Source organism: Parageobacillus sp. NEAU-HV-2 (genome assembly GCF_059115485.1).
In genome coordinates, this window is record NZ_JBXUJJ010000006.1 from 114,920 (window position 1) to 206,045 (window position 91,126).

A 91,126-nucleotide genomic window follows, 5' to 3' on the forward strand; every position below is an offset into this window, starting at 1 on the left:
GATCTGCCAAAAAATGTTAAAGAATTAACGAGGCTGATGAAACAAGGAAAAGTACGCCTGGAGATCGGCATTCCGGATTTGGATTTTCTATTGAGAAAATTAGACCAAATCAGTAACCGCTTATCGTTTAGCATTGTTTTGCTTTCTTTCAGCATTATTATGGTCGGCATCATCATCGGCTCGTCGATGGGCCGACAATCAACATTGCTATGGAAAATCCCGGCGATCGAGATTGGCTTTTGCGTCGCTACCTTAATGTTTTGCTGGCTTTTATATTCGATTTTTCGATCGGGAAGGTTTTGATGATCCCCACTTACCAGCTAACGTCGGTGAAAGTGGGGATTCTTTAGTGATCTGTCCCTCTTAGTTTGCGTTCTGCCCACCTTTTGTCAATCATCTATAAAAAAACAGGAGTTTAACTTTCGTACATTTCCTTTCCCGGGAGCCGTTTTCGAAAGAAAGAGGCCTATTTGGCTTCTTTCTTATCAGGAGACGTGACTATGTCAACTACCCAACGGCTTAAGCCGTGAGCTTGCAGCTAGCTAATTGGCTGCCGGGTTCGGCTGTTGACTACAGCCCTGCGGATATTTTCCGCAGCCACGTTGTCGGCAGGGGCAGCGTACCCACAAGCGCGACAACAAAACTGACCCCTTGACGGTCTGCTTTCTTTGGCAACATGCCCGCAAATCGGACAGTTGCAGGAAGTATTCTTCGGAGGAACCAATACCACCCGAACGCCAACGATCGCTGCTTTATACTCTATAAACTTTCTCAACTGATAAAAAGATCAAGAAGAATGTTGATATATAATAATTTAAAAAATAGTAATAATATACAAATTCACATCATCTCTAATCATTCTTGTTTTCCCACAGCCGTTAAACTACTAAAATAACTTTGCTAATTTGACGGAGTCGAAGATTTTAGAACTAATAATGTTTTTTATTACTACCTTATATAAGTTGACAATTCTGAATATTGTTGTTACCATAATATTTGTAAAAATCACCCTAGATGTACCCCTTCAACAAGAACTACATAATTTTTTATCACCAACACAGCGAAGTTACAAAATTTGAAATTGGAAAGGAGGTAAACATTTAGAGATTGAAAGGTCTATTTATTTAAAACTCTATGCGATGCAATTATATCTCCTATGTAAGTCTGCCGCATACACATATTCAATTTACAAATGTATATACCACGAAATCCCGTGACTTAAGTCTTGGGATGAAATGAAAAACGGTTTGGAACCGAGCCGACAGGGCGATAAGCACTAGTGAGGTGTTTGTGCATAAAGTTTACGGAACAATAGTAAGCGCTTGCACGAAGGTGTAAGAAAAACTCTTAAGTACGTCAGAACCCACCGATTTAAGTCGTGTGAAGGTTCAGAGAAAGGTAAAGTAATAGTTTAAACATTGAAGCGAAATTCTTAGTCAGGCGAGAGATAGGTGATGGCGAATCCAACAAAGAAGGCGCGAAATGCGCGCAACCAAAGAAGACTTGTTCACAATGCTCTCGTCATCTAGACAAAAGGGGGTTTCTAAATGTTTCCCAATGCATTCAAATACGAAGCACCGACATCTGTTGACGAAGCAATCCGCCTAATGGATGAGTACGGTTACGACGGCAAAGTATTGGCAGGCGGTCAAAGTCTATTACCAATGATGAAGTTACGGGTCGCGGCTCCCGCTGTAATTATTGATATTAATAAGCTCGATGAGCTTAAAGGATGGAGTAAAGTCAACGGGAAATTGCGGATCGGCGCGGTGACACGTCAAGCTGAGTTGGAGCATGCGATAGAACTCCGTGAACAATTTCCGCTTCTGTCCCGCACTGCCCACTGGGTTGCAGATCCATTGATTCGCAACCTCGGTACGGTTGTCGGTTCGCTCGTTCACGCAGATCCTGCCTCAGATTGGGGGACTGCGATGCTTGCCTTAAATGCGGTGGTGGAAGCACAAGGACCAGAGGGGAATCGATTGATTCCGATTGACGAGTTTTTGGTAGATACATTTACCACATCGCTGAATGAAAATGAACTTGCCGTTGCGTTGCACTTGCCAATTCCAACTAAACCTGTAGCTGCCCGTTATATGAAGCTCAAACGTAAAGCTGGCGATTTCGCAATTGCGGGGCTGGCTGTGCAGATCGCTGTTGACAATGACGGTCGTGTGTCTGAGGCAGGAATCGGCATATGCAATTGCGGGCCAATCCCTTTGCGAGCTGTTAAGGCAGAGGAGGCTCTCATAGGAGAACGTTTGACAGCGAAGACGATTGAGAACGTATCAAAACTTGTGCCGGAAAATGCAGATCCCGTTAGTGACCTACGGGGTAGCGCAGACTATAAGAAAGATCTTTTACGTGTGTTTGCTGCACGCGCACTTCGCGAAATCGCGGAAGAGTTGCATGGAAAGGTGGGAGTCCAATGAAGATCCGTGTCAAGGTTAATGGGCAACTGTACGAATCAGATGTTGACCCACGTACGTTGTTAGTCTATTACCTGCGTGATGAACTGAAACTAACGGGTACGCATGTCGGTTGTGATACAACGAGCTGTGGTGCTTGTACAGTGCTGTTGGACGGGAAAGCCGTCAAGTCGTGCACCGTATTGGCTGTGCAAGCGGATGGGCGTGAGGTGTTGACGGTCGAAGGATTGGAAAAAGACGGTGAAATGCATCCGTTGCAGAAAGCATTTTGGGAGGAACATGCCCTGCAGTGTGGCTACTGTACACCAGGTATGCTAATGGCTTCCTACGCACTGCTTCAGAACAATCCAGCGCCGACTGAGGAGCAAATTCGCGAGGGACTTTCTGGAAATATTTGTCGCTGTACAGGATATGTGAATATCGTGAAGGCGGTCAAGTCCGCTGCCCAAAAAATGGCTACTCAACAAGAATCATTAGAGGAGGTGGCCACAAGTGGCACTTCAACAGACTGAGTTGCGCCCAATGGGAAAATCGATTGCCCGCAAAGAGGATCCGCGGTTTCTTCGTGGGAAAGGTCGCTACGTGGATGATGTGATTCTTCCAAATATGCTTTATATGAGCATTTTACGCAGCCCGTACGCGCATGCGCGCATTCGTCGAATCGATACATCAGCTGCATTGGCCGCGCCCGGCGTCAAATTGGTGCTCACAGGTGAAGATCTGGCCAAAATGAACCTTGCGTGGATGCCGACTTTGAATGGCGACCAACAGATGGTGTTGGCTGTGGACAAGGTTCTGTTTCAGTACCAAGAAGTCGCCGCCGTCGTTGCGGAGACGCGCGCCCAAGCGGAAGACGCTCTGCAGTTGATCGAAGTCGATTACGAGCCATTGCCGGTTGTGGTGGATCCGTTCAAGGCGCTTGAGCCGGATGCTCCTATTCTCCGTGAAGATCGGGAGAAAAAGTCAAACCATATCTGGCACTGGGAGTCGGGAGATCGAGAAGAAACGGAGAACGTCTTTCGTGATGCACCGGTTGTCGTCAAGCAAGATGTGCGCTTCCAGCGTGTCCACCCTTCGCCGCTTGAGCCGTGTGGATGTGTCGCTGATTACAATACAGCGACAGGTCGGTTGACTTTTTATGTTACTTCCCAAGCACCTCATGTCCATCGAACTGTGATCGCGATGTTAAGCGGCATTCCTGAACACCAGATTCGCGTTATTTCGCCTGATGTTGGCGGAGGTTTCGGGAACAAAGTGGGTGTCTATCCAGGATATGTCTGTGCAGTTGCTGCTTCGGTGAAGTTGGGCGTGCCTGTGAAATGGATTGAAACGAGAACGGAAAATATCGCAAGCACTTCTTTCGCGCGCGATTTCCACATGACGTGCGAGATTGCTGCGCGCGAGGATGGCAAAGTGTTGGGACTGCGGGTGAAAACTATCGCCGACCATGGTGCCTTTGACGCGGCAGCCAATCCGACCAAATTCCCGGCTGGTCTGTTCAACATTGTGACAGGTTCGTATGATTTCAAGGCCGCGTTCGTCGAAGTGGATGCAGTTTATACGAACAAGGCTCCTGGGGGTGTTGCGTACCGCTGTTCATTCCGCGTCACAGAAGCAGCGTACCTGATTGAACGGACAATGGACGTACTGGCGCAAAGGTTGAAGATGGATCCGGCCGAACTGCGTTTCCGTAATTTCATTCGCAAGGAACAGTTTCCATACAAATCTCCGACCGGGTGGGTGTACGACAGCGGAGACTACGAAAAAACGTTGAAACTTGCCTTGGAACGGATTGGATATGACGAATTGCGCAAAGAACAGGCAGAGAAACGAGCACGCGGTGAATTCATGGGGATTGGCATCTCCACTTTTACGGAGATTGTCGGTGGAGGGCCAAAAAATACATTCGACATTCTTGGAATCAAGATGTTCGACAGCGCGGAAATTCGCATCCATCCAACTGGCAAGGTGATTGCGCGGCTCGGTGTGCGGCACCAAGGCCAAGGGCATGAGACGACATTCGCCCAAATCATCGCGGAAGAACTCGGACTGAGTGCGGATGACGTGTTGATTGAGGAAGGGGATACCGATACCGCTCCTTATGGATTAGGCACGTATGCCAGCCGCTCTACGCCGACAGCTGGGGCTGCTGCAGCGCTCTGCGCGCGCAGAATTCGCGAAAAGGCTCGCAAAATCGCCGCTCATCTGCTAGAAGTCGGTGAAGATGACGTTGTATGGGACGGCACCGCCTTTTCCGCAAAAGGTTTGCCTGGGAAATCGGTGACGATGAAAGATGTGGCTTTTGCCGCCTACACGGATGTGCCTGATGGCGTGGAGCCTGGTTTGGAAGCGACCTACTACTATGATCCTCCGAACCTCACTTTCCCTCACGGGGCCTACATCGCGGTGGTCGATATTGACAAGGGAACGGGAGCTGTCAAAGTGCGGCGGTTCTTGGCCGTTGATGATTGCGGCAACGTGATCAATCCGATGATCGTTGAGGGACAGGTACACGGAGGACTAACGGAAGGGTTTGCCATTGCGTTCATGCAAGATATTCCGTACGATTCAAACGGTAACTGTCTGGCGCCAAACTGGATGGACTATTTAGTCCCGACAGCTCTGGACACGCCACATTGGGAAACAGATCGGACGGTGACACCGTCGCCGCATCATCCGATTGGCGCAAAAGGCGTCGGAGAGTCGCCGAATGTCGGTTCTCCAGCCGCGTTTGTCAATGCGGTGGTGGATGCCCTGTCACCACTTGGCGTAGAGCACATTGACATGCCACTTTATCCATGGAAGATATGGGAAATTTTGAGAAAACACGGTATTAATGAATAATTCAGTACCAGCATGCTAAGATTAACATCGATTAAGGAGGGAAAAGCCCGGTGGCGTTAACGCCGCCGGGCCATACAAAATGGATCTTGTTTGGGAAACAGCAAAGGGCATGGATGAACGAGCTGAACCGTATGTCATGGTGACGGTTGTCCGCCGTGTGCGACCAAGTTCAGCGACAGTTGGTGATAAGGCGATTGTGACAGCAGATGGAAAAATGGTAGGTTTTGTAGGTGGGCATTGTACGCGGGAGTTAGTTATCAATCAAGCACAGGAGTGTCTTCGAACTGGAGAAAAAAGGCTTTTGCTTATAACCCCGCAGCCGCCGGCCCACGTGGAGGAAGGAGTTACAGTCCTTTCAATGACTTGTGCATCTGAAGGAACAGTTGAACTTTTTTTAGAACCGAAACATGTTGATCCTTTGTTGATTATTGTGGGGGATTCGCCGATTGCGCATGCTCTTGAAGAAATGGCATCCCGATTCGCCTTTGTGCCACGCCGGATCTCATTGGAGGAAGTGGAAAGCAGCAGTTCGGAAGAACCGTTGGAGATATTACGCAATCAACTTGCTACTTTCAACAATACAACGGCTTATGGTGTCGTGGCTACGATGGGTTTGTATGATAGTGAAGGCCTGTTGGCACTTGCCCATTGTAAGTTACGGTATTTGGGGTTGGTTACCAGTCCAAAGCGTTGGGCGACTGTAAGCAGCGGCTTAGAAGTGGCTGGGGCGCCAAAAGAATTTATTGACTTTATCACGGCTCCTGCGGGGTTAGACATTGGTGCTGTAGGAGCACAAGAGATTGCCCTTAGTATCCTTGCTCAAATCGTGGAACGTCGTCGCCGAGATTTGAATGTGCAGTGGGAAGGACAACCAGAAAAGGGGATTTCGGAGTCCGAAGCACTGACTGCAAACGTCGATCGTGCCACAGTATCTCCAATAGTGGTAGATCCGGTTTGTGGTATGACTGTAAACTTGGAGAAGACCCAATTCCGTTTTGAACTGAATGGGACTACATACGGCTTCTGCTGCTCTGGCTGCCGAGACCGTTTTGCAAAAAATCCGGAAGCATTTCTTAGTCACACATGACAAGATAACACATTTGGATTGATTCGCATGGTGTTGCACTGAAAACTTTTGCTTTTCTCAGCTGATCAACTGCTGATTTAGGACTGATGTACTGAATTTATAACTAGAGGAGGAAAACTAAATGCTAAAATATGGTGGAGAATATACGATTAAGTTACCGCGGGAGGAAGTCTGGAATTTTATTACAGATCCACACAAAGTGGTGCCTTGCATTCCTGACTTGATTGAATCTAACATAGAGGGTGATAATCGTTTTCAAGCTATTGTAAAGGTTGGCTTGGGACCTATTCGTGGTAAGTTCAAACTCGATTGCGAATTGTCACCTATTGAACCGGGAACTGCAATGGCTATGCCGATCAAAGGTGGAGGAATGGGAAGCGGAGTTGAGATGAATGCAAATGTAAAACTTAGCGACACCGATAATGGTACCCTATTGAAATGGGAGTGTGAAGCAACCATCAGTGGACCAATCGCGAGCCTTGGTGGTCGTTTGATTGATAACCAAGCGAAGAAAATCATACAACAGGTATTTGAAAATCTTGAGAAGGCATTCGCTTCCGTGTAGAAGGGAAGATTGATTGAATGAACGAACAAGTGCGCAGGCTCCAAGAGGAATTGCATCGTTCTCACTATGTGGCAGAAGAAGGGCTAGCAACTGTAGTCCACTTGGCACAGCGGCTAGCCCGTCCGCTGCTTTTAGAAGGCCCTGCAGGTGTAGGAAAGACGGCATTGGCGAAAGCGCTCGCTACTGTTCGTTCCGTAAACCTCATTCGCTTGCAGTGCTATGAAGGATTGGATGCGAGTCAGGCGCTGTACGATTGGGACTATCCAAAACAGCTGCTGACTGCACGCACGGCCTTTACCGATGGTGCCGTAAAACAAGAGTCACTTTACAGTGAGTCGTTTCTCATCGAACGGCCGCTTTTACGTGCACTACGAGAGAGACCGGCGCCAGTACTGCTGATTGACGAAATAGACCGTGCCGACGAGGAATTCGAAGCATTACTGTTGGAATTTCTGTCAGAATTCCAAATTACCATTCCCGAGATGGGAACCTTTCGCGCCTCCGAACCGCCTATAGTTATTTTAACGTCTAATCGCACGCGTGATTTGTCGGACGCCTTGCGCCGCCGTTGTTTGTACTTTTGGGTCGATTATCCGACATTTGAACAAGAGGCGGCTATTATCTCCCTGCATGTGCCGCAGATCGCACCAAAACTTGTGAAGCAAATCGTGTTTAGCGTGCGGCGGCTGCGCAAGTTGTCGCTACTCAAGACGCCTGGATTGGCAGAGTCGATTGATTTTGCACAGGCGCTGACGGAATTAGGCGCACAGGAGCTGAACGAAGAAGTGATTCGACATACCCTCGGGTGTTTGCTGAAGACGCAGGAAGACATGGATTTGCTAAAGGAGAGGGGACTCGATCTGCTATGGAACACATGACGGCTGGCGAGATAGGCCGCTTGACAGGCAGCATCGTGAGACAGGTGGCTGATTTTGCGCCTTGGCTACGAAATCGCGGATTTCGAGTAGGAGTTACCGAAACATTGACAGCAACTGCTGCCCTGGCTGAATTGAACCTTGCCTCCATTGATGAGGTTTGCAGCGCCTTTCGCTCCATCTATGCACGGACACCGGCGGAATGGGGCATCTTTCCGACTTTGTTTGAGCAGTATTTTGGCATACGGGAAGCACGTTTGGAGGAGAAGCGCCGGCTGCAACCGGATGATTTGATGGGCGGAACTGGTGCCGGTGAAAAGGCGGAGCGCCCGCCGCTAGAAATCACACAGGGGGTTCTCGCCGGCTATCATCCTAACGATGGAGAACGTTTTGCTTTGCGGGCGGATGGGCAAGTGTTGAAGGATGTTGTTAAGCTGACCCAGTTGGCAGTGCGTACGATGGATGCACCTCGCGGCCGCAAGTGGCAGTCACAAGGTAGAGAGAAAATAGACCTTCGTCAAACCATAAGGAGTGCATTGCGCCATTCCGGAGAACCGTTTGAACTCAAAATGCGCCGCCGCAGTCCCGACAAGCCGCGAATTGTCCTAGTTATGGATGTTTCCGGATCGATGAAACCGTATGCGCCCTTCATTACTTCTCTCGCTTGGTCATTTACGAGGGTGCGTGCACGCGCGCAAATCTTTCTCTTTTCCACACGTCTGTTGCGGGTAACGTCGCTTATTGCACGAAAAGGGGTGTCAGGGATTCCCCATAGCGATTTACCGGGATTGCGGGGTGGAACTCAGATTGGCGGCGCGTTGGCACAATTGCTTCATCGTTACTCAAGTCTTTTGCAACGGCATACGTGTGTCATTATCATATCAGACGGATTTGATGCCGGCCATCCAGAACAAATGCATACTTCCATGCGCGACTTGGCTGCTCGCGTTGGGCGAGTGGTATGGATCAATCCGCTGCTTGGTGAACCTGGCTATGAACCAACTTCGGTGGGGATGTCGATAGCATTACCTTACATTGACGCGTTCGTCGATGTTCATGATGTAGCAACTTGGAAAAAGGCAGTACATAGCGGGGTGCTGCGAGCAGCACCCTAAGCCACCAATTGTACCCCCTAGAATTTATTAAGGAGGTGAAGATATTGGGATTGGGTCAATTCAATATATAGATAAAACTATCTTAATACTTACATTTGCCATTCTTATCGTATATTTATTAATGTTTGTTAAAGTTGGTCAATTAAATAGAACGAAAATAAAAAAAATAATATGCTTTATATTGGGGCTTGTTTTGATTAATCTTTGCTTTGGAAGCGCCTTAAACTTCTATAGTCATCTTTTATTTAGTGTACATATGTTCCAAATGAGTCTGCTTTGCTTTTTTATTCCTGTGCTTATCCTTTCCGGGCTGTCCGAAATAAAGGAGCATCCTCGATTTCGTTTATTTACTAAGCTCCGTAGCAGCAAGAATTTCCATCATGCTATATTAGTCCTTTTTGCATTTATATTCTCCTTTTACCATTTTCCAGTTGTATTTAACACTGTCATGAGCCATAAAGCCTTGCATGATTTTTCAAAAGGCTTCTTAATGGTATTATCTTTTCTTGTATGGTGGCCCGCGACAACATCTTCTTACGGTGAGAAGTCAAATAAACTAAAACGTAATTATATTTATAAAATGCTTATATTGTTGATGCCGGCCTGTTTATTTTTAATTATTGCTAATACAGGATTATATAAAGTTTATAGTGACCCAATTTTTTTTAGAGAAACATTACATGTATGTTTTTCGCCGGATATTGATGTGAAACAATATTTTATAACGTTTAATTTTTTATCAATTATTGGTGACCAGAGATTAGGTGGTACGATTATGATTATTTCACATAAGTTAGCTTCTTACTGGTTGTTGAGAGAATGATAGTTTAAGTATTAAGGCCTTGATTTAGTAAACAAGCAAATTGGTTCTTAACTTGGCACTGAGTGGAAGTATGTTTCATAGTATTACATAAGGACTATCACTCGAGGCAAGGGTATTAATTAAAACACTATGGGCTATGGTAAAATTTTGAGTAAACGCCTCCATATATTGCCCTGTCTCTGAGGCTCTTCTTCCTGTCAGTATAACATCGACTGTGAAGTGAGCTCACCTCCTGCAATATCAGAACCACATCATGAAAAAACAGAACATGCTAATTTTTAATTTTAAGTTGGCCTCTAAAAAAAAGAAGGAGAGGATCAGTTGTGTCACGTATCGATGAAGCGCGTGATGTGTTTACCCACATTGAGCAAGCTTGGGCAAAAGGGGAAAAAACTGCTCTATTGACGATTACCCAGGTACAAGGCTCCGCGTACCGCCTGCCGGGTGCCAAAATGATGATGACCGAAACAGGTAATATGTTTGGTACACTCAGCGGGGGCTGCCTCGAATCGGACCTTTATGGATGGGCGGAAAAAGCAATAGAAGAAGGCGAACCCCGACTCGTAAATTATGACCTCAGTGAAAATGAAATATGGTCTCTTGGGATTGGCTGCAAAGGAACGATGGAAGTCGCCATCTTTCCTATTCATTCTGAAGATCCTTTCTGGCGATCGGTGCGGGAAGCCATCGCCCAAGATCGTGCCATCTCACTGGCTATTGAATTGCCAACGGGTATCCGTGTCGTATTTGACGAGAAAAATCCCATCGCCGGCGATATTGACAAGCTGCCAGAAGCTGTCGCGCGGAAGCTGATAGATCGCGTCGAAAATCGTACGAGAGCGGAGATAGCTATAGTCGATAATCGACGTTTTTACATTGATACGATGCGGCCAAACGAACATTTGATCATCTGCGGCGCAGGTCACGACGCCGTTCCAGTGGCGGAGCTCGCTGCTAAATGCGGATTCCGTGTAACCGTGCTCGATCCACGCAAAGAATTTAACGGAGTCAAACGCTTTCCTATGGCCCAACACCTGGTAGCTGAACCTGACGAGGTTGATCCAGCACAACTGGAGGGGAACTGGTGGCTAATCATGAATCACTTGCAAATGCGAGACGAAGCTGCACTACGTCTAGCACTGCAGGCAAAACCAAAATTTATAGGTATACTTGGTCCCTTGTCGCGTACTCGGGAGATGTTTCAGAATATTGGCGCCGACATGAACAGTGCACCGATTCATGCACCAGTTGGACTGGATGTGGGGGCAGAAACGATTGAAGAAGTTGCTGTTTCCATCGTGTCTGAATTACTCGCAGTGCGATCGGCTCGCCCGGGACAGCCACTGCACGGTAGAGAAAAAATTCACGTTTGACGGCTGGGGCGCCTCTACTTGCAGCGCCCTACCAAATGATCCTTTCTTCCAAGATGTTACATTTTGAACATCGGCAAACATGCTAATGTGGTATTGACAAATATTATGGAAGAATGAACACCTTCGGAACGAAAGGAAGCGTAAAGGGTTCTTGTATGTTGCTTATTGTTCGGCGAAAACATACAGTCGCTTGAAGCCCTCACCTCTGAGCGAAGCGCAGGTGGTGGGTAGTTCACATACTATTTAATTGGTGGGAAAAGTGTATGAACGACATTGGTGCTATTATTTTAGCTGCCGGCATGTCTAAACGAATGGGACAACCAAAACAATTTCTTAACTTGCATGGAAAGCCCCTGTTTCGACATGCAGTTGAAACAGCTGTACACTCGGGACTCCAACCAGTTGTCGTAGTGGGCGGCGAACAGACCGAGTTACTTAAAGAACATATCCGTGATTTGCCGGCTATTGTGGTTCACAATCCAAATTTTGCTGAAGGGTTGTCGTCTTCGTTAAAGGCCGGGGTGAAAGCTATTCAGGATAAAGTTTCAGCAACATTTATTTTTTTGGCCGATCAACCGTTTATTCCCGTTACGGTTGTTAAGCGATTACGGGAATCATATGATGTTGCAAAGTCAAAAAATATCAAAATTATCCGTCCCCGCTATGCATCTGTCCCTGGTCATCCAGTCTTGTTTGATGCGGAAATTTTTCCGGAGTTGCTTTGTATTGAAGGAGACCGAGGTGCACAGCAAGTCATTCAACAACATTTAGCCGAACTGAAATATGTCGATTTTGATAATCCACTATGGGGGGTAGACATCGACACTCTAGAAGAGTGGCAAAGATACAGATGAGGTACGGCCAGCCCTAACTAGTTTTCTAGGTACAAAGGTTAAACCGACAAGTGAGGCAAACTAATACATAAGAAACTGCCGATTTTAGTCGTGCAGAGGCTCAGGATATGTGCAAGGCTGCAGACAAAAGCAAAGTAAACGGCCCCATCTACTTGGTGCGGAAAACAGGGGCAAAAGCGGTGACTATGTAAGGGAAGACAGATGAGAGGAAGGAGAATCGACGATTGGGTTGGAAAGTCGGTGTATTAACAGTAAGCGATAGAGTTTTCCACGGTGAGCGGGATGATAGGGGCGGGTTGCTCTTGTGTGAGCTTGTCCGCCGTATTGACGGAGAAGTAGCGGTATACGAGATTATTCCTGACGAACGACCGGTCATTGAGGCAACACTCATTCGCTTCGTTGATGAGGTATGCTGTGATCTCGTGCTGACGACTGGGGGCACGGGGTTTGCACCTCGGGATGTGACGCCGGAAGCGACGAAAGCCGTGATTGAAAAGGAAGCTCCCGGATTAACGGAAATGATGCGAATGAAAACACTTTCGAAAACGAAGTATGCCTCCCTTTCCCGCTCTGTAGCAGGTATTCGCAAAGAAACACTTATCGTAAACTTTCCGGGAAATCCGAAAGGGGTACAAGAATGTTTTGATGTCGTTCAACCTGTCCTTTCCCACGCACTTGCCCTTATAAAAGGGAAGGACGTTCATTAGGGCATGCCTTTCTTAAGTTTACAGAAAGAGGGAGACGAAAGATGAGATTTCAGCGAGAAATTGTGGACGTTTGGGATGCGCAAAAGCGTCTGGAACCGTGGATTCGTCCGCTTGGTACAGAAAAAGTGAAGCTGACGGAAAGCATTGGCCGATACCTCGGTGAAAATGTGGTAGCGACGCACGACTTTCCTCACTTCCGCCGGTCGATGATGGACGGGTTTGCCGTCCGGTCGACTGATACAAAAGGGGCCTCTGACGAATGTCCAGTTACTCTGCAAGTCATTGAATCGATCCCGTGTGGTGCTGTTCCGACAAAGAAACTGACAGCGAATACGGCTGCGCGCATTATGACCGGCGCGATGATGCCAGAAGGTGCCGACTCTGTCGTCATGATTGAATTGACGGAACAGATGCAAAAAAATGGTCAAACGTATACGGTGGTTAAAAAGGAGACGACCCCTAATGAAAATGTCATTCCCGTTGGACTGGAAATGGCTAAAGGTACGTTAATCCTCGAAAAAGGGCGCAAGATCAATCCCGGGGAAGCCGCCCTCCTCGCTGCCTTCGGTTACGATACAGTCACTGTTTCACGCCGGCCGACAGTTGCTATTTTTGCCACAGGGTCGGAACTGCTTGACGTAAGTGAGCCGCTCGAACCTGGAAAAATTCGTAACAGCAACAGCTACATGGTCGCCGCTCAGGTGTTAAATGCCGGTGGGATTCCTGTTCTCCTCGAGAAGGTGCCGGATGACGTTGGACTCGCTAAATCAATGATTCTCGATGCAATGGAAAAAGTCGATCTCGTCATTACAACCGGCGGGGCTTCCGTCGGGGATTACGACATTTTGGTCGACATTTTTGAACAGTGGGACGGTAAGATGTTGTTTAACAAAGTGGCAATGCGTCCTGGCAGCCCGACGACTGTCGGAGTTTGGAAGGATAAATTTTTGTTTGCTCTTTCGGGGAACCCTGGAGCGTGTTTCGTTGGGTTTGAGCTGTTCGTTCGTCCAGTTATTTGGGGGATGCAAGGAAAACCTGATTTTTATCTCCCTTCGTTTTCAGCATTTCTCGCTGAGGACTACAAAAAAAAGGACTCGTTTTATCGCATTGTACGCGGAAAGAGCGAAGTAAAAGACGGAAAAATTTACGTCCGATCGGCTGGAATCGATCAGTCGAACGTTTTGTCATCTATACGGGATACGGATTGCTTGTTTGTTATTCCCGCAGACCGGAAAGAGATGAATGCAGGCGAGATGGTGAAGGTGTTACGATTAAATGTGCCTGAGTGAACTTTCCGATGAAAATATATAAGAAAGGAAAACAACGTCTCTAAGGGCGTTGTTTTTTTCATATTAATCTAAACATGGTGATCATGATCTTACATGCAATTAAGATCTTTTACGAATTTCGCCGTAATTTTGTAACATATTTGTCAAACTATCAAAGAATTTATGATCGTTTTTTTGTTATAGTATTAGTAAGTTTCTCGTTCAATAAAGCTGTTTTCGCCACTCAGAAGGTGACCATTTTTTGTACATTTTTCACGTTTCCCATGTTAATAATGTTTAATTTCGTGAATTTATGAATTGATATCACCCCAGGTCGTGTTCTGATCAAATTCCTAAAGGAGGAAATACCATGGGTTAAGGTGCATAGTTATGTGAAATTTTGAACATATAGTCATCTATGTGAAAATATGAACATGATATTAACACAGGTCAAATTCTGGGGAATACTTAAAGGAGGAAATGCCATGGATCCAGTAATGTTGGCAAGGATACAATTCGCTTTGACTACAATCTACCACTTCTTCTTTGTGCCGCTTACCATTGGCCTAGCATTTATTATCGCTTTGATGCAAACGTTATACGTAGTGAAGAAAAATGAGATTTATAAAAAAATGGCGAAATTCTGGGGACATTTGTTCCTGATTAACTTTGCCGTAGGGGTTGTAACAGGAATTATTCAAGAATTCCAATTTGGGATGAACTGGTCGGATTATTCTAGATTTGTCGGTGACGTCTTCGGGGCACCCCTCGCCATTGAAGCATTGCTTGCCTTTTTTATGGAATCTACTTTTATCGGCCTTTGGATTTTTGGCTGGGATCGGTTGCCTAAAAAGGTGCACTTGGCAAGCATTTGGCTTGTATCGATTGGAACTATGCTTTCCGGTTTTTGGATTTTAACAGCAAACTCCTTCATGCAAGTGCCTGTTGGTTATGAAATTAGAAATGGCAGGGCAGAAATGGTTGATTTTCTTGCGCTTATAACGAATGGACAATTGTGGGTGGAGTTTCCGCATGTCATCACAGGTGCATTATGTACCGGAGCGTTCTTCGTTGCTGGTGTTAGTGCCTATAACTTATTAAAAAAGAAACATATTCAATTTTACAAGAAATCCATGAATATCGCCTTAATCATTGGTTTCATCGGCAGTTTGGGTACTGCCTTCAGCGGACATGCACAGGCACAATATCTTGTGAAAACACAGCCGATGAAGATGGCAGCTGCAGAGGGCATTTGGGAAGATACGCCCGATCCTGCTCCATGGTCAGCATTTGCCTTGATTGATACAAAGAATCAAAAAAATAAGTTTGAACTAAATATTCCTTATGCATTAAGCTATTTATCTTATTCTAAATTTGAAGGCAGTTTAAAAGGAATGAAAACTCTCCAAGCCGAATATGCGAAAAAATACGATCGAATCGTTGGCGAAGGTACGAATTATATCCCTCCAGTCAAAACGACGTATTGGAGCTTCCGTTTAATGGTTGGCTTTGGCATGGCGATGATATTATTATCGATGATTGGTCTTTATCTGTGGAAAAAGGGACGCCTTCTGCAAAGCAGTAGGTTCTTGAAAACCCTTGTTCCTGCTATTTCATTTCCGTTTTTGGCAAACACTTTCGGATGGGTCATGACCGAAGTGGGCCGTCAGCCATGGACGGTATTTGGATTGATGACGACAGCTGACGCTGTATCACCAAATGTTTCTGCAGGGACCATATTATTTTCCATCATGATGTACACGCTGATATTCACGATTCTTGCAGGGGTGATGGTTTATTTGATGGTTCGTGAAATTAAACGAGGACCGGTAGAGCATCAAGATGCAAATTCAACGGTATCCATAGATCCATTCAATAAGGCAGGTGTTTAAGATGGAATTGAGTGAAATTTGGTTTTTCTTAATCTCCGTACTCTTTATTGGGTTCTTCTTTCTTGAAGGTTTTGATTTTGGCGTGGGAATGTCGACTCGTTTCCTTGCTCATGATCAAAAAGAAAGGACTATCATGGTGAATACAATCGGTCCTTTCTGGGACGCGAATGAAGTATGGCTTATAACTGGAGCGGGCGCCATTTTTGCGGCATTTCCGCACTGGTATGCAACAATGTTCAGCGGCTATTACTTATTGATGCTGGCAGTCTTGCTGAGCCTAATTGGGCGCGGCGTTGCTTTTGAATTTCGCCGCAAAGTTGAGGACACGCGCTGGACGAATACGTGGGACTGGGTGATTTTTTTCGGAAGCTTGCTGCCGCCGTTCCTTCTAGGTGTTCTATTTACAAGCATGCTTAAGGGTGTGCCGATCCATGAAGATATGAATATGGAAGCCGGGCTCTCGGATGTTATTAATATTTATTCGATTTGGGGCGGCTTCACGATTACATTGCTATGCTTATTGCATGGTTTGACGTTCCTGTCTTTAAAAACAGAAGGAGAGATCAGACAACGTTCGGCTGCATTGGCGAAAAAATTGGTGTTGGCCGTATTTGGATCACTTGTCGTCTTTGTGGGACTTTCTTCGTTTGTGACAGATATTTTTGAGGTGCGCCCTATCCTTGAGCTTATTATTGTTGTATTGATTGTGCTTGCTATTGGATTATCATACTATTTCATTTCCAATAAACGCGAAGGAATGGCATTCACCATGACAGGGCTTGGAATCGTGTTAACGGTATCATCGATATTCGTTGGACTGTTCCCAAGGGTGATGGTCAGTTCCTTGAACAAAGCTTTTAATTTAACGGTCTACAACGCATCCAGCGGGGCATATTCCCTAAAAATAATGACAATTGTAGCGGCAACTATTTTACCGTTTGTTTTAGGATATACTATTTATAGCTATTACGTATTCCGCAAACGAGTATCTGACAAGGAGCATTTAACATACTGATGGATAAAGCGTTGTTCTCTTACAAAGGGATGAAGCCAGTTTTAGCTGGGCTGGCGATATTAACGGCTATCCAAGGTGCTATCATTATTATTCAGGCTTATTTTTTGGCAGACGCAATCTCCTCCCTTTTCGGGGGAGATTCGTTTGCCAATGTCTTTAAAAAGTTGATCATTTTCTTTCTTGCGTTAGTTGTCCGCCAACTGCTTACCGTTTGGAAAAAAAATATAGCCTACCATTTTGCAGCGAGAACGAGTAAAGAGTTCCGGGAATCATTGTTGCAAAAGCTGTTTCAACTCGGCCCTCGTTTTGTAAAAGAAGAAGGCTCCGGACAGACAGTCACCTTGGTTATGGAAGGAATAATGAAATTCCGCCGCTATTTGGAGCTGATTCTTCCGAAATTGATGAATTCGGCAATGATCCCTGCCATGATCTGCATCTTTATCTTTTTTATAAATATCCGCTCTGCTGTCATTTTAGCCCTAGCCGTTCCGATACTTATTGCCTTTATGATATTGCTTGGATTGGCGGCAAAAAGAAAGGCAGATCGCCAATATGAATCCTATCAAATGCTGTCCAACCATTTTGTCGATTCTTTGAGAGGATTGGAAACCCTCAAATATTTAGGATTAAGCCGGCAGCACATCAACCAAATTATTTTAGTAAGCGAAAGATATCGCCGGGCTACAATGGGAACTTTGCGTATCGCCTTTTTATCTTCGTTTGCATTGGATTTTTTTACAATGCTTTCTATAGCGACCGTCGCCGTTTTTCTTGGAATAGATTTAATAAACGGGAAGATGGAGTTGCGTCCGGCGTTGACGATTCTGATCCTGGCGCCGGAGTACTTCCTGCCAATTAGGGAGGTCGGGGCTGATTACCATGCGACGCTTGACGGCAAAAATGCGGGCAAAAAAATTCAGGAAATCCTCGATAAGGAATCGCTGCAGCAAAAACAGGATCCTATTCCCCTTTGGCAATCAACAAGCACATTTTCTGTGAAAGGGGTAAGTGTACATTTTGTTGACAGCGATCGTCCAGCTTTGCAAGATATCCAATTTTCTGTTTCAGGCTCAAAAAAAATTGGAATTATTGGAGCCAGCGGTGCAGGAAAATCGACATTAATTGATATATTAAGCGGATTTTTAACACCTTCGTCAGGTGAATTTCAGATAAACGGCAAGAAATTAACAACTTTATCCCAGTTGAATTGGCAAAGCCAAATAACATATATTCCCCAACACCCTTATATATTTCACGATACCGTTTTCAACAATATTCGTTTTTATCATCCGGAGGCAACAGTCAAAGAAGTTGAGAAGGCCGCAGAGAGAGCGGGCCTTGCCGAAATGATTCAATCGCTGCCGCAGGGATTCGAGACAATCATAGGGGAAGGGGGACGGAGCTTAAGCGGCGGGCAAGAACAACGGATCGCCCTCGCGCGGGCATTCTTAAGCAACCGTCCTATCATCATGCTTGATGAGCCAACTGCCCACCTTGATATTGAAACGGAATACGAATTAAAAGAGACGATGCTGCAATTGTTTAACGGCAAGCTCGTATTTTTTGCTACTCATCGCTTGCATTGGATGCTGGATATGGATCAAATCATTGTTCTTGATCAAGGCAAAATAGTGGAAATCGGAACACATGAACAGTTAATAAGGAAGAATTCTACTTATTATCAGCTTGTTAAAACACAGATGGAGGATTTCTAATGGACAAGGAGAATTGGATCTTCCCGTATTTGCGTCAATATCGCGGCTTGTTTGCGTTGGCTATTCTTCTTGGTTCGCTTACCATTCTCTTTGGCGGAGCATTGATGTTTACTTCGGGTTATTTAATTTCTAAAGCGGCGACACAACCTGAATCCATTTTAATGGTTTATGTGCCGATTGTCGGTGTCCGTGCATTCGGAATTGGCCGGGCTGTGCTTAGCTATGTGGAGAGATTGACAGGACACCAATTCATTTTGAAAATACTTTCCGAAATGCGCGTCCGCTTATATAAAATCATTGAGCCGCAAGCATTGTTTCTTCGTTCCCGCTTACGCACGGGTGACATGCTTGGTGTACTCGCCGATGATATTGAACATTTGCAGGATTTTTACTTAAAAATACTGTTTCCTTCGATTGTTTCATTAGCCATTTACACAGTGATTATTATTTGTGCAGGACTTTTCTCGATTCCATTCGCAATTCTCCTCGCTGTATTCATAGGGTTGTTGATTTTTGTCGGTCCAATTATTTCATACATTTATATGAAAACAAAAAATGAACAATGGAAAAGGGGAAGACACCAACTTTATCAACAGTTTACCGATACGATTTTTGGCATAAGCGACTGGATATTTAGTGGGAAATACGCGACTTATATTCAGCGATACGAAACACAAGAACAAAAACTGCTTGAACTGGAAACGAAGAAACATTCCTTTGTGAACTGGCGGGACGTATTAAATCATATTGTACTTGGTGCCATTGTCGTTATAGCCATCTATTGGGCCAATGGGCAAACGCTAAGAGGAGAATTCTCGCCCACGATGATTGCTGCTTGCGGTCTTGCAGCCCTGTCCTTAGTAGAATCCTTTTTACCGATTGCAGGGGCGGTTAGTGAAACATCATCCTATCAAGACTCATTAAAGCGTCTTGAAGCCATTCAAGCAGAGTCCTCTCAAACTCAGATAGAAGCAGATGGACGGAAAGATTCACTGAACTTATCTCAAGTAACGATTGAAATAAACCATTTATCATTTGGATATACTTTGGAAACACCACTGCTGGACGATTTTAGTTTAAAAATAGGGCAGGGGGAGAAGATTGCCATTATCGGGCGCAGCGGATCTGGAAAATCGACGCTGTTGAAATTAATTCAAGGAGCACTTGTACCGATTCGTGGAGAAGTGCGTATAAACGGGATGAACGCACATGAGTTGGCTTCGGCTGTTCCAAAATTAATGGCTGTTCTTAATCAAAAGCCTTATTTATTCAATACATCCGTCATGAACAACATCCGCCTCGGCAACCCGGAAGCAACGGATGAAGAAGTATATGAAGCAGCTAAGATGGTTCAATTGCATGAGATGATTATGCAATTGCCTAAAGGGTATGAGACGAACATGCATGAAACAGGTTCTCGCTTTTCCGGCGGTGAGCGGCAAAGAATAGCACTTGCACGGATATTATTGCAAAAAACTCCGATAGTCATCATGGATGAACCGACAGTTGGGCTCGATCCAATCACAGAAGCAAACTTATTGGCTACCATTTTCGATACACTGAAGGGAAAAACGATCATTTGGGTAACGCACCATTTGATGGGGATGGAGAAAATGGATCGCATCCTTTTCCTTGAAAACGGAAAAATCACCATGGATGGCAGCAATCAACAACTGCTTAAAAGCGAGGAAAGATATCGACGATTATATGCGCTGGATCGTCCGCTTTACAAGAGTGAGCGGTAGGTAATGGGTGGCTATGATTCATCTTCAGCCCCCAACGACAGAAAGTTAGAAAGAAGGGGCTAAAACCTTATTGTTCCTGTCCATGCTGGCAATATCCCGAATGGACAGAAGGTGAAGATGTTGAATCGAGAACAAATATCCAGCCATCCAAAAACAGAAGAAACGTGTATGGAGTACCCTTCAGCAACTCATGGAAGGAAAACGTACTTGCTTATTTTCCTTTCCCAAATAAACAGGGTGTTCTCTCGCCGAGAAAACACCCTGTTCGTGTTGCTTTCTATCACATGAATTGTATTTGTGCAAAAACTTAGGAGATATGGTTTTCATTTTATTTCCACCAACTTCACTAGGAAGTCCCATCTTTTTTATTCTTTTATTATTTCTTTTTTTAACAGTCTGTTATGTAGTTTAGAAAAGATGAGCAATGCAACAATGGAACCGACCAAGCTGCATAACATATCCCATTGTGTATCCCAAATATCGCCTTGGATTCCTAAAAAGTCTTTCGACGCTTCTCCTCCCTTGCCTATTTTAGAAACTAACCATTCAATAATTTCGTACAAAGCAGCGATGGCCAGCGACATGCTTATAACAATCGTAAATAACCAAGGCCCTTTCGTTAATGGAGTTTTTCGTAATAAAATTTCTCTCAGCACAATCGCAAATAAGCCTTTAAGCAAGTGCCCAAATCGGTCGTAATGATTTCGCTTTAAGTCATAAGTGTCTTTGATCCAATCAAAAAGAGGGACTTTGGAATAGATATAATGGCCGCCGACGAACATAATAATGGATAGAATAGCAATAATGACATAAGAGAGAGTAGTGAAACGAAATTTATTGTATGTTGCGATGATGATGATCAAACCTACAACGGCAGGACTAACCTCCAACGCCCATGTCAGGTAACTGGCTGGTTTGATCGCTGACCAAATAAAAACGGCAGTAACGACCAATAGTAAAAATAGATGAATTTTTCTACTTCCACCGTTTCTCACGTTATTCACTCCTTTAGGAAGATGCTTTACTTACAGTATTTCACAAACAACCATTTTCATACCGTGCATATATTTTCCTTGTTACGCGAAGAATGAACGACTTTAGCTTATACAAATTGATTTAGTTAAACAAACAAAAATATAAGCGGGATACAATTTGAACGACAAATAATCGAGAAGCAACAGGAAAGGTGGATATTAATTAAATTTGCCTAATGTAATTATTATAATTTTGGAGCAATTTTCAAATTATTTGGAATGCACTTCGAAACGAACTATCAAATCAGATATTCAACCTATCACTGGTGACAAGTATGATGTTTTAATTAACATCATCTTTAAAGAGCCTATAGGTTCTTTTCAGTTTGTCGATTTTGTCGACAAGCTATAACCCTGCCGTTTGGCAGGGATTTTTGTTCCCACCAGGCATGCTAGCTCTTTTATTTTTTCTTTCTTCCTGTATTGCTTTTGGGAGTCGATCTCGGACGGCTAATTCTAATAAATCGCATAAAGGTTTTAATTCCTCGTCCGTTAGGTACTCCATCCCAGTGAAGATCCTTTTCCTTTAATAACTCTTTTGCGTTTCGAGTTGGTTCCTTTGGATACGGATTGTCAGTTAGTCCGATCAAATAATCAGCGCTAGTTTTTATAACTTCGGCTAATTTTACTAATATCTTTATTGGTGGTTGTCGATAGTTACTTTCGTATCCTAAATAAGTACTTCTGGCAACACCTACTCTATCAGCTACCTCTTGGTACGGACGAGGTTAGGCGAAAAATAAAAAAAGGCGGCTCGTTACGTTACGGGTCGCTTTCGTGTTTTCGAAAATTTTTCGGGTTTTCGGGCGCGCATGCATTTTTCGGAGATAACTCGAAAATATAATATAAAAGGGGGTTTGATTTTATGAATAATGGGCAGAAAGATGTAGATAAATACATAGAGGAACTCAAGAAAAAGGACGGGAACAATTCAAATGACACCGAAGTGATCGAAAATATTAAAGGATTAGTAGAGCTATACGAAAAACGAATACTTGATGAAATTGATTTATGTAAGGGTGTTCGAGAAATAGTGAATAGTATTGTCGTGTTGGAAAATGAAGTGCTATTCGATAGCCATATGTTCAAGTCGATGGGTGACATCGATTAGCAAAGTGAGGTCTAATCAACCTCACTTTTTTCATGCGCGATTTCAAATAATTCGCTTACGTCATCTATTTCTAGTGCGTCGGTAATACGTTCGAGCGCTTTTTTCGCATAGCGTTTCATTAAATCGTTACATAGCTCACTAATTGCTCGCTCCGACACACCGGACATTTCGTGTAGTTGTTTTTGTTCGATGTCTCTTTCTTTCAGTATTTCACTTAATTTAAACCTTATGTTTCACCGGAACGAAAAGAAAAGCTGGATGCTTGGTGCAGGGAGTATGGTGTTAAGCATGAGGTGCTATGCAAGTAAGTGGGTAAAAAAGAAGGCGGAGTAAGACTCCGACCTTCTTATGTACTGTCCTATTATAATTACAGACCAAAACTTTAATGAGAAATGTACAGGGAGAAAGTTACGGGGATTTGCCGAAGCTTATGAAGCTCTCCAACGAATGTTTGAAGAACGTTACAATTAACAAAATAAGAGAGGACAAATCCTCCCATCTATCCAAATTTATTTAAGAGATATCTATCTTAATCATTACACAATTCTTGACGGTATCAAAAATCTTTATACATGTAAATACGTTAAGACATCGGTACTTGAGGAATAATTTTACCTTCGATACGTTCAAAGATGTCATCTAAATCCGTACCAGTGATGGTTAAGCCATGGTTTTTAAGGCCAATAATAGCTCTTGAAGGATCCTCTGAATTTCTGACAAGTTCAGCCACTGTTTTTGCAAGTTCAATCGTTCCACATGGATAATTAATCTCTGTAGCCCTTACGCCATCCATCCAAGCATGAACATGTACAATCGCCCCTACCTTTGGGTGTTCTTTATAAATCATCCAGTGTTCAATCGCATCAACAGATGCCCTTCTTGGTGTTATATTCGGAGGAACGCTTACTTTCATAGCATTTTTATCAGGATCATATCCCTTTATTAAAAGAAAATCTTCGCCAACCGTTTTCATATCTGCTTTGTTAATTCCGCTTGCACTCATCCAAAAGCTTTCACTGTCCCGTCTGGCACTGAGGTTTCCATAGCTTAATCCTCCTATTCCGTAAAGTTTTTTTAGATGACGCATATCACGAGGTGTAAGATATTCCTCCAATGGGAATGGGGCAGGGAGCAAATTCATACGGTCCAGCCTTTTTCCAGATTCGCTTAATGATTTCGTAATCTCATCGCCGTTCCACAATTCTTCTGGAAGATCATCATAAAAATCATTGTCAATCACTAACTGCGAAGCTGCAAGCGGTTCCAATCTTTCATAAATACGTTTAAAAAATGTTTCCTCTTCTCCTTTTCGATACGTCAATTTGTAAAACCCTTGTTCAGGTGTAAGAAAATAAATATCCGTTGTTTCATCATCATTATGTAAGATATACATCAAATGATTGGCCAAAGATCTGATTAAATATGGATAGGCTGATTTGTGAATGTTTTCAGATTTTTCCGATGTTTCCATAACAGAAACGACAAACGTTGCCTGAGCCTGTCTTCGGTAAGGCCGCGGTTTTTCAGGATCAATAAAATGAAACACAAGTTTAATATTTTCTTCAGGAACGTAATAATACGTATAACCTCTTGACAAAAACTCCTCTTTTATTCCTTCTGCAAGCCAATTTAAAAAGGGAGTTTGCTTGTTTCCACTAATGGTGAAAGTTCTCATGCTGTTCTCCTCCAAGCTAGTGTTTTGGTACTAATTTAAGGTTCGAATACCACTTTCATGATTGAACCTTTTCCTTTGTTAATAACCGTTTGTAAGGCATCACGATAATTTTCCAAAGGAAAACGATGTGTTACCAATGGCGATAAATCGACCTTTTCATTGCGCATTAATTCAATTGCAATTTGTAATGTTCGCATTTTCTTTCCTTGATATTCATCAGTACTGTATGCAAAGCTTCCTTTAACATCTAACTCATTAAGCCAAACGGTCGTCCAGTCGACACCGTCCATGATCCCTGCTAATCCCAATAGAACGACTTTTCCTCCATTTTTAGCAAAACGGAGTGCGTCGTTTATGCTTTGCTTATTACCAACGCATTCAAAAATAAGATCGGCCCCGCCTTGTACAACCGGATCACCAAAGAGCGGCTCTAACACGCTTGCATGAAGAGATTTGGCCGTTTCGTAAATATAATTTTTATTTTTTGTAAGATAAATGATTTCATCTGCACCATAGTGGGAAGCAAGCTGTGCTTGAAAGTCATGTTTTGCCAATACCACAATCCGGCAGGGAAATTCAAGTGCTCTAATCGCAGCGACAACACAAATCCCTATTGGACCGGCTCCAATGACCAATACCGTATCATCCTTTTTTGGAGGATTTCGCAAAACAGCATGCAGGGCACAGCTAAAAGGTTCTACCAACACACCGTTTAAATCATTTACATTATCAGGAAGTTTTAATACTTGACTTTTATGTGCAACAAGATAAGATCCCCAGCTTCCGCCGGTGTCACGGCAAGTGCCTATTAACAACCCTGGTGAAATTTCCCCTTCAGCCATAAAATTACAAAGGTTATAATCACCCCGCTGGCAATTAGGACAAGGGTCTGCAATTCCTCTCGTTATACAGGATAATATTGGGTCAATGACTACCCGGTCTCCGACATTTATGTTTTTCACCTTTGAACCAACTTCTTCAATCGTTCCTACCACTTCATGTCCAATCGTAAATGGAAAAGATGCAAACGGAGAAGTGGTGGGACTATCCTTTAAAAGGATGAGGTTTAAGTCACTTCCACAGATTCCTCCGTACTTTACCTTTACTTTTACCCATTCATCGTTTGGAAGTTTGGGAACTTCTACACGGCGTAATCGAACGCAGGATAATCTGGAGTTCCAATAAAAAGACTTTGAAACTTTACCCATTATTTTACTTAAGACATACCGAGGTACACTGTATTCAAATTGAATGGAATTCATTTTTACATCACCCCCCTAATATAGAATATTTTAGCCAACAAGTATAATTTGTCCTTTAGAGTAGCAAATATACATAATAGCTAATTTAAACAACGTTTTTCTTATAAGGTAATGGGTGAAAAAGTATGTTCTATACAAGTATGAAATGGATTTCAAAAATACTCTTATGTTTCATTTTTCGAATCGAAGTAATTGGCATAAAAAATTTTCCTAAAACTGGTTCGATCATTGTAGCAGCAAACCATACAAGCAATTATGATCCTATTATTCTTTCCAGTATCTTTAACCGAAAAATTCATTTTTTAGCGAAAAAGGAACTGTTTCAGCGACGTATTACCAATTGGTTTTTTCAAAAACTTCATGCTATTCCTGTTGACCGACAAAGCGGAATTGTCATTCGTCCTGTCCGCCGTGCCTTAAAGGTGATTGAAAACGGGGAAGTGCTTGGAATTTTTCCTGAAGGTAAAAGATGTAAAAACGGGGAAAGTGTCAAACCGAAAAAAGGGGTAGCTTTTTTAGGGTTAAAAACAGGAGCACCTGTTCTTCCGGTTGCGATTATTTATCTGGATACTAAAAAGTGGATTCGAAAGCCAGTAAAAATTGTTATTGGGCCAATGATGTATTTAAACGAACTTAAAAGTTCAGATTATGCCGTACTTGCAGAGGTTGTTATGAATCGCTCAAGAGAACTTAGAGAAATACATACGTAAGTTGACAATTATCAGAAAATTTAAGGGTAAATACTTTGTAGATATGGAAGCAGCCGGTTGGTTCGCAGACATTTTTCATGAAACACCGGCTTCTTTGAAATCTTGGTCAGGAGAATCTTTCTGCCATTTCATCAATTGTATTTTCAAGTGATTCCCGAGCATATTCGTGTATTTGTTCCGTTAGATAACATAAATGGAACTGTTTGAATATTTTCCTTATCAAAGGGGAAAATTGCTATTAAAAAATAGACGGTAAAATGGTAAAATTAACGAAAATAATCCTATTTATGGAATGATCTTTTTAACCATGCGCAATAAAACCATTTTCAAAACTATTACCATCTCTAATAAAAAAGGAAGATCTATAGTATGTATTATTTTATCGTCAATAAAATTTCGGGAAACGGAAAAGGACTAAAAGTTTGGAAAAAGGTTGAGAAGCTGCTTCAAGAGAAACAGGTAAATTATCAAGTTCGTTTTACCGAACGTCCAAAACATGCAGTAGAAATCGCTAAGGAGCTGTCTGCTGAAAAATGTTATGCTGTTGTTGCCGTAGGCGGAGATGGTACAGTCCATGATGTTGCTAACGGGTTAATCGATTCGAATATACCTTTGGGTGTTATTCCTGCAGGATCGGGAAATGATCTTGCAAGGGCTCTTGATATACCAATGGACTATAAAAGGGCACTAGAACGTATTTTAATGGGAAAGCAAAGAAAAATTGATATTGGAAGAGTTGGTAAAGAATACTGCCTCACTGTAACGGGGATCGGTTTCGATGGCAAAGTTGCTGAGGTAAATAATGCTTCCAAATACAAAAAATGGTTGAATTTCGTTAGATTAGGTGGTCTTTCGTATGGACTTAGTTTCTTGGATGTTTTATTAAAATATCGCCCTGTCAACATTCAATTAAAGGTTGATGGGAAGAACCTAGTGTTTTTTAATGTATGGTTAATTGCCATTGCCAATATCCCGAATTACGGCGGAGGTATTCAAATATGTCCGGATGCTTGTTATAATGATGGACTTTTCGATATTTGTATCGTACACAGCCTGACAAAATGGGATCTGTTACGCATTTTTCCAAAGGCGTATAAAGGCAAACATGTTTTTCATTCTGGTGTAACCATAATAAAAGGAAAACAAGTAGAAGTTATCTCTGAATTGCCGGTTATTGTACAAAGCGATGGCGAGATTCTCACTAAAACTCCGGTGAATGTGACGATTCAGAGGGATGCATTACTTATCGTTTAATTAGGGACGACAATCGTGTTTGTCCATTGGTTATAGCTAGCCCTGTAATGGGGCTAACTGATAAAATAAACGAAGAGAGGTTTAACTTAATACTTGTCACTGGTGTCTGTAACTTAGTAATACCGTGTTATAAACAAATGCACGAATATCCTTCGTTAAAAAATATAAAAAGAAAAAGGACGGTAACGACCTACCTTGGACAATCCAATCGTTGTGGTCGCCCCGATCCCCTTACGGCATATCCACCTTAAACTTCATCCGTGTCTGTTCCGGTTTCAATTTTAGTTTTATTTTTTTCGACTAAATCATTCTCTCCGCCATTTTTCGCGATTTGTCCCTCTTGGTTTGCGTTCTGCCCGCCTTCTTTCGCGATCTGTCCGCCTTGATTTGCGTTCGGCCCTTTTCCATTGATCTGTCCGCCAGTCTCTGCTCTTTGTTTATTACCAGCTTTACCACCTTGGTTTGCAAGATTATTGTTGTTGTAAATGTTGATATAAATTGTAAGACCGTCTTTGTCGTGTTTAACAGAGATTCCTTCTTTTAATTCTTCCTGATCATCATGGTAATCTTCTTTATGGTGTTTCCCCATAAGGATATTTCCTCCTTTCTTCTTTTAGTACCAGTAATATATGTTTCGCTTCCAAACGCGATTATGTACTTGTCCCCTGTCAATCATCTATTTTTAATAAATAGGGAGTTTGCTTGGGAAGCATTGAAAGCTAAAACATACAGCCTCTGAACGAATCATTTAGAAAAAGGACCTGTTTTGATTTGGTTGCTTTTGTGCGAGTGGAACAATAGAGTTTAACCAGCACCATAGATTATTGAATATATTACATCGAGTATGCATGTGTCATTGTTGATGCAAAAATATTACCTGTCAGTCTGTAGATAAACAAAAAATAAAAATGCGAGAGACATAAATTGGGTAAACGAATAGAAAGGTGATGCTTAATAAACGGCAAAAATTCTTGTCTTGAATAAAAATATTCAACAGGAATATGTTCGGCATAAAATAACAATCCCACCACAATCACGCTTAACCACTTTGAGGTAATCACTCCTTGGATTCTTGATTGTAAGTACCCCCGGAATATAATCTCTTCTACCAATGCGATACAAAAAAAGTAATAAAAAACTTGATAACGAAATCCTGTATACTAATTGAGTGAAGTAAGGATACGTCTATCTTAAATATGATAAGTTCCGGAATAACAAATATTAAACCAACTATTAAAGAGAGCATAAGTTTTTCTTTATGAAAACCAATAGATCGGCTAGATTGTTTTCGATATTTTAAAATAAACATTAAAGGGGCCAACTCGATTATACCCACAAATAATCCAAAAAGTATTTTCTTTAATGGCGGCCACATAGCTACATTAGGAAAAAACGGCGACCAAACAATAAAGAACAGAGTAATCATCAAATACAGAAAATAGCCTATACTTAAAGTAAAATCTACTTTCGTGTACTTCTTATGTTCATCTGGTAACAACATGAGCTTATATCGTTCAACATAACCAAGTTTCATTAGACTTTCCTCCCTACACGAATTAACCAATCTTAGAGAAAACCGAAGATCGCTCCTCCTACAAGGTAGAAATATCATTTTGTTTCACGATGATCACTCCGATATATTCCATGCCACTTAACAATTTCATTCCATAATGTTGCATTCAAATTCCTTCCGAAGCCGCGAAAAAGGTAAAACCCCTTGAATATCAAGGGGTTTTGCTCGTTTTGTACGATATTGGCGAATGCAACATAAAAACCATTATATTGCATTTTAAAGAAAGGATTTTAAAATTTCTGTTTTTAAAACTTTATTATAATTTCTCTTTTACCGGAATCCATATTTCACTTTTAAATGTTGGTGAGGTTACATCTTTATCCTCATTCCACAGGATTTCTGGACCTTCTGTTTGTTCATAGTTTGAGGTTGGAAACCATTCGGAATAAATGCGTCCCCATACATCTTGTAGTGTATCAGGAAATGGTCCGATTGCTTCGAATACAGCCCATGTTGAGGCAGGAACTTCCAGTTGTGTTAGTTCATCTGGGCACTCCTTCATTGTTGCCACGCCAATATAGTGATCAAGCTCTCCTTTTTCCTCCATTCTACCTTCAGAAAAGTTCGTGGATGCTTGAATCAGCCCTAAAGGCTCGACATTAGAAAGTTTTTTAAGTTTATTGATCTTTTCATCATCTAAGCTTTTCCACATAGAGGCAATTTCCGGATTAACTCCTTTGAAAATGATAGGAACTCTTTTCTTAATACCAACAATGCGAAATGCCTCTTTTTCTACAATCCGATAGTTCATTTCATTTCCTCCTTTAATGGATAAATGGAAGGTCATTCGTGGATAGGCTTTAAGTGAATGGCCATTATTTCTGGCTTCTGACGGTGTTATACCATGTAAGTTTTGAAAAGCTCTTGCAAAAGAATCTGGTGAGTTGTACCCGTATTTCATCGCAATGTCAATGACCTTTACGTTGCTATTTTTAAGCTCAAATGCTGCAAGAGTAAGGCGTCTGCGGCGGATGTATTCCGATAGCGTAATGCCCGTAAGAAAGGAAAACATCCTTCTAAAATGATATTCTGAGCAAAATGCCCGCCTTGCCACCTCTTTAAAATCTATATCGTTTGTAAGATTTTCTTCAATATACTTTATTGCTTCATTCATATTGTTAAGAAAATCCATTTCGTTTCCCTCCTTTCTTTATCAATAGAATAGCAGAAGTCGAAAAAAGACTTCCGACATTTCATGCACACTTATGTATGGTTTCATCTTAATAATTGTAACAGACAGTGACCGTTCGCCTTACAATATACCTCTAAAATGGATTATTGGCTCTTGTGTTCAAGAAGTTAAAATTAAAGATGTTGATCTCGATATTCGTCTTCAGCTTGGATATACAAACAGGTGACGTTAGTGGAATAGTGACGTTAAAATTTAAAGCTTGAGGACAGATTTTCCTCAAGCTTTTTTTAAAGTTGGCTCTGTTAAATTCCATTGTGGATTCTACCTGTTTCTACTCCAAAAATTTAAACGCGTATAAATATAATCCATAGTAAAGAGGGAGTAGCATAATTAGACTAGCCACTAACTCTGCCTTGTTAAACTCCTCGCTTTTAGGTAAAACCCAAATATTATAGTAAATATCCCAAATAACTATGGCTAAAAGAACATCTTTCCAAAATATAGGAGTAAAAAGTTTAATTTGATAGGCAAAACAGAATAATCCTAGCCAAGATATAGAACTAATTATAAGGTCAATGAAATTAAAAATATTCCTGAAACCAATCTTTACATAGGCAATTACAAGGAGCACAACCATAATCCATAGATAAATTTTCCAAAAAATCATTAGAATAGCCCCTCTTTTTATTACTTACCCAACCTTGGACATAATTATTCTTTATGTTTTGTTGATCTCTACTCTTTTTTATTCGTAGCACTTTTTTCTTTTTTTGCATTTGTAGGGACAGGTATATTGGATGTACCAATCACCAAAGTATTACCCGATGATTCTCCAACTGACTGCAATAATCTAAGTTGTAAAAGCATTGGGTTGTCTTCCAGCATCTTTGCTGCATTGGCAAGGTTGCGTAATGCAGCCGTTTCACCTCTGGCTTTCTCCATAACAGATAATCCTTCTTTTTGTGCTTTTATTACCTGAATGTAAGCTTTCTTCAAATCCGGTGGAAGTATAAGGTCTTTAATATTCACCGATCGAAGGTGTAAACCTAATTCTCCAACTTTAGAATGGCTTAATTCCAGTAAATTTTCTCCGATAGTATTTCGTTTTTCCAAAAGTTCATCCAGTTTCATTGAACCGACAATTTGCCGAATAGTTAGTTGCGGGATGGAATATAAGCTTTCGTGATAATTATTTACTTTGGTCACTGCAATATAAGGATCAATAATTTCATACTCGGAAACCAGACTAATTTTTATCGGGATATTATCTTGTGTAAGCACTTCTTGGGAAGGTATCGTCAATACGGTAGGACGAATATCCACTACTTCTACAGATGTAGTAAGGCCAATGGTCCAATATTGTCCTGGATTTAAAATCTCTTTAAATACTCCTTTATAGTATTTTACTCCCCGTTCATATTCATAAATGGTGGTCTTAACAAAAACTTTTCGAAGGAACGATGCTATCAAAAGCAACATAGCAATAATAATTAATGATAAAAATACATTTTGAATCATACCACAGCTCCTTTTGAAAATGGATATTCTGTCTCAAAGGGCAGTAACCCAATGACGGAGGTCCTAACCTACAGGGTCATTGGCTTACTTTCTTGCCCTTTGAGAACAGATCTTTGTTGTAGGGAGTCGAACCCTAGGACAATAAGTCCTTGACCACCAAGGATGAAGAAGTCCAACGCGCAGAGCCAGCTCAATCATTTTGAGCTAGATGCTTGCTTCTTCGTAAATCATTATATCTTTATTCAAAATAGGAAGTAATCTATTATTTAAATTTTTTCTTCGGAAAAATATGGTATATATAAACCAATCGATTGGCTAAAGGTTAACTTTATAATTTTTCTTTTACTTCTTTAAGTCAAATTGAGCAATTTCCTTTCCATTCGATGTTACAATCAATGAACCATCTAAAGCATTCTCCTTTAGTTTTTCCAATTTATCTTTCGCTGGAACTCGTATTGGAACTTGGGGATTTTCTTCGCTTACACCTAATTCAAATGTTAGAGTGAATTTTCCAATTTTATCAGGTTGGATTTCCCCAACAAAGTTAGCTCCGTAGCCCAAACCAGTTTCATCATATGAAGAAGGATTAAAAATATTAAAGCCAACTGTTTCTTTGGATGTAGCAACTAATTTTTTATTAGGGACAAATTTTACTTGTAAAGCTTTATCATCAGTTCCTCCGATTTTTCGATTTCCGTTATTTTTAATTTTAAACTCATAGTATAACGCTGTTGGAATAAGTTCTTGACCTTTTTTATCACCTTCTGTAATTATAATAGAACCAACAATGCTTTTATCTTTAACAATATCTACTTTTGAATGTACAAGTTCTAAAGATGGTTTAGACGAGCAAGCTGTTAAAAGAGCAAAAAGTGATATTAAACCCAAAAGCTTAATAAATCGTTTCATATTTGTATCCCCCTTTTAATTCAACTTATGCCCGTATTTTATCAAAATATTTCCACCTTTTAAAAAAATCATCTTAAATACAAAATATCTTCAATTTTAAAAACCTTGTCCGTTATCCCCAAGCGCTGTGCTGGGGTCAATTTTTGATGAGAAATCTTTATAAAAAGCTTTATATCAATAAAAATAGACCATTTCACTAACGCGAAATGGTCTGCGATTTTACTGTTTTGTCCCCATCAAGAGAACACGTTACTTTTTTAGGTGGTCTTTTTTATTTCGGTGAATGTATGTGATTTTAGCAGATAAAAACGGGAGCGGAAAAAGGAAAAATTTGAGCAGTACACAGGAAAAGAGGGGATTTGTTAAACTAAAGAGGACAAACTAGTTTAATAAGGAATATAGTCAGCATATTTCAACTAACAGGCGCTTGAGTTTAAGAAAGTAAGACAGTTGCGACAGCCTTTTCTTATTCAAATAAAGGGGCAGAATAATTATATAAGTATTGGTATAAGGGGAGTTGAAGTAATGATAAAAGTAAGTGATGCTGAAAGTTATCTCAAGGATAAAATAGGTGGCAAGATTAATGATGTAGTGGAAGTTTGGGAAATATTTAAGTCTTTTTGCAGAGAACCAGTAGAAGGTGAAGATGAAGTGGTTCTGCTTTTTCAATGTGGAATATATGATTTTACAGGAGAAGAACTATTCTATTTCGATTTCGTTAGGCAATTTACCGTTTATGAAGATGTGGAGTATTCTCGTACAGAACAACTTCATTGTGAATTTGTATTTAAGCCAACCGATGAACTAAAAAAATTGGAAGTATCAGAATGGTATTTTGATACTGATGGCGACATGGAGGATTTTTTTGCACATGTAGAAAATTTAAAGGAATTCCAAATACCTTTAAAATCGACACCATTACAACTAAACATATATCAAGAAGAGATTTAGTTTTTGTTTCACTCCCATGCATGAACGAATTAACTTCCATCAGTTGTGGTGAAATTCGCTTCATCGTTGGCTAAGGGTGCAGGTTAGTTTAATAAAACTTGGTAAGTCGGGAAAAATTTTTTATAAGAAATTTTTTTGAAGAGGGTTATTATGAAGTTTATTTTTTGGTTAATAAAATTAGGAATATATGCTTTTATCTCATTTATAGCAACAACATACTGGAAAGGTTTTGGTTGGTGGTTCTTAGTAATTTGTGCAATCTTATTACTAATAGTGGAAACTCTCATCAACAAAAGAATTAATCATTTCCAAAAACAGCAGCTTTTAAAAAAGTATCCAATTTTAAAGAATTTGAAGAAGGGACAGATTATTTCAGTTGAACTAAAGAGTGGGGAAGAACTAACGAACCTAATTTACATTGATTTTAATGATTACGAGATATTAGTAACTAAGCAACCAGAATTTAATAAAGATCCTGAAAAAATAACTGAGGACATTATTGATACCCGTTGGATAAAACTAAAAAAAATTAAAACATTGAAAATACTTAATATGAATAGATAATGTTACTTCAACTCCCATGGAAGAATAAAATTTCTTCCATCATCTGTGGTGCCACGAAGTGATGCATGGGTGGCTAACGGGTGGCGTTAGTGCTATAAGGACAAAGAAAAATAAAGATACAAAAATGCTAGGGTTTTTATCATCCTAGCGTTTTTTTTGTTTGTTAATTTTAGTGTGTTTATATTGATAATCCAGTGATGAATTAGTTTCCTATTCGCGCTATTACGAACCCATCAACGAACGCCAAAAGGAACGAGTAAAAAAGGGCATCTATCATATTCAAAATGTTAATAATTTTCATAGCCGTTTAAAAACCTGGATGAGACGATTTCAAGGTGTGGCAACTAAATACCTTGATAATTACCTCTATTGGTTCCGTTGGCTCGAAATTTTCATTTTTCTGATGGTGCCGTATTTATGCGGCATGGTTGTTTCCCATGGAAGAACGAATGAACTTTCATCATCTGTGGTGCCGCGAAGCGATGCTTGGGTGGCTACCAGCAGGATAGTTGAGAAGAAGGATTAAAATTGTTTTTCTAAAAGTAGGAATTTATAATAAATTTAAAAAATGGTGTGAAAGGAGAGAACTAAATGCAGTCATTCGCCGATAAGGTTGCTTTAGTTACAGGTGGGGGGTCGGGAATTGGTAGAGCGATTGCTTTACGTTTTGCACAACGAGGAGCAAAAGTCGTTGTGGCTGGACGAACACGAAAGACAATTACAGAGACTCAAGAGATGATTCGTCATATGGGCGGTGAAGCCTTTTCACTTCAAGTGGATGTGAGTTCAGATGAACAAGTTAGACAGATGATCCAAAGCGTAGTGAGTCGCTTCGGGCATTTGGACTTTGCTTGCAACGCAGCAGGAATAGGAGGACCATTAGCACCTATTGCAGATGTTTCAGAGAATGACTTTGACTCCATTATTGCAGTTAACCTCAAAGGTGTATGGCTCTGTATGAAATATCAACTTCAACAAATGGTGACGCAAGGTTGTGGGGTGATTGTGAATATTTCATCAATCAATGGTTTGGTTGGTACTCCCAATGCTGCCGTTTATTCCGCAAGCAAATCTGGGGTAATCAGTCTAACTAAAGCTGCTGCGCTGGAATACGCCAAATCAAATATACGTATCAATGCCATTTGTCCAGGTGCAATTCGAACTCCAATGCTGGAAAAAATGTTCATTGAAACAGGGATTGGAGAAAGTCACTACGAGTCTCGAATTCCGCAAGGGCGAATCGGAGACCCGAACGATATTGCGAACGCTGCAATTTGGTTGTGCTCTGATGAGGCTTCATACATAACCGGGCATATAATGGTTATTGATGGTGGAGTAACAGCCAGGGGATGAGTGCGATAACAGTGAATTCCCCATCATTTATATTTTTAAGGCTCCCCTGAAAATAAGCGGTTTATAAAGATATGAACCTAATTTTTCTGCCTTATCTCTGGTGCCACGAAGCAATGCATGGATAGCTACGAGATAGGATAGTTGAACACTGGTGTTATGTCAAGAAAACGGACACGTTAAACAGAGAGAAAAACTCTTGCTTATGCAGCTGCTTTTCTCTGATTAGCGTAGCATACTTCTTCCAATTCACATGGCGATACATAGCCAAGGGCGGAATGACTTCTTTTGCGTTTGTAGAAGCATTCAATGTACTCGAAAATCGCTTGTTTCGCTTCTTTCCGCGTACAGAAATGATTCGGATAGATGCATTCTTTCTTGATTAGGCTATGGAACGACTCGATACAAGCGTTATCGTAACAGTTCCCACGTCTCGACATGCTCACTTGAAAGTGATGTTCCTATAAGAGCTGCTGATAGTCATTCGAAGCATATTGGCTCCCGCGATCCGAGTGATGGAGGACTCTCCCTGTTGGTTTCTCGTTGTTTAACGCTCGTTGTAAGGCTTTAATGACTAACTCTTTGATCATTCGTGTATCGATATACCAACTTATTGCTTTCTTTGTATTATTTGATCCAACGGTGAAGAGTGTTGTAAGCCACCCCCAACTCTTTTGCCACTTGGGCGATGGACTTATCCCCCTCCAAGCATCATTCAACAGCCTGAATCTTGTATTCCTTATCAAATGTTCTTTTTCTCATGATTGGACACCTCGAACTTATTGTAATTAAGTTTATTATAGTCTCCCTGTTCTCCGTGTCCAATTTTTAGACTAACATCACAATCACCGCAAGTTATTATGTTGAATGACAAACCTCACTCTGAAACAAAGTGAGGTTTGTCATTTAGTCTCTATATTCAATTTTTTAAATCTCTTTAACCTTTAACCCTCTAATAGGTGCATCAATTAGGATTAGCGGTTATTTTTTTAGTTCTCGAAGCGCAGCTAACGCTTGTGTTAACACGTCAGCAACATTATGACTTGAAGCGCCTTTATCATCCTTACCAACTATAATCACGATAAAGATGACAATGAAGATAAAGAAAAAGTTGTTGTCATTATAGATAGTTACAGTTGAATTTCCGACACCTTCTAAATGAACAGTATCTGTGTCTACTTGAGCTTGTCCTTGTCTTTGGTCTTGGTCTTGGTCTTGTTTTTGATCTTGATACTGAAGTTGAATTTGTTTTTGCTTTTGAAGCTGCACCAGAAGATCTTCAATTTTCACCTCTAAATCGCGTATTTTTTCGTATAACTCTTTAGAGCCATAGCTCATCATAATATTCCTCCTTTACAGTTGTTGGTATATAGTATGTACTTTCTATGAATATGAAAGGGGGATTGTCTTAGTATGAGAACACATTTTTTGTTTTTAATAGGCTGTTAATAGGCCGGAGTAGCTAATTTTCTATTAGAATGCGTTAAATAAACCTATGATGATCTAGAGTAAGCCCTATAGATATAGAAAGAGCAAACACAATTTTAAGCACCCTTCGAGATGCTTTCTCATTAGCCCCCTAATGAATTTGGACACTCGATAAGGTGTTTTTTATAATCGAAGTGACCAAATGAAGGGGGCTTTTGATGTACATGAAACGAAGAAAACATTCGAAGGAATTTAAGCTACAAGTGGTGAAAGAAGCATTAGAAGTTGGAAATAAAGCATTGGTAGCTAGAAGATACGAGCTTAGCCCGAATCTTGTGCAAAGATGGGTGAAGGCATATGAAGAAGGAAAACTAGGACAAGAAATGGTTTCCTCTCCCTCTTCAGCTGAAATCAAACGGCTGGAGGAAGAAAACGAGCAGCTCAAGAAGCTATTAGGGGAAAAAGATTTAGAAATCGCGATTTTGCGTGATTTGATAAAAAAGAAGAACCCTCACTTACTGAAAAATTGGAAGTAGCCGAGCAGTGGATCAAGAAAGGATATCCGATTACAAAAGTATTGGAGATTCTAGAAATCAATCGCTCAACCTACTATTATCAACAGAACGGAAAAGTCGAGAAGAAAACAGTAGGTGGGGGACGTCCAACACCCGGCTACTCTCTAACGGCAACTGGCGAAAAAGTGCCAGACGAACAAATCCAAGAATGGCTCTCTGAGCTTGTGATGGGAGAAGGATTTGCCTACGGATATCGCAAGCTGACCATTCAGTTAAGAAGAGACCATCAGCTTGTGATCAGTAAGAAAAAGTATATCGATTGTGTAAAGCGATGGACTTACTGCGTCCGCAGCGAGAGAAACGGATTCCATATCCGAAGAAACTCGCTCGGAATCGCATCATTACAAGCTCAAATCAGTTATGGGAAATGGATGTGAAATATGGATATATCGAAGGAGAAGAACGCTTTTTCTTGGTTTTGTCGCTCATCGATGTGTATGACCGTTCGGTGATTGATTACCATATTGGGTTGAGTTGTTCAGGAAGCGATGCCGTAAAGACGCTTCAAAGAGCGTTATTCAAGCGTCAGCAATTTGAACAGGCAAATAAACCTGTGATTCGGACAGACAACGGCCCGCAATTTATTTCTCATGCCTTTGAAGCTGCCTGTGAGCGATTTGGAATCGAACATGAACGGATTCCACCACGGACGCCGAATATGAATGCGCATATTGAAGCGTTTCATCGTTTACTGGAGGAGGAATGGCTAGGAAGAATGGCGTTGGACAGCTATGAAGAAGCTTATCAAGCCGTGATGGAGTACATGAAATTTTATAACGAGCGAAGGATTCATTCGAGTATTCTCGATCTTCCACCGCATGAATTTTACAAAAAAGCGCAAACGGAATCGTTAATCATCAAAGAAGTTCGCGTATAAGGCAAGAGGATTTTGTCTTCTTGCCAAGAAAAAACGAGAAATTTTGAGAATAACCTAAAATAAGATAGGATGTGTCCAAATTTAGGGGGTCAATCCGCTCCTAATTTCGAAATAGCTTCTTTGTTGGTAGATGAATTGGCTCGCAATCATCAAGGAAGGTTAAGAATTGATGTTCCATCATGACATGAAGAATTTATGTTATTTTTTAGAGCAACACGGTTTTTTATAAAAGTTAAGCCAACCTCCAATTATGATCATGAATTCAAAGCAATTACCTCAACGAAATAGGACATTATATGGAATCGCTGCACAGGTGTTTGGATGATTTTAATTGTAGATATTATTGAGTTATAAAGAAGTTGTTTAATTTGCAAAAATGTTGTTTAAAAACCAACAAAGAAGAGAACATGGATAGAGCGTTTTTAGGTGCCTACTTTGGAGAGGATTTTTTTATGGCTAAGTTTATCTCTTTTGTATACATGGTAATGATTGTAATGGAATTTGTTCGTCAAGCAGAGAATGGGGCACTGTTACTTTTGAAATTGAATGACTAACTAAAGAAAGTTGGTGTTTTTTTCTTTTTACGGTAATATGGAAAAAAGGAAGGTGTGAGAGATGGAGACAAACCAAAAACCAAACCGACTTATTCATGAAAAATCACCGTATTTGCTGCAGCACGCCTATAATCCCGTCGATTGGCATCCGTGGGGGGAGGAGGCGTTTGCGAAAGCAAAAAAGGAAAACAAGCCGATTTTTTTGTCGATTGGCTACTCAACGTGCCATTGGTGCCACGTAATGGCCCATGAAAGCTTTGAAGATGAGGAAGTCGCGGCGATCTTAAACGAAAAATACATAGCGATTAAAGTCGACCGCGAGGAACGGCCGGATATTGATTCCGTGTATATGCGCGTCTGCCAGATGCTGACGGGGCATGGCGGCTGGCCGCTCAGCGTGTTTTTGACGCCAGAAGGGAAGCCGTTTTATGCGGGGACGTATTTTCCGAAGCGGAGCCGCTACGGTCAGCCGGGGTTTATCGACGTATTGACGAAGCTGTATCACAAATATCAGGAAAATCCAAGCGAAATCGAGCAGGCGGCCGAACAAATCACCGAAGCGCTCCGGCAGTCGGTCCGCACGGCGGGCACGGAGCGGTTGTCTCTCGAAGCGGTGGAAAAGGCGTACCGCCAGCTTGCCGGTAGCTTTGATACGGTGTATGGGGGTTTTGGCGGCGCTCCGAAATTTCCGATCCCGCATATGCTTACGTTTTTGCTCCGCTATGCTCAGTGGAAGCGGGATGACCGCGCACTGTTGATGGTCGAAAAAACGTTAAACGGCATGGCCAACGGCGGTATTTACGATCATATCGGCTACGGCTTCGCCCGCTATTCGACCGATGCGATGTGGCTTGTGCCGCACTTTGAGAAAATGCTGTATGATAACGCGTTGTTGGTTATTGCTTATACGGAAACGTACCAACGGACGAAAAACGAACGCTATAAAGAAATTGCCGAACAAATTATCGAGTTTGTCAAACGGGAAATGATGGCGAAAGACGGCGCTTTCTACTCGGCGATCGACGCTGATTCGGAAGGGGTGGAAGGAAAATATTACGTCTGGACGCCCGCGGAAGTGATCGATGTGCTCGGCGCCGAGCTTGGCGAATTGTATTGCAAGGTGTATGATATTACAGAAGAAGGAAACTTCGAAGGAAAAAACGTGCCGAATCTCATTTATACGCAAATCGACCGCATCGCCCAGCGATACGGCATGACGGAAGAAGAGCTGCAAGAAAAACTCGAACAGGCAAGAGAAAAGCTGTTTACCGCGCGTTCGTCGCGCGTCTATCCGCATGTGGATGATAAAATATTAACGGCTTGGAACGCGTTAATGATTGCCGCGCTGGCGAAAGCGGCAAAAGTGTATGAACGCCGCGATTATTTGGACATGGCAGAGCGCGCCCTATCCTTTCTCGAAGCGAATTTGGTGAAAGACGGAAGATTAATGGTGCGCTACCGCGATGGGGAAGCGAAGCATCTTGGCATTATCGACGACTATGCCTACCTTGTCTGGGCGTATATCGAAATGTATGAGGCTACATTCAATTTGTCCTATTTGCAAACAGCGAAAATATATATGAAACAAGCGCTCGATCTGTTTTGGGATAACGAGCATGGCGGCTTTTTTACGACAGGAAAGGACGCGGAAGAGTTGATTGTCCGCGAAAAGGAAATTTACGACGGCGCGCTGCCGTCGGGAAACAGCGTCGCGGCGGTACAGCTCATCCGTCTTGGGCGGCTGACGGGAGACTTGACGCTGTTAGAAAAAGCGGAGAAAATGTATCAAGTGTTTAAGCGTCCAGTCGAAGCGTACGAAAGCGGGCATACGTTTTTCTTGCAAGGATTGTTGTTGCTCGAAACGCCGACGGTCGAGGTCGTGCTGTTCGGCAAACAAGGCGACGAAAAGCGGGAGCAGTTTATTCAAAAGTGGCAGCACTTGTTGGCGCCAAACGTGTTTCTGTTAGCGGCGGAACACCCGGCTGATGTTGCGCACATCGCTCCATTTGCGGCCGAGTATGAACCGCTCGGGGAGGAAACGACCGTGTACGTATGCGAAAATTTCGCCTGCCGGCAGCCGACAACCGATATCGAAGCGGTGATGGAACAATTATTCGAATGACGTTTGTAAATGTTTTCATGGCGTAAAGCAGGATTCTGAATATTTGTGGAGAAATAGTACGGCAAAGACAAAGCGAAGGAGAGAGTGCTTATGCCAATTACCAATCCAAGCAGAGAAGAAATCGGAGAAATTTTGCGGAAGGCAAAACGCATCGCCGTCGTCGGATTATCCGACAACCCGGAACGGACGTCGTACATGGTTGCGAAAGCAATGAAAGACGCGGGTTATGAAATTATTCCGGTCAATCCGATGATTGAACAGTGGGAAGGAATTCCAGCTGTTAAAAAGTTGACCGATATTGAAGGGCATGTTGACATCGTCAACGTCTTCCGCCGTTCCGAACATTTGCCGGAAATCGCCCGCGAATTTGTCCAGATTGACGCCGACGTCTTTTGGGCGCAGCTTGGCGTCGTCAATGAAGAAGCCTATGAATTTTTAAAAGAAAAAGGCTATACGGTTGTGATGGACCGCTGCATTAAAGTCGAACACGCGCTGACGAAACAACAGTAAACGGAATCGACCATCTTTAAGATGGTCATTTCCATTTTTAAAGGGAATTTTGTCGGAATCGGTAAAATAAGCGTAGACGCTGGCGAATTTTATGTTACAATAAAACAGAAACAAATGTTCTTGTTTTGGTTGAAAGGGGTATGCTTGTGGCAAAACAATCGGTATACGAATACAACGATGATGCGATTCAAGTGTTAGAAGGACTTGAGGCGGTGCGCAAGCGGCCGGGGATGTATATCGGCAGCACCGACAGCCGCGGCCTGCATCATCTCGTCTATGAAATTGTCGACAACTCGGTCGACGAAGCGTTGGCAGGGTACGGAAACTATATTCTTGTCAAAATACATAAAGATAATAGCGTTACCGTGCTTGATGAAGGGCGCGGCATGCCGACAGGGATGCATAAGCTCGGCAAGCCGACGCCGGAAGTGATTTTAACGGTGCTTCACGCCGGCGGCAAGTTCGGGCAAGGCGGCTATAAAACGAGCGGCGGCTTGCACGGGGTCGGCGCATCGGTCGTCAACGCCTTATCGGAATGGCTCGTGGTGACGATCCACCGAGATGGTTTTATTTACCAGCAGCGTTTTGAGAATGGCGGAAAGCCGGTGACGACGCTTGAAAAAATCGGAACGACGAACAAAACGGGGACGATCATTCAATTTAAGCCAGATCCTGCGATTTTCAGCACGACGACGTTTAATTATGAGACGTTAAGCGAGCGTCTGCGCGAATCGGCGTTTTTGCTAAAAGGGCTGAAAATCGAGCTCGTCGATGAACGGACCGGGATGCGCGATGTATTCCATTATGAAAATGGGATTGAAGCGTTTGTCGCCTATTTAAACGAAGATAAAGATGTGCTTCATCCAGTCGTCTATTTTGCTGGGGAACAAAACGGGATTGAAGTTGAATTTGCCTTTCAGTTTAACGACGGCTATTCGGAAAACGTGCTGTCGTTTGTCAACAACGTGCGCACGAAAGACGGCGGCACGCATGAAGCGGGCGCCAAGACGGCGATGACGCGCGTCTTTAACGAATATGCGCGCAAGACAGGGCTGTTAAAAGAAAAAGATAAAAACTTGGAAGGATCAGATATTCGCGAAGGATTAGCGGCAATCGTCTCGGTGAGAATCCCGGAACACCTGCTGCAGTTTGAAGGGCAGACAAAAGGAAAACTGGGGACGAGCGAAGCCCGCTCCGCCGTCGATGCGGTCGTATCCGAGCATTTAACGTACTTTTTGCAGGAAAACCCGGACATTAGCGCGATGCTGATTAAAAAGGCGATCCGGGCATACCAGGCGCGCGAAGCGGCCCGCAAAGCGCGTGAGGAAGCGCGAAACGGAAAAAAGCGAAAAGGGAAAGAGACGGTGCTAAGCGGAAAATTAACGCCGGCGCAATCGCGCAATCCGAAGAAAAACGAATTATATTTGGTCGAAGGCGATTCGGCGGGCGGCTCGGCGAAACAAGGGCGTGACCGCCGCTTCCAAGCGGTGTTGCCGCTGCGCGGAAAAGTAATTAACACGGAAAAAGCGAAGCTCGCTGATATTTTAAAAAATGAAGAAATCAGCACGATTATCCACGCGATCGGCGGGGGAGTCGGGCCGGACTTTTCGCTTGAGGACATTAACTATGACAAAATCATCATCATGACGGACGCGGACACGGACGGCGCCCATATTCAAGTGCTGCTGCTGACGTTTTTCTATCGCTATATGCGGCCGCTCATTGAAGCAGGAAAAGTGTATATCGCTCTTCCGCCGCTCTATAAAGTAAGCAAAGGCAGCGGCAAAAAAGAAATCGTTGAGTACGCATGGACCGATGCGCAGCTAAAAGAAATCACGAGGAAATTCGGCAAAGGCTATACAGTGCAGCGCTATAAAGGGCTTGGCGAAATGAACGCCGATCAATTGTGGGAAACGACGATGAACCCACAGACGCGCACCCTCATTCGCGTGCGCATTGAAGATGCAGCCCGGGCGGAGCGCCGCGTCACCACGTTGATGGGCGATAAGGTAGAGCCGCGCCGCAAATGGATTGAAGCGAATGTTGCGTTCGGATTAGAAGATGATCCAAACATTTTAGATCATGAGCACGTATTTGTCGCAGGAGGGGATAACTGATGGCAGAAAGGCTGCTAGACTTACCGCTGGAGGACGTGCTTGGCGACCGCTTCGGCCGCTACAGCAAATACATTATTCAAGAACGGGCGCTCCCTGATGTCCGTGACGGGCTAAAGCCGGTGCAGCGCCGCATTTTATATGCGATGTATATCGATGGAAACACAGCTGATAAGCCGTTTCGCAAAGCGGCGAAAACGGTCGGTAACGTAATCGGAAATTTTCATCCGCACGGCGATTCGTCCGTCTATGAAGCGATGGTGCGGATGAGTCAGGATTGGAAGCTGCGCAACGTCTTGATTGAAATGCATGGCAATAACGGCAGCATTGACGGCGACCCGCCGGCGGCGATGCGCTATACAGAAGCGCGCCTGTCGGCGATCGCTGCTGAATTGCTTCGCGATATTGACAAACAGACGGTCGAATTTGTGCCGAACTTTGACGATACGACGAAAGAACCGGTTGTGCTGCCCGCGATGTTTCCGAATTTATTAGTGAACGGTTCAACCGGCATCTCAGCCGGATATGCGACCGAAATCCCGCCGCATCCTTTAGGGGAAGTCATTGACGCTGTATTGATGCGGATTGATAAGCCTGCTTGCACGGTCGATGAGCTGATGACCGTGCTTCACGGTCCCGATTTTCCAACCGGCGGCATTATTCAAGGAAAAGATGGCATTAAAAAAGCGTATGAAACCGGAAAAGGGAAAATCATCATCCGCGGCAAAGCGGCGATTGAACAAGGAAAAGGCGGGAAAAAGCAAATTATTATTACGGAGCTTCCGTACGAAGTCAATAAAGCGAACCTCGTCAAAAAAATCGATGAGCTTCGCTTTGACAAAAAGCTCGACGGCATTGCCGACGTCCGCGACGAAACGGACCGCACCGGGCTGCGCATCGTGATCGAGTTGAAAAAAGACGCCGATGCGGAAGGCATATTAAACTATTTATATAAAAACACCGATTTGCAAGTGCCGTACAACTTTAATATGGTGGCGATTCATCAGCGTCGGCCGAAGCTGTTAAGCCTTCCAGAACTGCTTGATGCCTACATTGAGCACCGCAAGGAAGTGGTAACGAACCGCTCGCAATATGAGCTGAAAAAAGCGCACGAGCGCCAGCACATCGTCGCAGGACTGATGAAAGCTTTATCCATTTTGGATGAAGTGATCGCAACGATCCGCGCTTCCCGCGATAAGCGCGACGCCAAAGATAATTTAATCGCCAAGTATGAGTTTACCGAAGCGCAGGCGGAAGCGATTGTATCGCTGCAGCTATACCGCTTAACGAACACCGACATTACCGCGCTGAAGCAGGAAGCCGAAGAGCTAGAAAAGACGATTCAGGAACTGACCGCGATTTTAAGCGAGGAAAAAAAGCTGCTTTCCGTCATTAAAAAAGAGTTAAAAGCGATGAAAAAGCAATATGCCGATGAGCGGAGAACGAAAATTGAAGAGGAAATTGAAGAAATTAAAATCAACTTAGAAGTGATGATTCCAGCAGAAGACGTGATTGTCACCGTCACAAAAGAAGGATATGTGAAACGAACGAGCTATCGTTCGTACAGCGCGTCGAACGGCCAAGATTTCGGCATGAAAGAATCCGACCGGCTTCTTGCCCAGTTGGAAATGAATACAACCGACGTATTATTGCTGTTTACCCGCCGCGGCAATTATCTGTATTGTCCGGTTTATGAGCTGCCGGATATCCGCTGGAAGGACGTCGGCCAGCATATTTCTAATCTCATTCCGCTTGAACGCGATGATGACATTATCGCCGCCGTGCCGGTGAAACAGTTTGCTGAAGCGTTAAGCCTTGTGTTTGTCACGAAACAAGGCATGGTTAAACGAACCGAGCTTGCGCAATACAAAGTGCAGCGCTATACGCGGCCGCTCGTGGCGATGAATCTTAAAGAAGACGATGAAGTGATACACGTATATAGCACCGATGGCCAGCAAAGCTTATTGCTTGTGACGAATCAAGGATACGGATTATGGTTTGACGAAGCAGAAATCAGCTCCGTTGGCGTGCGTGCCGCCGGGGTGAAAGGAATTAATTTAAAAGAAGGAGATTACGTCGTTTCCGCGCATCCAGTCGCGGGCGAAGAGGAGCGGTATTTAGTGATCGCGACCCAGCGCGGGGCTGTGAAAAAAATGCCGCTTAGCGAATTTGAAAAAACATCGCGCGCTAAACGCGGCGTCGTTATGCTCCGGGAGTTAAAGACAAACCCGCATCGGATCGTTGCTTCCGTGTTAACGGAGGGCGGTGACGAGACGCTGCTCATTCGCACGGAAACGGGGACGGTTGAGACCATTTCGGTTGCAGCGCTGCGCAGCGCCGACCGCTACAGCAACGGCTCTTTTGTCGTTGACGTCGATGAAGCGGGAGCGGTGGTCGATATGTGGAAACAGCCGCCTAACATGTTAGGTAAAGAGGCGATAGAATAAGGTTTCAACGACAAGATAAACAAACAACTCGGCTCCATAGGCCGAGTTGTTTGTTTTACCAAAATTTCCACCATTTATTTGAACGTTTCGCGCTGGCGCCAGCCGCCGCTTGGCGGAAAGAAAAGACGAGTTCGCGAAACGCTTTTTCCCGCTCCATAATTTGTTCTTCGAGGCGTTTTCGCTCTTGTTCCTGCTTGGTTTTTTCTTCCTGTAAAAACGTAACGACGTTTTCAAGATGTTCATGGATTTCTTCCGTTTCCTGCTGCAATGTTTTTGCATATTGCGCTAATGAATCGCAAACGGTTTGTTTGGTAGCAGCGGACTGGTCTTGAATCTCATTCAAATAGGATTTCACTTCGTTCATTGCCTGCTGCAAAACTTCCGTCGTTTCTTTTTTCAAGGCTACGACGATTTCTTCTTTCATCCGCTTCGCCAACTGTTCCGCTATGTATTGGGCATCGTGGCGTGAAGAACGGGGAACGTCAATAATTTCTCCTTCCATGACAGGCAACTCCAGCTCTATTGGCTGTAGCAGCTGCTGTTTGAAATCGCGGATAATGTCTTGTTTATGACGCCCGTCAGCCAGCCACTCTTTAATATGGCGAAACTGCGTTAGCAGCTCTTCTGTAAAAATGCGCGCCCCTTGCTGGGTACGGGGGATGGTCACACATTCGGCAAACTCTTTTTCCCATTGTTTTAGTATGTGTGGCGCTACCCCCAATTTCTTTGCCGCTTCACGAAGTGTATATGTCTTCATCTTTGTTTGTCCATCCTTTCCTCTCTATTTTTTCTATAATTTATTTTCCAACTAGCCAATTTATTTTCCTGCTGGCTGACAAAATATAACAAAAGAAGTGAAAGTTAGAGAAAAACTAACATTCATGTCGAAAAATTAATAATCATGTCGAAATAAACTGTTGACGAACCTGTATATACAGGTTAAAATGAAGGTGACTTGTATATACAAGTTTTTTTGAAAACGATTGCTGAAAGCGATTTAATTGATTGCTAGAGAAAGAAAGAGGAGGCATTTTTATGGGGGGATATGAACAATCCGTTAAAAAAATCGTCGAAGCGGTTGGCGGAAAAGAAAATATTGTCGCCGCTACCCATTGCGTGACGCGACTGCGCTTCGCGTTGAAAGACGAAGGAAAGGTAGATAAAGAAGCGTTAGAAAACATCGATATTGTGAAAGGTTCATTTTCCGCAAACGGCCAATTTCAAGTTGTAATCGGTCAAGGACTGGTTGATAAAGTATATAACGAAATGGTCGAAATAACGGGAATCGGCAGGGCGACCAAGCAAGAAATTAAAGATGCCGCCGAAGCGAATTTAAATCCGCTGCAGCGCGCCATTAAAACATTGGCCGACATTTTTATTCCGATTTTGCCGGCGATCGTGACGGCCGGTTTGCTCATGGGGATTAACAACGTGTTAACAGGCCCGGGCATTTTCTATGAAGGCAAGTCGTTTGTCGAAGTGCATAAAGAATGGGCCGATCTTGCTAGCATCATTAACTTGATTGCCAATACGGCGTTTGTGTTCCTGCCAGGCTTAATCGGCTGGTCAGCCGTGACAAAATTCGGCGGCAGCCCGTTGTTAGGAATTGTCCTCGGGTTAATGCTTGTCCATCCAGATTTGTTAAATGCTTGGGGATGGGGAGCAGCGAAAGAAAAAGGAGAAATTCCGATTTGGAATTTGTTTGGTATGGAAGTGCAAAAAGTCGGCTACCAAGGTCAAGTGCTGCCGGTGCTTGTCGCGTCTTATGTGCTGGCGAAACTGGAGCTGTTTTTGCGCAAGCGCATCCCAGATGCGTTCCAGTTGCTGCTGGTTGCTCCGATTGCTTTGTTAATTACAGGGTTTTTAGCGTTTATCGCGATCGGGCCGATTACGTTTGCGATCGGTAATGCGATTACGCACGTGTTTGTTACTATTTTTGACAATGTTCCAGCGATTGGTGGCTTTTTGTATGGAGCGTTATACGCGCCGCTTGTTGTGACGGGAATGCACCATACATTCTTGCCGGTTGACTTGCAGTTGATTGCCAACACGGGCGGTACGTTCCTGTGGCCGATCCTCGTTATGTCCAACATCGCCCAAGGCTCGGCGGCATTGGCGATGATGTTTGTCGCTAAAGATGAAAAATTAAGAGGTCTTTCCTTTACATCGGCGGTATCCGCGTATCTTGGCATTACCGAGCCAGCGATGTTCGGCGTGAACTTGCGCTTCCGCTACCCATTCATCTCAGCGATGACGGGGGCGGCGATTGCCGGAATGTTTATTACGTTAAATAAAGTCATCGCGCCATCGATTGGGGTCGGCGGCTTGCCAGGATTTTTATCGATCGTGCCGCAAAAGTGGGTGCCGTTCTTTATCGGCATGGCGATCGCCATCATCGTACCGTTTGTTCTCACGTTTGTATTTAGCAAGTTCCGTAAAGCGAATCGCTAATGAAGGCCTCTATTTTATTGAAACTATGTTCTAAATAACCAATCGAACATACCATTGGTGTATCTTCACCAATGGTATCGTTTTTATCCATAAATTAAATGAGGTGATGAAAGCAATGGAACAACAACCATGGTGGAAAAAAGCGGTGGTGTATCAAATTTATCCGAAAAGCTTTAACGATACGAATGGCGACGGAATCGGCGATTTGCCAGGAATCATCGAGAAACTCGATTATTTAAAGCTGCTTGGCGTCGATGTCATTTGGCTGACGCCGATCTACAAGTCACCGCAGCGTGACAACGGCTATGATATTAGCGACTATTTTCAAATCCATCATGAATACGGGACGATGGAAGACTTTGACCGTTTGCTCGAAGAAGTGCACAAACGCGGCATGAAGCTGATCATGGATATGGTTGTCAACCATACGTCGACCGAACATGAATGGTTTAAGCAGGCGCGTTCGTCAAAACAAAGTCCGTACCGAAACTTTTATATTTGGCGCGATCCGAAGCCGGATGGAAGCGCACCGACAAATTGGCAATCGAAGTTTGGCGGCTCGGCGTGGGAATATGACGAACAAACCGGGCAGTATTATTTGCATTTGTATGACGTGACGCAGGCCGATTTAAATTGGGAAAACGAAGAACTCCGCCGCCGCATTTACGATATGATGCATTTTTGGTTTCAAAAAGGCGTCGATGGGTTCCGGTTGGATGTCATTAATTTGCTTTCGAAAGACCAGCGTTTTCCTGATGATGACGGCTCGGTGCCGCCGGGAGACGGACGCAAATTTTACACGGATGGGCCGCGCATTCACGAGTTTCTGCAAGAAATGAACCGCGAAGTATTTTCGAAATACGATATCATGACAGTCGGGGAAATGTCGTCAACGACGATCGACCATTGCATTAAATATACGAATCCAAAGCGCCATGAGCTTAATATGACGTTTAACTTCCATCATTTAAAAGTCGATTATCCGAACGGGGAAAAATGGGCAGTCGCCGATTTCGATTTTCTTGCCTTGAAACGGATTTTATCGGAATGGCAAGTCAAAATGCACGAAGGCGGAGGCTGGAACGCGCTCTTTTGGTGCAACCACGACCAACCGCGCATTGTGTCGCGCTACGGCGATGACGGGAAGTATCATAAAGAGTCGGCGAAAATGCTCGCTACCGCCATTCACCTCATGCAAGGCACTCCGTATATTTATCAAGGCGAAGAAATCGGCATGACCGATCCGAAATTTGAGCGCATTGACGATTACCGCGATGTCGAGTCGCTCAACATGTATCACATATTGCAAGCGCAAGGTAAAAGCGAACAAGAAGTGCTGGAAATTTTAAAACGAAAATCACGCGACAATTCACGGACGCCAATGCAATGGGATGACAGCGAGCACGCCGGGTTTACGACCGGAACCCCTTGGATTCGTGTCGCCGACAACTATAAACAAATTAACGTCAAAAAAGCGCTCGAAGATCCGACGTCGATTTTCTATCATTATCAGCGCTTGATTGAGCTGCGCAAACAATATGACATTATTACGACCGGAGACTATCAGCTATTGCTTGCCGACCATCCGCAAATTTTCGCCTATTTGCGCAACGGCGAAAAGGAAAAGCTGCTTGTTGTCAACAATTTTTACGGAAAAGAGACGACGTTTGTCCTGCCGGATGACGTGCAGATCGATGGTTATGCAAGCGAAATATTGCTTTCGAACTACACCGACTCGCCAAGCGAATTTCGCACGATTCAGCTTCGTCCGTATGAATCGATAGTTTATCACCTAACGAAATCGTGATACAATACATGTCGGTGAGCGATATGCATGAAAATAAATATTTAACGATTTATCACGACCTTATCGAAAAGATTCGCCAGGGTCACTGGAAGCCGTATGATAAACTGCCGTCCGAACATGAGCTAGCCGATTGCTATCACACGTCACGGGAGACGATTCGCAAAGCGCTCAATCTGCTTTCCGAGCATGGTTATATTCAAAAAATGAAAGGGAAAGGATCTATCGTTTTAGATGTCGAAAAGTATGACTTTCCTGTTTCGGGGCTCGTCAGCTTTAAAGAATTGGCACAGAATATGAAACAGCCGGTGCGAACGATTGTTCATGAGCTGGAAGTGATCAAACCCGATTCGTACTTAAAGCAGCAGCTGCAGGCGGCAGGCAGAGACGAAATATGGAAAGTCGTCCGTTCGCGCGAAATCGAAGGGGAGCGCATTATTTTAGACAAAGACTTTTTTCTGAAAAAATATGTGCCGACGCTGACAAAAGAAATATGCGCAGATTCCATTTACGAATATTTAGAGAAAAAGCTCAAATTACACATCAGCTTTGCGAAAAAAGAAATGTTTGTCGACCGGGTGAGTGAAGAAGACCGAAAATATTTAGATATCAGCGGCTATGACCATATCGTCGTGGTCAAAAACTACGTTTATTTAAATGACGCCACGCTGTTTCAATATACGGAGTCACGGCACCGGCTTGATAAATTCCGTTTTGTCGATTTTGCGCGGCGAAAATAAACGGGCATTGTCTAATTTAGGGCAAATGCCCGTTTTTTTATTTAATTTAACAAAACTATGTTCTAAATAATCAACAATTAACCATCATAAATTTCTCTAATTATGGCCATCCTTTTAACAATGAAAGGGTGAATGGAATGGAAGGAACATGGCTGTCGTTATTGCCGTTTCTCATCATCATTCCGCTGGCGATTTGGCTGAAAGAAATTTTGCCGGGTCTTGTCATCGGTCTGATCGTCGGAGCGCTTTGTTTGAAAAAAAGCGTGCTTGCAGCGGTGGAACGCGCCGTATTGGCGCTGCTTGAAACGATCAGTGATGTCGAGCATATCAAAGTGGTGGCGTTTTTATATTTATTTGGTTCATTAATTGGGATGATGCAAATTACTGGCGGAGTGAAAGGTTTTGTTGAGTGGATAGCAGAAAAACTTCATTCAAAGCAGAGACTGCTGTTATTTATTTGGCTTACCGTCCCCTTTACTTTTTTCACGCCGATGTTTCGCATTATGCTGCTTGGCCCAGTGATGAAATCAGTGCTTGGAAAGTTCCGGATCGACAGAAGGAGGATGGCTTATATTATCGATGTGTCGACTGAGCCGATTATCGTCCTTCTTCCAGCGGCGACCGCGTTTGTCGGCTTTATGATATCGGTCGTGGCAGGGGCGCTGAAGCAAAACAAAATCGATGTATCGGCCTATCAATTGTTTTTGCAAAGCCTGCCATACAATTTTTTTGCCATTATTGCCTTAGGAGTCGGTCTGCTTACCACGTTTATGAACGTAAAAATTGGAAAGAAGAGAGGAAAAAAAGAAAAAGACAAGACGAATGAACTGCACGGGCTGGGGCTGCGCAAAGAGCTGGCACTGGTGACAGGAGAACCACTTCATTTATTTTTTCCGCTTTTTCTTGTGCTCGTGCTGACATTCTTTTTCTTTTGGTATGATGGGAAAAGAAAAGGGGCAAGAACGTTTGTCGACGTATTTTCGCAAGCCGACGCGACGTTGGTGATGCTCATCGCCTTATTTGTGACGATCATGATTTCTACCGTTTTTTATATGGTACGAAAACAATCGCTGCATGAGCTAATTTATCATTTTTTTGCCGGCGGCAATCAATTAATGGCACCCATCGGGATGCTTCTTCTCGTCTGGGCCGTATCATTGATCGCTGATGAGTTAGGTTTTTCCGCTTACATTTCCTCCACGTTTGGAACGTGGCTGCCAAAAGAAATCGTGCCCGCCGCCGTATTTGTGATCGGATCGTTTGTCTCATATTTTATCGGCTCCTCGTGGGGGACATGGGGGATTTTTATGCCGCTTGGCGTTACGCTTGCCAAAGCGACAGAAGCGCCGCTGGCGATGACGATTGGAGCAGTGTTTGCAAGTGGAACGTTTGGCGCTTTCGCCTCTCCGTTAGGAGATACGACGATCACCACGGCGTCGATTATGGAGATGGATGTAATGGGCTATGCCAAATATAAATTGCGCATTTCCTTATTGTGCGGAGTTTTATCGACCCTTGCGTATCTATTGGTACCGCTCTTGATGGGGTAGAAGTCAACGGCATCTCATTTTTTGCATTGGATGCCGCTTTTTCCATTATTTTAATCAAAAATAAAACTATGTGCTAAATAATCAATAAAATAAAAAAACAGTTGCCGAAATAAAAAAATCCAGCTATGATAAAAACAACATACCGACTAGTTAGTAATTAGAGAGGGAGAGGTTTATGGCGACTCATACGATGACAGTAAACGTTCGCTTTTGTGAAACCGATGCGCTCGGCCACGTTAGCAACACCAGCTATTTTATTTATTTGGAGGAAGCGCGCATTCGTATGTTTGAAGAATTAGGGTATGGAAGCGATATAAAAGACTGGCGTTTTATTCTCGCCTCGGCGAAATGTGATTTTGTCAACCAGGCATTTTTCGGCCAGCGTTTAAAAATTGAAACGAATGTGGCGAAAATCGGCAATAAAAGCTTCCAATTGGTTCACCGCATTTTGGATGAAAAGACGGGAACGTTAATTGCGCTCGGCGAATCAACGATTGTCTACTTTAATTTTCAAACGCAAAAAAGCGAATCGGTCCCGGACGCTTTAAGAAAGCAATTGGAGCGTTATCTTATTCCCGAGCCAAAGGAGGTAACGAAAAAAGTGTAGGAAATCCGCCCCGATCAGGCGGATTTTTTTATGGACCAAACGATGGTTGTGACATACTTTATGAATATAGGAAAGGGGGAGGCCGATGGAAATTAAAGCAACAATAGGGGAAACGACGTTTACATGCCGCGGAGATTTAGAGACATATTTCCGCCCATTTCGTGAAGCAACGATCGGCACCGATTTTACGTTTTCCACACCGTTTGGCGAGCAGAAGCTGATTTATGCCGACTGGACGGCAAGCGGCCGCCTGTATCGACCGATTGAAGAAAAAATCATCGAGGAGCTTGGGCCATTGGTGGCGAATACCCACACCGAGTCCAATATTACAAGCACGAAAATAACGTTAGCGTACCAATATGCCAAAGAAATCATTAAACATCACGTGCACGCCGGAAAACATGACGTGATTATCATGGAAGGGCCGGGCATGACGAGTGCCGTCAATAAATTGCAACGGCTCTTAGGTTTGCGGGTGCCTGAACAATGGAAAACACGCCTTTCCCTTGCCGATGACGAACGCCCCGTTATTTTTGTGACGCATATGGAGCATCATTCGAATTTGCTATCGTGGGCGGAAACGATTGGGGAAGTAGTCACGATTCGTCCAACTGCGAATGGGGATGTAGATGTTGACCATTTGCGTGAACTGCTGCAGACATACGCCCACCGTCCGTTAAAGATCGGCGCTTTTACTGCCTGCTCCAATGTGACGGGCATCCAAACCCCATATCATCTCCTGGCCAAAATTATGCATGAACACGGCGGCATTTGCTTCATCGATTTTGCCGCTTCCGCTCCCTATGTCGCGATCAATATGCATCCCGCTGACCCGCTTGAAAAACTAGACGCTATTTATTTTTCACCGCATAAATTTCTAGGGGGACCGGGAAGCGCAGGGGTGCTTATTTTCGATGCGCGGCTGTATCAAAACCGCGTCCCTGATCATCCAGGGGGAGGGACGGTTCTATGGACCGATCCATGGGGAAACTATAAATACATTGAAGACATTGAGACGAGGGAAGACGGGGGAACGCCGCCGTTTCTGCAAACGATCAAAGCGGCGCTTGCCATTCGCTTAAAAGAGAAAATGGGAGTCGAGCGTATACAGAAGCGGGAAAAGGAATTAACGTCCCTGCTGCTATCGCATTTAAAACAAATTCCACGCGTCCGTGTGCTAGAAGGACATCGGGAAGACCGGCTTGGCATTGTCTCGTTTATCATTGAAGGAATGCATTATAATCTCGTTGTCAAAATGTTAAACGACCGCTTTGGGATTCAAGTGCGCGGCGGCTGTTCATGCGCTGGCCCGTACGGCCATTATTTGCTTGGCATTGATAAAGAACAATCCAAAACATTGATGAAGCAAGTCGAGCAAGGAAATTTGTTTGTCAAACCAGGATGGGTGCGCGTCTCGCTTCATCCGATTATGACAAACGAAGAGGTGTATGACATCATCCGTGCTATCCGCCATATCGTCCGTTACGCAGACACGTGGAAGCAAGAATATATGTATGATCAAACCAAAAACGAGTTTTACCATCGTGACGACGACCGCTATGTCCGCCATTTCTTTGCGCTGTAAGACACATATTGGTTTCCTCCCCGCCCTGTAACAGGTAAAATAAAAACATACTAGAAAAGAAGGGGAGAACGAATGAACGAGCTGTATCATTTGTTATTGCGCACGGAGCGGGAGCGAAATTTATACGAACAGGCGCGCGATCTGGCCGCCAAGTTTCACGAGCGGTCAGCCTGGCATGATGAACACGGCGAATTTCCGTTTGCCAATTTCCATGATTTAAAACAAGCGGGCTTTCTGTCCCTTACCGTTCCGAAACAATATGGGGGCGAAGAAATTTCTTTATATGAATTTCTTCTTGTTCAAGAAACGATCGCCCAAGGCGACGGCGCGACCGCATTGTCGCTTGGCTGGCATTTAGGAATTTTATTAAGCCTTGCCGTAACGAAAAGATGGCCGCCATTGGTGTTGGAACGAATTTGCCGTGAAGTAGTAGAAAAGCAGGTACTATTAAACAGCGCTCATTCCGAAAAAGCGACCGGCAGCCCGGCGCGCGGCGGAAAGCCGGAAACGACCGCTGAATTTCGCAACGGGTGCTGGGTGATTTCCGGACGGAAAACATTTGCCTCGCTCGCTCCGGCACTCGATTATTTTATTATTTCCGCGACGATCAAAGCGACGGGGGAGGTCGGCAATTTTCTTGTGCCGAAAACAGCAAGCGGCTTAACGATCGAAAAAACGTGGAATACGCTTGGGATGAGGGCGACGCGAAGCGATGACATCGTTTTAGACAACGTTGAAGTCGAAGAAGAGGCGCTTGTCGAAATACTGGGCAAGCCAAAGGCTGGCCAGCCGGCGCAAGGATGGCTTTTGCATATCCCTGCCTGCTATTTAGGCATTGCGATTGCCGCGCGCAATGAAGCGATCCAGTTTGCAAAAACATACCAGCCAAACAGCTTGTCTCATCCGATTGCTGAAGTGCCGGAAGTGCAGCGGAAAATCGCGCAAATGGACATACAATTGATGAATGCACGCCACTTTATGTATGCCATCGCTGACCAGTGGGATCGTTATCCAGAAAAACGAACAGAGATGAAGGAAGAGCTGGCAGCAGTAAAATATACAGCAACCAATACAGCGATAAATGTCGTTGACTTAGCGATGCGCATTGTTGGGGGACAAAGTTTATTTGAAGATAATCCGCTGCAGCGCTACTATCGTGACGTCCGCGCCGGGCTGCATAATCCGCCGGCCGATGATATTACCGTTTCCATCGTGGCAAAACGCGCCCTACAATAAAAGAGTAGGATTCGTTAACTATACTATAATGATTAGAGGATATTATGTTCAGTAGAAAAGCAATGGAAAGTGAAATCTTACCTAAAGTATGATACAATAACAAAAAATTATTAATACTAAAGTATTTTAGGGGGAGTCTGTCACCAAGGGATAACTATGTCCTTTGGTGACAGACTTTTTTTAGTTTGAAGAAAATCATAAACAATGAAGGGTGGGGATTTTTAGGTGTTAATACTGCAGTTAGCCATCATTTTAGTTGCTGCCAAAATAGCTGGGAGCCTAAGTGTAAGATTGGGGCAGTCTTCAGTTCTTGGTAAACTCCTGATTGGGATTGTATTAGGTCCATCGGTTTTAGGATTAGTGAATGAGACAGAAACCTTAGCAGAATTAAGTCAAATCGGTGTTATTTTGCTTATGTTTATTGCTGGGGTGGAAACAGATATTGATGAATTCAAACAAACTGGGAAATCCTCCACCTTCGTAGGTTTTGGTGGTATTATTGTACCAGTTGTTTTGGGTTATTTGGTTGGAATAATGTTGGATCTTACCACGATGCAATCCTGGTTTTTAGGGCTATTGCTTTCGGCTACCAGTGTAAGTATTTCCGTTCAGGCGCTTAAAGAGATGGATCAATTGAATAGCCGCGAAGGAACCACTATCTTAGGGGCAGCTGTCATCGATGATGTGGTAGGAATTATTGCTTTGGCATTCTTAATGAGTTTTGCTGGTGGAGATGTTAATTTAACAACGGTTATTTTAAAGAAAATATTATTTTTCACAGGAGCCATTTTGGTTGGTTGGAAAGTAGTTCCTTGGTTCTTGAATAAGTTTTCATCATTAAAAGTAACAGAAACTGTAATTTCGTCTGCTCTAATTATCTGTTTTGTTTATGCATACCTAGCAGAATACACAGGGGTCGCTGCAATAATCGGAGCATATATAGCAGGTGTGGCTATCAGTGTAACAAACTTCAAAAATGAGGTATTTGAGAAGGTTGAAACGATTAGTTATTCTATCTTTGTTCCTGTATTCTTTACTTCTATTGGTGTCACTGCCCAATTCTCTGGTATTACTCAAAATTTAGGTCTAATTGTTTTATTAAGTATAATAGCCATACTAACAAAATTAATTGGTGCATCTGTTGGGGCAAAATTGGCTGGATTCAATTGGAATCGCTCACTAGGAATAGGTTCAGCAATGGTGTCCAGGGGGGAAGTAGCACTAATTATTGCAACTATTGGTTTAGAATCTAAACTACTAACGCAAGATATGTTTGCTGTCATTGTTGTTGTGATATTGGTTACAACGATTGTGACTCCCCCAATGATGAAATGGTTTTTTCGGAATCTAATACCTAACTAATAAAATTTTATCCATAAATTAGGTAGCATTTTCTGTTACTCAACTAACAAGGGTTTTATTTTAATAAAAGATAAAAGGAGAACACATATTATAGACTAATATGTGCTCTCCTTTATTTATAATTTAAGTCTTGATAATTGTAGACTGCTCTTTTATTTTTCCAATGCGGTTTTCAAAAATTGCGGAAGCTCGAAACATTGCTTGAATATGCCTTCATTCACATATTTCGTATCGCCTGGAATGGTGGCTTGTTCCGGGAAGGAGAGCGGTTTGGTCGAGCCGATCGTGAAGCTCCATAATCCGCCTGGGTAGGTAGGCACTGTCGCTGTATATACTTTTACATGCGGAAATAATTCGCCAATATTGTTATACGTCCGCCGCAAAATCTCTAAATGGAAAATAGGAGACTGGCTTTGGCACACCATTAGTCCGTCCTCTTTTAATGCGCGACGGACATTGGCGTAAAAATCTCGCGAAAAGAGTGCCTCGGCTGGACCGACCGGATCGGACGAATCGATAATAATGACATCATATTCGTTTTCATGTTCCTTGACAAAGGCAACACCATCATCATAAATAAATTTGACCCGCGGATCGGATAAGTTGCCCGACACTTCTTGCAAGTGTGCCTTGCACGCTTGCACTACTTTTTCATCAATTTCTACCATATGAATTTCTTCAATATGTGGATATTTCGCCACTTCTTTCGCCGCACCGCAATCGCCGCCACCGATAATCAACACTTTTTTCGCTGTTGGATGCAGCTGCAGCGGAATATGGGAAATCATTTCGTTATAAATATGGCCGTCGATCGATGTCGTTTGCACCACTCCGTCAAGAACGAGCATACGGCCGAAATCGTAGGAATCTAAAATCATCACATGTTGGAAGTCCGACGGCTCCGAGAAAATAATGTCTTTGATGCGATAGCTGATTTTTAAGTTTTCGCGGTCATCTTCAGTAAGCCAAAGTTCACCGTTTTCGATTTTTACATAAGATGGTAATGTATCTTGTACGTGTTTCATTGTTACCTCCATTTCATTATCGCTTATTTTTTCGCACCTCTTTAATATTAATATATTTTGCGAAATGTGACAAACAAAGGATTTATCGATCTGGGCTATGATTCATGCCGCTGTCCATATTGAACGATTCATCTCGCCGCAGCCGGCGAAAAACTAGATTGCGGGGAAGACAACCGATAAAAGCGGGATGAATTTTTTCCTACTCTCATTTCCTCTTGCATCTTTGCTTATAGCACGATTCGCTTTTCCTTTACACTATTATTGCTCTTCTTTACGGAAAATCGCTTGTAAATGTTGTTTATTGGCAAGCAAATCGGCCAATGTATACGAATCTAGCACGTGTAAAAATGCCTCGAGCGCTTCGTGCAGCACGTATTTCAGCCGGCAAACCGGGGTGAGGATACAATGATTGCCATGGCCGGCAAAGCATTCGACAAGGGATAAGTTGTCTTCCGTTTGGCGGACAACCGTACCAATTCGAATGTTTTCCGGCTCTGTGGCGAGACGAATCCCGCCGTTTCGACCGCGTGTCGTTTCAATATATCCAAGTTTGCCGAGCTCATACACAATTTTGCTTAAATGATTTTCCGAAATAGAAAAAGTGCGCGAGATTTCTTTAATATTTGTTTTTTTTCCATGCTCCAGTGCCCCTAAAAAAAGAAGAACGCGCAATGCATATTCTGTATAGTTCGTCAGCTGCATTTACTTCACACCTTTAAAATTAGCTTCTTTAGTACTATTCTATCATAATCCATCCCTCAACAAAAATTGTGAACAATTTGTTAAAGATGTATTTAAAATATTGCTTTTAAGAAATAATCGTGATTCAATTAAAGATGTATTTAAAATACATGTTTTATGGGGGATGTAAAAATGAACGCGACAACTTTAAGCAAACAAACGATTGAAATTGTGAAAGCGACCGTTCCTGTGCTTGAACAGCATGGGGAACAAATTACGAGATGGTTTTATCAATCCATGCTCTCGAATCATCCAGAACTGCTCAATATTTTTAACCATGCAAATCAAAAACAAGGAAGACAACAACGGGCCCTTGCACAAGCTATTTACAACGCGGCGAAATATATTGATCAGCTAGAAGTGATTACGCCGGTCGTCGAACTAATCGCTCATAAACATTGCAGCTTAGGAATCAAACCAGAACATTATCCGATTGTCGGCAAACATTTATTGCTTGCGATTAAAGCAGTGCTTAAAGAGGCGGCAACAGACGAAATCATCAATGCCTGGGCAGAAGCATATGAGGTCATCGCCGATTTATTTATTAAAGCGGAAGCGCAATTATATGAAGAAGCCGCATCCAAACGCGGAGGATGGAAAGATTTCCGCCGTTTCATCGTTCAGAAAAAAGTAAAAGAAAGCGATGTCATTACATCGTTTTATTTCGTTCCGGAAGACGGTGGGGAAATTAGCGAGTATTTACCAGGACAATATGTCAGTGTCAAAGTCTCTATTCCAGGGGATCAATATACCCATATTCGTCAATACAGCTTATCCGATGCGCCAGGAAAAGGCTATTACCGTATTAGCGTCAAACGGGAAGCGGCAACGGCGGACAAACCAGCCGGGATTGTCTCCAACTATTTACACGACCATGTTCAAGAAGGAGATGTGCTTGAATTAAGTGCACCATTTGGTATTTTCACGCTCGATATGTCAAAAGAAACACCGGTCGTGCTCATTAGCGGCGGCGTGGGCATTACTCCACTTTTCAGCATGGCAAGCACTCTTGTTTCGCGTCAACCTAATCGCCAAGTAACGTTTATTCATGCGGCAATCAATGGAAACGTCCACGCGTTCGATCAAGAGTTGCGCCGCTTAGCGGAACATCCGGCATTTTCGTATCATGTATGCTATCAATCGCCTTCGGAGGAAGACCGGAAACATCCTTATTTCGGAAAAGAAGGTTTCATTGATTTGCCTTGGATACAATCAGTTGTATCGAATAAAGAAGCAGATTTTTATTTCTGTGGACCGACTCCGTTTATGAAGGCCGTCTACCATGCGCTAAAAGAATGGGGCGTTTCGGACGAACAAATTCATTACGAATTTTTCGGCCCAGCTGGTAATTTAACGAAATAATGAGACGGACAAAGGCACCTTTCCATTTGGAGGAAGGTGCCTTTTTTGATATGATAAATAAGTAAAGGAGGAATGCCATTAATGGGATATGAACTAGCGACGTTTGCCGGAGGCTGCTTTTGGTGCATGGTTTCGCCATTTGAAGAACAGCCGGGAATTATCAGCGTCATATCCGGGTATACAGGCGGTCATAAAGAAAACCCAACGTATGAAGAAGTATGTTCAAAAACGACCGGACATTATGAAGCGGTGCAAATTACCTTTGATCCCGACGTATTTCCATATGAAAAGCTGCTCGACATCTACTGGCGGCAAATCGATCCGACCGATGACGGCGGACAGTTTCACGATCGCGGCCCGCAATATCGCACAGCGATTTTTTACCACAACGAAAATCAGCGCCTGCTCGCGGAAAAATCGAAGCAGGAACTGGAGAAAAGCGGCCGTTTCTCCAAACCGATCGTGACGAAGATCCTGCCGGCCTCCACGTTTTATCCGGCGGAGGAGTATCACCAGGATTACCATAAGAAAAATCCGCTCCGCTATAAACTGTACCGGATCGGCTCGGGGCGCGATGCGTTTTTAAAAGAACATTGGCGTGATCCGGAGCGGGAAGCGATGCTGCGGAAAAAATTGACGCCGCTTCAATTCGAGGTCACACAGCGCAACGGGACGGAACCGCCGTTTGACAACCCGTATTGGAACAACACGCGTGAAGGCATTTATGTCGACATTGTTTCCGGCGAGCCGCTTTTTAGCACAAAAGACCAATATGATGCCGGCTGCGGCTGGCCGAGCTTCACGAAGCCGCTTCACCCGGAAAACATTAAGACCGAGCTGGATTTAAGCCATGGTATGATCCGTACAGAGGTGCGGAGCCGTAAAGCGGATTCTCACTTAGGTCATGTCTTTGACGACGGCCCGGCGCCGACCGGTCTTCGCTATTGCATTAATTCAGCGGCGCTCCGTTTTATTCCGAAAGAAGATTTGGAGAAAGAGGGATACGGACAGTATTTGTCGTTATTTGAAACAGATGGTGACAGTAAAAATTAAACGTAAAAAAAAACGGTTGGCGTCCCCGCCGTTTTTTTGTATGATGAATGATAAATTCATCTATAGGGGGAAGTGTAGTCTATGCAAACATTCCGAGAACATCGCTGGCAATCGTTCCTAGAAAACTATCAAAATCGCGCCCGCTTGCTCATTTCATGCCCGGACAAGCCGGGAATTGTCGCGGCGGTGACCTCTTTTTTATACAAACAGGGCGCCAATATTGTCGAATCAAGCCAATATTCCACCGATCCAGAAGGAGGAACATTTTTTTTACGCATTGAATTCGACTGCCCGCAAATCGCGCTGCGAAAACAAGAAATAGAATCGGCCTTTCAGCCGATTGCCGAATCGCTGCAGATGGATTGGCGCCTTCGCTTACATAATGATGTCAAACGAATCGCGATATTTGTGTCGAAAGCAGAGCACTGTTTGCTCGAGTTATTATGGCAATGGCAGGCAGGGGAGCTGATCGCTGACATAGCGCTTGTCATCAGCAACCACGAACATTTGCGCAGCACGGTCGAATCGATGGGCATTCCGTATTTTCACATTCCGGTGACAAAAGAAACGAAAGCGGAGGCGGAACGAAAACAAATAGAGCTGCTAAAGCAATACGACGTAGATACTATTGTTCTTGCCCGCTATATGCAAATATTATCGCCAACTTTTGTCGCCGAGTTTCCAGGAAGAATCATCAACATCCATCATTCGTTTTTACCCGCGTTTGTCGGGGCCAGACCGTATGAACGGGCGTATGAGCGCGGCGTGAAACTGATTGGCGCCACGTCGCACTATGTGACCGATGATTTGGATGAAGGACCGATTATTGAACAAGACGTCGCCCGCGTCGATCATCGCCATCATCCGGAAGACCTGAAGCGCATCGGGCGCATCATTGAAAAAACGGTGCTCTCCCGCGCTCTGAAATGGCATTTAGAAGATCGCGTCATTATCCACGGGAACAAGACAATCGTTTTTTATTAATACTCTTCGGAAAGGAAAGGGTGGCCTCCCTTTCCGATTTTTCTTTATGATATAATAAATCTATGTTCTAAATAAAAAATCGATACAAAAGAAGGACTTCAACCAAAAAGAAGGAAATATAATTAAAGTAAATGGACAAGGAGGGAGAAAAATGGGGGAGAAGCGAACACCAAGCGGTTTTCTGTTAAAACAGCGTGCGTTTTTAAAATTATATTTAATCACGTTAACCGAGCAGGAACGTTTATATGGACTCAAAATTTTAGACTTGTTGCGCCAGGAGTTTAAGCCGTACGGATATCGCCCAAATCATTCAGAAGTGTACAAAGCATTGCACGATCTGATTGAAGATGGGATTTTAAAACAAGTGAAACAGAAAAAAGAGGGAATGAAATACCAAGAAGTAGTATATTATCGTTTTGCCGATGGCGGATATGAAAAAGCAAAGCTGTACAAACGGCAGCTAAAAGCGGAATTAGACCGCTGTGCGGCACTCATCCGCAAAGCGATTGAGGATAATTTCAGTTGACAGGGAGCTATTAAGGTACAGTAACGGCTCTCTGTTTTCTTTTTTCATTCAATTTACATAACATATTTATCGTATATAAATCTCTTTTTTTGCGTGAAAATAGGACATTTAGTAGAATAGTAACCGTAATTGTTCAGAGAAAGGAAGACCACTACGTGAAACTGCCAGAGAAAATCGAACAAATCATCCAATATCGAAAAAACGCATTTCTCTATGACAACGACGCCGAACTGATCGGAAAAGGCGGCTACACCGCTTCCGATGAGGCGATTCTATATGATGCCATTGTGGCGCTGGCCCTTGGAAAAAATGTGCTGTTAAAAGGTCCGACAGGGGCAGGCAAAACAAAGCTAGCCGAGACGCTATCCTCCATCTTCGGCCAGCCGATGCATAGCATTAACTGCTCCGTCGATTTGGATGCCGAAGCGCTGCTCGGCTTTAAAACGATTCAAAACCGCAACGGAAAAGCGGAAATCGAGTTTGTTCCAGGTCCTGTCGTTCAAGCGATGACAAAAGGACATTTACTATATATTGACGAAATCAACATGGCAAAGCCGGAAACATTGCCGATTTTAAACGGTGTCCTCGATTACCGTAAAATGATTACCAACCCATTTACTGGAGAAGTGGTTAAAGCAAAAGAAACGTTCGGCGTGATCGCTGCCATCAACGAAGGATATGTCGGCACCGTGCCGCTCAACGAAGCGTTAAAAAACCGCTTTGTCGTCATTGAGGTTCCGTATATTCAAGGGGATACATTAAAATCTGTCTTGCTGGCACAAACTACATTAACGGACGAAGGGCTGATTGACCGTTTTGTTGCCTTGTCTGCTGATTTAATTACGCAAGTGAGAAACGGACAAATCTCTGAAGAAGCCGCTTCGATTCGCGCGCTTATTGATACGTGCGATTTAGCCGTTTATTTGCCGCCGCTTCGCGCCATTGAACGTGGCATTGTGGAAAAACTGGAAGATGACCGTGAAAAAGCAGCGGTGCGCAATATTGCGGAAACGTTGTTTGCACAATGAGGGAGCAGCCATGGAACGGTTTATTTTATTTAACGACAAAAAAATCGACTCCTTTTTGTTTATGCAGCTGTCTGATTTGGCGAAAACATTGGCCAAGAGCGGAGACTGGGAGATCGAATTCGGCTTTCAATCGTATGTCGATTTTCGCGGCCGGAAAATTTACATCAGCCACTTTTGGGATAACCGCCCGAAGGAAGAAAAAGAACATGGCCTAAAGAGCGATGTATGCTTACGAACCGTCGGAACGCTCTTTCATACCGATGTAGCACAAGTCATCGTGTTTCTCGATCAGGTGAAACATACAGCCATTCCTCATTTTGCGAAACAGCTGTTTACGTTGGCTGAAGATTTACGTTTAGAAGAGATTTGCAAAAAGGAGCGGCCTGGCACAAAAAGATGGTTTCGTACCCGCCGCGATGTATACCGCCGCTATTTCCAAAGCCAACTGAGCGCCAATTTAACAAGAAGTGTTTATACCGATGCCCTTTTTTCCGCCATTTATTTGTTATTGACATCCGATTCGCCGGTGGAAGACATTCCCGCGATGAACGAGGCGATCGACCGTATAATGCCTTGGCTTCGTCAGACGCTTCCGCAATATTTTGCCGCTGCTTCGACAAAAGAAGTAGCCCGCATCACGTTGCAAATTACGGAAGCACTCGGCGATATACTCGAAAGCGATATGCTTAACACCTATTTTTATTTGCCGGAAAACAGCTATGACATCGAGAAAACAGGACTCACCTTGGCTGATTTAAAGCGTACGGACCCGCTCACGAACTGCGATGTGCTTGATAAAGAAAAACGCGGTGATGAAGACGTCCATGAACAGGAAATGCCGACATGGCACCGCGAAACAAGCGATATGACGAAAAGTTTTTTCCGCTTTGAACTGGAACGGGGCTCGCGGACGGATTTATTGGGAAACAGCGCGCGCCCAGGCGAGGACGGAGACCAAGCGCTTGCCATGGTGCAAGGTTCCGCGCGACCAACGAAGCGAAATAATTACACCAAGCGAAACGCGGCAGTGCGAAGCGATGACTACGATCGCAGCGGCAAAGGGGAGACTTATGGCAAAGAAAACCGATATGCGGAAGCAGTCTTTCTCGTTCCATATCCACCTTCACGCGAACACATCGCCAAATACGAACAAATGAAAACGGAGATTTTGCCGTACCAAAAAAAATTAAAACAAATGATCGAAAAAACGCTCGAACATAAGAAAATCCAGCCGCGCACTGATTTGCATGCCGGCCGCCTGCATAAAAAACTGCTTCGTTTTTGGACAGAAGAACAGCCGCGCTTGTTTTATAAAAAGCAACAGCCGTCTTCGCACATTGATGCTGCTTTTACCTTGCTCGTCGACTGCTCGGCATCGATGTACGATAAAATGGAAGAAACGAAAAAAGGGATTGTTTTGTTCCATGAAGCATTAAAATCCTTGCTTGTCCCACATCAAATCGTCGGCTTTTGGGAAGACCCAAATGAGGCAACGAAAACGAAACAGCCAAACTATTTCCAAACAGTCATTTCTTTTGCGCAATCGGGCAAAAAACAGAGCGGGCCGGCGATCATGCAGCTTGAAGCGCAGGAGGATAACCGTGACGGATTTGCGATCCGCATCGTGACAGAGAAGCTCCTTGAACGTACGGAAAAACAAAAATTTTTACTTGTTTTTTCTGATGGAGAGCCAGCCGCATACGGCTATGAGCAAAACGGGATTATTGATACGCACGAAGCCGTCTTAGAAGCGCGTAAACAAGGAGTGGAAGTAATCAACGTCTTTTTGGCAAACGGGGAAATGGATGAAGGACAGCGGCAGACGATTCAAAACATTTACGGAAAGCATAGTGTACTCGTGCCAAATGTCGAACAGCTTCCTGACTTTTTATTCCCTTTGTTGAAAAAACTATTGTATAAAAGTTTGTAAAGAAAAGGATGGGTGCTTAATGGTGAAATTGTTTACCGACAGCGATTTAGATGGAATCGGCTGTGGATTGCTGGCTAAGTTAGCGTTTACAGAAGTCAATATTTCCTTTTGTTCGTACCGCAACTTAGATGAACGAGTAAGGCAATTCCTTGAAAACGAGCAAAACAAGGAAGCCGAGCTTTTCATTACCGATTTGGCCGTCGGCGAAGAAGTCGAGAAAAAACTGGCGGAGCGTTTCAACGCTGGCGGACATGTGCAAGTGATCGACCATCATGTCACCGCGCTTCATTTTAATCAATATCCATGGGGATGGGTCAAACCGACCGACGAACAAGGCAAGAAAACGTGCGCTACGTCGCTGTTTTACGACTATTTAGTCCGCGAAGGAAAACTCGAGCGGAACGAAACGCTCGATGAGTTCGTCGAGCTCGTCCGCCAGTATGATACGTGGGAATGGGAAGAAACGAACAATACGCGCGCCAAACGGTTAAATGATTTATTGACGATTTTAGGGTTGGATGAGTTTTGGGACAAAATGAGCGAGCGGCTTGCTGCTGGTGGACCATTTTCCTTGACGGAAACAGAAGAACTGATTTTAGACATGGAGGAAAAGAAAATCCAGCGCTATATTCGCATGAAACAAAAACAGCTCGTTCAACGCTGGTTTGGCGATTATTGCGTTGGCATCGTCTTCGCTGAACGGCATATGTCGGAGCTCGGCAATGCACTGTCAAAACGCTGCCCGCATTTAGACTTAATCGCCATGGTCAACATGGGGACGAAACATATCGGCTTTCGCACGATTCATGATACCGTAAATGTAGCTGAATTTGCGAAGCAGTTTGGGGGCGGAGGCCATCCGAAAGCGTCCGGCTGCTTTGTCGACGAGACAACGTTCCCGCTGTTTGTTGTCGACACGTTCCCGCTTGCGCCGGTATATCATGATGCGGAACAAAATCAGCTCAATACGAAAGAGCGTGCGGAAGGATTCTTTTTTACGAATTATCAAGGCCAATGGTTTTTCTTTCGACAAGCGGAGGAAAAGTGGATGGTTTGCCAAGAAGGAATGGAGAAAAGATCATTTCCAACTCAAGAAGAAGCTGAACGATGGATTAAACGGCAATTTGCCGCAGGGCTGGCTGATGACCAGGCGGTAATCGACTATTTGCAGCAACATTTATCGTTAGACAAAGAAAAAATCAAAGAGGAATATGCCAATGCTTTGCAGCAATATAGACGAAAAACCGGTATCCATTAATGGTTACCGGTTTTTATTTTATATGGTCCAATAAATTTCCTGTATTGAACAAATTTCCTTGATTTACCGTTTGCCTAGCCTAATTTTCTCTTTATACAATACGAATATATAAATCTACTTCATAGGGAGAGAGCGGCATGAAAAAAAGAACATGGACAGCGGGATTAGCATTGTTACTATTGGCGAACGGAATTGGACATGTAAGCGCTGCCGAGCCAACCTATACCGTTCGTCCGGGGGATAGTTTATGGAAAATCGCCAATACAAACCATGTTACCGTTTCTGATTTAAAAAATTGGAACGGTCTGCACAGTGATCTCATTTATGCCGGGCAAACATTGTTATTACAGCCACCGCATGAACAAACGGTGACATATACCGTAAAGCCAGGGGACAGTTTATTATCGATCGCAAAAAAATACGGAGTATTGATTGCAGATATTAAACTGCAAAATGGACTAACAAACGACATGATCCGTGTCGGACAAACATTAATCATCCCAAAAGAAAAAGGGACCTATACTGCACATACGGTTCAAGCCGGTGAATCACTCTCCACTATTGCTCGAGATTATAGTGTATGGCTCACCGACCTAAAAATATGGAATAAGTTGCAATCCGATACTGTTTTCGTAGGGCAAAAACTATTTGTGGCAAAACCAACAGGGACATCATCGGAATCTTCTAATCCTCCTTCTACAGCAACCAATCCTACAGCAAAAACACCAGAAGCGGTAATCTATACGGTTCAGGCGGGAGATAGTTTGTATAAAATTGCTGCGAAGTATGGAGTAACAATCGAACAATTAAAAACGTTAAACCAGTTGCCATCGAATATCATTTATGTCGGACAAGTATTGAAAATTACGGACGGACAACTGCCACAGCCAGCGGCGCCAGACCGGCTGCAAGATGGCATCTTTCCGTTAAAACAGGGGACGTACACACCGTTTGGTGATACGTACGGAGAAAGCCGAAAATATGGGAGCAACCGTGTTCACGAGGGAACGGATATCTTTGCGGCCAAAGGCACACCGATATACTCCGCTACTGACGGTACGGTGATTCGTAAAGGATGGAGCGAGTTGGGAGGATGGCGCCTTACTATTCAAACAAGCGAGGGAATCGCACTTTATTACGCACATATGGAAAAATATGCGGATTCTATTGCGCTTGGACAAAAAGTGAAAAAAGGACAACTTATCGGCTATGTAGGCAATTCAGGGTATGGGCCGGTCGACACAACCGGAAAATTTGACCCGCACTTGCATTTCGGCATGTATGATGCGAACTGGAATGCGATTAACCCATACACATACTTAAAGTATTGGGAATGGAAGATGTAAAACAACTAACAGGTCTCCGGCATCAGTCCGGAAACCTGCTTTTCTTTTCTAGAACGTTTTTCGTGCAAACCGCTATTCAGAAAATGTTAACATAATTGTAACAGTTTAAACGTTTGATGAAAACAGATTTTGATTATAATAGATAATGGGGAGGTGAAAAAGGTGAAACAGTATGTCTTCTCATTCTACACAGAACAAGCAAAACCAGTTGTATGGGAAGAAGCGATTTTGGCGTCTGGAATGATGGAAGCCTTTTCAAAAGTAAAAATGTTAATGGCGAAATACAAGCGGGAAAAAGGTGTGCCAATCCGTGTAAAATACAAAGGCGTTCGCTACCGTCATACCGATATTGCCTAATGAATCAACACGGAAGGATGATATCATGATTTCCCTACTGCAACGACAATGCAGCGGGTAAACGTGCAGCGTTCCTGGATCAATTGAGGAACCGCTGCACGTTTTTATTTATTCGATAAATATGGTTTTAGCCATTTGACAAAAACATCGCATACCATCGCGGAATAATCAGATGAAGGGGAAAATCTTGCTTGAAGAGAAGAGGAGCGCTGTCATAGGCAATCATAGGCAATAGGCATAGGTGATTCGAACGGCAGGATCCGCGCATACATATATACGTGCATACATACAGTTTAATATTTAATATATTTAATATTTTTGAACGAAGGTCTTGCGCTGATTATGTTGTCTATGCGCAAACGCAAATGGTAGAATGGTAAGAAAAGATTATGAAAGGGGCTATTTTCATGAATTGGAAAAAAGTGATTGGTTGGATATTGGGGATTGTTGTCGGTGGCGGCGTCATTGTTGCATCCCTTGCCTTTTATGTATTCATTGTGTTAGGGAACTTGGACAAAGGAAAATCAATCGTGAAGAAACCCGACAACGAATCGTCGGTTGTGGAAGCGTCGGCAAACGAATCGGAAGACGTTGACAAAAAAGTCGTGAACGAACCCGTTGACAAAGCGGTTGTGACGCTTGCGGACGGAACAGACGGACATTCGTTCATTTCCAAATATCACGAATTCTACAATGACACGCTTTGTTGGGGAAGAATTGACACGGCGTCATATTCGGAACAAGCGCAAACAGCAAGAGAAATCCTTCAATCGTTAGAAGGCGTCAAGATAACGAACAAGGACATTGCGAAAGACTTCGAATCTATTAAAGAAAACGCAAAGATTGTTGTGAAAGAAGACAACCGTGAAGCAATGCGTCAGCTTCACCGATTGTTTCACGACTTGGATATTTACTTCAACGGGTATGACTATCACCAAACATTCGGAGTTACAGAATTCACGGGCGAATAAAATGTCCGTGTTTTATATTTTTATATAATGTAAACTTCCGTTCATATCGTTTCCCGAAATCCACATCAATACACTATCTGAGCGGCCCCTAGCTGCACGCTTGACAGAGACAAAATTTTCCTTTTGTTTGTTTACCAAAAGAGGGAGGATTGAATTTTTACCCGATGATTTTCAGCGCATTCCAACATCACAAGCGTTGTTTTTTTTGGGAAATTATTTCCATTGGTACTGGCGAATTAAAAAGGGGTTACCAAACCCATATACATATGACGGAAATGGGAATTTGAGATCAGAAAACAATCAGACTTGTCACAGTAAAAAATGTTTTACATGTTTTTAATAAGTATGTATTTCAATAATAATAAGGACGTATTTTCGAAGCAAAATTCGCATTCCTTTTATAATTTTCTTGCTTTGATGCTCATGGTAATAGTAATTATGATATACAATACAGCCAAAACTGAACTCGATTTTTTCTTTTTTGTCTCAATAACACTAGTTTACTTTATATTGAAACAGATTAATCCTTAACTTCCTATAATTTATGTTATGTCAACTAACTAATTTCCGCCCAAATGGAGGTTTTCTTCTCTCAAGTGCCCATAAAATCAATTATCCCGTACTTGTTAACTTAATTTCTTTTAACCATGTATTGACTTGACTCCACATCCATGCCTTGTCTATATCATTAGGTGACAATAACGGTTCTCCTGTTCCGCCAAAAGTATCTCTTGCTTTCCAGCGAGTTAACAACTCATTTTGATATGGTACAATCACCTTTTCAATTTCTAAAATTTCCACTCAATTACCTCCCATGTAATCATCTCATCTAAGCTATAAAGTCAAATTTGTTTTTACCTTACCAATTAGCAAAGGAATTTCCTTTGAAATATTACTTCCACCTGATACAAAAATCGGACCAAACAATGTCCCATAATTTAATTCAATCGACGTATTAACCAAGCTACTCACAAATTGATTTAAATCGCTACAATTTTTTCGGGTCTTCTTTGGAGATGTTTTTGAGGATAAGAATTCATGAACAATAAATACAGCTAACTTTGCATTTCGGTTCTTTGCTTCAATTAAAGTACCGCCAATTCCATACAGCAATTGATATCGTAGTTCTCCCACGTCATTTTTGGCAAAAAGAGCTTCTTTTAGCTCTATAATCCTTTTCTCTATATTTGAACCTTTAGGATTTTTACTGTTTAGACGTTCTCTAATGGTTAGTCCAAACGGTTCATCTGCTTTTGCTTCGATTGAAATCACAACATTTTCCCCATTATTTTTAGCTAATACAAAAAGATCGTGTTTTCTTCCTTTCCCATAACCATCTAACTTTGTTTCGTATTCTGGAATGGCATATTCAACTTTTAATCCTCTGGTTAACGGATGACTTTCAAGAATAGTATTAATTTCAAAAGGGACTTCTGCTTTCCCATTTCTCAACCACGCCTTGGCTAACTCCTTTGCACTCCTTCCATCAACCCAATGAATATCTTTCGAAGCTGGTGGAGAAAGTTTTTTCCATTCTTCAACAGAGCTAATAATCTCCCCCGACATAGTTCTTATTAACATAAAATCTCCCTCCCGATCACATAAGATAGATTTTATATCGTGTACTTCTCCCTATTAAGTTGACAATTATTATTGGTGCTGTTCCAATAAGTTTGATGGACATCCGGATAACTATCAGGTACGGTCCATGATTTGCGGGTGCGTCCTCATAACCAATTTTTATGGAGGTCGCTCCGTATGAATTTTACACAGGCAGCTGATGATTTTTTGATGTATTTGGAAGTTGAAAAAAACTGTTCGCATAATACACTACGCAGCTATGCTTATGACCTGAAATGTTACAAAGAATTTTTAATTAAGCAAAACAGATCGCTTGATTTACACGATTTAACACCTTCCACAAGCCGCCGCTTTGTTCAAGATCAAGTAATCAATCATGGTATTAAACCACGAACTTTGCAACGACCCATTTCATGTTTAAAATCATTCAGCCAATTTTGTTCGAAGGAAAATTATACCCAAGTTGACTTCATGGCAGGAATTCAGGTGCCTAAGGCTGATAAAAAATTAGACGAACTAACGAACTAAAGAAGTTATTTCATTACTTGACTTGGAAAATGATAATAACCGATTGGCATACAGAAATCATCTGCTTTTTAAATTGTTTGCTACGACCGGAATGCGCAGACAGGAAGTAGTTGATTTGAAGTGAAAGCAGGTTGACCTTAATAACAAAACAATCCGAATATATGGAAAAGGCAATAAAGAGCGTCTTCTCCCCCTTCACCCTATTGTCATACCTTTATTTCATGAATAACATTGTTATAGCTTTAAAAGTTTTCTTTCATAGTAACCACAAGAGTTTTCGCATACCCATGCTTCGAACACATCTACATAAAACGAACCATCCTCTAGTTCTTCAACGATATCCCAGTAATCATCAAGAAGTAAGCTTCCGCAAAGAGGGCATATTTTTAAGTTAGACATAAGAAACATCCCTTTCAAATAATTCTAAAGGAATTTTTTAGTTTTCATTGAATTTATTACATAATATTATAATGCGAGAAAGGAGTATTTAAAAATGGACCATTTAAATTACTTTTTCCCTTATGAACGTAAAGATGCGCATCATGAAGACCAGTTAACTAGAGCATTTTTAGTTACTTTGAAGCTGGTGCCCCTTATTCAGCATATGTTTATTGAGATGATAAGAGAGAAAATGTTTGAGAAAAATGTAAATCATGAAAATATTGTTCCTTCATTAGTAAGCGCAGAATACAGGATTGAAAGAATTGAAACGCAAGTGAAGAAAATAAACCAAGATAGCGGGAAATTAGTATCTATTCTCATATCAGATGATGAATTTATTACAGATCACAAAGTACATAACTCGGAAAGAGATGCCGTTTATGATGGGGTAATTTACTATAAGCCTGATTTTATTTTCATAATTGAAAACAAACCAAATAAAGAACATGTATGGGTAGAACAATTAAATCCTAGCCTCCCAGCAGATACACAGATAATTATAGAAGAAACACCCATTTGTTTGAGTTGGAGGAATATCATTGAACGAATTAATCGTTTATTAGATAAAGATTTAGTAACCGGTACTGAAGCGGCTTTGCTTAGTGACTTTCTTCGTTTTATAGATAAGAAATTTAAGTTTTTAAATCCTTATACCACTTTATCCGTTTGTAAGGATGATGAATATTTACTTAAACAACGATGCATTTCAATTATGGAAGATTTAAACCTAGGTCCCGTTGACTATCATAAATCATGGAAAAACTATATTTTAGTCGACTATGGTCCAGTTAAGCAAATTGCTGTTGCTCCGAATTTTAAGGATGATGGAGAATGGTCTATTGAATTAGAATTTTATGCGGGAGATACAATGAATCAAGCGAGAACATTTTTTAATAATGTTGATGTGGATGAACTACTTGCTCTTGAACACAAAGGGTGGAGTCTTGAACCGAATTTTCATTTTGCTTTTCAAGGGACCAATCTTCTTTATCCAACCACTCGGGTAGGAATAAGGGATTATATAGAATTTTGGAAAGATAAAGAAATAAAACAGCTTAATAAAGCAAAAATAAATGAGTATCAGTTATTCATAAATGAACTTATTCAACACAATATGATGACTCCAGATGATAAAAATAAACTGGTTGAGTTGTTTGATAATACTGAAAGGCAGACTTTAAATGTATGCCCCGGATTATATTTTGGTTACCGATGGTCAAAATCAGAAGCAATAAAGTTAGATAGTGCAGGACAGTTAACAGATGCAATAAAGGAAAAAATTCAGGAAGCTACCAGAACTTGGGGTCTTTCCTTGGTTCGATAAAAATAATAAAGAGGGTGTTCCATCACCTTTGGACACCCTCTTCTATTCTACCAGCAAAGCAAAAAAATAGGCTAAACCTAATTAGTAGGTTACTTTAAGTAATAAATAAATCTTCAATATATTTTTTTGTTTTCTCGTAATTACGAGTGAATTTATGTGTGATGACTATTTTAAGAACTTTTCTGTATGGCGATGCATCTTTTTCTAGATATTCTTTCCAATGATATGGGATGTTTAAACGATTAAATTCTTTTGGTCGATTTGAATGTTAGACGTTTTTAACATATATTTTTAATATGTAATTATTTCATCCATCATTTTTTTAAATCGTCACTCATCCAACCGCTCCTTTGCATTGTGTATACCTTTATCTGTTAATTTACTATCTATTACAACAACTAAGATCATTGGTTATACTGTTATTTTATCATTTGTTTTTCTTCACCTATCCTTACCCTTTAGTTAAATGAGGATATAATATATAAACGCCGGCTTGCTTATTTTGATAAAGTGGCTGATTAGCCCCCTATTCGTTCCTGAGTAGCGGTACGAATGTAAAAAAGCCATTGGTTTGGATTGAAAAAACTGAAGAAGGAAATATCGTAATTAGAATTGTATAAATATTATTAGCAGGCTATCCTCTTGGGAAGCCTGATTTTTGTCATCCAATCTCATTTTATTATACTGCACTGTAGTGTAGAGAATTTTATTCTTAAACAGGTGGATTGAATTACGTTAAAAGATGATGCGATAGTGCACATTTTCACACTCTGAATAAAGATTATTGTTATAGACGATATACCCCTTTTCATGTCAGCTTTATGTTTCTGAAAGTAAAATGGAATTGGCCGAAAAACTAACCATTCAACATTAGTAACTTTTCTAATTCTAAATATTCTCCTTCTGTTATCGGAAAATAACTTAATCCTTCATGTGGCCTGAAAGTTGGTACTATGCTTCTAATTTCTCTAATGCCTAGACCATAATCTGCTTTAAATATGGTTTCTACCGGTAAGCATAAAGGAAACCTCCCTGTGGGTGAAAATCTCAACTTACCTTCTTCCCAAGTACCAGTTACTTTGTTAATCGCCATAATCCTTTGATACTCAGTTATATAAATAAACATTTTCGAGCCTATAGGTATATCAAATTTCTGGTCATATTTTGCTGGAAATCCAACTCTTACTTCTGCTAATGGATCTTCAAACCAGCCCGGCCAAACTAATTTAATGCCAAACATTCCATCTACTAATCTTGCTTTCATTAATTTATCACCTCATTTATAATACCTTTACAAAATATCGACAAACACATAACTATCCGAGTTTTTCTTCGATTACTATTGTTACAGTTGCACAACAAATGCTAGTTATCATTCCTAAATTTTCCATTACAACAAAAGTATTATCTACAATTCCACTTTTTCTTTTTTTGTCATCCAATTTGATTTAGATTTGTTGATTATTTAGCACATAGTTCTATTTTTTGCAATTTCAACTTTTTATCAAAATTAGCTTGGCTGTTTCCTGTGCTCCTACCCCGGTTTGAAAATGTCTGAATAAGGTACTTTAGTTGTTGATAGCATTTACCGTCCTCCATGTAAATTTTGGGCAAACTTAACAAACCTTTTTGTTTGGATAGTACGGTCCGCGGATCTTGCTCGGCATTAACTGAACTCATTTAGCTATCTTCCATCTCTAGTCTATACCCATTCTTCCAACGAAAACACGCCATTTCTTTCAAAGTCGTGAAGAATGGCCGGAGGTAGCAGTTCTCGCGATTGTTCTTTAGTTGACCAGCGATAATCGATATGTTCTTTCGAAAGAACGACCTCATGATGATCGCTTTTGCATAAGTATGTAAGAATGACAACTTGTCGCGTTGCGTGCGTTTGAAACGTCGTCGCATATAAAATCCGCTCCACCGTCACATCCAATCCAACTTCTTCTTGGATTTCTCGCAACAGCGCCGTTTCTAAATCTTCTCCAAAGCGTATTTGCCCTCCGACTAACTCCCACGTTCCGCCGCCCACTTCATCATCATGAGCACGTTGTACCGTTAACACCTTGCCTTTGTGTAAAATAAATCCTTTCAAAACTACAAGAATTTCATTTAAACTCGTCATTTCAAGCACCTTTCCTCATTATGAATATAAACACGGCTGCTTTCGCTCGATTAACGAATTAAGAATTTACAAACTAATTTCATTTTTGCATCCATAGAATAATCTAAATGTTCTAGTAAAATATATCAAGATAAATTTGGGATATTTGGTATTTGTTTTATATATATGCATCTATGTCTTTTGCAACACGTTCCTATATTGAAAAAGGACAGCCTTAAATTGGACTGTCCTTTTCGCTTTTGCCGCAGTAAAGTTACGGCTTGTAGTTAATGCCTATGCCAAACAAAATCATTTCCATACAGGTAACGATGAGGATGATGTGAAGGACACCACCTAAATATGAGTAGAACCGATCTTCTTTTCCTGCTCTATATTCCATAAAAGTAAATATAATCTATGTATTGATATAGATTATCTTGTCCCATAAGGCTTGATATGGAGCCTCTGCGTGCATCGAGGACTGCAGAACAAAGGGAGTTCCCAGAGCTTTCTGTTTTACCAGACGGAAATATGAATTTTAACATAGGAATTCGTAAGTGTTTTAACATGTGAATTTGCAAGGTGACAGTTTGTGATTTCCATGAGTTTTCTTATGGCTGATAGTTAATTCCTATGCCAAACCAAATCATTCCCATACAAGAAACGATTAGGATGAAGTGAAGGATGCCGCCTAAATATGAGTAGAATCGATCTTCTTTTAAGAGGCCAAGCAAGCATATGAGCAATCCGAACAATGAAATCCAAATGTAACTGATATCAAAAACAGGGATCTCCGCTATAATTTGTACATTTAACAAAATAAGAAAAAATATAGCCACCAATGTATTTAGTATATTGATTCTTACCATTCTCATTTTCGACCATTCCCCCTTTTCTATGGCAAATGGATCTGACCTAATCGAATCACGTTGACTTCCTTCATCTTTTCTAGAGACAAAACATCTTTGGCGGTTCCTGTCATAGCGATTCCATAAATCTTCAATTCCTTATGTTTTTTTATCCATTTTAGTCGCTCGGCCATCTTTAAGTCTTTGTATTCCGTTAGTTGTGTTGCCCATTTTTCGTTTTTGCTCAATAGTTCGAGCCCTTTGACTACTTCTTCGTAATCAGTAAACGAGCGATTGAATACAGAATTTACATGCACTTTTTTGTATGGAAAGCCAATTGCTGGTGTTTGGATGAAATCTAAATCATTCCTCATCTGTTCCTCTACACCTGTGTCCAACGCAAGCCATGTCATATTATATCCTTTGAATTTTTCATTTATTTCTTTTAAGGAATAGGACTGATTCAGGGAAATATAGATTTCAACCGGCCAATCGCTCGGGAGAGATTCAATTTTTCTTCGTTCGTCAGGTAAAAAGTATTTGGCTTTCGGATGAATAAAGTTGATCCCAATGTGATGAATCGAATACCCAATCGCTCGATAATTCGATTCTTTAGCAAACACATCATTTAAAAATAGTTTGTAAGTATCCTTGCCTATATAACTTCTTTTATCATCAATCAATTTATATTTGTCGGTCGTGACAGTCATAGTAAAAGGCTTGATCTCATCATCCACCGTATCGTAATCTACATACACATTTGGCACTGTCATTTCACTCACCGTTTGAATGGTTTCAATAAATTCGTTCCCTCTGTTATGATCTCGCCCCCAGCCGTAATAAACAAAAGTAAACATAGTCAATAAGGGAACAATCGTGAGTATAAACGATACAACAAGCAGCGTATTTCTAAAAAAGAATTTTTGTTGGGCCTTTTTCATCATTTTTGCAAGATCGGGTTCCTTCATCCCTTCATCATGAAGGGTTTCATGGAGAAATTCATTGTATACGTCAAAACTTTCTAGAAGCTCCTCTATTTTCTGTTCTTCCTCTTTGCTTAGTGTGCCATTTTGATATTTCTGCAATAATTGTTTTAACTCGTCTTTTCTCATCCCTTCACCTCATTGCGTAATCGTTTTTCTAATTCCCGCCTGCCCCGAAACACAAGGCTTTTTAAATAAGGGAGTTTTACGTTTAACAGCTCCGCCGCTTCTTTGTAGCTAAATCCTTTTATATCGACGAGCATAATGGCTTTTTGTTGCAGTTCTTTCATGTTGGACAAATGTTTATAAATCAACTCTAGCTCATATTTTTGCAAAAACGCGTTTTCCGTTTCTAATAATGGATCTAGCTTTAACGACGCAAAGAAATCATCCACTTGTACAAGCTGCATCTTTTTTGCTTTTCTGCAGTGGTCGATGAAGGTATTATAAGCGATCCGGTAAAGCCATGACTTTATTTGTACTATGTCGCTTATGCCGCTTACATGTAAATAAACCTTATAAAATGTTTCCTGCAGGAGATCCTCTGCCAAATGATAATCATTGGTTAGTCTATACAGATAGTGAAAAAGGGATTTGGAATACAAGCGCATAAGTATATCGAACTCGAAATTATTGGCAATGGTTTCCACCCTCCTTCCGCTATAAAAGACGCATAAAAAAATAAAAATGTTTCTGTTTTTCCAAAATTTTTTATGAAACATATGCATTAATTAGAAAAATCATCGGACATCATTTTGAAACAGCATCCATACATACTTTAATTACTTCTATATAAAGCGGTTATCATATCTTTGCTATCCATATATGTAAAGGATTCGGTGAATCTTGTCACAAATTATTCTTAAATTTTCCAAAGAAAATGCACAAATTGTGATTAAGGTTAATAGATGTGGATGTATAAATGCAGGAGGTGATTAGATGAATATGACGCATTACATGGAACTGTTAGCGGTGAATCAACCTTGGAATTTGATTTTATTTATGGCTATTCCCGTTGCTCTTGCGGAGACCATTGCAATAACGGAGCTGGCAATTCTTTTTACTCGCCGTTTCGATGGAATGATCCGTAAAATCAACAAAATATGCAGCATCATTGTTGGTGTCTACTTTTTAGGAATTTTTATTTACTTATTGGTGAGTGCCGTCATTCCATTCACATTGAATGGGGAATGGCGCGGATGGATTGATATTATTGCGGTAGGATTTTATTTAATGGGCGTCATTCCGTTATTGGGATTAAGTCTAATCGATTTAGGCATAATCGGGCGTAGATGGAGCGAGGAACAAAAGTTGAAATATCATTCCACTTTCGTTGGTATATTTCTAGTAGTAGCTCATATTGCCATGATTTTTGGAATGCTCGATCCATCGATCGGCGGCGACCATGCTCATCATATGCATATGCATATGTGAAAATAAAGGAGGGTGTCCAAAAGCAATCACTTTTGGGACACCCTCCTCACATTTCTAATTCAGCTTATTGCAGAAACGATTCCCGATCGTGTAAGAAATAAAACGTCAATCAAGGCATATTTAAATTCACATTTTGTTTAATTAGCTTCTTACTTCTTAGAAAAGCCTGTGATTGTAAAACAAGTAATAAACGCAACTGTTGTAACTATTATGCCGAATACTAAACCAATAATCCCCCCTATACAAGTATCTTCGCTTGGATAAGAAGATTTCATCGTTACTAACTGATAAGCTAACACAAAAGTCAAAAAAACATAAAAACTACTCCCTAAAAACCCCATCTTTAAACGATTGCTTTTCGTACCTTGCCATGCATTATTAATTAATACCCATGAAAAGATGCTTCCGACTACAGCCAAAAACATGACAATCAAATGAACGAACGGAATTGAAAAATATAACAATAAGTAAAGTACAAGACCGGTAGAAAAAAACAGAACAGCATTAATTGCAAACAAGAATATTCCACCTAACCAATGATTTTGAAACCACTTAGCACTTTTCAGCTTATGAACCACTTTATAATCGTCACCAATCATTCCTGTTATTGGTTTTTTTAGGAATATAACAACTAATACCCCAAGAATACCGATAAATAAGATTAAGGTAAAGGACATGATATTCCCGCCCCCAATACAAAATTCTCTTTATCATCTTTATACATTGTACAACAAATTTATGGATATCTGGTATTAATTTCTATATAATAATAGTAAACACCTTTCCTCGAACGCTTCTACCGCTTATTCAACCTTCCTGTTCTTTAGTTAAACAATGAAGAGAACATTGTTCCCCTGCCAAACAGTTTATATATTTTTATAAACCTCTGGGTAAAGCTACTTTCAACTGTCTCCGTAATTGCTTATTTTCATCTTCTAACTTTTTGATTTTTCGTTTCTGCGATTCAATAAGTGCGTCTTTGTTGTCCTCATTCATTTTACGCCTTTATTGTTTCGCTGTAGGGGCTTAACGTAAGGTTTCAATACGCTTACGCAGTTCGGGATGGTTATACAGTGTTGCTTTCGCTACACATAAAGCTTATATACAAAAATGGGCGAACAAGCTATTACCTATATCCGCAATTAACCGGTTGGTAATAGCTTGTCTTTTTTATTTCGTATCTCCCATTAATATCAAACAATACTTTGTGCAAATTTGCTTAATAACTCTTTTCTCCATAAATTTTGCACATTTATTTTCTATGATGATATTAGCATTTCAATCACATGTTTGTTTATGGAGGGAAATACATGAAGAAATTATTGGTTGGAACTATTTTAGCGGGAGTTGTTGCTATTGGTGCAGCCTGCTCAAATAGTACTTCGCACAGTTCCATGCAGGGGCACGATATGTCAAACATGAATATAGAGAAGGAAAACACTACCAAGTACTCCAGTAAGCAACTGCCTTTAGCAACGAAGACAAAAGTTTTATCCGGTAAAGAGTTTTATCTAACCGTTAAAGAAGCATTATTACAAATAAATGATAAAGTAAAACTTCCGGTCTACACGTACAATGGATCTGTGCCCGGGCCGCAAATTCGTGTGAAACAAGGCGATCGAGTAATAATTCATTTTAAAAATGATTTGCCAGAACCGACGACGATCCATTGGCACGGCTACCCTGTTCCGAATAGCCAAGATGGAGTTCCGGGTGTCACGATGAACGCGATTAAACCGGGTGAAACCTTTACGTATGAATTTACTGCAACCGTACCGGGAACATATTGGTATCACTCCCATCAAGAAAGTGCGAAACAAGTGGACAAGGGGCTATACGGTACATTAATCGTAGAGCCTAAGAATGAGGAAAAAGTAGATCGAGACTACACACTTGTGTTAGATGAATGGATGAGCAATCCAGATGAAGGAAATATGCATATGAGTGGAATGGATCATAGCAATATGGGACACGGAAATAGCTCGAATAACCAACATATGGATATGAGCAGCATGGGCCATGATATGAGTATGTATGATATTTTCACGATTAACGGGAAAAGCGGTTCCGCTATAGAACCTTTAAAAGTGAAGAAAGGCGAAAAAGTGCGACTTCGCCTTGTAAACGCAGGATACATGTCCCACAAACTTCACCTGCATGGTCATGAGTTTAAAATTGTCGCAACTGACGGGCAGCCGTTAAAAGATCCGCAACCAATCAAAGATGAACTTTTAAATATTGCTCCGGGTGAACGTTATGATATTGAATTTATCGCGAATAACCCGGGTGAATGGTTATTAGAATGTCATGGTGATATGGAAGGTACCGATGGCATGAAAGTGAAAATTCAATACGAAAGCCAGACAAACAATACGGATAAAGAAAATGCAAAAAAAGACCTCCCTATCGTTGATATGACAAAATACGGAAAACATGAATTAGGTCCATTTACGTTAGACCAAAAATATGATGTAGAGTACACCATGGATTTAGGAACAGCGATGGGCAAAGATGGCATGATCTTCACGATTAATGGGAAAACTTATCCTGAAACAGCACCTGTAAATGTGAAGAAAGGAGATCTAGTAAAAGTAAAATTAGTAAACAATTCACCGAAAGATTTACATCCTATGCATTTACACGGACACTTCTTCCAAGTATTAAGTAAAAATGGCAAACCAATTACAGGTTCTCCATTGATTAAGGATACCTTGAATTTAAAACCGGGTGAAGAATATGTAGTCGCATTTAAAGCTGACAATCCGGGAAATTGGATGTTCCATTGCCATGACTTGCACCATGCTTCAGCCGGAATGGTTACAGAAGTAAAATATAAAGATTACAAATCTGACTATACACCCAACCCGAATGACACAACAAATAAACCTGAATAACAATGATAAATCCCCTCCAAGTAAAACTTGGAGGGGATTTTATGTTACTTCACATCGTAACCTTGCTCTTCAATCGCTTCTTTGAGTTTTTCTAAACTTACCTTTGTTTCATCATAATCTACATCCACAGTACCTTCTTGCAGATGTACTTCTACATTTTGTACTCCGTCTAGCTCTTTAAGAGCATTCGTCACTGCCATTTTGCAATGGCCGCAAGTCATTCCTTTTACACGTAATGTAATGGTCATCATCGATTCCTCCTTATTCTTTATATTTTCACGCGTTTCAAACGAAGCGCGTTTGTCACCACAGATACGGAACTGAACGCCATTGCCGCTCCGGCAACCCAAGGCTCCAATAATCCAGCGGCAGCTACAGGAATGCCAATGGTATTATAGAACAAAGCCCAGAACAGGTTTTGCCGAATGTTTTTCATTGTTTTGCGGCTTAACTCAATCGCTTTCGGGATATGGGCTAAATCTCCGCCGACCAAGGTAACATCGGCCGTTTCGATGGCGACATCCGCTCCTGTGCCAATTGCCATACCAATATCCGCTTTCGCAAGAGCTGGAGCGTCATTAATTCCATCACCGACCATTGCCACTTGTTTCCCCTGTTTTTGCAGCTCCTCGACGATTTTCGCTTTGTCTTCCGGAAGCACCTCTGCATAAACATGATCGATGTGTACTTGGTTTGCGATCGCTTCCGCTGTACGTTTGTTGTCACCCGTTACCATGTACACTTCTATACCCATTTGTTTTAATGTTTGAATGGCTTCTTTGGAGCTTTCTTTTACCGTATCAGCGACAGCAATGATGCCAGCAAGCTGCTCGTCAATAGCAACTAACATGGCAGTTTTTCCTTGTTTTTCAAGCTCTATCATTTTATCTTCATGCATAGAAATCTCTACAGAGCGTTCCTTCATCAGCTTTCGCGTTCCAACAAGGACATTTTTTCCATCAATGGTCGCTTCAATTCCGTGACCGGTAATCGCGGAGAAATGCTCCAGTGGCTTAACAGAAATCGCTCGTTTCTTCCCATATTCCACAATCGCATGAGCCAATGGATGTTCCGAAGCGCTCTCGGCGGAAACGGCATAATCGAGCATGTCTTCTCGGAATTCCAGCACATCTGTTACTTCTGGTTTTCCTTTTGTCACTGTTCCTGTTTTATCCAGTAATACTGCATTGATTTTATGCGTTCCCTCTAGGTACTCACCTCCTTTAAAGAGGATTCCTTTTTCTGCGCCTTTGCCTGTACCGACCATAATGGATGTCGGTGTTGCAAGGCCAAGCGCACAAGGACACGCAATAACAAGAACCGCGATGGCCACCTCAAGCGCTTTTGGTAAGTCACCCGGCGCCACAAAGAAGTACCATATAATGAATGCAACGACAGCAATTCCTACAACAATTGGTACGAAAATACCCGAAATGACATCAGCCATACGCTGAATAGGCGCTTTCGAGCCTTGTGCCTCTTCTACGATTTTAATGATATTGGCAAGTGCTGTATCTTTCCCAACCTTTTCTGCCCGAATGGTTAGTACACCATTTTTATTAATGGTTGCTCCGATGACAGAATCGCCTTCCTTCTTATCAACAGGAATGGATTCACCAGTAATCATCGATTCGTCTACGGAAGATACTCCGGCGATGACGGTACCGTCTACCGGGATTTTTTCTCCCGGCTTGACGAGAATGGTATCACCTATCACCACTTTTTCAAGTGGAACTCTTATTTCTTCCCCATTACGGATGACAGTAGCTTCCTTTGCCTGCAGGCTCAACAGTTTAGAGATGGCTTCCGTTGTTCGCCCTTTCGCCAACGATTCAAAGTATTTTCCGACAAGGACAAGCGTAATCAGCACGGCACTTGTTTCAAAATACAATCTTGGCATATATTCGGGATTTCCTAATGTTTTGAAAGCCTCATATAAGCTGTAAAAGTAAGCTGCCGATGTTCCAAGCGACACTAGTACATCCATGTTGGCACTCTTGTTTCGTAATGCCCGGTACGCCCCTACATAGAAGGGACCGCCGATGTAGAACTGAACGGGTGTAGCCAAAAGAAGCTGGAACCACGGATTCATCAACATACGCGGCATCGGTAAGCCTATATCAAACGGCATATGAGCAATCATCGTATAAAGCAGAGGCATCGATAAGATGATGGAAATGGCGAGTTGCCGTTGTTTTTGTTTAAGCAATTCTTCTCTCCGGCCTGCATGATCTTGTTCTTCGTTTCGTATCTGCCCCTTGTACCCAAGCTTTTTGATTTTCTCTAAAATGTCTTCTACAGATACAATGCCTTCCTTGTATTCTACAACAGCGCTGTTTGTCGCCAAGTTTACAGCAGCGCTTGTAACACCTTCCATACGATTTAACCCTTTTTCAATCCGTGCCGCACACGCTGCACATGTCATCCCTTCAATATCTAGCGTCACCTTTTCAGTTGCAACTCCATACCCCAAGTTCTCAATTTTCTTTTGGATATCGGCTATGCTTTGTTTCGATGGATCGTATTTAATCGTTGCTTTTTCCATCGCCAAATTGACATTCGCCTCTACCCCATCCATTTTGTTCAACACTTTCTCAATACGATTGGAACAAGCGGCACATGTCATGCCGGTTACCTTCAGTGTCACGGTTCTTTGTTCACTCATCCATCTTTCCCTTCCTTACTTTGAGAATTGCTTAATAACGTCCATCAATTCCCGAATGGATTCTTCTCCGCTTCCTTCTCGGATCGCCTTGGCAACACAATGATTGACATGACGTTCCAGCAAGTTCAACCCGACTTTGTTTAACGCGGCTTGAATCGCGGAAATTTGCACTAAAATATCAATACAGTACCGATTGTCCTCGACCATCTTTTGCACCCCGCGTACTTGCCCTTCAATACGCTTCAATCGCTTGACGATGCTTTCAATCTCTTCTTCGGTTCGCGGAACCATTTTGGCATTTATATCGTTGTTTTCATATTGATTTTGATTCACTGGTATCACCTCAATGATCATCTTTTAAATACATTATACCGGTAACGGGTATAAAATACAATTGATATGATTGGCGGTAAAAAATATATTTCTTTAAAGGATATCGTTAAAATACCCTTCTTTTTTCCCATATTTTAATAACGATTTTAAACTAAAGAAAAGAAAAATACATGAAATATAAGAAACCAAGTTGAATGAGGATAAGAGGTTATTATGTTCAAAAAAGCTACAAACGAAAGAAGCTGTTGACAATACTCTTATCAACAACTTCCTTCATCTATATAAAATTGAAATAGGGGGAGACAATTGTAAATCACATTTCTGATGCTTGATATAATGAAAGAGGCTAGATTTTACTATAGCTTTTTGGATAGCTGTTCAAATTCATCTAAAGTGATCTCTCCTTTGGCTAATCGTATTTTTAATATTTCCATCGGAGATAACTCTTCTTTACGGTCATTGATAAAACGATGTAAGAGATAAAAACCAATGGCAATTAATACAACCCAGAATAACATCATCCCGATCATCATAGCCGAACCTCCAAACATCGTATGAAAAATTCCCATTTCACTTTCCCCTTTTCTAACTTTAAAACCAATAAGTAATAGTGTCTAATATGCCAAGTAAAATCATCACGATTCCAGCTGCTTTCTGAACGAACCTTCCTGCTTGTTTTCCTTTTTTCATTAGAGTGCCGCTAAATCCTAAGTACCAAAGGATGAGGATGAATAAAATAACAGGTACAGAGGTTCCGACGGCAAAGACACTCGGTAATAACACTCCATAAGACGTTGAGTATACCAGAGGCATTAGAGTAACAAAAAATAGAACAAACATGGTTGGACAGAAAGCTAATGAAAAGCCAAAACCCATTAAAAAGGAGCCTATTTTTCCTTTCTTTAAAAATCTCTCAGGGATTTTGAACAAGGTTACGTTCCAATACATTTTAAAAAGCCCTAACAAGTATAAACCTACAAGAATGAGAATGGGACCGATCAGCTTTCTTAACCACGGAAAATATAATGTTAGTGCACTTTGAATCTCTTTCCCCATCAGCCAAACGATGAAACCTAAACCGGAAAAAGCAATGATTTTACCCAAAATAAATAGGAGCAACTCTTTCCACGCAATCCCTTTTTGCAAGGACTGATTACTGTACAATGTGATCGCTCCCAAGTTGCCAGTGAGCTGACATGGAGCCATCGCTCCTACAATGCCAAGAACAAAAGCTGATAAAATGGGAATAGCTGTCGTGCTATTTGCAATATTGAGAAACGGTTGGCTTAGAAGGTTGCTTATTTGGCTCAAGAACGAATACACCCTTCTTCTCACCTTCTTCTCTATCTGATGTCTATATTGTAGCAATAAATTTTGCAGAAATTATGGAGTGGTATATTTTTAAGTAAGCAAAAAGACATGCCCTCGCATGTCTTTTATTAAAAAATTTTCCCTTTCGATGCTAGTCTTGTCCAGCTTTCACCGTTATTTTTTGTGATGAAAATATCCCCGTTCATGGTGGCGATCACAATTTCCTTCTCATCTGTCGGATTAGAGGCCATATACATGATATGGTCTTTTTCATCGAGTTTAGGAACAGAAAGGACTTCCTCCTGTTTTGAATCTAATGATTGTTTTATAAGTACAGGCTTATTGTTCTCTACAGCAGCAAATAAAATGGATTTTTCTTGGAACACAAAAGTCGTCGTATCGATCTTTCGAGTAAACCGTTCAAACGTATTCCCATTATCTTTGGAGACAAAAATTCCTTCAGGCGTACTAATTCCGACCATATTTTCGTCCGTTGGGTGGGCAGCAATCGTTCCTACAGCAGTTTGTGGTAGACCGTTTAATTGACTTGGCGACCACGTTTTGCCGTCGTCTTTACTATAAAATAATCCTTGTCCTAGCTTTTTGTTTTCTTCTTGATTAACGACATAAATCGTATGGCTTTTATAGCCAACTGTCATATAATGAAAATCAGATTCTTTATAAAATCCTAGATTCATCAACGTTTGTCCATTATCAAAACTTTTTACAAGACCAAGAGGATTTCCTAAAGATGAACCTTCTTCTGGATGCCCCGATGAATAAAATCCATCATCTGTGGCAGAAAAGCCCATATAATCATGTTTATTGGAAATCGTTTCATACCACTTATTATTTTGGTAAACAAGTAAACCTTCGTGTGTAGCAAAGTAAATCGCATTTTGGTTGCCTGCATAACCGATTCCATGTAAATGTTCGAACTTTCCTTCTTTCTTTTCCTTAAAGAAAGGATTATTTGTAACAGATATGTTGGATTTTGCTTGTTCTTTGCTCGTAATAAAGGCTTGTTTTTTTCATTGGATGATGAACAAGCGCTTAGAAGAAAAATGGCCGATGTAATCATAATGGCTTTCGTCATTTTTTTTCATTGCTGATACTCCTTTTTGTGTATTGAGTAAACATAGTATATTTTATAGCAGAAAAATTTGCAGAATTAATGAAGTTTGTTTCTTTGGATATGATATTTTATTGCTCTTTATAAATCCCTTTCAATTTTGTTCGTTTGAGCCTTTTTTCGATTGATTTTCTTCCAAGTAAAAAGGAATAAACAAACAGACAAAAATGTTAATATTACTTTCCCTTGCCATGTCCAATTCATCAATTGGTAAACGGAATAAGCTTCTAATAATAATGCTGGTATCTTGCCAAGCGAGCTGGCAATGATAAAGACCAGTAAGGACGTTTTTCCTACCGCCGCAACAAAAGTCACTACTCCTGACGGAACAAAAGGAAGAAGCCGCAAAGATAGAACAAGAAAAAAGATTTCTAAACCTTTTGCTTCAAGCAAACGTCTGACTTTTGGGTGGGAAAATAACTTGGATTCAGAAAACTTCTTGAATCCTTTACGATATAAAATAAAGGAGATAATTGCTCCGATTGCTTCCCCTGCAAAAGATAAAAAGGTACCTTTCCAAAACCCGAACACGGCCAAATTGGCAGCCGTTAGAAAAACGCTTGGTACAATTCCTAAAATACTGATTATAATATTTATAGCGATACTAATGAGATAAGAAACATTTTCATATGTGTTGAGTAGTGTAATGATTTGCTCTTTCATCCTCTTCTTACCTTATTCCTCCCATTTATATCCTACGCCCCAAACGGTTTGCAGAAATTGATCGATCGGAAAACCAGCTTGTCTCAGCTTTTCTCTAACATTTTTGACATGAGAGTCTATTGTACGCTCTTCTGTATTTGCGTTATAGCCCCATAAGGACACGATGATTTGTTCTCTGCTAAGCACTCTGTTTGGATTTTTCAGAAAAAGTCCTAATACAGCAAACTCTTTAGGTGTTAGACAAATAGGGTGGTTTTTATATTGAACTTTATGCTGGTCTTCATCCCACACTAAACCTTGAAACTCAATTTTCGAATGTTTTCCTACTGAACGGCGTAGTACAGCCTCGATGCGCGCCAGCAGTTCGGATTCGTCAAACGGCTTCGTAATATAGTCATCCGCTCCGATTTTCAGTCCTTGGACGATATCCGTTGTTTGATCACGTGCTGTTACCATGATGATCGGGACGTTAGAAAATTCCCGAATTCGCTTGCACGTTTCCCAACCATCCATCTCTGGCATCATAATATCCAGCAAAACTAAATCCACTTTGTTATTCTCTAAGTACTGTATCGCTGATAAGCCGGACTCACATTTTACACAATGATATCCTTTAGGCGAAAGATAAAGATCAAGTAAATCTAACATTCGTTTTTCATCGTCAACCAGTAAAATCGTGTACATGCTATGCTCATCCCTCCGGCAATGTAATAATCATGTTTGTTCCTTTTCCATATTCACTTGCGGCGTAAATCGATCCTCCGTGCGCTTCCACAATTTCCTTGGCGATGGCCAGCCCCAGTCCTGTTCCGCCGCTGGTTCTTGATCTTGATTTATCCACTCGGTAAAACCGTTCAAAAATATGCGGCAAATCCTCTTCAGGGATCCCTCTGCCTTCGTCTGAAACAATAATCACAATGTTGTTTTTCTCTGTTCTTACATCAATAGACACGGTAGAACCTTGATCGGAATATTTTAAAGCATTGTCCAACAAATTCATCATCACTTGCTCAAAACGTTTTTGGTCAATATGGACGGTAATGTTTCCATCACAGTAATATACAAGAGACATTTTTTTAGCCTGAAACGCAGGATGCATTTTGTCATGCAATTTTTTTAAGAAAGAACATAAGTTTGTAGGTTCCTTATGGATTTGAAAGGAATGTTGATCCATCTTCGCTAATTCAAAAAGATCCTTCACCAGCTTTTGCATATGCTCTGCTTCTTCGTAGATAATGGACAAATATCGATTTCTCTCCTCTTCCTCCATGTTTGGTCTCCTAGCTATATCCGCATACCCTTTTACATAAGTGAGAGGGGTACGAAGTTCATGAGAAATACTGGCGAGAAATTCGTTTCTTTCTTTTTTTAAGTATTCTAAATCCCTCGCCAATGTTTGAATGGCTTTCCCTAATTCCGCCAATTCGTCCTCCCCTTTTATTTGCAGACGAACAGAAAAATCACCTTTACTCAATTTTTCGGTCGCCTCTTTCATACGAATGAGAGGGATGGTAATAACTCTTGATAAGAAAGCAATCGTAATAATGGTTAAAAATACAGAAAGAATTCCAACCATAATGAAATGATGCTTTAACTTATAAATCATGTTTTGAATGGAATCCGTATTTTGAAACATATAGACATACCCTTTGATCTTGCCGTCAATCCGAATCGGGCTTACTGTTGAAATATGCGACTCTTTCTGCCAATTTTTTTGCACAATCATTCCACTATGGGGAATGTTTTTATTTGCTTTTTTTATGATTCTTTTAGCAAATGGTAAAATATGATCTGAAAAATACAATATCTTCTCCTTGTCATTGGTAATAACGACGTCCGTCTCCGCTTCAGACTCCATCATGGTGACATGTTCTAACGTAGAAGGGTTATAACTTTTTTCTAACACATCACGGTGGCTGTTCCCTCTTGCCAACAGCTGTTCAAATTCCTCATTAATTCGAGAATGAACCAAAGTAACATATAATGACGCAAATAAAATCGTCTCTATTCCTAATACGAATACAAAAAATAATAGTCCTAATTTAAACGAAATTTTTCTCACTTTTGTCCCTTCCTTATCAGCTCATTAACTAGTTTAGAAAAGCTGTTTCTTGATCTCTTTTTCGTTTATTCGGAGCGATTAAATCTCTCTGAATTGACATATTGGTATTTAAAACTAAATCGTTGAGACTTAAAACTTTGGAATGTTCTCCTTGTTTATACCTTTAGACGATTTATAAAGGAGAAGTAATTTTTATTTTATCAACTAAATTTGCAGAATTTATGGATTTAAATAAATTGTAACAGTCAGGAACGTAATCGCATAATTCGACAAGGAAGAACTTCCCTATCTACATACTGTATTCATGTCTCTTTACATTACCGGAAGACAGTATTTGACCAAAAGAAAACGGACCCGTTTTTTGGTCCTTTTATACATCTTCTTCAACTGACTCACTCGTTAGCCACCCATGCCGCATTTCGCGTCACCACAGACGATGGAAGTTAATTCATTCTTCCATGGGAATTGAGTAAGAAAAAAATTATACCTATTTTTTGACTCCTTTAGTAGCAGAAGTATCAATTCTTTTTTTCTTTCCTGTTTCTTTCGCAATGTGTGTTAACTTTGATTCAAGGTAATTTCTTATTTCTTCTACATTTAACTCTCTTTTAGGAAAATTATATAGGCACTAACTGAGCTATTATATATATTTGTCCTCTTCGTAATTGATGATGTATAAAATTTTGTGTCAAGCATTTGGCTAGACCAAAAGAAAAAGGTAGGGTATTCTCTGATTTGGCCAAAAATCTTAGAGAAAGGAGAACCCTACCTATGTCTAAAAGTATACCGAATTTAGACTGGCTCAATCAACTGGAAAACGCCATTCGTCAGTTTGTAAAGGAAAAATTAGAGTTGATCATGAAGGAAGAAATTCAGAGTTTCCTCGAAATTGAACAGAAGGGAACGTCGAATAGAAGAAACGGCTATTAC

82 protein-coding genes and 6 pseudogenes (1 of these 88 only partly in view) are annotated in these 91,126 nt (G+C 41.8%); 52 read left to right on the plus strand and 36 right to left on the minus strand.

The window, feature by feature from the left end; genetic code table 11:
- Positions 1-303, plus strand: partial view of an ABC1 kinase family protein gene (locus tag AC1WMD_RS11590; protein ID WP_043904624.1) — the 3' portion only. The gene continues 1,374 nt to the left of window position 1, outside the view; only the last 303 of its 1,677 coding nucleotides appear in the window; its start codon lies beyond the left edge, outside the window; its stop codon occupies positions 301-303.
- Positions 304-538: 235 nt separating this feature from the next.
- On the opposite strand, the gene AC1WMD_RS11595 is transcribed toward AC1WMD_RS11590, so the two are convergent.
- Positions 539-730, minus strand: a complete 192-nt coding sequence (locus tag AC1WMD_RS11595) for a zinc ribbon domain-containing protein (RefSeq protein ID WP_260676156.1) — start codon at positions 728-730, stop codon at positions 539-541.
- An 817-nt stretch (positions 731-1,547) separates the two neighbouring features.
- On the opposite strand from AC1WMD_RS11595, the gene AC1WMD_RS11600 reads away from it, so the two are divergent.
- The 16 genes from AC1WMD_RS11600 (at position 1,548) to cydC (ending at position 20,307) form a co-directional block, all read left to right on the plus strand.
- Positions 1,548-2,432, plus strand: a complete 885-nt coding sequence (locus tag AC1WMD_RS11600; protein ID WP_043904625.1) for an FAD binding domain-containing protein — start codon at positions 1,548-1,550, stop codon at positions 2,430-2,432.
- On the plus strand, positions 2,429-2,941 hold the full coding sequence (locus AC1WMD_RS11605) for a (2Fe-2S)-binding protein (protein ID WP_043904626.1): 513 nt from the start codon (positions 2,429-2,431) through the stop codon (positions 2,939-2,941). The genes AC1WMD_RS11600 and AC1WMD_RS11605 overlap by 4 nt, the downstream gene beginning before the upstream one ends.
- Positions 2,942-2,951: 10 nt before the next feature.
- A complete protein-coding gene (locus tag AC1WMD_RS11610; RefSeq protein WP_043906541.1) occupies positions 2,952-5,273 on the plus strand; it encodes an aerobic carbon-monoxide dehydrogenase large subunit in 2,322 nt (773 codons plus the stop codon).
- 109 nt (positions 5,274-5,382) lie between these two features.
- Entirely contained in the window at positions 5,383-6,360 is a 978-nt protein-coding gene (locus AC1WMD_RS11615) for an XdhC family protein (RefSeq protein ID WP_494257312.1), read from the plus strand.
- Between the two features lie 121 nt (positions 6,361-6,481).
- A complete protein-coding gene (locus AC1WMD_RS11620; protein WP_043904628.1) occupies positions 6,482-6,925 on the plus strand; it encodes an SRPBCC family protein in 444 nt (147 codons plus the stop codon).
- A 17-nt stretch (positions 6,926-6,942) separates the two neighbouring features.
- Positions 6,943-7,803 (plus strand): AAA family ATPase, encoded by an 861-nt coding sequence (locus tag AC1WMD_RS11625; protein WP_043904629.1) that lies wholly within the window; start codon positions 6,943-6,945, stop codon positions 7,801-7,803.
- On the plus strand, positions 7,791-8,915 hold the full coding sequence (locus AC1WMD_RS11630) for a vWA domain-containing protein (RefSeq protein WP_043904630.1): 1,125 nt from the start codon (positions 7,791-7,793) through the stop codon (positions 8,913-8,915). Before AC1WMD_RS11625 ends, AC1WMD_RS11630 begins: the two co-directional genes overlap by 13 nt.
- Before the next feature lie 121 nt (positions 8,916-9,036).
- The gene (locus AC1WMD_RS11635; protein ID WP_494257315.1) at positions 9,037-9,738 is read left to right on the plus strand and encodes a cytochrome c oxidase assembly protein; all 702 of its coding nucleotides are present in this window, start codon (positions 9,037-9,039) and stop codon (positions 9,736-9,738) included.
- A gap of 323 nt (positions 9,739-10,061) precedes the next feature.
- Complete coding sequence (locus tag AC1WMD_RS11640) at positions 10,062-11,111, plus strand: XdhC family protein (protein WP_043904632.1); 1,050 nt, start codon at positions 10,062-10,064, stop codon at positions 11,109-11,111.
- A gap of 263 nt (positions 11,112-11,374) precedes the next feature.
- Positions 11,375-11,965 (plus strand): nucleotidyltransferase family protein, encoded by a 591-nt coding sequence (locus AC1WMD_RS11645; RefSeq protein WP_043904633.1) that lies wholly within the window; start codon positions 11,375-11,377, stop codon positions 11,963-11,965.
- A gap of 224 nt (positions 11,966-12,189) precedes the next feature.
- Positions 12,190-12,672: a MogA/MoaB family molybdenum cofactor biosynthesis protein gene (locus AC1WMD_RS11650; RefSeq protein WP_043904634.1), complete on the plus strand. Its 483-nt coding sequence runs from the start codon at positions 12,190-12,192 to the stop codon at positions 12,670-12,672.
- A 41-nt stretch (positions 12,673-12,713) separates the two neighbouring features.
- Positions 12,714-13,961: a molybdopterin molybdotransferase MoeA gene (locus AC1WMD_RS11655; protein ID WP_043904635.1), complete on the plus strand. Its 1,248-nt coding sequence runs from the start codon at positions 12,714-12,716 to the stop codon at positions 13,959-13,961.
- Between the two features lie 464 nt (positions 13,962-14,425).
- Positions 14,426-15,832, plus strand: a complete 1,407-nt coding sequence (locus AC1WMD_RS11660; RefSeq protein WP_043904636.1) for a cytochrome ubiquinol oxidase subunit I — start codon at positions 14,426-14,428, stop codon at positions 15,830-15,832.
- A 1-nt stretch (position 15,833) separates the two neighbouring features.
- Complete coding sequence (cydB, locus tag AC1WMD_RS11665) at positions 15,834-16,847, plus strand: cytochrome d ubiquinol oxidase subunit II (protein ID WP_494257317.1); 1,014 nt, start codon at positions 15,834-15,836, stop codon at positions 16,845-16,847.
- Positions 16,847-18,562 carry a thiol reductant ABC exporter subunit CydD gene (gene cydD / locus AC1WMD_RS11670; protein WP_494257318.1) on the plus strand — a complete coding sequence of 572 codons (1,716 nt, stop codon included), beginning with the start codon at positions 16,847-16,849 and terminating at the stop codon, positions 18,560-18,562. Before cydB ends, cydD begins: the two co-directional genes overlap by 1 nt.
- Complete coding sequence (gene cydC / locus AC1WMD_RS11675; RefSeq protein ID WP_494257320.1) at positions 18,562-20,307, plus strand: thiol reductant ABC exporter subunit CydC; 1,746 nt, start codon at positions 18,562-18,564, stop codon at positions 20,305-20,307. The genes cydD and cydC overlap by 1 nt, the downstream gene beginning before the upstream one ends.
- A 365-nt stretch (positions 20,308-20,672) precedes the next feature.
- Here cydC and AC1WMD_RS11680 read toward each other — a convergent pair whose 3' ends face one another.
- A complete protein-coding gene (locus tag AC1WMD_RS11680) occupies positions 20,673-21,302 on the minus strand; it encodes a DUF2238 domain-containing protein (RefSeq protein ID WP_494257321.1) in 630 nt (209 codons plus the stop codon).
- A 440-nt stretch (positions 21,303-21,742) separates the two neighbouring features.
- Positions 21,743-21,997, minus strand: a pseudogene (locus AC1WMD_RS11685) (helix-turn-helix domain-containing protein); the annotation flags it as partial.
- 209 nt (positions 21,998-22,206) lie between these two features.
- Between AC1WMD_RS11685 and AC1WMD_RS11690 the strand changes: the two are divergent.
- Complete coding sequence (locus tag AC1WMD_RS11690; RefSeq protein WP_494257323.1) at positions 22,207-22,452, plus strand: hypothetical protein; 246 nt, start codon at positions 22,207-22,209, stop codon at positions 22,450-22,452.
- An 11-nt stretch (positions 22,453-22,463) separates the two neighbouring features.
- On the opposite strand, the gene AC1WMD_RS11695 is transcribed toward AC1WMD_RS11690, so the two are convergent.
- The 3 genes from AC1WMD_RS11695 to AC1WMD_RS11705 form a co-directional block, all read right to left on the minus strand.
- Positions 22,464-22,682, minus strand: a complete 219-nt coding sequence (locus AC1WMD_RS11695; RefSeq protein WP_494257389.1) for a helix-turn-helix domain-containing protein — start codon at positions 22,680-22,682, stop codon at positions 22,464-22,466.
- 353 nt (positions 22,683-23,035) lie between these two features.
- Positions 23,036-24,127: a class II aldolase/adducin family protein gene (locus AC1WMD_RS11700; RefSeq protein WP_494257324.1), complete on the minus strand. Its 1,092-nt coding sequence runs from the start codon at positions 24,125-24,127 to the stop codon at positions 23,036-23,038.
- Between the two features lie 35 nt (positions 24,128-24,162).
- The gene (locus tag AC1WMD_RS11705) at positions 24,163-25,389 is read right to left on the minus strand and encodes a zinc-dependent alcohol dehydrogenase (protein ID WP_494257325.1); all 1,227 of its coding nucleotides are present in this window, start codon (positions 25,387-25,389) and stop codon (positions 24,163-24,165) included.
- 125 nt (positions 25,390-25,514) lie between these two features.
- Here AC1WMD_RS11705 and AC1WMD_RS11710 point away from each other — a divergent pair, with 125 nt between their 5' ends.
- Complete coding sequence (locus tag AC1WMD_RS11710; RefSeq protein ID WP_494257327.1) at positions 25,515-26,099, plus strand: lysophospholipid acyltransferase family protein; 585 nt, start codon at positions 25,515-25,517, stop codon at positions 26,097-26,099.
- 369 nt (positions 26,100-26,468) lie between these two features.
- Positions 26,469-27,353 carry a diacylglycerol/lipid kinase family protein gene (locus AC1WMD_RS11715; protein WP_494257328.1) on the plus strand — a complete coding sequence of 295 codons (885 nt, stop codon included), beginning with the start codon at positions 26,469-26,471 and terminating at the stop codon, positions 27,351-27,353.
- Positions 27,354-27,600: 247 nt separating this feature from the next.
- On the opposite strand, the gene AC1WMD_RS11720 is transcribed toward AC1WMD_RS11715, so the two are convergent.
- The 7 genes from AC1WMD_RS11720 to AC1WMD_RS11750 form a co-directional block, all read right to left on the minus strand.
- Complete coding sequence (locus tag AC1WMD_RS11720) at positions 27,601-27,942, minus strand: hypothetical protein (RefSeq protein ID WP_494257329.1); 342 nt, start codon at positions 27,940-27,942, stop codon at positions 27,601-27,603.
- Between the two features lie 244 nt (positions 27,943-28,186).
- Positions 28,187-28,465 carry a CPBP family glutamic-type intramembrane protease gene (locus tag AC1WMD_RS11725; protein ID WP_494257330.1) on the minus strand — a complete coding sequence of 93 codons (279 nt, stop codon included), beginning with the start codon at positions 28,463-28,465 and terminating at the stop codon, positions 28,187-28,189.
- Positions 28,459-28,887 carry a hypothetical protein gene (locus AC1WMD_RS11730; protein ID WP_494257332.1) on the minus strand — a complete coding sequence of 143 codons (429 nt, stop codon included), beginning with the start codon at positions 28,885-28,887 and terminating at the stop codon, positions 28,459-28,461. The genes AC1WMD_RS11725 and AC1WMD_RS11730 overlap by 7 nt, the downstream gene beginning before the upstream one ends.
- Before the next feature lie 295 nt (positions 28,888-29,182).
- Positions 29,183-30,058 carry an AraC family transcriptional regulator gene (locus AC1WMD_RS11735; RefSeq protein ID WP_494257333.1) on the minus strand — a complete coding sequence of 292 codons (876 nt, stop codon included), beginning with the start codon at positions 30,056-30,058 and terminating at the stop codon, positions 29,183-29,185.
- Between the two features lie 331 nt (positions 30,059-30,389).
- Positions 30,390-30,725, minus strand: coding sequence for a hypothetical protein (locus AC1WMD_RS11740; protein ID WP_494257335.1), 336 nt, complete (start codon positions 30,723-30,725; stop codon positions 30,390-30,392).
- 68 nt (positions 30,726-30,793) lie between these two features.
- A complete protein-coding gene (locus AC1WMD_RS11745; protein ID WP_494257336.1) occupies positions 30,794-31,576 on the minus strand; it encodes a slipin family protein in 783 nt (260 codons plus the stop codon).
- Positions 31,577-31,918: 342 nt separating this feature from the next.
- Positions 31,919-32,485: a hypothetical protein gene (locus tag AC1WMD_RS11750; protein WP_043904647.1), complete on the minus strand. Its 567-nt coding sequence runs from the start codon at positions 32,483-32,485 to the stop codon at positions 31,919-31,921.
- Positions 32,486-33,010: 525 nt separating this feature from the next.
- Here AC1WMD_RS11750 and AC1WMD_RS11755 point away from each other — a divergent pair.
- From AC1WMD_RS11755 to AC1WMD_RS11770, 4 genes and pseudogenes are all read left to right on the plus strand, one after another.
- Positions 33,011-33,436 (plus strand): hypothetical protein, encoded by a 426-nt coding sequence (locus AC1WMD_RS11755; RefSeq protein ID WP_043904648.1) that lies wholly within the window; start codon positions 33,011-33,013, stop codon positions 33,434-33,436.
- A gap of 150 nt (positions 33,437-33,586) precedes the next feature.
- Positions 33,587-34,000: a hypothetical protein gene (locus AC1WMD_RS11760; protein WP_043904649.1), complete on the plus strand. Its 414-nt coding sequence runs from the start codon at positions 33,587-33,589 to the stop codon at positions 33,998-34,000.
- Between the two features lie 223 nt (positions 34,001-34,223).
- Positions 34,224-34,388 (plus strand): annotated as a pseudogene (locus tag AC1WMD_RS11765) (IS1595 family transposase); the annotation flags it as partial.
- Between the two features lie 203 nt (positions 34,389-34,591).
- Positions 34,592-35,353, plus strand: coding sequence for a glucose 1-dehydrogenase (locus tag AC1WMD_RS11770; protein ID WP_494257337.1), 762 nt, complete (start codon positions 34,592-34,594; stop codon positions 35,351-35,353).
- A gap of 200 nt (positions 35,354-35,553) precedes the next feature.
- Here AC1WMD_RS11770 and AC1WMD_RS11775 read toward each other — a convergent pair whose 3' ends face one another.
- From AC1WMD_RS11775 to AC1WMD_RS11785, 3 genes are all read right to left on the minus strand, one after another.
- On the minus strand, positions 35,554-35,790 hold the full coding sequence (locus AC1WMD_RS11775) for an IS3 family transposase (RefSeq protein WP_144319572.1): 237 nt from the start codon (positions 35,788-35,790) through the stop codon (positions 35,554-35,556).
- A 21-nt stretch (positions 35,791-35,811) separates the two neighbouring features.
- Entirely contained in the window at positions 35,812-36,096 is a 285-nt protein-coding gene (locus AC1WMD_RS11780; protein WP_088124135.1) for a DDE-type integrase/transposase/recombinase, read from the minus strand.
- A gap of 235 nt (positions 36,097-36,331) precedes the next feature.
- The gene (locus AC1WMD_RS11785) at positions 36,332-36,691 is read right to left on the minus strand and encodes a hypothetical protein (protein WP_260676136.1); all 360 of its coding nucleotides are present in this window, start codon (positions 36,689-36,691) and stop codon (positions 36,332-36,334) included.
- Positions 36,692-37,002: 311 nt separating this feature from the next.
- Here AC1WMD_RS11785 and AC1WMD_RS11790 point away from each other — a divergent pair.
- The 5 genes and pseudogenes from AC1WMD_RS11790 to parC all read left to right on the plus strand — a co-directional run bounded on the left by AC1WMD_RS11790 (position 37,003) and on the right by parC (position 45,977).
- Positions 37,003-38,230 (plus strand): annotated as a pseudogene (locus AC1WMD_RS11790) (IS3 family transposase).
- Between the two features lie 615 nt (positions 38,231-38,845).
- Positions 38,846-40,906 carry a thioredoxin domain-containing protein gene (locus tag AC1WMD_RS11795; RefSeq protein ID WP_494257339.1) on the plus strand — a complete coding sequence of 687 codons (2,061 nt, stop codon included), beginning with the start codon at positions 38,846-38,848 and terminating at the stop codon, positions 40,904-40,906.
- Positions 40,907-40,996: 90 nt separating this feature from the next.
- Positions 40,997-41,416, plus strand: coding sequence for a CoA-binding protein (locus tag AC1WMD_RS11800; protein WP_043904661.1), 420 nt, complete (start codon positions 40,997-40,999; stop codon positions 41,414-41,416).
- Between the two features lie 146 nt (positions 41,417-41,562).
- Positions 41,563-43,533 (plus strand): DNA topoisomerase IV subunit B, encoded by a 1,971-nt coding sequence (gene parE / locus AC1WMD_RS11805; RefSeq protein ID WP_494257340.1) that lies wholly within the window; start codon positions 41,563-41,565, stop codon positions 43,531-43,533.
- Positions 43,533-45,977, plus strand: a complete 2,445-nt coding sequence (gene parC, locus AC1WMD_RS11810; protein ID WP_494257341.1) for a DNA topoisomerase IV subunit A — start codon at positions 43,533-43,535, stop codon at positions 45,975-45,977. Before parE ends, parC begins: the two co-directional genes overlap by 1 nt.
- Before the next feature lie 55 nt (positions 45,978-46,032).
- Here parC and AC1WMD_RS11815 read toward each other — a convergent pair whose 3' ends face one another.
- Positions 46,033-46,734 (minus strand): MerR family transcriptional regulator, encoded by a 702-nt coding sequence (locus AC1WMD_RS11815; protein ID WP_043904664.1) that lies wholly within the window; start codon positions 46,732-46,734, stop codon positions 46,033-46,035.
- A 278-nt stretch (positions 46,735-47,012) separates the two neighbouring features.
- Between AC1WMD_RS11815 and treP the strand changes: the two genes are divergently transcribed.
- From treP to AC1WMD_RS11855, 8 genes are all read left to right on the plus strand, one after another.
- On the plus strand, positions 47,013-48,428 hold the full coding sequence (gene treP / locus AC1WMD_RS11820) for a PTS system trehalose-specific EIIBC component (protein ID WP_043904665.1): 1,416 nt from the start codon (positions 47,013-47,015) through the stop codon (positions 48,426-48,428).
- Positions 48,429-48,543: 115 nt separating this feature from the next.
- The gene (gene treC / locus AC1WMD_RS11825) at positions 48,544-50,235 is read left to right on the plus strand and encodes an alpha,alpha-phosphotrehalase (protein ID WP_494257342.1); all 1,692 of its coding nucleotides are present in this window, start codon (positions 48,544-48,546) and stop codon (positions 50,233-50,235) included.
- Positions 50,236-50,258: 23 nt separating this feature from the next.
- A complete protein-coding gene (gene treR, locus AC1WMD_RS11830) occupies positions 50,259-50,972 on the plus strand; it encodes a trehalose operon repressor (RefSeq protein WP_494257344.1) in 714 nt (237 codons plus the stop codon).
- Positions 50,973-51,109: 137 nt separating this feature from the next.
- A complete protein-coding gene (locus tag AC1WMD_RS11835) occupies positions 51,110-52,522 on the plus strand; it encodes a Na+/H+ antiporter NhaC family protein (RefSeq protein WP_494257345.1) in 1,413 nt (470 codons plus the stop codon).
- Positions 52,523-52,697: 175 nt separating this feature from the next.
- Positions 52,698-53,129 carry an acyl-CoA thioesterase gene (locus AC1WMD_RS11840; RefSeq protein WP_494257347.1) on the plus strand — a complete coding sequence of 144 codons (432 nt, stop codon included), beginning with the start codon at positions 52,698-52,700 and terminating at the stop codon, positions 53,127-53,129.
- 85 nt (positions 53,130-53,214) lie between these two features.
- Positions 53,215-54,714 (plus strand): aminotransferase class V-fold PLP-dependent enzyme, encoded by a 1,500-nt coding sequence (locus AC1WMD_RS11845; protein WP_043904738.1) that lies wholly within the window; start codon positions 53,215-53,217, stop codon positions 54,712-54,714.
- A gap of 72 nt (positions 54,715-54,786) precedes the next feature.
- Positions 54,787-55,950, plus strand: coding sequence for an acyl-CoA dehydrogenase family protein (locus AC1WMD_RS11850; protein WP_043904739.1), 1,164 nt, complete (start codon positions 54,787-54,789; stop codon positions 55,948-55,950).
- A gap of 225 nt (positions 55,951-56,175) precedes the next feature.
- Entirely contained in the window at positions 56,176-57,312 is a 1,137-nt protein-coding gene (locus AC1WMD_RS11855) for a cation:proton antiporter (RefSeq protein ID WP_494257350.1), read from the plus strand.
- 152 nt (positions 57,313-57,464) lie between these two features.
- On the opposite strand, the gene speE is transcribed toward AC1WMD_RS11855, so the two are convergent.
- Together speE and AC1WMD_RS11865 are read right to left on the minus strand one after the other, a co-directional pair.
- Complete coding sequence (gene speE / locus AC1WMD_RS11860; RefSeq protein ID WP_043904741.1) at positions 57,465-58,337, minus strand: polyamine aminopropyltransferase; 873 nt, start codon at positions 58,335-58,337, stop codon at positions 57,465-57,467.
- A gap of 258 nt (positions 58,338-58,595) precedes the next feature.
- Positions 58,596-59,039, minus strand: coding sequence for an Rrf2 family transcriptional regulator (locus AC1WMD_RS11865; RefSeq protein WP_043904742.1), 444 nt, complete (start codon positions 59,037-59,039; stop codon positions 58,596-58,598).
- Between the two features lie 171 nt (positions 59,040-59,210).
- On the opposite strand from AC1WMD_RS11865, the gene hmpA reads away from it, so the two are divergent.
- The 10 genes from hmpA to AC1WMD_RS11915 all read left to right on the plus strand — a co-directional run bounded on the left by hmpA (position 59,211) and on the right by AC1WMD_RS11915 (position 69,893).
- Positions 59,211-60,440 (plus strand): NO-inducible flavohemoprotein, encoded by a 1,230-nt coding sequence (gene hmpA / locus AC1WMD_RS11870; protein ID WP_088124143.1) that lies wholly within the window; start codon positions 59,211-59,213, stop codon positions 60,438-60,440.
- A gap of 81 nt (positions 60,441-60,521) precedes the next feature.
- The gene (msrA, locus tag AC1WMD_RS11875; RefSeq protein ID WP_088124144.1) at positions 60,522-61,493 is read left to right on the plus strand and encodes a peptide-methionine (S)-S-oxide reductase MsrA; all 972 of its coding nucleotides are present in this window, start codon (positions 60,522-60,524) and stop codon (positions 61,491-61,493) included.
- An 81-nt stretch (positions 61,494-61,574) separates the two neighbouring features.
- A complete protein-coding gene (gene purU / locus AC1WMD_RS11880; protein ID WP_043904745.1) occupies positions 61,575-62,477 on the plus strand; it encodes a formyltetrahydrofolate deformylase in 903 nt (300 codons plus the stop codon).
- A 151-nt stretch (positions 62,478-62,628) separates the two neighbouring features.
- Entirely contained in the window at positions 62,629-63,003 is a 375-nt protein-coding gene (locus tag AC1WMD_RS11885; protein ID WP_017434075.1) for a replication termination protein, read from the plus strand.
- Positions 63,004-63,164: 161 nt separating this feature from the next.
- Positions 63,165-64,031, plus strand: a complete 867-nt coding sequence (locus AC1WMD_RS11890; RefSeq protein ID WP_409994239.1) for an ATP-binding protein — start codon at positions 63,165-63,167, stop codon at positions 64,029-64,031.
- A gap of 10 nt (positions 64,032-64,041) precedes the next feature.
- Positions 64,042-65,961: a vWA domain-containing protein gene (locus AC1WMD_RS11895; RefSeq protein WP_494257354.1), complete on the plus strand. Its 1,920-nt coding sequence runs from the start codon at positions 64,042-64,044 to the stop codon at positions 65,959-65,961.
- Positions 65,962-65,980: 19 nt separating this feature from the next.
- On the plus strand, positions 65,981-67,219 hold the full coding sequence (locus tag AC1WMD_RS11900) for a DHH family phosphoesterase (RefSeq protein WP_494257356.1): 1,239 nt from the start codon (positions 65,981-65,983) through the stop codon (positions 67,217-67,219).
- 137 nt (positions 67,220-67,356) lie between these two features.
- A complete protein-coding gene (locus tag AC1WMD_RS11905) occupies positions 67,357-68,565 on the plus strand; it encodes a LysM peptidoglycan-binding domain-containing protein (protein ID WP_052351470.1) in 1,209 nt (402 codons plus the stop codon).
- A gap of 162 nt (positions 68,566-68,727) precedes the next feature.
- Positions 68,728-68,922, plus strand: coding sequence for a hypothetical protein (locus tag AC1WMD_RS11910; protein WP_017434079.1), 195 nt, complete (start codon positions 68,728-68,730; stop codon positions 68,920-68,922).
- Positions 68,923-69,329: 407 nt separating this feature from the next.
- Entirely contained in the window at positions 69,330-69,893 is a 564-nt protein-coding gene (locus AC1WMD_RS11915; RefSeq protein ID WP_052351473.1) for a hypothetical protein, read from the plus strand.
- Positions 69,894-70,505: 612 nt separating this feature from the next.
- Here AC1WMD_RS11915 and AC1WMD_RS11920 read toward each other — a convergent pair.
- Both AC1WMD_RS11920 and AC1WMD_RS11925 read right to left on the minus strand, forming a co-directional pair.
- The gene (locus AC1WMD_RS11920; protein ID WP_043904749.1) at positions 70,506-70,694 is read right to left on the minus strand and encodes a hypothetical protein; all 189 of its coding nucleotides are present in this window, start codon (positions 70,692-70,694) and stop codon (positions 70,506-70,508) included.
- Between the two features lie 33 nt (positions 70,695-70,727).
- Positions 70,728-71,474 (minus strand): DUF6946 family protein, encoded by a 747-nt coding sequence (locus AC1WMD_RS11925; protein WP_043904750.1) that lies wholly within the window; start codon positions 71,472-71,474, stop codon positions 70,728-70,730.
- Between the two features lie 177 nt (positions 71,475-71,651).
- Between AC1WMD_RS11925 and AC1WMD_RS11930 the strand changes: the two genes are divergently transcribed.
- Both AC1WMD_RS11930 and AC1WMD_RS11935 read left to right on the plus strand, forming a co-directional pair.
- Positions 71,652-72,002, plus strand: coding sequence for a site-specific integrase (locus AC1WMD_RS11930; RefSeq protein WP_494257360.1), 351 nt, complete (start codon positions 71,652-71,654; stop codon positions 72,000-72,002).
- Positions 72,003-72,495: 493 nt separating this feature from the next.
- Positions 72,496-73,767, plus strand: a complete 1,272-nt coding sequence (locus AC1WMD_RS11935; RefSeq protein ID WP_043904751.1) for a hypothetical protein — start codon at positions 72,496-72,498, stop codon at positions 73,765-73,767.
- Between the two features lie 856 nt (positions 73,768-74,623).
- Here AC1WMD_RS11935 and AC1WMD_RS11940 read toward each other — a convergent pair.
- From AC1WMD_RS11940 to AC1WMD_RS11955, 4 genes are all read right to left on the minus strand, one after another.
- The gene (locus AC1WMD_RS11940) at positions 74,624-75,031 is read right to left on the minus strand and encodes a hypothetical protein (RefSeq protein WP_043904752.1); all 408 of its coding nucleotides are present in this window, start codon (positions 75,029-75,031) and stop codon (positions 74,624-74,626) included.
- A gap of 438 nt (positions 75,032-75,469) precedes the next feature.
- Entirely contained in the window at positions 75,470-75,892 is a 423-nt protein-coding gene (locus AC1WMD_RS11945) for an NUDIX hydrolase (RefSeq protein ID WP_043904754.1), read from the minus strand.
- Positions 75,893-76,766: 874 nt separating this feature from the next.
- Complete coding sequence (locus tag AC1WMD_RS11950) at positions 76,767-77,831, minus strand: anti-sigma factor (protein ID WP_494257363.1); 1,065 nt, start codon at positions 77,829-77,831, stop codon at positions 76,767-76,769.
- Complete coding sequence (locus AC1WMD_RS11955) at positions 77,828-78,430, minus strand: sigma-70 family RNA polymerase sigma factor (protein ID WP_494257365.1); 603 nt, start codon at positions 78,428-78,430, stop codon at positions 77,828-77,830. Before AC1WMD_RS11955 ends, AC1WMD_RS11950 begins: the two co-directional genes overlap by 4 nt.
- Before the next feature lie 211 nt (positions 78,431-78,641).
- Here AC1WMD_RS11955 and AC1WMD_RS11960 point away from each other — a divergent pair, with 211 nt between their 5' ends.
- The gene (locus tag AC1WMD_RS11960; protein ID WP_494257367.1) at positions 78,642-79,136 is read left to right on the plus strand and encodes a DUF6803 family protein; all 495 of its coding nucleotides are present in this window, start codon (positions 78,642-78,644) and stop codon (positions 79,134-79,136) included.
- 149 nt (positions 79,137-79,285) lie between these two features.
- Here AC1WMD_RS11960 and AC1WMD_RS11965 read toward each other — a convergent pair whose 3' ends face one another.
- Complete coding sequence (locus AC1WMD_RS11965) at positions 79,286-79,813, minus strand: hypothetical protein (RefSeq protein ID WP_129447123.1); 528 nt, start codon at positions 79,811-79,813, stop codon at positions 79,286-79,288.
- A 189-nt stretch (positions 79,814-80,002) separates the two neighbouring features.
- Positions 80,003-80,225, minus strand: a pseudogene (locus AC1WMD_RS11970) (DUF6262 family protein); the annotation flags it as partial.
- A gap of 221 nt (positions 80,226-80,446) precedes the next feature.
- Between AC1WMD_RS11970 and AC1WMD_RS11975 the strand changes: the two are divergent.
- Positions 80,447-82,030, plus strand: a complete 1,584-nt coding sequence (locus AC1WMD_RS11975; RefSeq protein WP_494257369.1) for a multicopper oxidase family protein — start codon at positions 80,447-80,449, stop codon at positions 82,028-82,030.
- A gap of 44 nt (positions 82,031-82,074) precedes the next feature.
- On the opposite strand, the gene copZ is transcribed toward AC1WMD_RS11975, so the two are convergent.
- From copZ to AC1WMD_RS12020, 9 genes and pseudogenes are all read right to left on the minus strand, one after another.
- Positions 82,075-82,278, minus strand: coding sequence for a copper chaperone CopZ (gene copZ / locus AC1WMD_RS11980; RefSeq protein WP_129447124.1), 204 nt, complete (start codon positions 82,276-82,278; stop codon positions 82,075-82,077).
- A 20-nt stretch (positions 82,279-82,298) separates the two neighbouring features.
- Positions 82,299-84,695: a heavy metal translocating P-type ATPase gene (locus AC1WMD_RS11985; protein ID WP_494257371.1), complete on the minus strand. Its 2,397-nt coding sequence runs from the start codon at positions 84,693-84,695 to the stop codon at positions 82,299-82,301.
- Positions 84,696-84,710: 15 nt separating this feature from the next.
- Entirely contained in the window at positions 84,711-85,049 is a 339-nt protein-coding gene (locus tag AC1WMD_RS11990) for a metal-sensing transcriptional repressor (RefSeq protein WP_043904762.1), read from the minus strand.
- A 335-nt stretch (positions 85,050-85,384) separates the two neighbouring features.
- Positions 85,385-85,597: an SHOCT domain-containing protein gene (locus AC1WMD_RS11995; protein WP_043904763.1), complete on the minus strand. Its 213-nt coding sequence runs from the start codon at positions 85,595-85,597 to the stop codon at positions 85,385-85,387.
- A gap of 22 nt (positions 85,598-85,619) precedes the next feature.
- The gene (locus AC1WMD_RS12000; protein ID WP_043904764.1) at positions 85,620-86,351 is read right to left on the minus strand and encodes an urease accessory protein UreH domain-containing protein; all 732 of its coding nucleotides are present in this window, start codon (positions 86,349-86,351) and stop codon (positions 85,620-85,622) included.
- Positions 86,352-86,467: 116 nt separating this feature from the next.
- Positions 86,468-87,435: pseudogene (locus AC1WMD_RS12005) on the minus strand (F510_1955 family glycosylhydrolase).
- 117 nt (positions 87,436-87,552) lie between these two features.
- Positions 87,553-88,134, minus strand: coding sequence for a TVP38/TMEM64 family protein (locus AC1WMD_RS12010; RefSeq protein ID WP_043904766.1), 582 nt, complete (start codon positions 88,132-88,134; stop codon positions 87,553-87,555).
- 12 nt (positions 88,135-88,146) lie between these two features.
- Complete coding sequence (locus tag AC1WMD_RS12015) at positions 88,147-88,818, minus strand: response regulator transcription factor (protein WP_494257375.1); 672 nt, start codon at positions 88,816-88,818, stop codon at positions 88,147-88,149.
- Positions 88,819-88,825: 7 nt separating this feature from the next.
- On the minus strand, positions 88,826-90,196 hold the full coding sequence (locus AC1WMD_RS12020) for a sensor histidine kinase (protein WP_494257377.1): 1,371 nt from the start codon (positions 90,194-90,196) through the stop codon (positions 88,826-88,828).
- Positions 90,197-90,967: 771 nt separating this feature from the next.
- Between AC1WMD_RS12020 and AC1WMD_RS12025 the strand changes: the two are divergent.
- Positions 90,968-91,126 (plus strand): annotated as a pseudogene (locus AC1WMD_RS12025) (IS256 family transposase); the annotation flags it as partial.

What these genes read in the sequence shown, in the direction of transcription:
- AC1WMD_RS11965 (WP_129447123.1), bottom strand. Translation starts at nt 79,813, where the DNA reads ATGTCCTTTACCTTAATCTTATTTATCGGTATTCTTGGGGTATTAGTT.
- AC1WMD_RS11690 (WP_494257323.1), top strand. Translation starts at nt 22,207, where the DNA reads ATGAATAATGGGCAGAAAGATGTAGATAAATACATAGAGGAACTCAAG.
- treP (WP_043904665.1), top strand. Translation starts at nt 47,013, where the DNA reads ATGGGGGGATATGAACAATCCGTTAAAAAAATCGTCGAAGCGGTTGGC.
- copZ (WP_129447124.1), bottom strand. Translation starts at nt 82,278, where the DNA reads ATGACCATTACATTACGTGTAAAAGGAATGACTTGCGGCCATTGCAAA.
- AC1WMD_RS11960 (WP_494257367.1), top strand. Translation starts at nt 78,642, where the DNA reads ATGAATATGACGCATTACATGGAACTGTTAGCGGTGAATCAACCTTGG.
- AC1WMD_RS11745 (WP_494257336.1), bottom strand. Translation starts at nt 31,576, where the DNA reads ATGATTCAAAATGTATTTTTATCATTAATTATTATTGCTATGTTGCTT.
- AC1WMD_RS11750 (WP_043904647.1), bottom strand. Translation starts at nt 32,485, where the DNA reads ATGAAACGATTTATTAAGCTTTTGGGTTTAATATCACTTTTTGCTCTT.
- AC1WMD_RS12010 (WP_043904766.1), bottom strand. Translation starts at nt 88,134, where the DNA reads ATGAAAGAGCAAATCATTACACTACTCAACACATATGAAAATGTTTCT.
- AC1WMD_RS11915 (WP_052351473.1), top strand. Translation starts at nt 69,330, where the DNA reads ATGAATTGGAAAAAAGTGATTGGTTGGATATTGGGGATTGTTGTCGGT.
- AC1WMD_RS11940 (WP_043904752.1), bottom strand. Translation starts at nt 75,031, where the DNA reads ATGAAAGCAAGATTAGTAGATGGAATGTTTGGCATTAAATTAGTTTGG.
- AC1WMD_RS11985 (WP_494257371.1), bottom strand. Translation starts at nt 84,695, where the DNA reads ATGAGTGAACAAAGAACCGTGACACTGAAGGTAACCGGCATGACATGT.
- AC1WMD_RS11730 (WP_494257332.1), bottom strand. Translation starts at nt 28,887, where the DNA reads ATGAAACTTGGTTATGTTGAACGATATAAGCTCATGTTGTTACCAGAT.
- AC1WMD_RS11835 (WP_494257345.1), top strand. Translation starts at nt 51,110, where the DNA reads ATGGAAGGAACATGGCTGTCGTTATTGCCGTTTCTCATCATCATTCCG.
- AC1WMD_RS11710 (WP_494257327.1), top strand. Translation starts at nt 25,515, where the DNA reads ATGTTCTATACAAGTATGAAATGGATTTCAAAAATACTCTTATGTTTC.
- msrA (WP_088124144.1), top strand. Translation starts at nt 60,522, where the DNA reads ATGGGATATGAACTAGCGACGTTTGCCGGAGGCTGCTTTTGGTGCATG.
- AC1WMD_RS11935 (WP_043904751.1), top strand. Translation starts at nt 72,496, where the DNA reads ATGGACCATTTAAATTACTTTTTCCCTTATGAACGTAAAGATGCGCAT.
- cydD (WP_494257318.1), top strand. Translation starts at nt 16,847, where the DNA reads ATGGATAAAGCGTTGTTCTCTTACAAAGGGATGAAGCCAGTTTTAGCT.
- AC1WMD_RS11740 (WP_494257335.1), bottom strand. Translation starts at nt 30,725, where the DNA reads ATGATTTTTTGGAAAATTTATCTATGGATTATGGTTGTGCTCCTTGTA.
- AC1WMD_RS11885 (WP_017434075.1), top strand. Translation starts at nt 62,629, where the DNA reads ATGGGGGAGAAGCGAACACCAAGCGGTTTTCTGTTAAAACAGCGTGCG.
- AC1WMD_RS11795 (WP_494257339.1), top strand. Translation starts at nt 38,846, where the DNA reads ATGGAGACAAACCAAAAACCAAACCGACTTATTCATGAAAAATCACCG.
- AC1WMD_RS11895 (WP_494257354.1), top strand. Translation starts at nt 64,042, where the DNA reads ATGGAACGGTTTATTTTATTTAACGACAAAAAAATCGACTCCTTTTTG.
- AC1WMD_RS11625 (WP_043904629.1), top strand. Translation starts at nt 6,943, where the DNA reads ATGAACGAACAAGTGCGCAGGCTCCAAGAGGAATTGCATCGTTCTCAC.
- AC1WMD_RS11865 (WP_043904742.1), bottom strand. Translation starts at nt 59,039, where the DNA reads ATGCAGCTGACGAACTATACAGAATATGCATTGCGCGTTCTTCTTTTT.
- AC1WMD_RS11950 (WP_494257363.1), bottom strand. Translation starts at nt 77,831, where the DNA reads ATGAGAAAAGACGAGTTAAAACAATTATTGCAGAAATATCAAAATGGC.
- AC1WMD_RS11945 (WP_043904754.1), bottom strand. Translation starts at nt 75,892, where the DNA reads ATGACGAGTTTAAATGAAATTCTTGTAGTTTTGAAAGGATTTATTTTA.
- AC1WMD_RS11925 (WP_043904750.1), bottom strand. Translation starts at nt 71,474, where the DNA reads ATGTTAATAAGAACTATGTCGGGGGAGATTATTAGCTCTGTTGAAGAA.
- AC1WMD_RS11995 (WP_043904763.1), bottom strand. Translation starts at nt 85,597, where the DNA reads ATGGGAATTTTTCATACGATGTTTGGAGGTTCGGCTATGATGATCGGG.
- AC1WMD_RS11900 (WP_494257356.1), top strand. Translation starts at nt 65,981, where the DNA reads ATGGTGAAATTGTTTACCGACAGCGATTTAGATGGAATCGGCTGTGGA.
- AC1WMD_RS11605 (WP_043904626.1), top strand. Translation starts at nt 2,429, where the DNA reads ATGAAGATCCGTGTCAAGGTTAATGGGCAACTGTACGAATCAGATGTT.
- AC1WMD_RS11845 (WP_043904738.1), top strand. Translation starts at nt 53,215, where the DNA reads ATGGAAATTAAAGCAACAATAGGGGAAACGACGTTTACATGCCGCGGA.
- AC1WMD_RS12015 (WP_494257375.1), bottom strand. Translation starts at nt 88,818, where the DNA reads ATGTACACGATTTTACTGGTTGACGATGAAAAACGAATGTTAGATTTA.
- treC (WP_494257342.1), top strand. Translation starts at nt 48,544, where the DNA reads ATGGAACAACAACCATGGTGGAAAAAAGCGGTGGTGTATCAAATTTAT.
- cydB (WP_494257317.1), top strand. Translation starts at nt 15,834, where the DNA reads ATGGAATTGAGTGAAATTTGGTTTTTCTTAATCTCCGTACTCTTTATT.
- AC1WMD_RS11635 (WP_494257315.1), top strand. Translation starts at nt 9,037, where the DNA reads ATGTTTGTTAAAGTTGGTCAATTAAATAGAACGAAAATAAAAAAAATA.
- hmpA (WP_088124143.1), top strand. Translation starts at nt 59,211, where the DNA reads ATGAACGCGACAACTTTAAGCAAACAAACGATTGAAATTGTGAAAGCG.
- speE (WP_043904741.1), bottom strand. Translation starts at nt 58,337, where the DNA reads ATGAAACACGTACAAGATACATTACCATCTTATGTAAAAATCGAAAAC.
- AC1WMD_RS11975 (WP_494257369.1), top strand. Translation starts at nt 80,447, where the DNA reads ATGAAGAAATTATTGGTTGGAACTATTTTAGCGGGAGTTGTTGCTATT.
- AC1WMD_RS11645 (WP_043904633.1), top strand. Translation starts at nt 11,375, where the DNA reads ATGAACGACATTGGTGCTATTATTTTAGCTGCCGGCATGTCTAAACGA.
- AC1WMD_RS11615 (WP_494257312.1), top strand. Translation starts at nt 5,383, where the DNA reads ATGGATGAACGAGCTGAACCGTATGTCATGGTGACGGTTGTCCGCCGT.
- AC1WMD_RS11620 (WP_043904628.1), top strand. Translation starts at nt 6,482, where the DNA reads ATGCTAAAATATGGTGGAGAATATACGATTAAGTTACCGCGGGAGGAA.
- AC1WMD_RS11905 (WP_052351470.1), top strand. Translation starts at nt 67,357, where the DNA reads ATGAAAAAAAGAACATGGACAGCGGGATTAGCATTGTTACTATTGGCG.
- AC1WMD_RS11600 (WP_043904625.1), top strand. Translation starts at nt 1,548, where the DNA reads ATGTTTCCCAATGCATTCAAATACGAAGCACCGACATCTGTTGACGAA.
- AC1WMD_RS11785 (WP_260676136.1), bottom strand. Translation starts at nt 36,691, where the DNA reads ATGATGAGCTATGGCTCTAAAGAGTTATACGAAAAAATACGCGATTTA.
- AC1WMD_RS11630 (WP_043904630.1), top strand. Translation starts at nt 7,791, where the DNA reads ATGGAACACATGACGGCTGGCGAGATAGGCCGCTTGACAGGCAGCATC.
- AC1WMD_RS11660 (WP_043904636.1), top strand. Translation starts at nt 14,426, where the DNA reads ATGGATCCAGTAATGTTGGCAAGGATACAATTCGCTTTGACTACAATC.
- AC1WMD_RS11755 (WP_043904648.1), top strand. Translation starts at nt 33,011, where the DNA reads ATGATAAAAGTAAGTGATGCTGAAAGTTATCTCAAGGATAAAATAGGT.
- AC1WMD_RS11705 (WP_494257325.1), bottom strand. Translation starts at nt 25,389, where the DNA reads ATGAATTCCATTCAATTTGAATACAGTGTACCTCGGTATGTCTTAAGT.
- AC1WMD_RS11990 (WP_043904762.1), bottom strand. Translation starts at nt 85,049, where the DNA reads ATGATCATTGAGGTGATACCAGTGAATCAAAATCAATATGAAAACAAC.
- AC1WMD_RS11930 (WP_494257360.1), top strand. Translation starts at nt 71,652, where the DNA reads ATGAATTTTACACAGGCAGCTGATGATTTTTTGATGTATTTGGAAGTT.
- AC1WMD_RS11760 (WP_043904649.1), top strand. Translation starts at nt 33,587, where the DNA reads ATGAAGTTTATTTTTTGGTTAATAAAATTAGGAATATATGCTTTTATC.
- AC1WMD_RS11700 (WP_494257324.1), bottom strand. Translation starts at nt 24,127, where the DNA reads ATGAGAACTTTCACCATTAGTGGAAACAAGCAAACTCCCTTTTTAAAT.
- AC1WMD_RS11735 (WP_494257333.1), bottom strand. Translation starts at nt 30,058, where the DNA reads ATGGATTTTCTTAACAATATGAATGAAGCAATAAAGTATATTGAAGAA.
- AC1WMD_RS11955 (WP_494257365.1), bottom strand. Translation starts at nt 78,430, where the DNA reads ATGCATATGTTTCATAAAAAATTTTGGAAAAACAGAAACATTTTTATT.
- AC1WMD_RS11850 (WP_043904739.1), top strand. Translation starts at nt 54,787, where the DNA reads ATGAACGAGCTGTATCATTTGTTATTGCGCACGGAGCGGGAGCGAAAT.
- AC1WMD_RS11715 (WP_494257328.1), top strand. Translation starts at nt 26,469, where the DNA reads ATGTATTATTTTATCGTCAATAAAATTTCGGGAAACGGAAAAGGACTA.
- AC1WMD_RS11770 (WP_494257337.1), top strand. Translation starts at nt 34,592, where the DNA reads ATGCAGTCATTCGCCGATAAGGTTGCTTTAGTTACAGGTGGGGGGTCG.
- AC1WMD_RS11655 (WP_043904635.1), top strand. Translation starts at nt 12,714, where the DNA reads ATGAGATTTCAGCGAGAAATTGTGGACGTTTGGGATGCGCAAAAGCGT.
- parC (WP_494257341.1), top strand. Translation starts at nt 43,533, where the DNA reads ATGGCAGAAAGGCTGCTAGACTTACCGCTGGAGGACGTGCTTGGCGAC.
- AC1WMD_RS11610 (WP_043906541.1), top strand. Translation starts at nt 2,952, where the DNA reads ATGGGAAAATCGATTGCCCGCAAAGAGGATCCGCGGTTTCTTCGTGGG.
- AC1WMD_RS11800 (WP_043904661.1), top strand. Translation starts at nt 40,997, where the DNA reads ATGCCAATTACCAATCCAAGCAGAGAAGAAATCGGAGAAATTTTGCGG.
- AC1WMD_RS11840 (WP_494257347.1), top strand. Translation starts at nt 52,698, where the DNA reads ATGGCGACTCATACGATGACAGTAAACGTTCGCTTTTGTGAAACCGAT.
- treR (WP_494257344.1), top strand. Translation starts at nt 50,259, where the DNA reads ATGCATGAAAATAAATATTTAACGATTTATCACGACCTTATCGAAAAG.
- AC1WMD_RS11720 (WP_494257329.1), bottom strand. Translation starts at nt 27,942, where the DNA reads ATGGGGAAACACCATAAAGAAGATTACCATGATGATCAGGAAGAATTA.
- AC1WMD_RS11815 (WP_043904664.1), bottom strand. Translation starts at nt 46,734, where the DNA reads ATGAAGACATATACACTTCGTGAAGCGGCAAAGAAATTGGGGGTAGCG.
- purU (WP_043904745.1), top strand. Translation starts at nt 61,575, where the DNA reads ATGCAAACATTCCGAGAACATCGCTGGCAATCGTTCCTAGAAAACTAT.
- AC1WMD_RS11775 (WP_144319572.1), bottom strand. Translation starts at nt 35,790, where the DNA reads ATGTCGAGACGTGGGAACTGTTACGATAACGCTTGTATCGAGTCGTTC.
- cydC (WP_494257320.1), top strand. Translation starts at nt 18,562, where the DNA reads ATGGACAAGGAGAATTGGATCTTCCCGTATTTGCGTCAATATCGCGGC.